Here is a 115,343-nt window from a genome sequence, read left to right as displayed (position 1 = left end):
GTGGTCTTTGATGGTATGGAAAGAGCTGTCGCTGAAAATGTTGACGTTCTGTTGATTGATACCGCAGGTCGTTTGCAAAACAAAGATAATTTGATGGCAGAGCTTGAAAAAATTGGTCGAATCATTAAGCGCGTGGTACCAGATGCTCCGCACGAAACCCTTCTTGCCCTTGATGCTTCGACAGGTCAAAATGCTCTTAGCCAAGCAAAAGAATTCTCAAAAATCACACCATTAACAGGACTCATCTTGACTAAAATTGATGGGACTGCCAAAGGTGGTGTTGTTCTAGCTATCCGCCAAGAACTTGATATCCCAGTTAAATTCATTGGATTTGGTGAGAAGATTGATGATATCGGCGAATTCGACTCCGAAGACTTTATCCGTGGTCTCCTAGAAGGGATTATTTAAGGACATGCTTGATTTCGTAAAAGCACATTTATCGACAATTCTCTTGACCTCATCGACGCTTGTCTTAACGCTGATTTATCTTGCTGAAGCCAAGTGGCAAATCATGGCGGTTTGGGGAATCTTAACACTGTTTAACATTATTAGACTAGCTGTTTCTTACAAGAAAAATAACTAAAAAACACCCACCAGTTTATTAGTCTGGTGGGATTTTATTATCTAAAAGACGCGATAAACGTAAGGATTATCAGGGGCATCTGTTTCTTTAATCTTAGAAATGTGTAGGACTGGTAAGTTTTGTTCCAAAGTCTTATCGTACTCAAGACTAATGGTACCAGTTGCTGTAATCCATGTGTTGTTTGGATAGCTAGTAGCATTGCCAGTCGTTAAAAGCCCATAGACACCTGAATCGGCAATACAGTGAATGATACCAAAACGGAAAAGAAATTGATAACCATTGTGACCTGGTTCATTATAGACAAAACCAGTATAAGTGATATTACGTCCAGAAAATTCATCAGGATAAAGGTAGATGAGCTCCATGATTTCCATGTAATTATCCGTTGTAATGGTCAAATCACCAGAACCTTTGTATTTTTTCATTTCTTTTCGCATTTCCTTATCATAAGCAGCAGAAGTGAAATAAAGACTGGTATCTGGTTTTAGGTATTGGACACGTGTGCCATCTTCGCTGACTGTTCCAGTTGACCCTGCTGCAAGTGGGAAGTGGTAACCCTTGGCAGAAACCGTTGTAGAATCCAAGGTTACTGTTGGAACTAAAAGTCCGATAAGTACTGGAATGACCAGAATCATTGGACTAGTGATTTTCGCTAATTTTCCATGTAAATGGCTGTGTATTTTCAAATCTTTAACCCAGATAACTAATTGTACGATAGCTAGAACAAATGACAGCACCATGGAAATGTATGCTAGATAAGCGTAGTGGTTATTGATGTACTGATTTAATTTTCCTGAAATTTGTAAGTACATGGTTAATTCAAAATAACCAGCAAGAATTAAAAATCGAATCATCCAATCACCCCCACAAGTAGACAGTAAAGGATAATCATCCCAGCAGAAACGCTAATAAATTGCACGATAAAACGTTTCTTAAAGGAATTGAGCATCATCATGAGATTTTTGATATCCACCATTGGACCAATCAAAAGAAAGGCAAGGACTGGTGCAGTCCCAAAACTTGAGAGAAGTGAAGCACCAATAAAGGCGTCGGCTTCACTACAAAGTGACAAGATGAAGGCTAACAGCATCATCACTAGAATGGCTGTTAAGGCATTTCCACCAATTTTGGTTAGAATATGGGTTGGCAAATAAATCTGCATAGCCGAAGCTACCAAAGACCCAAAGACCAGATAACGCCCAGTGTCGAATAATTCATCGATAGCATGTGCTAAAACGAGGAAAATCTTGCGATACCAAGGTTCACCAGAGTAATTGTGAAAATGACAAGGCGCCATATCTTCTTTTAAGATATTGTCATCGACCACAAAGCCAAGCATAATTCCAAGCGTGATAGCAACAACAACAGCACCAAGAAGTCGTAACCACAAGAAGCGCCAGCTATTTCCAAAGGCTGAGTATGTTGCAAAAAGCACGATAGGGTTGATAATCGGTGCTGTGGCTAGAAAGGGAACAGCAGTGTAGCTAGGAACTTTTTTCTCTAGAAAGCGCGTGATGATAGGAATAATCCCACATTCACAGGAAGGAAAAATAAAACCAACGAAGGTTCCAAAGAGAATTCGTAGGAATTTATTTTTAGGGAGGTAACGTTGCACCAAATCAGGTGTCACGTAAACCTCGATAAAACCAGATAAAATCGTTCCAAGCAAAACAAAAGGCAAGGCCTCAATGATAATTGAGATAAAAATCGCAAACCATTGTAAGACACTTGCTGGTAAGTGATTAAAAATGTCCATAAAACTTAATGAGTCGCTTTCTTATCGTTTTTATCCTTACTTTCCTTTTCTTTTTCAGGGTCGCTAGAGACTTTTGGAAAACTTGCAAAGTTTGCAAACATTGATTCTAAATCGTCCTGACGTTTGTGAGTGATTGCCATAAGATGGACACCTCTTTTCTAAATATAGTCACCAGTTATTATACTATCATTTGAAAAAATCAGCAAAAGCTAAGCGGATATTTATAAGATAGAATTTGATAAAATCCGGTAAAAGTTAAGTTAAAAATCATCAAAAGAATTAATAAAAATCCAATCTTTAAGAGTTTTTTGATATAATAGAAAGGCTATGAAAAATGATAATATACATAAAATTGCTCAAGAATTAACAATTAAAGAGAACCAAATTACCAAAGTTCTCGAGTTGACAAGCGAAGGAAATACCATTCCTTTCATCGCTCGTTATCGTAAAGAAATGACTGGTAATTTGGATGAAGTTCAAATTAAGGCTATCATTGATTTTGATAAAAGCATGACAGCTTTAGCTGAACGCAAAGCAACGGTATTAAGTAAAATTGAAGAACAAGGAAAATTAACAGCTGAACTCAAAAAAGCAATTGAGGCAGCTGAAAAATTGGCTGACGTTGAAGAATTTTACCTTCCTTACAAAGAAAAACGTCGTACGAAAGCAACCATTGCCAGAGAAGCAGGGCTATTTCCCCTAGCACGCCTGATTTTACAAAATAAAGCTTCGCTTGAAAAAGAAGCTCAAGCTTTTATTTGTGATGGTTTTGAAACAGCTGATAAAGCTATCGCAGGAGCTTGTGAAATCTTGATTGAATCTTTCTCAGAAGACAATCGCCTTCGCTCATGGGTTTACAATGAAATCTGGTCATATAGTTCTGTTGTTTCGAGTGTTAAAGATGAAACTGCTGATGATAAAAAAACATTCCAAATCTATTATGATTTCTCAGAAAAAGTTTCTAAAATGCAAGGCTACCGCATTTTAGCTCTTAATCGTGGTGAAAAATTAGGCATTTTAAAAGTTGGTTTTGACCACAATACTGACAAGATGATTCGTTTCATGGCGTCACGTTTTAAAAATAGAAATGCTTACATCGACGATGTCATCTCAAAAACCATCAAGAAAAAAATCGTTCCCGCTATGGAACGCCGTATTCACAGTGAATTGACAGAGAGTGCTGAAGATGGGGCTATCGAGCTCTTCTCAGAAAATCTTCGCAACTTGCTTTTAGTATCACCGCTAAAAGGGAAAATGGTTCTTGGTTTTGACCCTGCCTTTCGTACAGGAGCCAAGCTAGCCGTGGTTGACCAAACAGGTAAACTCATGACAACACAAGTGATTTACCCAGTTGCACCTGCTAGCCAAGCCAAAATCGAACAGTCTAAAAAAGATTTAGCTGAGCTCATTTCTAGCTACGGCATTGAAATTATCGCTATCGGAAATGGAACAGCTAGCCGTGAAAGCGAAGCATTCGTAGCGCAAGTCTTGAAAGATTTTCCAGACGTTTCTTATGTTATTGTCAATGAAAGCGGAGCTTCTGTCTACTCTGCTTCTGAGCTTGCTCGCCATGAGTTCCCAGACTTGACGGTTGAAAAACGTTCTGCCATTTCTATTGCTCGTCGTCTTCAAGACCCTTTGGCAGAATTGGTTAAAATCGATCCAAAATCAATTGGTGTCGGTCAATACCAGCACGACGTTAGCCAGAAAAAATTGGCTGAAAACCTAGATTTCGTTGTTGATACCGTGGTTAACCAAGTCGGGGTTAACATTAATACAGCAAGTCCAGCACTCTTGTCACACGTATCAGGATTAAATAAAACCATTTCAGAAAATATCGTTAAGTACCGTGACGAGCATGGTTGTATCAGCTCACGTGAAGAGATTAAGAAAGTGCCACGTCTGGGAGCTAAAGCCTTTGAACAAGCTGCTGGTTTCTTGCGCATTCCTGGTGCTAAAAATATTCTTGACAACACAGGCGTTCACCCTGAGTCATATAAGGCAGTTGAGCGCTTGCTGAAAGAGCTGGACATCACTGATTTGGATGATTCGGCTAAGGCAAAACTTCAAGCGGTGTCTGTAAAAGATATGGCTGAAACAATCGGACTTGGTCAAGAAACTCTGAAAGATATCATTGCTGATCTCTTAAAACCAGGTCGTGATTTGCGTGATGATTTTGAAGCACCAGTCCTTCGCCAAGATGTGCTTGATATTTCTGACCTTGAAATCGGACAAAAATTAGAAGGGACTGTTCGAAATGTGGTCGATTTTGGTGCCTTTGTTGATATTGGTCTTCACGATGATGGCTTGATTCACATTTCACAAATGAGCAAATCCTTTGTTAAACACCCTAGCCAAGTCGTTTCTGTTGGTGATGTGGTCACAGTGTGGGTTTCAAAAATCGATAAAGAGCGTGGCAAAATTAACCTTTCTTTGGTAGATTTACGTGAACTTAACTAATTACGTCAAAGAAGTTTCACAAGAAGATTTTGGGAAAGCCTTCCGACATACAGCTATCTGGAACACTCGTCTCAGGACAACTGGCGGCCGATTTTTCCCAGCTGATGGGCATCTAGATTTTAATTCAAAAATCCTTGAGGTGTTTGGACTGGAAAGCTTTCGAAAGATTGTTCGTCATGAGCTTTGCCATTATCATCTTTATTTTGAAGGAAAAGGTTACAAACACGCTGACGCAGATTTTAAAGAATTACTTCAAAAGGTTGATGGCCTTCGCTACGCACCGACTATACCAAGTGAGACGGCTTATCATTGCTATCGTTGCCAAAAGTGCGGGCAAGAGTATCGTAGAGAACGCCGTGTCAATACCAAAAAATACCGCTGTGGCCGCTGCCATGGCAAACTCTTAGAAATCAAAAGTCTAGAAACTTAGAGAACTATCAGAAACAGACTTTCTAATTATAAAATCAGTCGTAAGGCTGATTTTATTTGTAAAGAAATTAGGTATAATCATTATAGTGAGAAAAGAAGGAAGGGATAAAGATGAAATCAGCTCTTTATAAACAGCGAAAGAATAAACTGGTTTGTGGTGTTTGCGCCGGAATTGCTGATAAGTTTGGTTGGGACTTGCCTTTGACACGTGTCCTAGCAGCATTGCTAATGTACTTTTATGGCTTTGGCATTTTGCTTTACATCCTCTTAGTAATTTTTCTTCCTTACAAAGAAGATATCACTCGTGACCAATATGGTACGGGGCCACGTCGAAGAAAGGATGCTGAAGTTGTTGACGATGACGACGACAATGACGGCTGGTTCTGGTAATCACTGACAAATAGAGTTTTTAATGTTGTAATCAAAAATGTCTAGATAAGTATAATAGGAACTTATCCTAGTCTATGAAACAAGAAAAGGTTTGGGAAAAGTCTCAAGCCTTTTTACGTGTGCCTGGAAAAGCTAAGAATTAATTTTCAAAAGCTTGCGTGAGCGCTTACTTTTTAGGCTAATTGTGATATAATAATGAAAAAGAGGAAAAGGATTGAACAGAATTGTTAATTTAGTGAAAATGGACTTGCTATAAGAAAAGCCTATTTTTATCGTTTTCAATTCATTTTACATTTTTTGTAAAAAGTTCATGGTATGAGACATGTCAGTTACTGTAAAAATGTTAGTCGACAAGGTAAAACTTGATGTTATCTACGGTGATGATGACTTATTATCAAAAGAGATTACAACGTCAGATATTTCACGTCCAGGTCTTGAAATGACTGGTTATTTTGATTATTATTCACCAGAGCGTTTGCAGCTTTTTGGGATGAAAGAGTGGTCATATCTAACGAAAATGACCTCACACAACCGTCGTCATGTCCTAAGAGAAATGATTAAGCCAGAAACACCAGCCATTATCGTGGCGCGTAATTTGGCTATTCCAGAGGAAATGATTAGCGCTGCTAAGGAAAAAGGCATTGCGATTTTGCAAAGTCACGTTCCAACTAGTCGTTTGTCTGGTGAAATGTCATGGTATCTTGATTCTTGCTTGGCAGAACGTACAAGTGTCCATGGTGTTTTGATGGATATCTACGGCATGGGTGTCTTGATTCAAGGAGACTCTGGTATTGGTAAAAGTGAAACAGGTCTTGAGTTGGTTAAACGTGGTCACCGTTTGGTAGCTGATGACCGTGTGGATGTTTTTGCTAAAGATGAAGAAACCCTTTGGGGTGAACCAGCTGAGATTCTTCGTCATTTGCTAGAAATTCGCGGAGTTGGGATTATCGACGTTATGAGCCTATACGGTGCTAGTGCTGTTAAGGATTCATCACAAGTTCAATTGGTTATTTACCTTGAAAATTATGAGTCAGGAAAAGTCTTTGACCGTCTTGGAAATGGTAATGAAGAGCTTGAGTTGTCAGGAGTCAAAATTCCACGTCTACGTATCCCAGTTCAAACTGGTCGAAACATGTCAGTTGTCATTGAGGCAGCAGCTATGAATTATCGTGCCAAACAAATGGGATTTGATGCGACGAAGACTTTTGAAGAACGCTTGACCCAACTCATTACAAAGAATGAGGTGAACCAATGATTAATCCAATCGCGATTCAATTTGGTCCCTTTGCCATTCGCTGGTATGCGCTTTTCATTGTTTCTGGTATGCTTCTAGCAGTTTATTTAGCTATGAAGGAAGCACCACGACGTAAGATTATTCCAGATGATATTTTAGATTTTATTTTAATTGCTTTTCCAATAGCGATTATCGGGGCTCGTCTTTATTATGTGATATTTGATTTTAACTATTATACTAGTCAGCCTTGGACTGAGATTTTTGCGGTATGGCATGGTGGTCTAGCCATTTATGGTGGTTTGCTGACGGGAGCCATTGTTCTCTTTGTCTTTTCATATTATCGTGCCATTAATCCACTTAATTTCTTAGATATCGCTGCTCCTGGTGTGATGATTGCGCAAGCTATTGGGCGCTGGGGAAACTTTATCAATCAAGAAGCTTATGGTAAAGCTGTTAAGAGTCTTAACTACTTGCCAGATTTCATCAAAAATCAAATGTATATCGACGGTAGTTACCGCGTTCCGACCTTTTTATACGAGTCAATGTGGAACTTGCTTGGTTTTATCATTATTATGAGTGTGAGACACCGTCCACGTTTTCTAAAACAAGCAGAAGTGACGTTCTTTTATTTGATTTGGTATGGTTGCGGACGCTTTGTGATTGAAGGCATGCGAACAGACAGTTTGATGTTCTTAGGTATGCGAGTGTCACAATGGTTATCAGCCGTATTAATTCTTCTTGGAATTGTCTTGATCGTTTGGAGAAGAAACCAAAAAGATATTCCTTATTATCAGGAATAAGTGCTTAGGAGATAGGAGATAAGATGTTAGAAGTAGCTTTGTTAATTTTTGCCATCGCTTTTGCAGTTATGGTTGGCGTTTTTATACCAATTGGTGTTAAACTATATAAAACAGTTGATGTTGTTAATGAGACTATTGAGGAGTCAAAAGAAACGATTAAAGTGTTGACTAGTGATGTGAATGTCTCGCTTCACCAAGCCAATGAAATCCTCGCTAAAGCTAACGTTTTAGTAGAAGATGTCAATGGCAAAGTATCAACGATTGATCCTTTGTTTGTCGCAGTAGCAGACCTTTCAGAATCAGTTTCTGATTTGAATGCGCAAGCGCGTCGTCTCTCTCAAAAAGCCACTCAAGCGACATCAAATGTTGGTAAAGCTAGTGCAGCTTATGCTGTCGGTAAAGTTGCCTCAAAACTATTAAAAAAGGAGAAATAGTATGAGTAAATTATTGAGAAATGTGATTATTGGTGTTGCCTCAGGTGCAGCCGCAGCTTATTTCCTATCTACTGAAAAAGGTAAAGAATTACAGAAAAAAGCAAGTAAAGCATATCAAGCTTACAAAGAAAATCCTTCTGAATACCGTCAAAAAGCTAAAGATAAAGCAACAGAATACACTGACTTAGCAGTTGACACTTTTAACGATTACAAAGAAAAATTTGAATCAGGCGAATTAACAACTGATGAATTTCTTGAAGTCGTTAAAGAAAAAGGTCAAGCAGCAGCTGACTATGCGACTGAAAAAGTATCAGAATTAACGTCAAAAGTATCTGATGTCGTTGACGATGTTACTGATAAAGCAGGTGATGTCAAAGAAGATGTGGAAGCTGAAGTTGATGATATTATCATTGACTACACAGCAAAAGAAGATGAAGCACCTTCTGAAGAACCAAAAGCAGAAGCTGAAAAATCAGAAGCAGATACTAAAGCATAATAAAAAGGCGGTCCAAAGGCCGCTTTTTTCGTATTAAAAAACTCCCAGTAATGGGAGTTTTGTTTATCAATGTCTTAATGACCAAATAATGCTTGAAACAGCTGACGTAATGGCTAGGCTGATAAGAGAGGCAAACAAGAAAGCCCAGATTGGAGCCAGATTCAAGACAAGTAAAAAGAAAGATACCACAACAGTGGAAATAGTAAATAAAGCGATACGGGCAAAGAACATGAGTTCCTTGAGCTTAGCGCTTCTGTGATTAATTTCCTGAAATTCGTAAAATTTAGGGGTATCATCTACCTGAAGATGTTGTTCTTGTTCTTCAAGGTCTTTATGTTGCTTTAACGGTGTTGGCATAATTCCTCTCCTCTACTTCAACTGATATCATATCATAAATTAATATGTTTGTCACATTTTTTTAAAAAAAGCTCTTGACTCTTTGTCAAAAATATGTTTAAAATAGTTGTTCTTCTTTTTTGTTTCAAAATGAGGATTTCTTTTGAGTCTCTCCTCTCATAAAGTTTTGCTCATTCTGAAGCTAGATAAAAATACTTTAGAAAGCTATAACAAAAGGATTCTGAGGAAATCTGAGTGACGAATTGTTATAGGAGTGGTATAATTAAAACGTTATGGAAAAAATAATTATTACTGCGACAGCTGAATCTATCGAGCAGGTCAAAGAGCTCTTAGATGCAGGTGTTGACCGCATTTATGTGGGTGAAGAAAATTATAGTTTGCGTTTGCCGCACAATTTCACATATGATGAACTTCGTGAGATTGCTGATATGGTTCATGCCGCTGGTAAAGAATTAACGGTTGCATGTAATGCATTGTTACACCAAGACATGATCAGTGCCGTTCGACCATACCTTGATTTCTTGAAAGAAATCCAAGCAGATTACGTGGTAGCTTGTGATGCTGGACTTTTCCACATCAACAAACACGAAGGCTACAACTTCAAGATGATTTACGATGCTTCAGTTTTCGTGACATCAAGTCGTCAAGTAAACTTCTGGGGTGACCACGGAGCAAGTGAAACAGTTCTTGCGCGTGAAATCCCATCAGCAGAGTTGTTCCAAATGTCTGAAAATCTTCGCTACCCAGCTGAAGTACTTGTTTACGGAGCAACTGTTATTCATCATTCAAAACGTCCTTTGTTGCAAAATTATTATAATTTTACACACATCGATGATGAAAAAACACGTGAACGTGGTCTTTTCCTTGCTGAACCAAGCAACAAAGACTCACACTATTCAATTTATGAAGACAAACACGGTACACACATCTTCGATACTGACGATCTTGATATGATGCCAAAAATAACAGAGTTGGTTGAACATAACTTTACACACTGGAAATTAGATGGTATCTACTGCCCAGGTCATAATTTTGTTGAAATCGCAAAAATCTTTGTGAAAACAAAAGAATTGATGGAAGCTGGAGAATTTACATCAGATCAAGCCTTCTTGTTTGATGAAGAAATCCGTAAATTGCATCCAAAAGGTCGTACACTAGGAACTGGATTCTACGAATTTGATCCAGAAGAAGTCAAATAAGGCTCACGCAAATATCTGTTTATCATGATTGAGTTACTATTTCAGGGCATGATAAGCAAAAGAACACAGTTAAATGGATAAAGCTTAGCGTTTATTAAAAATCATTTTTACTATCTTGAAAATAGGAAGATTATAATGTCAAAAAATAATTTTAAACGTCCAGAGGTTTTAGCACCTGCTGGAACTCTTGAAAAATTAAAAGTCGCTGTAGATTACGGAGCAGATGCAGTCTTTGTAGGTGGTCAACAATACGGTCTTCGTAGCCGTGCTGGTAACTTCTCTATGGAAGAATTGCAAGAAGGGATTAACTATGCCCATGCTCGCGGTGCTCGTGTGCACGTCGCAGCTAACATGGTTACTCACGAAGGAAACGAAGTCGGTGCAGGAGAGTGGTTCCGTCAACTTCGTGATATGGGATTAGATGCAGTTATCGTATCAGACCCAGCCATGATTACAATTTGTTTAACAGAAGCACCAGGTTTAGAAGTCCATGTGTCTACACAAGCTTCTACAACTAACTACGAAGCCTTTGCTTTCTGGGAAGAAATTGGTGTGTCACGTGTCGTTTTGGCGCGTGAAGTCGGTGTTGCTGAAATTGCAGAAATCCGCAAAAACACATCACTTGAAATTGAAGCTTTCGTTCATGGAGCTATGTGTATCGGTTACTCAGGACGTTGTGTCCTTTCTAACCATATGAGTCACCGTGATGCCAACCGTGGCGGTTGCTCACAATCTTGTCGTTGGAAATATGACCTTTACGATATGCCATTTGGTCAAGAACGCAAGAGCCTTGAAGGTGAAATCCCAGAACCATTTTCAATGTCATCAGTTGACATGTGTATGATTGAACACTTGCCAGATTTGATTGATAATGGTGTTGATAGCTTCAAGATTGAAGGTCGTATGAAATCAATTCACTATGTTTCAACAGTGACAAACTGCTACCGCGCAGGTGTTGATGCTTACCTAGAAAGTCCAGCAAAATTTGAAGCAATCAAAGGTGAATTGCTTGATGAGCTTTGGAAAGTTGCCCAGCGTGAATTGGCAACTGGTTTCTACTACCAAACACCAACAGAAAACGAGCAACTCTTTGGCGCTCGTCGTAAAATACCACAATATAAATTTGTCGGAGAAGTTGTTGCCTTTGATGAAAGCACAATGACAGCAACAATCCGTCAACGTAACGTTATCCTCGAAGGAGATAAGGTCGAATTTTACGGTCCAGGTCTTCGTCACTTTGAAACAACTATCAAAGACTTGCACGATGCTGATGGAAACAAAATAGACCGCGCTCCAAATCCAATGGAATTACTAACAATCACTGTCCCACAAGCGGTTCAACCTGGCGACATGATTCGTGCTTGCAAGGAAGGCTTAATCAACCTCTACCAGAAAGATGGGTCCAGCGAAACGATCAGAGCCTAGAATACTAGGCTCTTTTGATATCCTGAGATTGTTTGATAATTAAATAATTGGACTTTTGGAAAGTATTTTCATATAATGGAGGCACATTAAAGAAGGAGGATAGTATATGTCTTTAGTCGGAAAAGAAATGATTGCATTTTCAGCGGATGCTTACCGCAATGGTGAATTTATCAAGGTAACCAGTGAGGATGTCAAAGGGAAATGGGCTGTCTTTTGTTTCTATCCCGCAGACTTTTCATTTGTCTGCCCAACAGAATTGGGAGATTTGCAGGAGCAGTATGCTGAGTTGCAGTCTCTGGGAGTAGAAGTTTATTCGGTATCAACAGATACCCACTTCGTTCACAAGGCATGGCACGATGATTCAGACGTTGTGGGAACCATTACTTACACCATGATTGGCGACCCATCACACGCTATCTCACAAGGGTTTGATGTTCTTGGCGAAGATGGTTTGGCGCAACGCGGCACCTTCATTGTGGATCCAGACGGTATTATCCAAATGATGGAAATCAATGCGGATGGTATCGGACGTGATGCCAGCACATTGATTGATAAGGTGCACGCTGCCCAATATGTGCGCCAGCATCCAGGTGAAGTTTGCCCAGCAAAATGGAAAGAAGGAGCAGAGACCTTAAAACCTAGTCTTGATCTCGTTGGTAAAATTTAAGGAGGAGACAAATGGCATTAGATGCAGAGATAAAAGCTCAATTAGAACAATATCTAGCCTTGCTGGAATCTGATATTGTCTTGCAGGCACATTTAGCAGACGATGCTAATTCTCAAAAAGTCAGAGATTTCCTTGAAGAGATTGTGGCCATGTCTGATCGTCTGTCCTTGGAAGACAAAGTCTTAAGCCGAACACCTAGCTTTCAAGTCGCCCAAAAGGGTCAAGAATCTGGTGTTGAATTTGCGGGTCTCCCTCTGGGGCACGAATTTACCTCATTTATACTGGCGCTTTTACAGGTGTCTGGCCGTCCGCCCAAGATTGATTCTGAGCTATCAGAGCGTATCAAGGCGATTCAGACCCCAATGCATTTTGAAACCTATGTCAGCCTGACCTGCCATAACTGCCCTGATGTGGTGCAGGCTTTCAATATCATGTCCGTCTTAAATCCTAACATTTCCCACACCATGGTTGAGGGAGGAATGTTTCAGGATGAGGTCAAAGAAAAGGGGATCATGTCAGTTCCAACAACCTATAAGGATGGACAAGTATTGACCTCAGGCCGTTCCAGTTTGGAGCAACTCTTAGAGCTTGTGATAGGTCCTCAGTCTGAAGAGGCTTTTGCGGATAAAGGCGTCTTTGACGTTCTGGTTATCGGGGGCGGTCCGGCAGGTAACAGTGCAGCCATCTATGCTGCTCGTAAAGGTATTAAGACAGGTCTTGTCGCAGAAACCTTTGGTGGGCAGGTCATGGAAACAGTCGGTATTGAAAATATGATTGGAACACCTTATACAGAAGGCCCCCAACTGATGGCTCAGGTGGAACAGCATACCAAAGAATATGATGTGGATATTATGAAAGCGCAAAGAGCCAAATCCATTCAGAAAAAAGATTTGGTTGAGGTTGAGCTGACCAATGGCGCTATTTTGAAAGCCAAATCAGCTATTCTGGCTCTAGGTGCCAAATGGCGCAATATCAATGTGCCTGGAGAAAAAGAATTTTTAACCAAGGGAGTGACTTATTGTCCGCACTGTGATGGCCCGCTTTTTGAAAACCAGAAAGTGGCTGTTATCGGCGGCGGTAATTCCGGTCTGGAAGCAGCTATTGATTTGGCTGGACTAGCCAGTCATGTCTACGTACTCGAGTTTCTGCCTGATTTAAAAGCGGACCAGGTTCTACAAGACCGGGCGGCCAAGCTGTCAAACATAACCATCTTGACCAATGTTGCCACCAAGGATATCGTTGGAGATGATCATGTCCGAGGGCTTAATTATATTGACCGTGAAAGCAATCAGGAACATCATCTTGATTTAGAAGGTGTTTTTGTGCAGATTGGTCTGGTTCCAAGCACGGACTGGCTTAAAGATTCAGGAATTGATCTCAATCAGCGAGGTGAAATTAAGGTTGCCAAAGACGGAGCGACTAATCTTCCAGGTATTTTCGCAGCTGGAGACTGTACCGACAGCGCTTATAAGCAAATTATTATTTCGATGGGATCAGGAGCAACAGCAGCCTTAGGTGCTTTTGACTACCTTATCAGACAGTAAGGAAAAGATTGCTTCTAAAGTGTTAGAAATCCAAAAAAAAAGACCAAGTTTTACTTGGTCTTTTTAAGTCCATTTTTGAGATTGCTTGATGGTTGGCGGGACAAGCGTCAGTTTATCAATGTCTGAGATGGCAATAATCACAGACATATTCTTTTTAAAATTCTTTAAAATTAATTTCCCGGCTTCTTTGTCATACTTGACAATATCCCCTGTAAAGCTTTTCTCTTGGTAGATGACATGGACAGCTTCGTGTTTCTTCAAAGCCTCAGAAATGAGGCGGTGGTGCTGTTTGATTTTATGGTTGACGATAGGCGTCCTGGGACTGGACTCAATAAAGGATGTGAGATGTCCCAGTATAATCTGCAGGAATTTTTTCATGGTATTTTCTTTCAAAAATTGATAGAATGATTATACACCTTTTAAGAAAAAAAATAAATAATCAAAAGTTTAGAAATTTTTTACGAATATATTAAGTAGGAGGAGATAAATATGTCAGAATTTAAATTTGAAATCGTTGAACACTTGCTTACACTATCAGAAAGCGATAAAGGATGGACAAAAGAATTGAACCGTGTCAGCTTTAATGGTGCGGAACCAAAATTTGATATTCGTTCTTGGAGCCCAGACCACAGCAAGATGGGCAAAGGTGTGACACTTACAAACGATGAATTCAAAATCATTTTGGATGCTTTTCGCGGATAAAAAAGAGTCAACAAATCATCTTTTATGATCTGTCGGCTTTTTTTTTGCGGCTGGGACTGGTCAAATATTTTATTTTTCACTATAATAACCTTTGTAAACGTAATCATAAGGTGAGGTCAAATGACAAATTTACAGTATAAGAATTATATTTTTGATTTTTACGGCACTTTGGTGGATATTGAGACAGATGAGGCTGACTTAGCGCTTTGGCAAAAAATGGCAGAGCTGTATTGTGCATATGGTGCCGTTTACTCAGCCAATGAGCTGAAAGCTAATTATGATGAGCTAATCAAATGCCAAGAAGAAAAACTGCGCAAACACTATTCATGGCAGCACGTTGAAGTTGATTTGGTAGTGGTTTTTATCGAGCTTATGCTTGAAGCACCGCGCAAGCATGCGACAGATAGTATCATTCTTGATTTAGAAACTTGGGGAAATCTCATTGCCCAGATCTTTAGAATGCTGTCACGCAAAAAATTGCAAGTTTACGAAAATACGCTAGCCACTTTGAAAACATTAAAAGAAGCAGGAGCTACGGTCATTTTACTTTCAAATGCTCAGCGTGCATTTACCCAAGCAGAGATTGAAATGACAGGATGCAGAGAATTTTTGGATAAGATTTACATCTCGTCTGACCACAAAATGAAAAAACCGCAAGTTGACTTTATGAACCTTGTCCTAAAAGAAAATCAGCTTGATCCAAAAGAAAGTGTCATGGTTGGCAACGACTTCACCAGCGACATGGCAATCGCACAAGCAGCAGGCATGGATGGCATTTTGCTAAACACCTTCCCATACAGCAAAGAAGACATCCAAAACCTTAACACCATGAATGCTAAATTGATTAATGATATCAGTGAGTTGGTGGGGTGAGAGAATGAAAAAACTGCACTTCTAACATCGAAGTGCAGTTTTTATGTGGCTTTCTCTCACAAAAACAATTCTTCCAATTTGACGATAATATTGCTGATTTCTTCTGGGCTTTTTTTAAAGTCACTTTCAATCCATGCGGAAATGATTCGCTCAAAAGAGGCACAGAAGGCTTCAATAATCAAATCATCAGTTGTTTTACTTTTTTGCTTGATTCTTTTTTTGAGATTAACATTTGTTGTGACCAATCGTTCTAGTAGTACACGAACAGTTTTTGAAAATTGCACATGAGGCGCTTGTGAGATGACTTTGAAGTGTTTGGCATCATCTTTAATACACTTTAGACTTTCGAGGATTTTATCTGGCTTATCAAGATTTCCTTTGGATAAAATATTCCTGAATCTTTCGGAAGTTTCGTCACTGATGGTTGTTGCTAGGTCATCTTTATCAAGAGAATGCTGGTAAAAAGTTCCGCGGCTAACACCAGCTTTTTTGGCAATGTCAGCGACTGTGATTTCTGAATAAGTTTTGTCAAAAAGCAATTCAATAAGGGCGTTTTTTAGGCTTTCAACGCTGCTTGTTTTTCGATTAATCGTCATAATTTTCCCTTAATTAAACACATTATTAAAATCTGTCATGGTTTTTGATTTGTTAATATTGTATTATTTTTTCGTAAAATGTTAAAGCGTTGACTTATCGTATTAAGCTTTTTGAAGCATAATGGGGTATGAGTTTTTATGAAGAAAGGATAGGAATATGTCAAAGACAAGAAAAGTATTTGGGTTCGTCGGATTAGTTCTTGCCATGTTTATGGGAGCTTTGGATGCTACTATCGTTAATATTGCCTTACCAGACATTATGAAGCATCTCAATTCTAGTTTGACAGATACGAGCTGGGTTTCAACGATTTATGTTTTGGCAATGGCTGCTTTTATTATTACAGCTTCTAAGCTCGCTGATTTGTATGGTCGTAGATTAGTTATGCTGATTTGTGTTGCTATATTTGGAGTCTTTTCATTTGCTTGCATGATGGCAAATTCGCTAAGTTTTTTAATTGCTTTCCGATTTTTCCAAGGAATCGGTGGGGGAATTTTGACACCGATTGTTTTACCAATGGGGATTGCACTTTTTGGAAAAGCAAACACAAGTAAGGTAACAGCAGTTATAGGTGCATTCAGCGCTTTGGCTGCAGCAAGCGGTCCAGTCATAGGTGGCTTTATCATTAATTGGGCAAGCTACAATTGGATTTTTGGAATTAATATTCCAATTGCTTTGATTTCTTTTGTGCTTATTCTAGTTGGCAATGAGGAATCTTATGATTTTAGTATTGCTAAAGAAATTGACTGGCTTGGTATGGTATTTTTGACTTGTGCCTTAGGAGGTTTGACATTTGGTCTTCTAGAAGGAAGAGAATATGGTTGGACGTCAACTATCATTTTATAAGCTTTGCCATTAGTTTAGTTGGCTTAATCTTGTTAATTTTTGTAGAAGAAAAAGTAAAATCACCGATTATTGAACTGTCACTGTTCAAAGAAAAGATCTTTACAGCCTCAAGCATCATTTACATGATTTTTGGTTTTGCAATTATTGTACCGTCATTGATTTTGAATTACTTCCTTCAAAATGTTCGTGGCTATAGCGCTCTTCATTCAGCTTATCTCATCGTGCCAACCTCTTTAGCGATTGCTTTGGGAATGCCTCTAGCAACCAAAATGTACCAAAAACTTTCTGCGAAACTTCTTATTGGTATTGGGATGTTTATCACAGCAGCTGGACTTTTTATGCTAAGCTTAGTTCAATTTGAAACTTCAGAAGCTATTATTATTTGTTGTAATGTGATTATTGGTCTTGGTTTAGGATTTATGGCGATGTCTATGACTGCTTCTGTAAGATACCTTCCTGTTATTAAAGCAGGAATTGGTTTTGGGATTGTCGACGCTTCAAGATATATTGGGCAAGAGATTGGTATGGCATTACTTGTGACTATTTTGAATGCTAATATTAACACGGCTAGGGATAATATCAGACATTATGCTTATGTTCAAATTGATAAGCATGTTTTATCTGACTCGGTGAAATCTGTCGTTAAAATGGAAATCAAAGAAATCTTTGAATCTACAAGCAAGACCACTGATTCTTCTAAAAAACAAAATCAAATGCTGACGAAGGTCAAAGCTGCGGCTACAAAGACTGATAATCTTCCTCTCCCTAAGAAAGGCAGTGATTATCGAAAACTCTATGATGCCAATAGTCAATTAGTCGTAGGCTCAGAAAAAGTCGTAGTCAATCTTCCAAAACAAATCAGCTCAGCCTTAACACCTTTAAGCCAAGGGCAAGCGCAACTAGGACAAGGAATCCAACTCCTAGCCCAAAAAGAAGAACTAACCGATACCTTCCAAAAGATTAAAGACTCTAAAAATAAAAATCTTAGCCGAGCCTTTAACCAAGTCTTCATCATCGCATCCCTAATCGTCCTCATCACAAGCCCACTCGCTTACCTGACAGATAAAAAAGTGAAAGAGTGATGGAGGAAATTTGAGTATAGGAAAACCACTAGCTTAGCTAGTGGTTTTTATTCTATAATCTTTTCGCTAAATTATTTCATTGTTGGGAACAACAAAGCGTCACGGATTGTTGTTGTATCTGTAAGGAGCATGACAAGACGGTCGATACCGATACCAAGTCCACCTGTTGGTGGCATACCGTATTCAAGGGCTTCGACGTAGTCGTAGTCAACACCTGTTGCTTCGTCATCACCAAGTTCTTTAGCTTTAGCTTGAGCTTCGAAACGTGACAATTGGTCGATTGGATCGTTAAGCTCTGAATAAGCGTTACCGTATTCTTTAGTCATGATGAAGAGTTCGAAACGGTCAGTGAAGCGAGTATCTTCTGCATTTTTCTTAGCAAGTGGAGATACTTCAACTGGGTGTCCGTATACGAATGTTGGTTGGATTAATGTTTCTTCAACAAATTCTTCGAAGAAGGCGTTGATGATGTGACCAACTGAAGTGAAGTGTTTTTCAACTGGAACGTTTTTCTCTTTAGCAAGTTCTTGAGCTTCTTCAAGAGTCATTTCTTTCCAGAAGTCTACACCAGTAACTTCTTTGATAGCGTCAACCATGTGGATACGTTTGAATGGTTGGTCGATAGCAATTTCAGTACCTTGGTAAGTGATAGGTCCGTTACCGTTAACAGCAGCAGAAGCATTTTGGATGATACCTTCTGTGATGTCCATGATATCTTTGAAGTCAGCGTATGCTTCGTAAAGTTCGATCATAGTGAACTCAGGGTTGTGAGTTGCATCCATACCTTCGTTACGGAAGACACGTCCGATTTCGTAAACTTTTTCCATACCACCAACGATAAGACGTTTCAAGTGAAGTTCCAAAGCGATACGAAGAACCATATCCATGTCTTGCGCATTGTGGTGAGTAACGAATGGACGAGCAGCAGCACCGCCAGCTTCGTTGTGAAGAACTGGAGTTTCAACTTCTAGGAAGCCAAGTCCATCAAGGTAACGACGGATTCCTGAGATGATTTTTGAACGTGTGACAAAGCGTTCAAAGCTTTCACGGTTTGAAATCAAATCAAGGTAACGTTTACGGTAGATTGTTTCAACGTCTGTAAGTCCGTGGAATTTTTCTGGAAGTGGACGAAGTGCTTTAGACAAGTGAGTGATGTGAGTTGCTTTGATTGTCAATTCACCCATGTCTGTACGCATGATTTCACCTTCGATACCGAGGAAATCACCGAGGTCTGCTTTTTTGAAAATTTGATAGTTTTCATCACCGACAGCATCTTTGCGGACATAGATTTGGATTTGACCGTCGCGGTCTTGAATGTGCGCAAAACCAACTTTACCTTTACCACGCTTAGTCATCAAGCGACCAGCGATAGTAGCTGTCTTGTTAATTTCATGCAATTCTTCCTTAGTTTTGTCAGCGTATTTTTCTTTTAATTGACCAGAAGTAGCTGTGCGTTCAAATCGAGTTCCGAAAGGATCGATGCCTTGTTCAGCCAAAGCTGCCATTTTTTCACGACGCACGATTTGTTGGTCGTTTAATTCTTCAATGTGTTCGTTTGACATGTTTTCCTCCAATAAGTATTCTTTCCTATTGTATCATAAAAGAGGCTAGAATACACCTTATTTTTGCGTGCTTTGCTTGGGAGTCAGACAAAAATTGGTAGTTTCGAAAAAAAGTTCGATTTTTTAGCAAGTTTTTTTGTTGCCGACTTAAAACGGGGCTATTTTCAGCTTGTCAAAGTCCAAAACACCATGTCTTGTAAATATAACGACACAAACAAAGAGATTAATCACTTTTGTATCAGCTTTGTTTTCTTGTCTTTGATTGAAAAGAAGGCTAAAAAATAGTATAATATGTGACGGTAAGAATTAATAGAGAGAAAAGAGATTCATGATTACTTCAATTGTTTTTGATGTTGATGATACGATTTATGACCAACAGGCACCTTATCGCATTGCCGTTGAGAAATGTTTCCCTGATTTTGATATGAGTAAAATCAATCAGGCTTATATTCGTTTCCGTCATTATTCAGATGTTGGATTTCCGCGTGTAATGGCAGGTGAGTGGACAACTGAGTATTTCCGTTTTTGGCGTTGCAAGGAAACCTTGTTAGAATTTGGTTACCGTGAAATCGATGAAGCAACTGGCGTGCATTTTCAAGAAATCTATGAAGAAGAATTGGAAAATATCACAATGCTTGATGAGATGCGCATGACGCTTGATTTTCTTAAAGAAAAAGGCATTCCAATGGGAATTATCACGAACGGACCAACGGAACACCAATTGAAAAAAGTTAAAAAACTTGGTCTTTATGATTATGTTGATCCAAAACGTGTCCTTGTCAGTCAAGCGACTGGATTCCAAAAACCAGAAAAAGAGATTTTCAACCTTGCTGCTGAGCAATTTGACATGAACCCTGCAACAACACTTTACGTCGGTGATTCATATGACAATGACGTTGTCGGTGCTTTCAATGGTGGCTGGCACTCAATGTGGTTTAACCACCGTGGTCGTAGCTTGAAACCTGGTATCAAACCAGTTTATGATGTTGCTATTGATAACTTTGAACAATTGTTCGGAGCTGTGAAAGTTCTCTTTGACCTTCCTGATAATAAATTCATCTTTGATGTCAATGACAAGAAAAATCCAATTCTTGAAATGGGTATCAATAACGGATTGATGATGGCAGCAGAACGTCTGCTTGAAAGTAACATGAGTATTGATAAAGTTGTTATCCTGCTTCGTTTGGACAAACAACAAGAAAAAGTTTTGCGCCTAAAATACGCAAGAAATAACTAATAAATGAACCCTCCTAAACGCTATTTAGGAGAGTTTTTGTCTTTAAGATTTCTTTTGTTTATAAGATGTGTCATTCCATTTTAGGCAAGTGAAGGTTTTAAAATCCTTGGTCTCTAAAATCGTCACACTACCGTTATCAAGTCCGCCTTGGGCACGGAGAACGGGTGGTTCATATCCTAATAAAGTACGGATAGAGGCGGTAAAATTAGCACCATGCCCAACTAACAAGACATTCTGATAAGGTTGATTTTTCATTGATTTAATGAATGACTCAACGCGTTTAGTGGTTTGATAAACAGATTCAGCGTCAAATACATCATTATCGAATTTAGCTAAATTATGTCGAAAAGCTTGCATTTGTTGAGGATAAATAGATGTTATCGTTGCAATTTTGCTGCCTTCCAATCTTCCAAGATGCCATTCACGCAGCGAGGGTTGAAAGCTGATTGGCTTTGGATAGCGGCTGCGTGACATGATAATCTTGCAGGTATCGCTGGCACGTTTTAAATCGCTTGAAAAAACGGCATCAAATTTAACATCTTGGAGATAATCACCTAATTTTTCCAAATCATGGACGGATTCCTCCAAGAGTGGGGAGTCACCATTTGCTCCTTGGAAACGTCCTTCTAAGTTCCATTGTGTTTTACCATGACGTACAAAATAAAATTTCATCAGTTACTTTCCAATCTAAAAATTAATGTGAATCGTCAATCAAGTCAGCAAAGCTGGCACCAACAAAATCTGCCAAGGTTTGACTGTCAATGCGGATAGAACGTCCAATTTCACCAGCAGAAACAATCATCGTACCCATTTCTAAAGCACGGTTGTCAATGAAAATCGGAAAATTGTGTTTTTGATGAATACCGACAGGATTATTTGCTCCGTGAATGTAGCCAGTCGTTTTTTGAAGATTTTTTTGTGGAATCATGCTGACTTTTTTGTTGCCAGAAACTTTGGCTAATTTTTTCTCAGAAAGATGTTCGGTGATTTGAACAATTCCGATTAGAGGACCTGTTTTGTCACCTGTTAAAGCAAGGGTTTTGAAAATATCAGATTTTTCAATGTCATCTGGTAAGTCTCCCTCAAGTGCATTGATTACTAAACTGTCGTGTTCGATTTTTGCCTTGTCCAGAATTTGGTCAACAAGTGTCTTTTTTAAATTTGCTTTTTTTGCCATTTTCCCTCTCAATCTTTCTATTCATTAGTCAATTACTATTTTACTAAAAAATAAAAAAGGTACAAGTTTGCACCTTTTAGAGAGCATTATAATAAGCTTGAACGAGTTCGACAAAATCTTCGACGTCATAGTCCGTACCGAAATAATCATTAGCGGTTTCTGTCCAGTAATCAGTTGGATCAACGTGGTCAGTACCACCAAGGTAAAGGCTGACCATTTCATGTGTCCAAATGGTTCCTTCGCCATCTTCTTGACCAAGTGTTACAGGAAGGTCATATTTTTTGAACATGTAGGCAGTATAATAAGCTGCGTTTGCTAGTTGCTCGGCGAAGCCTTTTTGAGAATCCTCATGTGTTAATTCAAATTGAATGTAGTAAGGATTGGCTTTGGCACCAGCGCCTTGAGCTTCGTAATTTTCATCAGCAATACGAAGAATGGTTGCATCGTCGATGAAAGAATGGACAAAAATGCCTTCTTCATCATAATTTTGAACCATATAGTTCACTTCACTTTGGATAGTTGAATCATCAACGCCAGTATCGTGAATAATGATTCCACGAGGTTTACCATCAGAGGTTTTATAAGCGCTTTGTTCAAAGCTCTTTTCAATACTATCTGTAATCTCGTTGTGTGAATAGGTAAGTGTCCCAGCAATATATTGGTTGATGGCGTTTGTTTGCTGTAGTGAAATATCTTTGGTGTCGATATAGTAAGTTTCACCATTCATATCAAATTCTGCAAGGGTAACTTCTTTTTCATTGATTTTAGCTTTGTAATAATAAGCATCGATAGATAACTCGGTGTCTTTTGGAAGACTGGTGCTTGAGCCATTCTTTGTGTAAATATTAGCTTTAGTGCCTGAGACAGTGGCTGTTTGAGACGTAGTGTAGTTGCTAGGTGATGACAAATCCAAGCCTTGATCAAGCGCGTGTGTAATAATTCCAGAAAAGAATAGTTTAGAAAAAAAGATTATAAGTGCAGCAAAGGAAATGACTAAGACAGAAATGTTTAGGTAAACTGAGTTTTGATGTCGTTTCCTCCGAGAGAGATGTTTCTTTATTGTCATGCCTAAATTATAATTTGATTGGCTTAAAGAAAAATAAAAAGACTAGCAAAATCAAAATGCTAGTCCTTTATTTGTTATCAGCTTTTCCGAAAAGTTTTTCGTACGTTTCTTTTCGATCTTTGGTAACGGCGATTTGGTTCAAATCAAGAGCAGAATCAAATCCGCCGAGATGACCTTGTGATGTATATTGATGAAGATCGTAATCCAAGTCTGTTTGTGGAGCGGCATCATAGTAACCAGAGTCAGAACCATAAGTAGGAATCCATACGGCATCAAAACCGTCAACAGAGATTTCTTGCTCAGTCATGAAGTAAGTACCAATGTAGATACCAACTTTTTCAGCTCCAAGTCGTTTTAATTCGCTTAAGAATGCCTGTACACCTTTATTCATGTCTGACATAGTCGCTTCCTCAACGTCAATCCAGTAGAAAGTAGGTTTGTAAGGTGAAGCATTTTCGTAGAAGGTCCTTGCTTCATTTTTCATTTCCTTGACGCTTTTTCCGAGGGCGTAACTGTAGACGGCTACAGGAACATTTCGTTTTTGAAATTCTTTAATATGTGTCTTAAACGATTTATCGATACCAGTTGTATAGGCAGCGTTGCTATCTTTACTGATTTGTGACCCTCCATAGACACGTACAATAGCACCAGAAATATTTTGAGATAAAGTGTCATAATCAATTTCATTTGGTAGTTGCCAACCTGAAACATCGATAATCGGATTAAGAACGAATTCTTCATCAGTTTCTGAAGTTGATGTAGTAGGGGTCGTGCTTGAGCTACTCATAGTTGGGATAGAAGCCTTAGCCGAAGCCAGTTGTTGCTTTCGTAAGCCGTCAGAGTGAGCTTTACCAATCACGAGAAGCAGCCCAAACAGGGCAAAGAAAACTACAACAACAATTGGTTTTAATCGTCTTCTCATTAGTCATATTTTAGCGTAAAAAGAATCAAAAATCAAAACAATGATCATTTTGTAACCAATTTGTCATATTTTTTAACAAACTATCTATGGACATCACGAAAGTCAGTAACGCCAGTAAAGCCTTTGCAATAAGCTTTTCTGGGGTATGTTATTTGAAAAGGCTTTCTAGTTCTGTAACAATTGTTTCAGGTTCTGTTTTTGCAGAAAAGCGTTTGACGACATTTCCATTTTGGTCAATGAGGAATTTGGCAAAATTCCATTCAATACGCTTGCCAAGAGGTCCTTTTGCTTGACTTTTTAGCCAGTCATAAAGTGGATTGGCTTCTTTACCATTGACTTTGATTTTAGCAAAACGTGGGAACGTAGTCTGATAATTTAGCGTGCAGAAAGTGTTGATTTCATCAGCAGTTCCAGGCGCTTGATTCATAAACTGATTACAAGGAAAATCTAAAATTTCAAAGCCTTTGTTATGATAAGTATCGTAGAGTTTTTGCAAGCCCTCGTATTGTGGAGTTAAGCCACATCCAGTTGCTGTATTAACAACTAAAAGAACCTTGCCTTGGTATTTTGAAAGAGAAATATCAGTGCCGTCCTGTGCTTTGACGGTGAAGTCGTAGAGATTAGTCATGGTTGAGCTCCTCTGTGTAAGTGATGATTTGGTCGACAGTATCACTTAAGAATTGGATAGTGTCGCGCAGTGGTCGAGCTGTTGAGATATCAGCACCGATTAATTTTGCAGTATCAAGCGGTGTGCGTGAACCGCCAGATTTTAAGAAATTAAGCCAATCTTTGTCACCATTTGGATTGTTTTTCAGGTTAAGGTAACCAGTAGTTGAAATCACCATACCAGCTGAGTAAGTGTAGCTGTAAAGTCCCATGTAGTAATGACTTTGACGCATCCAAGTGAGATCAGCGTCGTCATCGATCTCAACCGCATCACCCCAGAATTGACTTAGGACATCTTTCATAATGTTGTTAAGCTGTTCAGCACCAAATGTTTTCCCTTCTTCAATCAAGTTATAAACACGACGTTGGAAAGCAGCTTCCAATAAGTGTGTGATGAAGTTGTGGAAGTAAGTATCTGTTAAACGGTGTGCTAGCGCAAAGCGTTTTTGACGAGGATTATCAAATTGTTTTTCAAGATAATCACTTAAAAGCAGTTCATTGAAAGTTGATGGGGCTTCAACATAATAAGTTGACATATGTGTGTTGAAGTAGCTTTGGTTATTATCTGAGAAGATAAATTGACCAGAGTGCCCAATTTCATGAATAAGTGTGTAAACGTCAGACATACGACCTGTCCAACTCATGAGGATATAGGGGTGAACTTTGTAAGGGTCAGCAGCATAGCCACCAGAATCTTTGTTGGCATTAGCAGCAAAGTCAACCCAGCGTTCTTTTCTAAAACGAGAGACTTCGTTTGCGTATTCTTGACCAAGAGCTGCCACAGATTTCATGACTAAATCATAAGCATCATCAATAGTAACTTCAGGATTAAGTTCAGCGTCCAAGTCAAGTTTCCAGTCAGCAAACGTCATTTTATCAAGACCATTGACTTTGGCAACGTGTTTGAGATATTTTTGAGCTACTGGAGCAAATTCAGTCATGATAAGGTCGATTTGTCGATCAAACATGGCACGGTCAACTTCTTGTTCAGCTAAAAGATAATCAAAGACTGAGTCATAGCCACGCATATCGGCGATAAGTTTTTCAGATTTGACTTGGGCAAGATAGGCGCTAGCAGCTGCATTTTGGTGTTTGCGAAGTCCTGCTGAGAAAGAACGAAAAGCTTTTTCACGAACGTCAGCATTTTCATGGTTTTGATAGAAGTTTTCGTAAGTGACGAAAGAGTTTTTATAGATTTTACCATCAACTTCAAAATCGTCCATTTCAAAGTCACCTGCACGCATCTTAGTGTAAATATCTTGCGGAGCGCTAAAAACTTCACCAAGGTTAGTCAGTGTTTTTTCAACTTCTGGAGAGATAAAGTGACTTTTCTTGATTTTGGCTTGACGAATGGCTGTGCTAAAATGTGGGTTTGCTTCAAGAGCATCAAGAATATCAGAATCAGCAGTAGCAAGAGCAGTGTCAAAGAAGCTGAGTTCTACATTAGCTTTGGTAAAGAAATCAGCTCCAGCTTTGGCAATTTGAGCAAATTCTTCGTTGCTAAAATCTGTCGTTTGTGGCATAAAAGCGTAATTGTCAATGTGACTCATCTCAATGTAGATTTGCTCGATTTCATAAAGTGCACGAGTAAAGTCATCGACAGTTGAAAGTTTATCTTGGTAGTTTTTCGTGAAAAGATTAATATCTTCTAGTGTCTTTTCGATATGACGTAGAAAATCTTCGCGGTCCTGGTAAAGAGCGCTTAAATCCCACAGTTCATTTTCAGGAAATTCAGAACGGTGTTTTAATTCCATGGTTGTACCTCTTCTTATAACATTATTATGGAACAGTATATCAGAAAAAAGTGGTTAACTGAAAAGAGAGCCACCACTTTTCTTAAAAAAATTTTTAATCCAAGCTTGTTTTTTAGTAAAGCGGTGACATTGCTTATCTAACAAGCTTTGTCAGAAATTCTGGCCAACAAGTTTATTTAAAAAAGTCAGAAAATTATATAAAATAATGTGCAATTTATAGAAATTGGGTTACATTTTCCGTAAAAAGTGGTATGATTAAGTAGTACGCTTGTAATAAAGGATTAAAATCCGAACAAAAAAGGAGTGAAGAGTGTGACAATCCAAAAACTGGAGAACAATGATACCCAGTCGATCATTACCGAGGAAGTCAAAGTACTAAAAAGCTTACTCGATGAAACAACCCATCAAATGGTTGGTGATGAGGTATTCGCTAAAATTCAAAACATTGTTAAATTGTCAGCAAGTGATGAATATGGCAAACTTGAAGAACTAGTAGCTCAGTTGACCAACGAAGAGATGGTTGTTGTGTCTCGTTATTTTTCAATTTTGCCACTGTTAATCAACATTTCTGAAGACGTTGACTTTGCTTATGAAATCAACTACCAAAATAATACAAATCAGGATTATCTTGGCAAACTCTCTATGACTGTTGACATGGTTTCAGAAAGTGAAAACTCTAAAGAAATCCTTGAAAACGTAAATGTTGTACCTGTATTGACTGCTCACCCAACACAAGTTCAACGTAAAACGGTCCTTGAATTAACAAACCATATTCACGACCTTTTGCGTAAATACCGTGATGTGAAAGCAGGAGTAGTTAATCGTGATAAATGGTACACTGACTTACGCCGTTACATTGAAATCATCATGCAAACGGACATCATTCGTGAGAAAAAACTTAAGGTAAAAAATGAAATTACCAATGTAATGGAATATTACAATGGATCCTTAATCCAAGCGATTACTAAGTTGACGTCAGAGTACAAACGTTTGGCTGCTGAAAAAGGTATCGACCTTACAAATCCAAAACCTATCACAATGGGTATGTGGATTGGTGGTGACCGTGATGGTAACCCATACGTAACTGCTGAAACTCTTCGTTTGTCAGCTACTGTTCAAAGTGAAGTCATCATCAATTACTACATTGAAAAATTGACAGGTCTTTACCGAACATTCTCACTTTCAACAACGTTGACTAAAATCAGCCCTGAAGTTGAACGTTTGGCAGAATTATCAAGCGATAAATCAATTTATCGTGAAAATGAACCATACCGTAAAGCTTTCAACTATATCCAATCAAAATTGATTCAAACATTGATTGAATTGAAAGCTGGTCCAACTATTTCACGTCATGCATTTGAAAATAGTAAACTTGGTTCAGACGTTTACGCAAACACTAACAACGCAAGTGTTATTGCTAAATATTTGCAAAACAAAGTTAATAAAGTTTCATCAGAACTTCAAGATGAAATTCCAAGTTATAAAACTGCTAAAGAATTTAAAGACGACTTGCTCATCATCAAACAATCATTGCTTGATAATGGAGACGATGCTCTCTTGACAGGTGACTTTAGCGAGTTGCTTCAAGCTGTTGATGTCTTTGGCTTCTACCTTGCAACAATCGATATGCGTCAAGATTCAAGCGTCAATGAAGCTTGTGTCGCAGAATTGTTGAAATCAGCAAATATTGTTGATGACTACAGCGCTCTTTCTGAAGAAGAAAAAGTTAAAGTCCTTCTTAAAGAATTGCAAGAAGACCCACGTACATTGTCATCAACAAATGCCGAAAAATCAGAACAACTTCAAAAAGAATTGGCTATCTTCCAAACAGCTCGTTACCTTAAAGATAAATTAGGTGATGAAGTTATCAAACAACACATTATTTCACACACTGAAAGTGTTTCTGATATGTTTGAATTGGCTATCATGCTTAAAGAAGTTGGACTTCTTGATAACCAAAAAGCGCGTGTTCAAATCGTACCACTTTTTGAAACTATCAAAGACCTTGAAAACTCACGTGGTATCATGGAAGAATTCCTTGATTATGATATCGTTCGTCGTTGGGTTACAGCTAACAAAGGTTACCAAGAAATCATGCTTGGTTACTCAGATAGTAACAAAGACGGTGGTTACCTATCATCTGTATGGACACTTTACAAAGCTCAAAATGAATTGACTCGCATCGGTTCAGAACGTGGTATTAAAGTGACATTCATCCATGGTCGTGGTGGTACTGTCGGTCGTGGTGGTGGTCCATCATATGAAGCAATCACATCACAACCATTTGGTTCTATTAAAGAACGCATTCGTTTGACAGAACAAGGTGAAATCATCGAAAACAAATACGGAAATAAAGACGTTGCTTACTACAACCTTGAAATGTTGCTTTCAGCGACAGTTGGCCGTATCGTTACTCGTATGATTACAAATCCAGATGAAATTGATACTTTCCGTGAAACAATGGATGGCATTGTGACATACTCAAATGGCGTTTACCGTGATTTGGTATTTGGTAATCCACATTTCTACGATTACTTCTTCGAAGCTACTCCAATTAAAGAAGTATCAAGCTTGAATATTGGTTCACGTCCAGCTGCTCGTAAGACAATCACAGAAATCTCTGGTCTTCGTGCAATTCCTTGGGTATTCTCATGGTCACAAAGTCGTATCATGTTTCCAGGATGGTATGGTGTTGGTTCAGCCTTCAAACATTTCATCGATGCTGAAGAAGGAAACCTTGAAAAACTTCAACACATGTATGAAAAATGGCCATTCTTCCATTCACTTCTTTCAAATGTAGACATGGTATTGTCTAAAACAAATATGAATATTGCTTTCCAATATTCTAAATTGGCTGAAAGTGAAGAAGTTCGTAATGTCTTCAATGTTATTCTTGACGAATGGCAATTGACAAAAGATGTTATCTTGGCAATTGAAAAACATGATAACTTGTTGGAAGAAAATCCATCACTTCGCGCAAGTTTGGATTATCGTATTCCATACTTTAACGTTTTGAACTACATTCAAATTGAATTAATTAAACGTTTGCGCCATGATGAGTTGGACGAAGATTACGAAAAACTCATTCACACTACAATTAACGGTATTGCCACAGGATTACGTAATTCTGGCTGATATGTTTAATCAAGGTCAAGGTCTGGGATTAAGTTCTCAGACTTTGACTTTTTTTTAGTCCAGAAAGATGATATAATGTCATATGATAAATTCGAAGATATTATAGGTGACTCTATGAAAATTGATAAAAGGCATCTCCTAAATTATTCCATCCTAGTGCCTTATTTAATCCTTTCAGTAATTGGACTGATTGTTGTTTATTCAACAACTAGTGCGACACTGATTCAGTATGGTGTGAATCCCTTTATGTCAGTACTGAACCAGGGTGTTTTTTGGTTAATCAGTCTATTTGCAATTAGTTTTATATATAAGTTAAAATTAAACTTTTTGAAAAACTCTCGTGTTTTGACAATGACCATGATGATAGAAGTAGTGCTCTTGTTGATTGCACGTTTCTTTACCAAGACCGTCAATGGTGCCCATGGTTGGATTGTCATTGGTCCTATTAGTTTCCAACCTGCTGAGTATTTGAAAATCATCATTGTTTGGTTCTTAGCATTTACTTTTGCAAGGCGTCAAGAATTGATTTCAACATATGACTATCAAGCTTTGACTAAGCGCAAATGGTGGCCAACTAAGCTTAGCGATTTGAAAGATTGGCGCGTGTATTCGTTAGTTATGGTTCTTTTGGTTGCGGCGCAGCCTGACCTTGGAAATGCAGCTATCGTCGTTTTGACTGGTTTGATTATGTATTCTATCAGTGGTGTAGGTTATCGTTGGTTTTCAGCTATTCTGGCAACCATCACAGCCTTCTCAACAGTCTTTCTTGGCATAATTGCTATTGTCGGGGTTGATAAGATGGGGAAAGTTCCTGTCTTTGGTTATGTTGCTAAACGTTTCAGCGCCTTTTATAACCCATTTAAAGACTTGTCCGATTCAGGACACCAATTGGCGCATTCATACTATGCGATGAGTAACGGTGGCTGGTTTGGTCGTGGTCTTGGAAATTCTATCGAAAAAGGTGGCTATCTCCCAGAAGCAACCACAGACTTTGTTTTCCCAGGCGTGATGGAAGAACTTGGCATGATTGGTGCAAGCCTTATCCTAGCTTTGCTATTTTTCCTAATCTTGCGCATTATGCATGTTGGTATTAAGGCTAAAAATCCGTTTAACTCAATGATTGCTCTTGGAATCGGAGGAATGATTCTAATGCAAACTTTCGTTAATATCGGTGGAATTTCAGGCTTGATTCCATCTACAGGGGTTACCTTCCCATTCCTATCGCAGGGAGGAAATAGTGTCCTGGTCTTGTCGGTAGCGGTTGGTTTTGTTTTGAATATCGATGCTAATGAAAAACGCGAAGAAATTTATCGCGAAGCAGAAGAACAATTAAAAACCAAGGAAATAACACAAGAATATGATGACAACGTTATCGACCTAGATAGTTTTTATTAGAAATCTCCCCTTTGCGGGAGTTTTTTTGTAACCAAAAGAAATGTGATTCGTTATAAAAGTGAAAAGGGAGGTGAGTAGGATTAAGCTGGATGGTTATGAGGTGGAATTGTTAGGATTCGCTGAGGAGATTAGTTATTATTTGCAAAAATCGGGGGCTAGTGCTGAAAATGCACGTGACATTAGCCAAGATGTTCTCGTTAAAATGCTAGAAAGCGAGATTGTCCTTCCTTTCGAGAAAATGCGGGCATGGATGTACCGTGTGGCAGTTAGGCTCTACATTGACCGCTATCGGCGTGATAAAAAGTATTGGGAAATCTTACAACGTGAATTCTTTAAGGATGAAAATGTCATTGCTTTTGATAGCCCAGATTATGAACCACTTTATCAAGCCGTGGCTTTGTTAAAGGAAAAATATCGCTTGGTGATTGATTTGTATTACTTCCAGAATCTTTCTATAAAGGAGATTTGTCAAGTTCTTGGTATTTCAGCAAGTAAAGCCAAGATTGATTTGATGCGAGGGCGACGCGATTTGCAAAAAATATTAGAGAAAGAAGGGGATTATTATGACGATTTCAAATGATTTTGAAAAAATTAGCTACGAAAAATAAGCGAAAAAATCGCTTGAAAACAGTTGGGATTAGTGTTGGTATGATGTTGATTAGTGCTTTGATTATCTTTTTAGGCTTACGTTCGTTGACAGAACGTCATGCAGAGATGGTCAAAGAAAACTATCTGTTGAGGTCAGAGATTGCCTATCCCAATATCGACTACACCACTTGGGGCTTTGAAGCAAATTCGGAATTTACAGGGACCTTTTATTCACACCGTTCTAAAAATATTGACGGTATTAGTGTCCCTTTTGAAGAGTATCAAGGAAATTATTCAATAATTGGTCCTATGTCAGCTAGTCAAAATGAAGGCTTGGAAGAAGGAGATAGCAATAGCTCCAACTATACACATGGCAATCTCTATAAAGTACCAATCTTCTATAATGTTAATGCTTCCGCTAAGACAGTAAGTATGGAAGTCACACAAGATATTAGTAAGGTTGCAGAAATGACTGGACAGGCTGTGGAAGTAGCAATTACATTTGATAAACCTTACACCTATCAAGAAATTACAGACATGGTCCCTGATAACCTTTTGGTCAATTGGTACTGGATTGGCACATCGAGTACTGTGGATACAGCGAATTTAGCTCTAGATGCCCAACTAGGTTTCGCTCCGTCTTCAATAAATGATTATGCGGCTGATTTTAAGAACTTCAAGTCAAATTTAAAAAAGGCGATTGAGTCAGGTGTCGTTGATTCTCGATATAGCATTGAAGATGAAACATTGTCATTAGAAGATGATGCTAAAACTTACTTGAAAAATAATTCAAATTACAAAACAGCAACCTTTTCTGGGGTTATCTTGACTGGGCGTGCTGAAAATTTTGCTCAGCTTGAAGACAAGGATTGGATTTACGCTTCGAATATCGGACAGAGCGTCACAATTCAGCCATATCACACACTTACGAAATAAAGAATGAAAGTTCTAAAATGAAGCTAGCCACTTGATGGTATCAAAAAACATCTCAGAGAGATATAATGTAATCACCACAACAACATTAGAAAGCCTCCGGGATGCAGGAACTATTATACACCAAAATGGAAACATTTAACACTAGCTGACCGTAGAAATATAGAACGTTGGCTCAAAGAAGGTCATTCCAATCGCGAAATCGCTAGAAGATTAGCCAAAGCTCCTCAAACCATTCACAATGAAGTCAAGAGCGGACAAGTCAGACAACAAGTGCGTAAAGGAAAATACGAGTTAGTTTACTCAGCTGACTTTGCACAGGATGCTTATGATAATAATCGTAAACGTTCTGTGAAGCGGCTTTCTCTAACTAAAGAGCTCAGAGAAAATATTGTCCACTACATCAAACAGAAATACTCTCCTGAAATGATAGTCAAAACAAAGGGTATTAATGTCTCTATCTCAACCATTTATTATTGGATTCATCATGGACAACTAGGCCTAACCAGAGCAGATATGCTTTATCCTCGTAAGGCGACCCCTAAGAAAAAACAAGTCAGCCCCAATTTTAAACTTGCTGGAAAGTCTATTGAGGAGCGACCAGAGAGCATTAATAATCGTGAGAAGCTAGGGGATTTTGAGATTGATACTGTTATTCAAACACGGGCTAAAAACGAGTGCTTATTTGCTCTGACTGACAGGAAGAGTCGCTATCAAATTATTCGGCTTATTCCTGACAAGTCGTCTACTTCAGTTAATCAGGCCTTGAAAGCCATTCTAAAAAACTATCAAATTAACTCTATCACAGCAGATAACGGGACAGAATTCAGTCGCTTAGAGGATGTCTTTGACCCTAAACATATTTATTATGCTCATCCCTATTCTTCTTGGGAAAGAGGAAGCAATGAGAACCATAACAGGCTGATTCGTCGTTGGTTACCGAAAGGAAGCAAAAATGCGACTCCACAACAAGTCGCATTCATTGAAAATTGGATTAATAACTATCCAAAGAAAATTCTAGATTACAAATCTCCTAAAGAGTTTTTACAAACTGGCTAACTTGGACTTGAAATTTAGCACGAAATAAAGAAATAGAGAAATCATAAATAAAATAGTAAAATACTTGCAATTCCCACATAATTTGTTAAAATAGTATGGTAAAGTTAGACTGTATTGCTTACCGTCTATCTATAAAATATATTTTATTGGAGGCTTTTACCCAAATGGCAAAAGAAAAATACGATCGTAGTAAACCACACGTTAACATTGGTACAATTGGACACGTTGACCACGGTAAAACTACTTTGACAGCTGCAATTACAACAGTTCTTGCTCGTCGTCTTCCAAGCGCAGTTAACACACCAAAAGACTACGCTTCTATCGATGCTGCTCCTGAAGAACGTGAACGCGGTATCACAATCAACACTGCACACGTTGAATACGAAACTGAAAAACGTCACTACGCTCACATCGACGCTCCAGGACACGCGGACTACGTTAAAAACATGATCACTGGTGCTGCCCAAATGGATGGTGCTATCCTTGTAGTAGCTTCAACAGATGGTCCAATGCCACAAACTCGTGAACACATCCTTCTTTCACGTCAGGTTGGTGTTAAACACCTTATCGTCTTCATGAACAAAATTGACTTAGTTGACGATGAAGAATTGCTTGAATTGGTTGAAATGGAAATCCGTGACCTTCTTTCAGAATACGATTTCCCAGGTGATGACATTCCAGTTATCCAAGGTTCAGCTCTTAAAGCTCTTGAAGGTGATTCTAAATATGAAGACATCATCATGGACTTGATGAATACTGTTGACGAATACATTCCAGAACCAGAACGTGATACTGACAAACCATTGCTTCTTCCAGTCGAAGACGTATTCTCAATCACTGGTCGTGGTACTGTTGCATCAGGACGTATTGACCGTGGTGTTGTTCGTGTTAATGACGAAGTTGAAATTGTTGGTCTTAAAGAAGAAAGCCAAAAAGCAGTTGTTACTGGTGTTGAAATGTTCCGTAAACAACTTGATGAAGGTCTTGCAGGGGATAACGTTGGTGTTCTTCTTCGTGGTATCCAACGTGATGAAATCGAACGTGGTCAAGTTATTGCTAAACCAGGTTCAATCCACCCACACACTAAATTCAAAGGTGAAGTTTACATCCTTACTAAAGAAGAAGGTGGACGTCACACTCCATTCTTCAACAACTACCGTCCACAATTCTACTTCCGTACAACTGACGTTACTGGTTCAATCGAACTTCCAGCAGGTACTGAAATGGTAATGCCTGGTGATAACGTTACTATCGAGGTTGAATTGATTCACCCAATCGCCGTTGAACAAGGTACTACATTCTCAATCCGTGAAGGTGGACGTACTGTTGGTTCAGGTATCGTTTCAGAAATCGAAGCTTAATTTTAGTTAATTAATTAAGTTCCCAGATAACAATTATTAGTCAGATAGTAATTGTGGAAAGAGTCCCGAAAGGGGCTCTTTTTTTGCAATTTCTTTCATGATTATGTGTAAAAATCCCCTCGAACCTTTAAAAGATGCTGAAAATATGATAAAATAAGGGGGTAAATAAAAATAGAAGAGGTATGTGAAATGTCACGTAAACCATTTATCGCTGGTAACTGGAAAATGAACAAAAATCCAGAAGAAGCTAAAGCATTCGTTGAAGCAGTAGCTTCTAAATTGCCTTCATCAGAACTTGTTGAAGCTGGTATCGCAGCTCCTGCACTTGACCTTTCAACAGTTCTTGCTGCAGCTAAAGGTTCAAACCTTAAAGTTGCTGCTCAAAACTGCTACTTTGAAAACGCTGGTGCTTTCACTGGTGAAAACAGCCCTAAAGTATTGTCTGAAATGGGAACTGACTACGTTGTAATTGGTCACTCAGAACGTCGTGAATACTTCCACGAAACTGACGAAGATATCAACAAAAAAGCTAAAGCAATCTTTGCTAATGGTATGCTTCCAATCATCTGCTGTGGTGAAACTCTTGAAACTTACGAAGCTGGTAAAGCTGCTGAATTCGTAGGTGGACAAGTTTCAGCTGCTCTTGCTGGATTGTCAGAAGAACAAGTTTCTTCACTTGTTATTGCATACGAACCAATCTGGGCTATCGGTACTGGTAAATCAGCTAGCCAAGATGACGCACAAAAAATGTGTAAAGTAGTTCGTGACACAGTTGCAGCTGACTTTGGTCAAGCAGTAGCTGATAAAGTTCGCGTTCAATACGGTGGTTCAGTTAAACCTGAAAACGTTGCAGCTTACATGGCTTGCCCAGACGTTGATGGTGCCCTTGTTGGTGGTGCATCACTTCAACCAGAAAGCTTCCTTGCTCTTCTTGACTTTGTAAAATAATCAAGAATCATTGAAGTCATATTAAAAACTACTTGTCTTAGGACAGGTAGTTTTTTATGCTAAAAAGCTTGGAACATATGTTCCAAGCTTTTGTTTTTAATAACGTCCAAGAATTTTTTTGAGATTATGGATAAGTTTGTATTTGAGTGGATGTGGGTAATAACGGAATGTTCCCATCTTACGAACGATGTAGCCATTGAAGTTCTGTTTAAAACGAAGAACACCGTCTGACCCGTCAAAGATTCCTTGAATGCCTAGGAAGTTATATAAAGTAATCCCTTTTTGTAATGAACGCTTCATTGCATGGTATTGAAGCAAGAAAGCAGCAGAAAATTTCTGATATTTAGTATAAGATCCTCCAAATAAATAAGTGACTTCCGAAGGGGTATAGATTATGAGAGCACATGCTAAAGGAACGTTTTCAGATTCTTTACCAGCTAAAGTTCCCTGAACAATATTCTTTTGTTTCTCTAGTTTTTGTAATTGTTGTTCATATTGTTTAGCGGATGGATTTAGCAAGGAAATTTTCTGATCCAAGTGAGCAAGGGCAGCTGTTGAATTGATCTCAGCAACTACGAATTCCGCATTTGGACCAAAACTATCATACAAATCATAGTAGTAACTCAGACTTTTATCCTCAAAACCTTGTCTCTTACCAGTTTCCTCGATAATTTGTTTAAACTGAGGGATTTCTTCTCTGGTAATGTTTCGGATGGAAATACCATAGTTTAGGGCAGTAGTAATATTGCGACTACAGTTTTTGTTGAAGGATTTTAGTAGAGATTTTGTGTCATCTCCTTTGATAGTTTTTAGATAGTGCCAAACAGGTTCTCCTTCAGGATAACCTGTTTGGAAACCATCATGTTGATAACCTAAGTTTTTAAGTGTATCTAAAAAATGACTCTGTTCTTCACTGATTGGATTGCCGTCACTGTCAAAGGTTTGATAGTTATCATAGGGTTTGATAACTAGTTCAATAGCGCCATTCTTTTTCGCATAGTCTTTTAATGCTACATAGAAGGGCTCTAGCAGGGTTTCCTCTTGGTAGAGGGGCCCAGAATTGATTTCCATATGGAGACCACCAGTCATTGGCAAGCTAAAGAGAACGGCAGCAACTTGCAGTGTCTCTTCATCTTTTAGCCCAAGATAGGTTACTTGGTACCCACGTTTTTTTAATAAATCCGCCATCTCTACCGATTGCATAAATGATTTGTGAGAGACGGTGTTGTAAAAAGTCTCAAAAACTTTTTTATCGATAATCTCAAGAGAGTTCATTGATGGTTATTTCTCCTTTGTTTGCGAATATTGTAAGCCAAGTTTGAAAGTTTGTAAAGCAAACCATTTACTGGAATGTTAAATTCTCCAATGAATTCTTCAATTGTTGGATTGAAGTTTGATTTAAATTTTGTCAAACCATCATCAAGCGTTCCTTCAACACCACCCATGTTTGCCCAAATGATTCCGTCAGCATATGCGTCTTCGAATACTTTTGGATAAAGTGAGTATTGAGGGTAGAATTTTTTGAACTCGTCGTTCATACCAGCGTAAAGCATCTCCATAACGTTACCAAATGATACTGACAGAATTCCAGCGATGATAAGTTCATCTGGGTATTTTTCAACGAATTCTTCAAATTCTTTAATGTATTTAGTAACAGAATTTTTTTGTTGAGTGAGTTTTGTCAAACGTTTCTTTTGGTGTTCAGCTGTTTCAGACAAGTCTTTCTCGATTTTAGCCAATTGTTCTTTGTATTCAGCCAAACGCTTTGGTAAGTTAACTTTTGCCAAGTGTAGGTAAGCATCATCACCATAAATTTCCATCATTTTACGGAAGTAATCTTCGTTACGAAGAGCAACACCTTTGCGGTTTTCTGTAAGGGCAACGACATCAGCAAAAGCTTTGACGTCATCGATTGTACCACGCGTAGTGATAACACCACGGTGAACGGCGTCTTTCATCAAACGTTTTGTGTGTTTAGGGAAAGTTGTTGTCATGTCTTCTTGTGTGTAGACATTGGCTTGGAAACGAGGTTGGATGCTTTCAGCAATTGTTGTTGTGCGTCCAGTCCATTCGCAACCAGCTGCTTTCAAGTTGTCGATTGCAAGAAGTGTATCTTTGTTTTCATCAACTTCTTCACCGATTTTGTATTGTTTTAATAACAATGCTGGATCCATCTTGATGAATAGAGCATGTTTTGTTTTACCATATTTTTTAAGTGAGCTAATCACGAAAGCAACGAGTTCTTTATCGCTGTAGTCCATGATTGGTCCACGTGGAATGTAAAGCATAGTAAAGCCAAGTGGCAAAGCTTTGATAAGGACAGAAGCGGAAGCGACTAATTGGTCGTCTTTGTAGAAACCAATACGTTCATTGTCCCAGTTATCCTTGATTTTTGCCCAATTTGAAGATTGTAAAAGGTTAGTTTGGTTACTTGCTTTTGCAAAATTATCGTGTTCTTCAGCTGAGATACCGATTTTATAGCTATACATTATTTTAAGACCCACTCTCTAAGGGCGTGTGCAACGCCACTTTCTTCGTTTGATTTTGTAATATATTTAGCAATTTCTTTAAGCTCAGGTGTACCATTTTCCATAACGACAGGGTTACCAACAGCTTCAAGCATGGTACGGTCGTTTTCAGCATCGCCGATTGCCATAGTCTGGTCAGGAGTAAGCCCCATTTTTTCAGCAAGGTGTTTGATGGCATTTCCTTTGCTGGCTTTTTTGTTCATGAATTCTAGATAAAATGGTGTTGATTTAACGATAGTGTATTTATCGAAGAACTCTTGTGGAATTTTTTTTATGGCTGCATCGAGGATTTCAGGTTCATCGATGAACATCATTTTAATAATTTCTTTATCGCCCATTTCTTCTGGAGTGCGGTAAAAAATTGGCATGTTAACCAAACTTGATTCATGAACCGTGTATTTTCCAATGTTGCGGTTAGCGGTATAAATTCCTTTTTTCGTGATGGCATGCATGTGAACATCTAATTTACGGCTAAGGAACTCAATATCAAGATAGTCTTCGTAAGTCATGGTTTCCGTGATGATGTTTTCACCGGTTGACGTATCTTGGACTAGTCCACCATTGAAGGTAATAACATAATCGCCTTCTTCTCTTAGATTTAATTCGTTAAGAAGTGGCTGAACACCGGGAATTGGGCGCCCAGTTGCGATAATGACCTTAACACCTTGTTTTTTAGCTTCTTGAACAGCTTCAAAAACCTCAGGCGTTACTTTACGGTCGTTGGTTAAAAGTGTGCCGTCGATGTCGACAGCGACTAATTTAATAGACATAAGGTTAGTTTACCCCTCCTAAAGAATCTCTACCTATATATCTTACTAAAAAGTGGCTTATTTGTCATGGGGAACACAAGGAATTCTAAGAGGTACCGTTTTCATTTTAAACAAAGAAAAGAAGCTAGGTGAAACCTAGACAATTTGTCATTAGTTTCATTTCTAACTTCTTAATTGGGTGAGACAAAATGATCATTTGAGATATAGCTCATAAATTCCTTTTTGGTGTGTGCAAATAAGTCATCATCACTGAGCATTTCTTTTGGAAAGTAAAAACGTCTATCGCCATAAATGGTACCTGTCAAAGTTTTGACAATTGGTGAGATAGTTGATAATTCAACAACTGAACCATCTTTTTGAATCATGTTAATCTCAGTGCGAGGTTCTTTCTTTTCTGGGCGATAAATATCGTAAGGAAGATCAAAATTAACATGAATACCAGTGTAATAGTCTGGGTCAAAACCAACAGATTTTACCAATTCAACTAAATGACTGAGGTCCTTACGAGATTCTTCTTCGAAAGTTACGGATTTGAAAACCTTACGGTTAACAAAACGGCTGGCTAAATCTGCTAGAATGTCATCTTCAGCAGCCATCCAAGCTTGAAAATAAGTGTTCATCACACCATCATCCAGCGATAAATAATCGGCTAGACTAGCTTGATTAGTTAAAAATGGAATGAGATTTGGTGACGTTTTTTTAAAGAAGTGGCTATCAATGTGATAAAGGTATTTAGCACGTTTTAAGAGATTTTGCAGCAAGACTTCCATAGCTCGGCTAGCGGGGTGGAAATAGACTTGCATGTACATTTGAAATCGACTCACAATGTAGTCTTCGACAGCGTGCATGCCGTTATATTCAAAGACAATGCCGTCAGCTGTTGGACGAATAACACGCAAGATGCGTGTCAAATCAAATTGACCATATCTTGCTCCACTGTAGTAGGAGTCGCGCAAAAGGTAATCCATTCGGTCGCAGTCAATCTGGCTAGAGATGAGTTGCACCACTTGCTTGTTGTGGTAAGTGTGGTTGATGACACTTGCCACATTTTCAGGAAAATCTGGGGATACTCCGCGTAAAATCGCATTAACTTCCGTGTCAGGACTAGTGATAATTTCTTGAGTAATAGCTTCGTGGTCAGTATCGAAAAGCTTTTCAAAAGTGTGTGAATAAGCACCATGCCCCACATCGTGTAAGAGGGCTGCTACCATGGTTAAAAGATTTTCATTAGAATCCCAAATCTCTGGAAATTTGGCATCAAAAATCTCAGTTACTCGTCTAGCAATTTCATAAACGCCTAAGCAGTGTGAAAAGCGACTGTGCTCAGCGCCATGAAAGGTGAAAACAGTTGTCGAGACTTGTTTGACACGACGTAGACGCTGAAATTCTTTACTATTGATAAGGTCATAAATGACCGGATGATTGACGGTTATATAATTGTGAACAGGGTCACGAAATACTTTTTCATTCATAGTTTCATTATAACAAAAAAGCTAAAAAAGCTAAGGGTTTAACTCTTGAAATAATCTTGTTTACGAAATTTAAAAAATTGCTTATAATGGAGTCTATGACAAATGAATTTATCTTACGTTTAATCCAGATTTTTTTGGTTTTCTTAATTATTTGGATTTTTGGAAATATCATCTTGCATGCCAAGAAAAATAAAATTAATTTAAAGGAAAGATTCTGGACAGGTCTATGGATAGGCTATCTGACAGATTTACTAGATACTTTAGGAATTGGAACGTTTGCGACTAGTACGGCGCTTTTTAAGGCAACAAAATTAGTCAAGGATGATAAACAGATTCCTGCAACCTTATCAACTGCTCACGTCATTCCAGTCTTGATTGAGGCACTTTGCTTTATCACGATTGTGAAAGTGGAATTGCCAACCTTGTTAGCGATGGCAACGGCTTCTTTTGTGGGAGCTCTTGTCGGTACACGTCTTACGAAAAACTGGGACACACGTCATGTTCAAAGAGCTTTAGGAACGCTGTTGATTATTGCTGCGCTTATCATGGTTTATCGCATGATTGCAAATCCTAGTGCAGGAATGGGTGACGGTGTTCACGGTCTTCACGGCATTTGGCTTTTGGTTGGTATAGTGTTTAATTTTACGATTGGTATTTTGATGACCATGGGATTAGGAAACTATGCTCCAGAATTGATTTTCTTTTCAATGCTTGGGATTAATCCGTCGATTGCACTTCCAGTGATGATGCTTGACGCAGCAGTTATCATGTCAGCAAGTACGACAGAATTTATTAAATCTGGTCGTGTGAATTGGCCGGGGGTTCTAGGTATCATTATTGGTGGTTCTTTTGGTGTTTTGACAGCAGCATTTTTCCTCAGTCAGCTGGATATCAATAAGTTTAAAATACTGATTGTTTTCATCGCTATTTTTACTGGAACAAGTTTGTTTCGTTCATCAGCGATTAAGCGTTAAACCAGCGTTATTATTAGCTTTCCGAAGAAAGAATTGGTATAATTTTAGAGAAAGGAAGAAGCTTACTTAGATGAAACTTCATATTAAGAATAAAATTGATTTAGATGGACAAGTTGAGTTAGTTGAGCAATCATACCCAGTCAAATTAACCGAAAAAAATGGTCATATCTACCTTACCTACACCAATGAAGAAAAAGAAACGGTTATGCTTAAGTGTAATGACCAAGAGTTGATTATGACACGTTTTTCAATGCCAAAATCAATCATGCGATTTCATCGCGAACTGCCAGCTTTAGTTGCTATTCCAACTCCAGTTGGTATGCAACATTTACAAACACAAACCAGTGTTTATGAGTTGGATACCAAAGAGCAAAATCTTAAAATCCACTATCAACTAAAACAAATTGAAGGAGATAATGTTTTTGCGAACTATCAGCTAGAAATTAAGTGGTTGTAAGCTTAACCAAAGCTTGATGTATCAAGCCTTGAGACTCATGTGTTTAGTTGACAAATGGTTTTAAAATTGATATGATTACTTTGTATTCAAGGGAGTAGCAGACGGGTAAAGCCCGTGACATGGTCGTCATTACGAAAGAAATTTCCGGCCCTGTCTTAAACAGCGAGACTTGTTTTAAAAAAACAGGTCTCTTTTTCTATAGAGGAGACCATAGGAGGAAGTTATTTTGTCTAAAGAACAAAGTAAAGCTCTGTTTTATACACAGAGCAAAGATGAAACATTGGAAACTCTGAAGTCATCACGTGATGGTTTGTCTACAGACGAAGCTCAAAAACGCTTGGACGAATTTGGTCACAATGAACTTGATGAAGGTGAAAAACGTGGTTTGTTTGCGAAATTCATCGATCAGTTCAAAGATTTGATGATTATCATTTTGTTGGTCGCTGCGGCTCTTTCTGTTATTACAGAAGGAATGCACGGATTGACAGATGCTTTAATCATTCTTGCTGTTGTCATCTTGAACGCAGCCTTTGGTGTTTACCAAGAAGGTCAAGCAGAAGCAGCGATTGAAGCACTAAAAGACATGTCTAGTCAGATTGCGCGTGTTCGTCGTGATGGCCATGTGGTGGAAATTGACTCACGCGAATTAGTGCCTGGTGATATTGTCATGCTTGAAGCAGGGGATGTTGTTCCAGCAGATATGCGTCTTTTAGAAGCTGCATCATTGAAAATTGAAGAAGCAGCTTTGACCGGTGAATCTGTTCCAGTTGAGAAAGATTTGTCTGTTGATGTTCCAGCTGATGCAGGTATCGGTGACCGTGTGAATATGGCTTACCAAAACTCAAATGTTACCTACGGACGTGGTGTTGGTGTGGTTGTTAACACTGGTATGTTTACCGAAGTTGGTAAAATTGCTGATATGCTTGCAAATGCAGATGAAACAGACACACCACTTAAACAAAGCCTTAACCAATTGTCTAAAGTATTGACTTACTTGATTGTAGGGATTGCTGCTGTTACTTTCCTTATCGGTGTCTTTGTTCGTGGTGAAGCTCCGCTTAACGGATTAATGGTTGCCGTTGCACTTGCTGTTGCTGCTATTCCAGAAGGTTTGCCAGCCATTGTAACAATCGTTTTGTCAATGGGGACAACAACCTTGGCCAAACGTAATGCTATCGTTCGTAAATTGCCAGCTGTTGAAACACTTGGTTCTACAGAAATCATTGCCTCAGATAAAACAGGGACATTGACAATGAACCAAATGACAGTTGAAAAAGTGTACACAAATGGTCAATTGCAAAATGCTACTAGCGAAATTTCAGCTGATAACAACACACTTCGTATCATGAACTTTGCCAATGATACAAAAATTGATCCAAATGGTAAATTAATCGGAGACCCAACTGAAACAGCACTTGTTCAATTTGGTCTTGACCATAGTTTTGACATTCGTGAAGTTCTTAAAAAAGAACCACGTGTGGCAGAATTACCATTCGATTCTGAACGTAAATTAATGTCAACGATTCACAAAGAAGCTGATGGTAAGTACCTTGTTGCTGTTAAAGGTGCACCAGATCAATTGCTTAAACGTGTGACTCGTATCGAAGAAAATGGTCAAGTTCGTGATATTACAGCTGATGAGAAGCAAGCTATTTTGCAAGTCAATAAAGACCTTGCAAAACAAGCTCTTCGTGTTTTGATGATGGCTTATAAATATGTTTCTGAAGTGCCAACGCTTGAATCAGAAATTGTTGAGTCTGATTTGATTTTCTCAGGTCTTGTCGGAATGATTGACCCAGAACGTCCAGAAGCAGCGAAAGCTGTTGCTGTTGCTAAGGAAGCTGGTATTCGTCCAATTATGATTACTGGTGACCACCAAGATACAGCAGAAGCTATTGCTAAACGTCTTGGTATCATTGAAGATGACGGTCAAGACCACGTCTTCACAGGTGCTGAACTTAATGAATTGTCAGATGAAGAATTCCAAAAAGTTTTCAAACAATATTCAGTTTATGCACGTGTGTCTCCTGAACACAAAGTCCGTATCGTTAAAGCTTGGCAAAATGAAGGTAAAGTTGTTGCCATGACTGGTGACGGTGTTAATGATGCACCATCACTTAAGACAGCTGATATCGGTATCGGCATGGGGATTACTGGTACAGAAGTTTCTAAAGGGGCTTCTGACATGGTCCTTGCTGATGATAACTTTGCAACGATTATCGTCGCTGTTGAAGAAGGACGTAAGGTCTTCTCTAATATCCAAAAATCAATTCAATACCTTCTTTCAGCTAATATGGCAGAAGTCCTCACAATCTTCTTTGCCACACTATTTGGTTGGGATGTTCTTCAACCTGTACACCTTCTTTGGATTAACTTGGTAACAGATACGCTACCAGCGATTGCGCTTGGTGTTGAACCAGCTGAACCAGATGTGATGACTCACAAACCTCGTGGACGTAAATCAAACTTCTTTGATGGTGGGGTTATGGGCGCAATTATCTATCAAGGTATTTTCCAAACTTTACTTGTTTTAGGTGTTTACGGATGGGCATTGATGTTCCCAGAACATGCTTCAAACCGCATGATGCACGAAGATGCTTTGACAATGGCGTTTGCAACTCTTGGTTTGATTCAATTGCTCCATGCCTTTAACGTTAAGTCTGTTTACCAATCAATCTTTACAGTTGGAGCTTTCAGAAATAGAACCTTTAACAGGGCAATTCCAGTAGCCTTCCTACTATTGATGGTAACTATTGTAGTACCTGGATTTAACCAATTATTCCACGTTTCACACTTGAGTGTGACACAATGGTTAGCAGTCATCATCGGAAGCTTGCTCATGGTTGTTTTGACAGAAATTGTCAAAGCTATCCAACGTGCCCTTGGTCAAGATGAAAAAGCTATTTAAAATATGCTAACTATTAGCTAGGACAAATTGTCCTAGCTTTTTTGCTTTCTGAAAATCTTTGAAAAATTTATGGTAGAATATTCTGGGGAGGCTTTCATGATTAAAGCGATTATATTTGATATGGATGGTGTTTTATTTAACACTGAGAATTTTTATTTTGACCGTCGTGAGGCATTTTTAGGAAGTAAAGGCATTTCTATCAAGCATTTGCCACCTAAATTTTTTGTAGGTGGACGGATGGATCAGTTCTGGGAAAAAATTTTAGGCGACAAGATTTCAGACTATGATACAAAAGCTTTGGAAGCAGAGTACACTGCTTATAAAAATGTTCATCGACCAGATTATAGCCAATTAATTTTTCCAGATGCTAAAAAAGTTTTAGCTGATTTAAAGGCAAAAGGATTTGTCTTAGCATTGGCTTCAAACACTGTGCGAAAAGATGTTGAACGAGCTTTGAAGAAATGTGGTTTGATTGAATATTTTACCTACATTTTGACAGGTGATGATTTTAAAGAAGGTAAACCAAATCCTGCAATTTACAATGCTGCTTGTGCTAAATTAGGATTCGATAAAGGTAATATTGTTATTATTGAAGATAGTCAAAAAGGAATTCAAGCTGGAGTAGCGGCAGGTGTGCGAGTGATTGCTATTCGTGATAAAGTATTTGGCATTGATCAATCACAAGCTAGCCTTTTAGTTGATAGTTTAACCGAAGCTGTGCAAGTAATTGAAAAAGAAGTTTAAAGGCATTGTCATATTGAAAAGTAATTGTTTTAGGAATAGTAGCCTAAGCTAGGTAAAGAAAATGGCTGCTAATGTTAGCCAATAGCAATTTTATAGCCTTTATGATAAAATAAAAAGGCAGTAAGGAAATCTATAAAAGTGTCAAAAAGTAAAGATAAACTGATTATAGATTTGATTAATTAAGTCTAAAAAGCAGAGTGAAAAAGATAATTCTCCTTGTGTCATGAGACACAGCATTGAATTCCTATTTTCATTTTGCTTTCTTAACGAACTTAATATCTTATGTTAACAGAATACGTTCTACGAGTTGTGCAAAAAAGATAATTTTTCCTAGAGCTTAAGAGCTCTCCGTCAAAATTCCTATTTTTGTTATACTCGTTTAACGAACTTAATATCTTAATAAAGGAGTTATCTCATGGAAGTGGCTGAAATCCGCCAAAAAATAGTAGAAAATCAAGAGAAGTTGACTAGCTTCAGGAGGTCTCTTTGACTTAGATCGTTTGGAAGAAGACATTGCGCTTCTTGAAAATAAAATGACTGAGCCAGATTTTTGGAATGACAACATTGCAGCGCAGAAAACATCTCAAGAATTGAACGGTTTGAAACAAACCTATGAAACATTTAACGAGATGCAAGAATTGTCTGATGAGACAGAACTATATTTGGAAATGTTAGATGAAGATGATTCTATTCAAGCTGAGTTAGAAGAAACTCTTGAAAAACTTGATAAAATCATGACAAGTTATGAAATGACACTTCTTCTATCAGAACCATACGACCGTAATAATGCTATCTTGGAAATTCACCCAGGATCAGGTGGTACGGAAGCTCAAGACTGGGCTGATATGCTTTTCCGTATGTATACACGTTATGGAAATGCCAAAGGCTTTAAAGTTGAAACCCTTGACTACCAAGCTGGTGATGAAGCTGGTATCAAATCAGTGACTCTTTCTTTTGAAGGTCCAAATGCATATGGTCTTTTGAAATCAGAAATGGGTGTTCACCGTTTGGTTCGTATCTCACCATTTGATTCAGCTAAACGTCGTCACACATCATTCTCTTCTGTCGAAGTAATGCCAGAATTGGATGATACGGTTGAAGTTGAAATTCGTGATGATGATATCAAGATGGATACTTTCCGTTCAGGTGGTGCTGGTGGACAAAATGTCAACAAGGTTTCTACTGGTATCCGTTTGACCCACATTCCAACAGGAATCGTTGTTGCGTCAACTGTTGACCGTACTCAATACGGTAACCGTGACCGCGCCATGAAAATGTTGCAAGCAAAACTTTATCAATTAGAACAAGAGAAAAAAGCGCAAGAAGTGGATGCTCTTAAAGGTGATAAAAAAGAAATCACTTGGGGAAGTCAAATCCGCTCATACGTCTTCACTCCATATACAATGGTTAAAGACCACCGTACAGGCTATGAAGTTGCTCAAGTCGATAAAGTCATGGATGGTGACATTGATGGCTTCATCGACGCTTTCTTGAAATGGCGAATTGATTAATTTAAAAGTAAAATTTTTGGATAACAAAATCGTAAAGGAAAATACAAATGGCATTAATTGAAATGAAAGGTGTAACTAAAAAGTATCACCGCTCAACAACTGCTTTGAGAGATATTAATGTATCTATCAACCCAGGTGAATTTGTTTATATTGTTGGTCCTTCTGGTGCTGGTAAATCAAGTTTCATTAAATTGCTTTACCGCGAAGAAAAAGTCTCTGCTGGGACACTTAAAGTTGGGGAATTTAACCTTACAAAAATGAAAAAACGTCAAATCCCGATTTTACGTCGTAGCATTGGCGTTGTCTTCCAAGATTACAAACTTCTTCCTAAGAAGACTATTTTTGAAAACGTTGCTTATGCCATGCAAGTAATTGGTGAAAAGCCACGTGAAATCAAAAAACGTGTGCCTGAAGTGCTTGAACTTGTCGGGCTTAAACACAAAATGCGTTCATTCCCTGATCAACTATCTGGTGGTGAACAACAACGTGTGGCAATTGCGCGTGCCATCGTTAACAATCCAAAAGTTTTGATTGCTGACGAACCAACTGGTAACCTTGACCCAGAAATTTCTTGGGAAATCATGCAATTGTTAGAACGTATCAACCTTCAAGGAACAACCGTTCTAATGGCAACACACAACAAACAAATCGTTGATAATCTTCGCCATCGCGTTATCGCAATTGAAGAAGGACGTATTGTACGTGATGAAGAGGAAGGAGAATACGGATATAATGATTAGACACTTTTTCCGCCACTTATGGGAATCTATTAAAAGTTTAAAACGAAACATCTGGATGACCATTGCATCAGTCAGCTCAGTTGCGATTACATTGACACTTGTTGGTATTTTTGCAGCTGTGCTCTTGAACATTGAAAAAATTGCTCAAGGTATTGAAAATAATATTCAAATTAGTGTTTATTTGGATGTTAACTCTGCTGATAATTCAGAAACAAAAACAAATGAAGTTGGTGAAACTGTTCAAAATGATGCTTATCACCAAGTTTATGACCAAATCAATGCACTTTCTGGTGTTAAATCAGTTACTTTCTCAAGTAAAGATGACCAATTAGCTAAGTTGAAAGAAACATATGGTGATGACTGGGCAATGTTTGATGGAGATTCAAATCCATTGCAAGATGTTTACGTTGTAGAAGCGACATCAGCATCAAAAGTTAAGAAATTAGCTAATAAAATTTCTAAAATTGAAGGTGTTGAATCAGTTAACTATGGTGGTTCAAACTCAGATCAACTCTTCAAGATTTCTAAATTTATCCGCACATGGGGAGTTGCAGGTACTGTTCTTCTCGTTGTTGTAGCTATTTTCTTGATTTCAAATACGATTCGTATGACTATCATGTCTCGTCACCGTGATATTGAAATCATGCGTTTGGTTGGTGCGAAGAACTCTTATATCCGTGGCCCATTCTTCTTTGAAGGTGCTTGGGTTGGTTTGCTTGGGGCAATTGTTCCATCAATCATCATTTACTTTGGCTATAAAGCTGTTTACGCATCAGTAAATCCACAATTTGAAGTACAAGGATTGACTCTATATCCTGCGGATACATTCCTTCCAATGATTATTGGTGGTATGTTCGTTGTGGGTATTCTTATTGGATCACTTGGTTCAGTTATCTCAATGAGACGTTATCTTAAAATTTAATAAAAAAACAACTTCTGATTTTCAGAAGTTGTTTTAATTTATAAAGCTTGTAATAGCTGTAGTAATTTCTTTTTCTTGTTCTTTTTGAGAAATACTTGCTTTTCCATCTTTTGCTTGGTGACCATAATCTCCAAATTCGCTGTGATTACCTCCAGAGATATTGACGTATTTTGTATCTTGCGGAAGTCTCTTTTTAGCTTTGTTATAATGGTTCCATTTAAGGATTTTATCTTTGCTAGCTGTGATTGAGAGAACTTTTAGCTTGTCTTTTGATAAGTCTGTTTTCTCACTTGGATAGCTTGCAAGAAGAATTAAACCAGTAACGTTTGTTTTGGCTGCATCAGCGTTCATGCAGGCAACAACGCCACCTAGTGAGTGCCCAGCGAGGTAGACATTTTTTAAGTTTTTTTCTTTGATGATGGCTAAAGCTTTTTTACTCGATAGCACAGGTAGATTTAGGGGTGTTTTCAAGATGTAAACATTATATCCTGATTCGGCTAAATCATTTGCTAAATTAGCGTAGGCTTTTTCCTCAACGAGAGCACCTTGGTAAAAGATAATAGTTGCTTTTGCGCTTTCTTTACTTTAAAAGAGTAGATAGTCCTTTGTGATTTTAGCGGATTTAGCAGCTGCCATGAAACTTTGATGCGCTTGGTAGGTTTTATAACGAATAAAACCAAGGCCTAGAACAAGCAGAGTTGTTAAACAAACCAAAAAGTAGAGTAGTCATTTTTTAATTTTTTTCATAGTGTGTTAAAATATGGGTTAAAATTCTTTTCATGTGCAATAGTCGTTTCACGACCATGACCAGGGTATACGGTGAAGTGATTTGGAAGACTAAAGAGTTCAGTTTTGATACTATTTAGTAATTGTTCTGCGTTACCAGTTGGCAAATCAGTTCGTCCAATGGTTTCACGAAAGAGCGCATCACCAGTGAGAACAAGGTCATCATCAGGGAAAACTAGCGAAACACTTCCCCATGAATGTCCTGGTGTTTGACGTGCTTGAAAACGAAAACCAGCTAATACATAATCTTCTTGATATTGAAAGTGGTACTCGGCAGGTTTTAAAATCACATCATCCATGTCAGCATGACGGTCTAAGCCTGAGAAATTATCTTTGGGTGAATAAAGCCAAGACGCTTCTTTTTCAGAGATATAAACAGGAGGCTGTCCAAAAGCATCACGAATCACATCAAGCCCCATAATATGGTCATAATGAGCGTGTGTGATTAAGATAGCAGCTATGGGTTTATCAATAGCCGTAATTTTTTCTTTAATTTTATCTGTATTGCTACCAGGGTCAACAACAATGATAGCTTGGTCATTGACCAATAAGTAGGTATTTTCACGTGCAACGTGGTTTAATAATCTAAAAATCTTCATAAAAAAAGTGTATCAAAAAAGTCTTTAAAAGTCATACAATCTCTTTTGCCAAACGCAATTTTTTCGCTATCTTATTTTTTGGATTAGGTGAATGTGGGCTTTAAAAATGGTATAATTTAAATATTATGATGCAAGTTAATTCTCAAAAATATGCTGTTGTGGATTTGGAGGCAACGGGTGCCCACGCAATGGCAGAAATTATTCAGGTTGGCATTGTCATTATTGAAAATGATCAGATTGTGAAGACCTATCAAACGGATGTTAATCCGCACGAGGCCTTAACTGAACACATTATTCATTTAACAGGGATAACAGATGAGCAATTGGCAAAAGCGCCAGATTTTTCAAAAGTTGCTCAAGAAATTTATCACTTGATTTCGGACTGTGTATTTGTGGCTCACAATGTGAAATTTGATGCCAATCTTTTAGCAGAAAAATTATTCTTAGAAGGATACGAACTACGTACGCCGCTTGTCGATACGGTTGAGTTATCACAAGTTTTCTATCCGACCCTTGAAAAATACACGCTAGGTCACCTAGCAGATGTTTTACAACTAGATTTGACAGATGCGCACACGGCTATTTCCGATGCTTATGCGACTGCTCAGCTATTGTTAAAACTAAAAGAAAAAATGGAAAGTCTGCCAAAAGAATTGCTAGAACAACTCTTACCTTTTTCTGATAATCTCTTATTTGAAACGGGAATGTTGGTTGAGGAGAGCTTTAAAAAGGCGAAAGTCATGTCAAAAAAAGATTACCAAGAAGTTGGTGGTTTGATTTTACGACGTGCAAAAGCCATTGGCAGTGAACGTAAGTTGTCTGATGATTTTGAGTTAAATATGGCACTTCTAGGCTTGGATGCGCGTGAGAAGCAGAGCCGATTTGCTCAAATGGTTAAAGATGATTTTCAAAGTTCAAAAATCTTATTCTTAGAAGCTCAGGCTGGTCTCGGAAAAACTTATGGCTATCTTTTGCCACTTTTGCAGCTAGCACAAGATGAGCAAATTATTGTTTCAGTGCCAACAAAGATTTTACAAGACCAAATCATGGCTAATGAAGCTAAAAAGATTCAAGAAGTCTTTAACATTTCTTGCCAATCCATCAAAGGACCTGGCAACTATATTAAGTTGGATTCTTTTGCGGAAACCTTGCACCGAGAAGGGGACAATCGCCTAGTTAATCGTTATAAAATGCAATTGCTTGTCTGGTTAACAGAAACTTTAACGGGAGATTTGGATGAAATCAGACAGAAGCAGCGTTTTGAGGCTTATTTTGAACAGATTAAGCATGATGGTAATCTGAGTGAAAAATCCTTGTATAAGGATGTCGATTTTTGGAATCGTACTTATGAAAATGCTAAGCATAGTAAGCTTTTAATTATTAATCATGCGTATTTCTTAGAACGTGTTCAAGATGATAAGGCTTTTGCGGCTAAGAAAATTTTGGTATTTGACGAAGCGCAAAAATTGATTTTGAACTTAGAACAATTTTCACGACGTCGTGTTAATGTAACGCAATTGGTTCAAAAACTTGAAAAGCATTTGGATGCTGCCCTGCCAACGCTTGAAAAACGTTTGATTGAGAGTCTTTCTTTCCAATTGAGTCATCTTGCCACACGTTTTTATCAAAATCAAGAAATTTATGTGACGACAGAAGATGTTAACCGAGTAGAACAAGCTGCTAAAGAGTTGCTTGCTCTTAATCCTGAGTGGCGTTATCTGTGCTTGGAAGATTTGTTATCCCTATTTGCACAGCCATTTACGGATTTTTGGTTTGAGACAAGTTTTGAAAATGAAAAACGTCAGACCTATTTGAATGCAAGTAGTGATGAACTCTTGAATTTCCAAGAATTCTTGCCAGAAACACGCAAGACTTACATGGTTTCTGCGACATTGCACATCAGTCCGCAGGTTAGTCTTGCAGATTTGCTTGGTTTTGAGCAGTACCATTACATGAGCATTGAGCGAGACAAGCAAACGTCACAACGTATTTGGATTGATGAAGAAATGCCAAATGTTGCTGAAATTTCAGATGAAGTATACGCTGATGCGATTGCTGAGCGAATTTATCAAATTAGGCAATTAGATGAGCAAATGCTAGTGTTATTTAACTCTAAGAAAGCCATGTTTGATGTTTCAGAGCTTTTAGATGAGATGGACCTTCATCATCTGACACAAGAGAAAAACGGTACAGCTTACAATGTTAAGCGTCGTTTTGAACGTGGTGAAAGTCATATTTTACTTGGGACTGGTGCTTTCTGGGAAGGTGTGGATTTTGTACAATCCGATAAAATGATTGAGGTCATTACACGTTTACCATTTGAAAATCCAAAAGATTTATTCGTTCAGAAAATCAGCAATCATTTGCTAGCGCAAGCTAAATCACCGTTCAATGATTATTCTTTACCGTTGGCTATTTTAAAACTAAAACAAGCTATTGGAAGAACCATGAGACGTGAAAATCAACGTTCGGCTGTGCTTTTGCTTGACCCACGAATTTTGACAAAATCGTACGGAAAAATAATCAGTGATGCATTATCTGAAGAATTTTATATTTCTCATCAAAAATTTTCAAAGAGTCTCACTGAAATAAAGAATTTTCTGCTATAATAAAAGGGATAAACAAAAAGGGAGAAGTAAATGAAAAAATTAACTCCAGTAAAACAATTTTTACTTGGTTTTAGCTTGATTTTATTAGTTCTCTTGATTTCTGCTGCAACTATTTTGGATTTGGCAATGCAACCAAGACAGAGAGCAGCAAAATTGGCGACCCAAGTAGCCATTGAAAAAGCTGATTTAGTTAAAACGTCTTCTGTTGACCTTTATAATGGTTCTAAGACATACTATAGTGTTTTTGGAACGACAGCATCAGGTGATCAGAAGATTGTTGCTGTAGGTGAAGACAATGGTAAGGTATTTGTTTATTCTGTCACTGATGGGATTAGTCGTAAACAAGCTGAGCAAGTAGCTGCAGCAAATGGGGCGACTGGTATTTCAAAAGTTGTTTACGGAATTGATGGCAAGACCCCAATTTGGGAAGTCACAGCTACTGATGGTTATTATCTTGTGAATTTTGAAACAAGTGAGCTCGTGAAGAAGGAGGGCATATGACAAACTTATCAAATCGCGTGTTGAACATGAAAGAAAGTGTGACTTTAGCAGCAAGTGCGCGTGCCAAAGCCTTGAAAGCACAAGGACGTGATATTCTATCACTAACTTTGGGAGAACCTGATTTTGTAACTCCTAAGAATATCCAAGATGCAGCAATAGAAGCTATTCAAAATGGTAAAGCAAGCTTCTACACTGTCGCTTCTGGTCTTCCAGAATTGAAGGATGCAATCAACAATTACATGGAAAATTTCTACGGTTACTCAGTTAATCGTAATCAAGTGGTTGTTGCAACAGGTGCTAAATACATTCTTTATACTTTCTTTACAACTGTTCTTAATCCAGGCGATGAGGTTATTATTCCAACACCATGTTGGGTGTCTTATGTCGATCAAGTTAAAATGGTTGATGGTGTTCCTGTAACAGTTGCGACAACTGAAGCAAATGACTTTAAAGCTACTGTAGAACAACTTGAAGCTGCTCGTACAGATAAAACAAAAGTTCTTTTATTGAATTCACCATCTAATCCAACTGGTATGATTTACAGCCGTGATGAATTAGAAGTAATTGGTAATTGGGCTGTTGAACACAATATCTTAATTTTGGCAGACGATATTTATGGTCGTTTGGTATATAATGGAAATGAATTCACACCAATTTCAACAATTTCTGAAGCTATCAGAAATCAAACAGTTGTTGTAAATGGTACTTCAAAAACTTATGCCATGACTGGTTGGCGTGTTGGTTTTGCGGTTGGTAATGAAGAAATCATCTCAGGTATGGCAAAAGTTATCAGCCAAACCACTTCAAACTTAACGGCAGTGTCACAATACGCAGCAATTGAAGCATTTACTGGTTCACAAGATTCTATTGAAGTTATGCGCAAGGCTTTCGAAGAACGTCTTAATACCATTTATCCATTGCTTTGCGAAGTTCCTGGTTTTGAAGTGATTAAACCTCAAGGTGCTTTCTATCTTTTCCCTAACGTGAAAAAAGCGATGGAAATGAAAGGCTTCACTGATGTGACTGCTTTTACAACAGCTATTCTTGAAGAGGCAGAAGTAGCTCTTGTTACTGGTGCTGGTTTCGGTGCTCCTGAGAATGTTCGTTTGAGCTATGCGACTGATATGGATACTTTGAAAGAAGCTGTAAGACGTTTGAAAGCATTCATGGAAAAATAAGATGTCCAAAAAACGAAAACTTATTATTGCATTAGTTGCTTTTTCAGGAATTGTTGCAGTTGGACTTGGCATTCATTTTAAACCAACTTCCCCAGAATTAACCAAACTGGGGGATTACTCGGTTACTTCCAAGGGCATGCGTTTTGAGATTGATCTGGCTAGCAACAGCACGACTGGTTATACTTGGACTGCCAGTGATGTGGATAAGGAAAATTACACCTTAGATGATATTGTTTATCAAGCTTATCCTAGTAAAGACAATCGAGTCGGGTCTGGTGGCTACAGTCGTGTGACCGGAAAAGTCAAAAAAGCTGGTCAGACGCAATTTCATTTAACCTATTGCCAAGATTGGGAAGGCGGTAAAAAAGAATTGACTTACCGCGTTACTATCAGTAGTTCAAAAACTAAAATTAATAAGATTAAACTGACAAAACTGTCAGAGTAATATTCGAAAAGAGGAATTATGTCTAAAGATTACGTATCAATTATTGATGTTAAAGATCATGTTGGCGAAGAAGTCACAATAGGGGCTTGGGTAGCTAACAAATCAGGAAAAGGAAAAATTGCTTTCTTACAACTTCGTGACGGGACAGCATTCTTCCAAGCAGTTGCTTTCAAACCAAACTTTATCGAAAAATACGGTGAAGAAGAAGGAACTGAAAAATTCAACACAATTAAACACCTTAGCCAAGAAACTTCTATCCTTATCACTGGTATCGTAAAAGAAGATTCACGTTCAAAATTTGGTTACGAACTTGATGTGACTGACCTTAAAATCGTTGGTCATTCAGAAGATTACCCAATCACTCCAAAAGAACACGGTACTGATTTCTTGATGGATCACCGTCACTTGTGGTTGCGTTCACGTAAACAAATGGCTATCATGCAAATCCGTAACGCTATCATCTACGCTACATATGATTTCTTTGATAAAAATGGTTTCATCAAATTTGATAGCCCAATCTTGTCAGGAAACGCTGCTGAAGATTCAACAGAATTGTTTGAAACTGACTACTTTGGTACACCTGCTTACTTGAGCCAATCAGGTCAATTGTACCTTGAAGCTGGTGCTATGGCACTTGGTCGTGTCTTTGACTTTGGTCCTGTATTCCGTGCTGAAAAATCAAAAACTCGTCGTCACTTGACTGAGTTCTGGATGATGGATGCTGAATATTCATTCCTATCACACGAAGAATCTCTTGATCTTCAAGAAGCTTATGTTAAAGCACTTATCCAAGGTGCTCTTGACCGTGCTCCACAAGCTCTTGAAATCTTGGAACGTGATGTTGATTTGCTTAAAAAATACATTGCAGAACCATTCAAACGTGTATCTTACGATGATGCTATCGATCTTCTTCAAGAACACGAAAATGATGAAGATGCTGATTATGAACACCTAGAACACGGAGACGACTTTGGTTCACCACACGAAACTTGGATTTCAAATTACTTTGGTGTACCAACATTTGTTATCAACTACCCAGCAAGCTTTAAAGCTTTCTACATGAAACCAGTTCCTGATAACCCAGAACGCGTCTTGTGTGCTGACCTTCTTGCACCAGAAGGATACGGAGAAATCATCGGTGGTTCAGTTCGTGAAGATGACTACGATACACTTGTTGCTAAAATGGATGCCCTTGGTATGGATAAATCAGAATATGAATTCTACCTTGACCTTCGTAAATATGGTTCAGTGCCACACGCTGGATTCGGTATCGGTATCGAGCGTATGGTAACATTCGTAGCTGGAACTAAACACATTCGTGAAGCAATTCCATTCCCACGTATGCTACACCGTATTAAACCTTAGAAAGTTGACCGCGACGCTTTTAGAATGAAAACGAAACTTTTTCATTCTAAAAGCCAGTCAGTACTTTAGCTAAGTTCCAATAGGGCTTAGCGTGTCAAATCAGCGGAGCGAAGTGAGGCGAGATTTGACTAAGGAGTGGTATTAAACCTTAATAAATATTATTAAATCCTGAACTCAAAAGTTCAGGATTTTTAAGTTTATTTAAGAAATATTTGCTAAAATCTCTTGTGAGAGGTGATTAACATGATAACTTATATCGCGAAAATTACCTTTTTTGATAAGACATTTTGTATTGCACTAGACCTAAAAAGGGTGTCGCACCCGCTTCTAGAACAGATTAAACGACAAGTAGGTTTAGTTGAGCATGATTTACAAATCTGGCAAGAAACTCTTTCAGATAGCTTTAAAAGCTTAGTAAGAGATACTTTCTTTAGTAAAACTTTTTTTATCAGAGCTTTGCAGGAACACTTTTCAGATTTAGGGAAGCATGAGGCAATTGCTTCGATTACTTGTCAGACCTTGACATAAGTTAAAATCCCAGCCTAATTGGTTGGGATTTTTGTTTTAGTTTTTAGCAGTCATAAGGTTTGGCGCAAAAGTTTTGAGTGATTTGATGATAGCAAGTACCAAAGCAAGGCTAATGAGACGGTCAGCATAGTCAGTAATGGCTTGAACCAAAACTAAACTTGCTGTCATGTCAATGCCTAAGCTGTGAAGAATTTGTGCCAAGATGCCAGAACCACTTGAAGTAATACCATGGAAAAGAATGACTGTGATACTTGATGAAACAACTGTTCCAGGAAGTGAGACAAGTAAGCTTTTCCAGATTAAGTCTTTTGATTTGCTTGTTTCTTTAACTAAGAAACCTGCAATAAAAGCAGCTACGATAGCTACAGGTGCAAAGTAAATAGCAAAGATATCAGTCGTCATCCAGCTGATTAATGCGCTGACAATGGCAGCACCAGCACCAAGCCATGGTCCAAAGACAACAGCGACCAACAATGTTCCAATCATATCAAGATAAATTGGCAGACGTAAGAATAAAGCGATATTTGCGCCGATATAGTTAATTGCAATGGCAATTGCCATAAAAGAAATGATACGAATTGATGAATTTTTCATAATTTAACTTTCTAACTTTAGATTTTTGAGATCATCTTGAATGATGTCTTTTTGTGCATCTAAAAGTACGGTTAGAAAATCTTCCCAGAATAGGCTTGGGTTAACCTGAGTCAAAATAGTACTGTTCTTAGGTTTGTGGTAAAAATCGTATTGATCGACGACAGTTTGCCCAATAGCGATGCCGTCAGTAACAACATCAGTGTAAGCCTCAAAACCTGTGCAGACCTCACTGTTGACAAAATATGCCAATGCAAGAGGGTCATTAATCACACAGCCAATGATATGTTCGTATTTCCAGTGAAAATCAAAGTAAAAACGGGTAATCTTTGTGATGAATGCTGTCATTTCAGCGTTAATACGACTCATATATTCTAAATGATTTGGTGTTAAGACAATGTGGCGAGTGACGTCAAGCCCGACCATTTCGACTTTGCGACCTAAACGTTCAAAAGTGATTTGTGCCGCATGAGGGTCGCACCAGTAGTTGTATTCAGCAACAGGTGAACAATTGCCGTGTGATTTGAAATTTCCTCCCATGCTGACAAAACGGTGACAGTTTTCGCCGAGCTTAGGATTTAGTTCAAGAGCTTTTGCGATATTGGTTAACGGACCTAGGGCAATGATAGAAGTATCTGTAGGGGCTTTAAAGTAATCGGCTAAAAATTGCTCTGCTGATTTATCTTGAATATGAGGAGTGTGTTTGAGTTGGAAATTATTTTCGCCAAGCCCGTCCATACCATGAGTATCTTGGGCAGAAATGTAATCTCGTGTTAGCGGTGTACTAGCTCCTTGGTAGACAGGAACATCTAGTCGATCAAGCAGTTCTAGGCTTGTAAAAGTATTTTTAACGCCGATATCTGTTGGACAATTTCCAGCGACGATGGTGATTGCAACGACTTCTAAATTTGGATGTTTAAGGGCATAAAGTAGTGCAAGTGTATCGTCGATACCAGGATCACAATCGATAATAATTTTTTGCTTAGTCATCTTTTCCTCCTTTCTTAAGAATAATTATAGAAAATAAAAAATGACCTTGTTTTCTAAAAAACAAAGCCACTCAAAAAAGACGCTCAACAAAGAGCAGGTCTCAATTTGTAGATAGCTAGTTTTTTATTCTGGGAGTTTTCGAACCAGTCCAAAAGTAGTACTTTTGATTATGCACGCCTTCTATTATATAAACAAATCGCCTTTTTGTAAATATTTGAAAATAAATGCATTTTTATTTATTAATATGTTTCAATTTTCAGAATATTTTGTTATAATAATCCTAATCTATTTGAGAGAAGGTGAAAATTTATGGCGAAAACAATTCACACGGACAAAGCGCCAGCAGCAATTGGTCCTTATGTTCAAGGAAAAGTTGTTGGTAACTTCCTTTTTGCTTCAGGTCAAGTTCCTTTGTCACCTGAAACTGGTGAAGTTATTGGGACAAGCATTCAAGAACAAACCAAACAAGTCCTTAAAAATATTTCTGCGATTTTAGCAGAAGCAGGTACTGATTTTGACCATGTGGTTAAAACGACATGTTTCTTAAGCGACATGGATGACTTTGTTCCATTTAATGAAGTTTATGCTACGGCCTTTAAAGCTGATTTCCCAGCGCGCTCTGCTGTTGAAGTTGCTCGTTTGCCAAAAGACGTCAAGGTAGAAATTGAAGTCATCGCTTATCTCGACTAGATGTTCTCTTAATATTATTTGACACGAAAAAAGTTCGCTACTCTCTCGGCGAACTTTTTTCTATTGCATTAGATTGATTAATTTGCTTTTAGCATTTTTTTGGCGGTTGTCATCATCAAGCGGATACGGTTTAATTGGTTAACTTCTGATGAACCTGGGTCGTAATCGATTGGTGAGATATTGGCACCTTTGAATTGTCGGCGGAGTTCTTTTAGCATTCCTTTTCCGACGATGTGGTTTGGAAGACAACCAAATGGTTGAAGACAAACGATATTTTTAACACCGTTATTTAGTAATTCAATCATTTCACCAGTCAAGAACCAACCTTCACCAGTGTGGTTACCGATTGAAACGACTTTTGCGGCACCTTTTGCAATATCGTAGATGGATTCAATTCCTTCGAAACGCTCAGATTTTTCAAGAGCTTTATTCATTGGTTTTTCAAGAAGATTGATAGCATCGATACCAAGTTTAGCTAAGCGTTTTGATTTTTGACTCATGTTAAGTTCGTCAGCTTTCCAAATCTGGTTGAAAAGTGAGTAATTCATAAAGCCAATCAAGTCTGGTACAACGGCTTCACCACCTTCATTTTCAATGATAGCAACGATATCGTTATTTGCTGTAGGAGCATATTTAACTAAAATTTCTCCTACCACACCAACTCGTGGTTTTTGTCCAAAATCAATGGTTTCAAGTGTGTCAAACTCTTTGATGATACGTTTCATATTGTGATTGAACTCGAAGTATGAGCCTAATTTGACATTTTTACGGGCAATTTCTAACCATTTTTCATACAGAGCATTGGCAGAACCTGGAACGGCTTCATATGGACGGACACGGTAAAGCACACGCTCAAAGAGGTCACCATAAAGCACACTGATAAGTAGACGTTTTACAAATGGTAAAGTAATATTCCAACCAGGTGTTTCTTCGGTACCTTGATTTCCCATAGAAACAGAAACAACAGGAATTTGAGGATATCCGGCATCTTTTAGAGCTTTTCGTAAGAGTGGAATATAGTTTGTTGCACGGCAACCACCACCTGTTTGCGTCATCATAACACTGGTATTTTCGAGATCGTATTTACCACTTTGAAGTGCCTCAATCAGCTGACCGATAGTGATAATAGCAGGGTAGCAAGCATCATTGTGGACATATTTTAGACCAACATCAACGGCTTTTCGGTCCATAGCTGGTAAAATAGCAACGTTATAACCGGCTTGTTTGAAGGCTTCTTCAATAAGACCATTTTGGTGAATAGGTGAAAGCATCGGCATAAGAAGAGTGTGTTTTTTCTTCATTTCTTTAGTGAAGACAGGTTCTTTAACTTCTTCAATATCAACAGAGCTATTAAATTGTGGTGCTTGGTTGAAAATGTGGTCAAGATTGGCTTTTTTAGCTTTCTTATCACGTTCTTCAACGGCTGCTTTGAGGGAACGAAGACGAATACGGATAGCACCGAGGTTGCTTCCTTCATCGATTTTTAGCACAGTGTAAAGTTTGTTGTGAGCTCGCATGATTTCTTCGACTTGGTCCGTTGTTACAGCATCAAGTCCGCAACCAAAACTATTTAATTGGACTAATTCAAGATTAGGATTTTTAGAGACTACTTTAGCAGCAGCGTATAAACGTGAGTGGTAGACCCACTGGTTAACTACGCGCAGACCAGCTACCTCTTCTAAACCTGATACCATATCTTCTGTTAAAACGTGGAAACCTTCTTGGGTGATGATGTTAGCAATCCCGTGGTTGATTTCAGGGTCAAGGTGATATGGACGACCAGAAAGCACAATCGCTTTTTCATTGTTGAGGGCTAGCTTGCTAAGGAGCTCATCTGCCTTGTCTTGCAAATATTTCTTGAAGTCAGCTAAGACTTGGTAACCATGTTCAACGGCTTCGCGAATATCAGCTTCTGTAATGTCATCATAATCAGCAAAGCTTTTGACAAGTGATTTGACAACAGATTCATGGTCGGCCAAGTTAACAAATGGATGGAAGTATTTGACCTCACCATTTCGGATAGGGTCCATGTTTTTTTCAATGACTTCTGGATAACTTTGGACGATTGGGCAGTTGTAGTGGTTAGGTGCTTTGCTATTTTCAATTTGTTCGTAAATGACACTAGGGTAGAAAATAGCATCTACTTTGCGGTCGATTAAACTTTGAATGTGACCGTGCACCATTTTGGCAGGGTAACAAACCGTATCACTTGGGATGGTTTCGATTCCCTTTTCAAATAAACGTTTGTCTGATTTTGGTGAGATTTGAACACGAAACTTCAAGTCAGTAAGGACCGTGTGCCAAAGTGGGTAATTTTCGTACATGTTGAGCACACGTGGAACTCCAACGACACCGTGGACAGCGTCACGTTTTGAGAGTGCTTTAAATTTAAAGAGTTTTTTATATTTGTAATCAACCAGATTTTCTTTTTGGTTGCTGCGGTCGAATTTGATTTTAGTTACTTTTTCAGCACCGCGTTCGCAGCGGTTACCAGTAACGAATTTTGAGCCGTCGTTGAAGATGGTAACAGTCAGTGCACAGTTGTTTTCACACATGCCGCAACGAGTGAATTCTTTTTGAGTAGTAAATTGATCGAGTTCTTCGAGCCCCATCAAACTTGACTTAGTGTGATTGGCTGTAAGTGATGTTTCAGTCATGCAATTCCTCCTTTACTGTACCGCGCTGACTTCAAGAGTAGCTTCTTGGTTGGCTAGTTCATCTTCATATTTTTCTTTAGAGATAATAGCGCAGCCATAAGCTCCCATAAGTCCAGCAATGCTTGGTCGAACGACTTCGCGTTCGCTGACGAGTTCAAAGGCACGAAGAACAGCTTCATTGTAGAAAGTTCCACCTTGAACGACGATTTTCTCACCCAAATCTTCGGGACGTTTTAATTTGATAACTTTGTAAAGGGCGTTTTTGATGACAGAGTATGAAAGTCCTGCTGAAATATCAGCAACCGTAGCCCCTTCTTTTTGAACTTGTTTTACCTTAGAGTTCATAAAGACTGTGCAGCGTGAGCCGAGGTCAACGGGGTGCTTAGCAAGAAGAGCAACTTTGGCAAAATCTTTGACATCGTATTTAAGAGATTTGGCAAAGGTTTCAATAAATGAGCCGCAACCTGAAGAGCAAGCTTCGTTTAGTTGGATACTCGATAAAGCGCCATCGCGAACACTCATGGCTTTCATATCTTGACCACCAATATCAAGGATAAAATCAACACCTGGGTTGAAGTAGTTGGCAGCTTTAAAGTGAGCAACGGTTTCAACTTCACCGTAGTCAACGTGAAGAGCAGCTTTAATCAAATTTTCACCATATCCAGTCACGCAAGAACGAGCAATGAAAGCATCTTCTGGCAATTGGAGATAGAGTTCTTTTAGGATAGAAATAACATTTTCAAGAGGTTGTCCTTGGTTATTGCCATAGTGTTGGAATAAAATAGCTCCTTTAGGATCTGTGAGGACAACTTTTGAAGTGGTTGATCCTGCATCGATACCAAGGAAAAGAGGCCCAGAAGCAGTGGTAATGTCTTTGTATTCAACGCTAGCTTCATCGTGACGGGCGCGCCAAGCATCCAGTTCAGCTTGATCTTTGAAAAGAACATCAAGAGTATTTTTAGGAACTAGGGATTTTGAAGTATTATTTTCTAAATTATGAATGATTCCAGATAAGTTGATTTGGGTTTGGTTCTCATCAAGAGCAGCTCCCATGGCAACGAAAAGTTGTGGATTTTCAGGGAAAATCACATGTTCTGGTTTGATATCAAGGGTTTCAATGAAACGCTTACGAAGTTCACTCATAAAAAAGAGCGGTCCACCAAGAAAGGCAATATTTCCAGTGATTTTACGCCCAGAAGCTAATCCAGCAATAGTTTGATTGACAACGGCTTGGAAAATCGAAGCTGCAATGTCTTCTTTTCTGGCCCCTTCATTGATTAAGGGTTGGACGTCAGTTTTAGCAAATACCCCACAACGGCTGGCAATTGGGTAAATGGTTTCGTAACCTTTGGCAAGTTCATTGACCCCGTTGGCATCTGTTTTTAAAAGTCCAGCCATTTGGTCGATGAAGGCACCTGTACCACCGGCACATGTCCCGTTCATACGTTGTTCAAGAGTATCACCAAAAAAGGTCATTTTGGCATCTTCACCACCAAGTTCAATGACGACATCAGTTTGTGGGATGAATTTTTCAACGGTAGTAGTGGCTGCGATAACTTCTTGGACAAATGGAATTTTAGCAACATCTGCTAAGCCCATTCCCCCAGAACCAGTTATGGCAATACTGACCTTGTGGTCACCAATTTCTGAGATAGCTTCATTTAAAACCTTGATAGTTGCTGTTTTGACGTCTGAAAAGTGACGCTCATAACGTGAAAATAGTAACTGATAATTATCATCGAAAATGACAACTTTAACAGTGGTCGATCCGACATCTATACCTGCTTTATACATTAATAAAAAACCTAAAAGTGTTAGAAGGTAGTAGATAAATATCATTCCTAAAAATGACTCATTATCTAGCAACGAATAATATAGTTACGTCGGCTGTTCTTTAACACTATTTCAATCCTTTCTTACGATATCTAACACAGTGTTAATGCCACAACAAGTTGTTGCTTATTCAACAGAGTGTTTGTTATAATAGTATTATAAAACACTCATTGTCAATTGCAATCGCTAATTTTGGGCGTTGTGTTGTTTAAGCAACACATTCCCGACAATCTGTTGTTTATCTCGGGAGGTGTCGCTGTGAAATTTACTGATATTCGCTATTTGAGAACAGAAAAATTGATTTTTGATGCCTTTGCCAAACTTCTCAGCGAGAAACCTTATGAGAAAATTACAGTGCAAGATATTGCTGATGAGGCTATGATTAATCGTGCCACCTTTTATGCTCACTATGCTGATAAAGATGACCTTCAAAAAGGTATTCAACAACAAGTTCTAGAGCAAATGTCTGACATGATTGATGCAGCACAGATTACAAACGGTGAACGTGTAAAAGTTAAGCGAGCTGAGAAACTTTTAACGGAGTTTTATCATGGATTGGAAAAAAATGCTGCGATTGCTAAAATTGTTCTAAAAAGCATCTCTCAGGAAGTCATGCAAGAAGAATTTGGAAGTTTGGTACATGAAAAATACGACCATTTGCTTGCAAAACTAAATGTCACTGAATCTGGCGAGCAAGTGCCAACAGAATTTATCGTAGCCTATCTGACCAGTATTTTTTCAGGGACTTTACTTTGGTGGATTAAGTCAAATTTTTCAATGCCAGCAAAAGAATTAGCCCGCTTGGTTTTGACCTTGGTTAGTAACGGGCACCTTACCGTTATGGGTGTCATCATCGACCGAGAAGATTAGTAGAAAAGAGCTGAGAAGTCAGCTTTTTTGTTTTATTTCTGGTATAATGGAACAGACAGAAAGAAGGATCTTATGAGTCAAAAACAGCTAATGCAAGATAGCATTGATCATCGCGATTATCCAATTGAAGAGGGAGTTATCATCGATTCTCTGGATATTAGATTACAAGAGATTATCAAAAAGTAGCATCCTGATATTGCTAGTGGTGCCTTTATTAGCCATAAGAATCTGACTTATTACCGTCTTCTTTTTTTAGAGGAGATTATCGATAAAGCTAATCGTAAAAATGACTACGTCCGTGAAGCTGTCTACGACGCGACTAAGCACCAAGGTTATACAGCTTTAGATGTCCAAGACCAATTGGACAGAAAGATCACATTTGGACAAAAAATTGCGGATGATGTGGCTCGTTTTGGTGGGTCTTGGACCTTTATTATTACCTTCATCTGCTTTATGGGAGCTTGGATGGCTTTGAATGTTTTGAAGCCTTTTGGCATTGTATTTGATAAATATCCATTTATTTTGTTAAATCTCGTCTTGTCAACGCTAGCAGCGACTCAAGCCCCTTTGATTATGATGAGCCAGAACCGTGCTTCTGACTATGATCGTCTGCAAGCTAAGAATGATTACAATGTTAACAAGGTATCAGAAGAAGGCATTCGATTGTTACATACAAAATTGGATCACTTAGTTCAGCAAGATCAGTCGGATTTACTAGAAATTCAGAAATTACAAACGGAAATGTTAGCTTCTTTGACAAAACAACTAGTGAGTATGCAGGAAGAACAGGCACGTTTAGTGGGGCAAATTGAAAAAATGAGAAGGAGCGAAGAAAATGCCTGATAAAGAGATTAACTTAGTTATTGTAACTGGGATGAGCGGTGCTGGTAAAACAGTCGCTATTCAATCCTTTGAAGATTTAGGGTATTTTACCATCGATAACATGCCACCGACTTTGGTGCCAAAATTTATTGAATTAGTTGAAAAAACAAGTGACAATAATCGTGTTGCTCTTGTTGTTGACATGCGCAGTCGTCTCTTTTTCAATGAAATTAATTCAGTCCTTGATAAAATTGATTCTAATCCGAAAATTGATTTCAAGATTTTATTCTTGGATGCTACAGATGGTGAGCTTGTGGCACGTTACAAAGAAACACGTCGTAGTCATCCATTAGCTGCTGATGGTCGTATTTTGGATGGTATCAAGTTAGAACGTGAACTCTTGGCACCTTTGAAAAACTTGAGTCAGAATGTTGTTGATACGACAGAATTGACACCACGTCAATTGCGTAAAACTATTTCTGAACAATTTTCAAGTGATGAAAATCAAGTATCTTTCCGTATTGAGGTTATGAGTTTTGGCTTTAAATATGGTTTGCCACTCGATGCAGACTTGGTATTTGACGTACGTTTCTTGCCAAATCCATACTACAAACCAGAACTTCGCAATCAAACAGGTCTGGAAAAAGATGTTTATGATTATGTCATGAATCATGAGGAATCAGAAGATTTCTACCAACATTTGATTGATCTCATTAAACCTATTTTGCCAGGCTACAAAAAAGAAGGAAAATCTGTATTGACCATTGCTATTGGGTGTACAGGTGGTCAACACCGAAGTGTTGCCTTTGCTCATCGCTTGGCTGAAGACCTTAAAGCGGATTGGGTGGTTAATGAAACTCATCGTGATAAAAATCGTCGCAAGGAGACTGTGAACCGTTCATGAGAAAACCTAGAATTACCGTTATCGGTGGAGGAACAGGAATTCCTGTTATTTTAAATAGTTTAAGGCATGAAGAAGTCGATATTACAGCCATCGTAACGGTCGCTGATGATGGCGGTAGTTCAGGAGCTTTGCGTTCGGTCATGCAATTGACACCACCAGGAGACCTTAGGAATGTCCTCGTGGCTATGAGTGATATGCCTAAGTTTTACGAAAAAGTCTTTCAATATCGTTTTGCTGAAGGAGATGGTCCGCTTGCTGGCCACCCTCTTGGAAACCTTATTATTTCAGGAATCGCTGAAATGGAAGGCTCTACTTACAGCGCTATGCAGATTTTGACAAAATTTTTTCACGTTACTGGGAAAATTTACCCAGCAAGTGAAAATCCATTAACCTTGCATGCTGTTTTTAAAGATGGTCATGAGGTGGCAGGAGAAAGTCATATTGCTGATTACAAAGGCATGATTGACCATGTCTACGTCACCAATACTTATAACAATGAAGAGCCAACAGCCAGTCGTAAAGTCGTCAATGCTATTATGAATAGCGACATGATTGTGCTTGGACCTGGTTCTTTATTTACATCAATTTTGCCAAATCTAGTGATTCCAGAAATCAAGCAAGCTTTAATTGAAACGGATGCTGAGGTTGCTTATGTTTGTAACATCATGACACAGTACGGCGAGACCGAGCATTTCACAGATGCTAATCACGTTGAAGTGCTTAATCGACATCTCGGTGAAAACGTGATTGATACCGTTCTTGTCAACATCGAAAAAGTGCCGCAAGATTACATGGATTACAATAAGTTTGACGAATATTTGGTTCAAGTTGAGCATGATTTTGCGGGACTTCGTAAGCAAGTTAAGCGCGTGATTTCATCAGATTTTCTTCGTTTGGAAAATGGCGGAGCTTTTCACAATGGCGACTATGTCGTTCAAGAATTAATGGACCTTGTGAGGATTAAGAAGCGATGAGTTTTACAGTAAAAGTTAAAGAAGAATTGTTGAATTTATCGCGATTTGATAAGAGCGAGTTGTCAGCGATTATCAAAATGTCAGGAAGTTTGGGATTAACTTCTTCAGGTTTGACCTTGTCTATCACAACCGAAAATGCCAAAGTTGCTCGTCATATTTACGAGTTGATTGAAACCATTTATCATGTTCAACCTGAAATCAAATATCACCAAAAGACAAATCTCCGTAAGAATCGTGTTTATAACGTTTTTGTTGCTGAGAATGTCAGAGAAATTTTGACAGACTTGCAGTTGGCAGACTCATTCTTTGGTATTGAGATGGGGATTACCCCAACGATTTTAGATGATGACGACAAGGGACGTGCTTATTTGCGCGGAGCCTTTCTTGCAACGGGAACTATTCGTGACCCTGAATCAGGGAAATATCAGCTAGAGATTTTTTCTGTTTATCAGGACCACGCCGAAGATTTGGCTAACTTGATGCGAAAATTTATCCTTGATGCCAAGGTTATTGAGCATAAAAATGGTGCAGTGACCTATCTTCAAAAAGCTGAGGATATCATGGATTTCTTGATTGTCATTGGTGCCATGGAATGTAAAGAGATTTTTGAGGAAGTCAAGATTATGCGTGAGACACGTAATGATGTCAATCGTGCTAATAATGCTGAGACTGCTAATATCGTAAAGACAGTAACAGCCAGCATGAAGACAATCAATAACATCATCAAAATCATGGATACTATTGGTCTTGAAACACTTCCAATCGAGCTTCAGCAAGTTGCAAAAATCCGTGTTGAGAACCCAGACTACTCAATCCAGCAGATTGCTGACCACTTGGAAGGCACCCTAACGAAGAGTGGCGTTAACCACCGACTTCGCAAAATCAATAAAATTGCAAATGAATTATAGAAAGAAGGAATATTTGCTATGGCATGTACTACAATTCTCGTCGGCAAAAAAGCGTCTTATGATGGCTCAACAATGATTGCCCGTACAGAAGATTCACAAAGTGGTGATTTTACACCGAAACAATTTATCGTGGTTAATCCAGAAGACCAACCACGTCACTATAAATCAGTTTTATCTTCATTTGAAATCGATTTGCCAGACAATCCAATGCGCTACACTTCAGTGCCTGATGCTTTGCGTAAAGATGGTATTTGGGGTGAAGCAGGTATCAACGAAGCTAATGTTGCGATGAGCGAGACAGAAACAATCACAACAAATGCGCGTGTTTTGGGTGCTGATCCGCTCGTTGAATCAGGTATCAGTGAAGAAGATATGTTAACATTGGTGCTTCCATATGTCCGTACAGCGCGTGAAGGTGTAAAACGTCTTGGTGCGATTCTTGAAGAATACGGTACTTATGAATCAAATGGTGTTGCTATTTCAGACGTTGATGAAATTTGGTGGTTGGAAACAGTCGGTGGTCACCACTGGATTGCTCGCCGTGTGCCAGATGATTGCTACGTGACAAATCCTAACCAACTTGGAATTGACCACTTTGAATTTAATAACCCAGATGACTACATGTGTTCAAGCGATTTGCGTGACTTTATTGATGATAATAACTTGGATTTGACTTATTCAAACGAACATTTCAATCCTCGTTATGCCTTTGGTAGTCAACGTGATAAAGACCGTCATTATAACACTCCACGTGCTTGGGCAATGCAACGTTTCTTGAATCCAGAAATCAAACAAGACCCACGCAGTTTCTTTATCCCATGGGCACAAAAACCATACCGCAAAATTACTGTCGAAGATGTGAAATATGTCTTGAGCAATCATTATCAAGATACTGAATTTGACCCATATGGACCAGAAGGTGATGCTGTTAGCCAACGTACCTTCCGTACAATCGGTATCAACCGCACAAGCCAAACAGCTATTCTTCAATTGCGTCCAGATCAACCACACGACACAACAGGTATCCAATGGTTGGCATATGGCTCAATGCCTTTTGGAACAATGGTGCCATTCTTTACTCAAATTTCTACAACACCAGAATATTTTGCAAATACTGGCGAAAATGTTTCAACAGATTCATTCTACTGGGCAAACCGCTTGATTGCTGCGATTGCTGATCCACATTTCCACCAACACGAAGGTGATATTGAAGCCTATGTTGAAAAAACAATGGCAGCAGGACATGCACGCATCAAACGTGTTGATTGTGCTTTGGCAAATGGTGAAAGTGTCGATTTCGATGCTGAAAACCAAGCTATGAGTGATTACATCCAAGAAGAAACTCAAAATCTTTTGAATAAAATTCTTTTTGATGCAAGCAATCTCATGACAAACCGTTTCTCAGTAAGTGACTAATCGTTCAATCCCTTGAAGTTTTTCAAGGGATTTTTATTTTTTAAGCAAAAAATGCTTGCAAAAAACTAAAAGTTTAGATATACTTTACTGGTAAACTATTAACTTAACTAGTTAAGAAAAGGAGCCATCATGAAGAAGAAATTTCTTTTGTTCATAAATTTACTTGCACTTTTGTTTGCATGGCAAGTTAGCCATATCAAGGAAGTTTCAGCAGATGACAAGATTAAAGTTGTGACAACTTTTTATCCTGTCTATGAGTTCACCAAAGCTGTCACAGGAGATTCAGCCGATGTGTCGATGCTGATTAAAGCAGGAACTGAGCCACATGATTTTGAACCATCTACAAAAAATGTCGCAACGATTTCTGATGCTGACATGTTTGTTTATATGGATGATAGCATGGAAACATGGGTTAAAAAAGTTCAAAAATCAATTAATTCTGATGATTTAACTGTTGTCAAATCTACTGGTGATATGCTTTTGATGGCTGGCACTGCTGAAGAAGAGGAAGAAGGTCATGAAGGGCATAGTCATGAGTATGACCCACATGTCTGGTTATCACCAAAACGTGCTGTCACATTGGTTGAAAATATCCGTGATGCTTTTGTGGCGAAATATCCTGATAAAGCTGAAACTTTTAAGACTAACAGTGCAGCTTACATTGAAAAGCTTAATGATTTAGATAAAAAGTATTCAGATGCTTTATCAAATGCTAAGCAAAAAAGTTTTGTTACTCAGCACGCTGCTTTTGGATACTTAGCACTTGATTACGGCTTGAACCAAATTCCAATTACTGGTGTATCAGCTGAATCTGAACCTTCAGCCAAACGTCTAGCAAGCCTTACAAAATATGTCAAAAAATACGACATCAAATACATTTACTTTGAAGAAAATGCTTCAAGCAAAGTTGCAGCAACTTTAGCAGACGAAGCTGGAGTTAAAACTGCTGTGCTAAATCCGCTTGAAAGTTTGACGACAAAAGAAATTAAAGCAGGCGAAGATTACTTCACTGTGATGAAAGATAACTTAAAAGCTTTGCGATTGACAACAGACGTTAAAGGTAAAGAAATTAAGGCTGAAACAGACGATACTAAAACGGTTCAGCACGGTTATTTTAAAGATAAAGACGTCACTGACCGTAAACTAACAGATTGGTCAGGAACATGGCAATCTGTTTACCCATATCTGCTTGATGGGACACTTGATGAGGTTTGGGAATATAAGGCAGATGCCTCAAAAGGTGAAGAAACAGCCCAAGAAGTCAAAGATTATTACACAACTGGTTACAAAACTGATGTTGAAAAAATCATTATTGACGGTAAGAAAAACACTGTTACATTCGTTCAAAACGGTGAAGAACACAAGTACATTTACAAATATGTAGGTTACAAAATTTTGAAATACGAAAAAGGAATCGTGGTGTTCGTTACTTATTTGAAGCAAAAGATGATAATGCTGGTGACTTTAAGTACATTCAATTTAGTGATCACAACATTTCATCAACAAAAGCAGAGCATTTCCACTTATTCTGGGGGAGCACTAGCCAAAAAGCTATTCTAAAAGAAATGGATAACTGGCCAACTTACTTCCCAGCAAGCAAATCAGGTCAAGAAATTGCTCAAGATCTTGTTGCTCATTAAGATTAAAAGGTTTGAATCATTTGATTCAGACCTTTTTTGATTGTATGATGATGAAATTTCGTACGTTGTCAGTCCTTGAAATCTTTGTTATAATTGAAACAAGATAGCACTTACATTTTAGGAGGCCACGTGAAAGAAAAACAAGTTACGAAATTCTTTTTAGCTTGTTCGACCTTAGTTACTTGCATTACTCTTGGGATTAATCTCACATTTCGTCACGCTGCTCACGCAGTGATTGCTGAGTCTGGTGAGGTTTCGCCAACTGCAACGGCAGATTTTATCGCAAGTATTGGTGAAATAGCTCGACAAATTGGTCAAGAACGAAATCTTTATGCTTCAGTGATGATTGCACAAGCTGTTTTAGAATCAAATAGTGGTCAATCCGCACTTAGTCAGCAACCTTATTATAATTTTTTGGTATTAAGGGAGCTTACAATGGCAATTCAGTGACCATGCAGACATGGGAAGATGATGGTAGTGGCTACACTTACGAGGTCGACCAAGATTTTCGTTCCTATAATAGCTTGTCAGATTCGCTTAATGATTATGCTAATTTGTTAAGTTGGGATCTTTATGCAGATACCTGGAAATCAAATACCACATCTTATCAGGATGCAACAGCAGCACTCACAGGTCGATATGCAACAGATACAGCATATGCTGATAAATTAAATGCACTAATTGAGCAGTACGGTTTAACAACATATGATGACCCTGTCGTTGTTGAAGAAGAGAATCAGACAAATAGTGAACAGACAACTGACCCAAATCATGTTTGGAATAAGTACCGCGGATCATATACAAGTAAAGACATCTTAGCAGAAGATGAAGCGTGGATAGCATATATTAGTTAAAAGACGTTAGTTTTCAAGTTAACGTCTTTTATATAACAAAAAAACCAGCTCTTAATAGAGTTGGTTTTTTCTGTAGTAAAATGCGGTTTATTATTTTGTGAAACCGTATTTTATCCCTCTTGATATGTTGATAACCTTCAATAGATAAAAAACATTGGTAAATATAGTAATGGCGATAAAATGTATAATCAACATTTATATATAATTATCATCAAACGTTACTAAAAACGTTACTTATTTTAGGTTTGCTCGCCCAAGTGATAGAATAAAAAGTATGATTTTTTATACAGTGATATGAATAATTAAAAGTTGGTTTCCAGACCTTCTTTTTTATTGGAAGTATTGCACTCGTTCTCGTTCAGTCTCTAAAGACTTTCCTAACACATTAGCAAGTCCCGTTATATCTTGTTGGGCTAGTAGTTCCATATAGTCTGCCCTAATATCTTTTGAGATAATAACAGGGGCTTTTAAATATTTCATAGCTAAATACATTAAAACTAATCTCCCTGTCCGTCCGTTATCATCTGAAAAGGGGTGAATACGTTCAAATTGTATATGCGTATCAGCTAACGTTTCTAGCTTTTCGCGTTCGCTAGTGGCAATGTCTAATCTATAGGCGGTATTTTCCACCCATTGGCGCATTAGTATAGGGGTTTCTGTAGGGGTTGTGGTCTTAAACTCCGCTCCTATAATAGCATTTTGCTGGCTTTTAAACTGTCCGCGGTCATGTTGTAGGCGGTCCACTAATAGCGCGTGTATATCTTGAATTTGCCCTATTTTTAATGATTGTTCATTCCCTAATAGGTCAAGAATATAGGAAAAGGCTTGCTTATGATTTTCAATCTCATAAAATTCCCTAATGCTTTTTCTACTTGTTGGCAAACTACTTTCTAAGATGATGCTGACTGTCTCAGGTAGTGAAATAGTGTTCCCTTCGATACCGCTTGAATGATAAGCGATTCTTACTAAAACATCATCTAAATAATCTTGCGTATATGTCATGTTGTGAACTCCGTTATTTTATATAACCGTTTTTACTGTTTTTATTTTGCTAAGGTAACGGTTAAAAATTTCCGATTATAAAAATCTGGTTTGATGTTTATAACATTCCACAACTCATTATTATGTCTTTGGTCGTTTACGATTACTACATCTGAATTTTTAGGTTGAAATGTACTTAATGGGTCACGAATTTTCAACGTGAGTGTTTCTTGTGAATTTGTTTCGCGCAGCAAGTTATAATCCCGTTGTTCTGCATCTGAAATTTCAGCCCAACAAGTGTATCCTTCATCTTGTAATTGAATACTTTCAAAAACATCGTCAGACAATGAGGGGTGTTTAAAGGTGACTGAAGTTCTTAAAGTTCCGTTATGAGTGGAATTATTTTTAAAAGATTTCTTTTTAATCATTCCTTGCGTTTCTCCTTTCAAAAAATATAAGTGGTATTTTAGGAAACATTATAGCATAAAAGTCTTATTTTCAAAAATATAGAATAGTGAAAAAACTGTTTTTATTTTTTTATTTTTTAGATGAGTTAGGAATCAAATCGCAACGATACTTTTATAGAACCTGCAACTATTTTCTTGTGGCTGAATCCTTGAAAGAAGTCGCTTTAAATATTGGTTAAGACAATTAATTTGGGTACTCCCATTCATTCGACAAGTCATGTGTGAGCATATCTCCTCGATACGATTGCAATCATATATAGTTTTTCTTTATCTCTTTGCCACCCTATTTGTTGTTTGTTATCTTATTAGACTATATTCTGAATTACGGGTATTTATAATTCAATGCCTTCTTCATACCAAGAAGATAACTTGTGTCTTTCTTCTTGCTTTTTGGCTGGAAAAGAATATAGCAAAAACTATGTTAGAAAACCTAACATAGTTTTCATGAAATATTAAAAAAATTCAAAAAATTCAAAAAATTGCTTGATTTTCTATTTTTGAAGTAGTAAGATAATAACTATTAAAAAGGAGGAACTTATGATGCTTGGTGTTATTCTTTTGTATGTCGGCATGGTCTTAATGAGTAACGGTCTCTATCGTTTGGAAGGTATTTCCGATAAATCAAATGTTGTTATGAATATCTTTACAGGTGCTCTGGGGCTGATTTTAAATCTTATTGCCATTGCTTATGGAAATGCGACAGGACAAAGTGCCGAATGGTTTTATGGCAGTGCGACGGGACTCTTATTTGCCTTTACCTACCTTTATACAGCCATCAACACGATTTTTGACTTTGACCAACGCCTATATGGTTGGTTCAGTTTGTTTGTGGCTCTTAATTCTATTCCTGCTGGTTTGCTTTGCTTAATATCTGGTTATGGCGGCAATGCTTTATATGGAATTATCTGGTGGCTTTGGGGCGGCCTCTGGTTAACAGCTTTTATTGAGATTAATTTGAAAAAAAATCTCGGGAAATTCGTTCCTTACTTAGCTATATTTGAAGGAATTGTCACAGCTTGGATACCGGGATTTTTAATGTTAATTGGTAAATGGTAGGATTTGAAACTGATTTGCTACATTGTTGACTTTGGCTGGCCCTACTTACTGCTGTCTGATTTTGTCAGCTTGTCTAAAATCGGTTCTATTCAACAATAATTATAAGGAGGAAAAAGATGCAACTAACAATGCGAGAACAAGAAAAAATGATGATTAGCCTTGCGGCTATGATTGCTCAACGGCGAAAAGATAAGGGAATTAAGTTAAACCATCCAGAATGTGTTGCTTTGATTACAGATTATGTTGTTGAAGGAGCGCGTGAAGGAAAAACGGTAGCTCAGCTTATGGATGAGGCAAGAACTCTCATTACACGTGAAGATTGTATGGAAGGTATTGCAGAAATGATTCCCATGATTCAGGTTGAGGCGACATTTACAGACAGTACAAAATTGGTTACTGTTCATGATCCAATCCAATAAGTGAGGTGTAAATATGATTCCAGGTGAATATCATTTAGCGAAAGAGCCTATTGACTATAATGCAGGCTATGACAGTATTTTGATTGAAGTCAAAAATGTGGGTGATCGTGCTGTTCAGGTTGGTTCGCATTTCCATTTTTACGAAGCTAATGAGCAAGGTTTACGTTTTGATCGTGAAAAAGCTTGGGGAAAACGTTTGGATATTGCTGCTGGAACAGCTATTCGTTTTGAACCGGGGGAAACAAGAACGGTTGATTTGATTGATTTTGGAGGAAAACGTCGTATTTTTGGTTTCAATAACAAAGTCAATGGTTTTCTGGATGAACAGGCGAGATAGAAGAGGTGAAATATCATGAGCTTTAAAATGGAACGTGAAGAATATGCAGAAATTTTTGGACCGACAGTAGGAGATAGCATCCGTCTGGGAGATACAAATTTATTTGCTGCAGTTGAAAAAGACTATACTGTTTATGGTCAAGAAAGTATGTATGGCGGTGGTAAAGTGCTACGTGACGGTATGGGGGTCAATGCCACGGAATGCAGAGAAGACAATCCTTTTGTTGTTGATACTATCATTAGCGGTGCTACCATTATTGACTATACTGGTATTATTAAAGCGGATATTGGTATTAGAGATGGTAAAATTGTTGCCATTGGTAAGGGCGGTAATCCAGATAATATGGATAACATTGATTTTGTTGTAGGTTCTAGCACCGAAGCTATTTCAGCCGAAGGGTTAATTGTAACTGCTGGCGGACTGGATTTACATGTCCATTATATTTCAGCAGATCTTCCTGAGTTTGGTTTGGATAATGGTATTACAACACTTTTTGGTGGTGGTACAGGACCGGCGGAAGGAACCAATTCGACAACTTGCACACCGGGGAAGTTTCACATTCATCGTATGCTTCAATCTGTAGACAATATGCCAGCTAACTTTGGTTTCTTAGCAAAAGGAAGCGGTGCTGTTCCAGAGGTTATTTCTGAGCAAATTGAAGCCGGTGCTGCTGGTATCAAAACTCACGAAGACTGGGGAGCAACTTATGCAGGGATTGATAATTCTCTGAAAGTAGCTGACAAGTATGATGTTTCCTTTGCTGTTCATACGGACTCCTTAAATGAAGGTGGTTTCATGGAAAATACTTTGTCTTCTTTCCAAGGTCGCACTGTTCATACCTTTCATACAGAAGGAGCCGGTGGAGGACATGCTCCAGATATTATGATTGCTGTTGGTAAAGATAATATTTTGCCATCATCAACCAATCCAACCAATCCTTACACAACAAATGCTATCGGTGAACTGCTTGACATGGTTATGGTTTGTCACCACTTAGATCCTAAAATCCCAGAAGATGTTTCTTTTGCAGAATCTCGCGTACGTAAACAAACGGTAGCGGCAGAAGATGTTTTGCATGATATGGGGGCTATTAGTGTGATGACTTCAGATGCTATGGCTATGGGACGTATTGGTGAAGTAGCTATGCGGTGTTGGCAGTTGGCTGATAAGATGAAAACACAAAGAGGTCCTTTAGAAGGAGATTCAGATTATAATGACAATAATCGGATTAAACGTTATGTTGCCAAATATACCATCAATCCTGCCATTGTAAACGGGGTATCAGATTATATTGGTTCTGTTGAGGTTGGAAAATATGCCGATCTTGTTATTTGGGAACCAGATAAGTTTGGGGCAAAGCCTAAATTGGTGTTGAAATGCGGTATGTTAACTTATGGTGTCATGGGAGATGCAGGATCTAGTCTGCCAACGCCTCAACCACGCCTTATGCGGAAACTCTATGGCGCTTATGGTAAAGCTGTCCATGAAACCAATATTACCTTTGTGTCGCAATATGCTTATGATCATGGTATTAAAGAAGAAATTGGACTTGATAAAATTGTTTTACCAGTGCATAATACACGCAATATCACCAAACGTGATATGAAGTTGAACGATTATACACCTAAGACGATTGTTGTTGATCCATTGACTTTTGATGTTACCATTGATGGCGAAGTGGTCACTTGTGACCCTGTTGAAACGACATCTTTATCGCAACGTTACTTCTTGTTTTAAGATAGTGACTCTTGATAAGAGGCTGAGAGAATTGATTTCGACCTCTTTTCTATTTTTTAACTAAAGTGAGGAATGTATGATTTTTACAAAAGTAGATGCACTGGTCAAAGATTTAGACGTGGATAAATATCATATTAAGACAGTGACTTTGTCAAGTGATGATTTAAATAAAAAAATTATTCGTGTTAAAAGCGATCACGGAAATGAATTTGGGATTCGTCTGGATGAAGGCGAGAAGTTACAGAATGGTTCCGCTTTTTTCATTGACGATCACCATGTTTTGGCTATTGGTGTCGAATCTCAAGATTTGATTGTCATTTCACCAAAAGATATGGATGAGATGGGAATTACTGCTCATATTTTGGGAAATACCCATAAACCAATTGAGGTTAAAAATGCTAAGATTTATTTGGAAGTAGACCCAGTGGTGGAACAAGTACTGACTCAAAAGGATATTGCTTATACGATTGAAGAAGTTGTTCTTGATAAACCGCTTCGTCACGTTAATTTGACTGCCCATGAACATTAAAACATTATCTAATATAAGGACCAGTGATTTTTTAGAAATAGTTCAGGTTTGTGATTCGACTTTTCCTATTGGAACCTTCAATCATTCATTTGGCATGGAAAATTACCTGAGAGAAGAGAAGATTCATGATGCCAAAGGTTTTGAAATGTGGCAGGATACCTATCTTAAAACACAGTTTAAATATGGTGAAGGTCTGGTTATTGAATTGATTTATCGTGCTTTAAAAGAAGGACATTTAGAATTGGTTTGGGAATACGACAGTATTCTCACCATGTCCTCTCAGGCGCGTGAAACTCGTGATGGAACTAAAATGATTGCCAAGCAGATGCTCAAACTCATTCAACATTTGCATGAGATAGACTTATTGGCAGACTATCAAAGGCGTATTCGTCAGGGCAAGAGTTATGGCAATCCCGGGATTGTCTTTGCTCTGTACACTTATTTCAAGGGGTTGAATGCTCAAGAAGCTTTGATGTTATACGGCTATAGCATCGTTTCAACTATGGTTCAAAATGCTGTACGTGCAATACCGCTTGGTCAGATTGCAGGTCAGGATATATTAAAAAATACCTTTCCAATTTTGGAAACATTGTATCAGGAAATTAGTACTTGTGATGCTTCTTTGTTGGGCGTAAATACTCCTGGAATAGAGTTATCGCAGGTCAAGCATGAAACACAGATTTTTAGGCTTTTCATGTCTTAGAAAAGAGGAATGAATATGGCAAAACGTACAGTTGTTATTGGGATTGGCGGACCTGTCGGTTCAGGCAAGACTTTGTTAGTAGAACGTTTAACCCGCCGAATGTCGGATTTAAACTTGGCTGTTATTACAAATGATATTTATACCAAAGAAGATGCCCTCTTTTTGGCTAAAAACTCTAATCTTGGTGAAGATAGGATTATTGGTGTCGAGACTGGCGGCTGTCCTCACACGGCTATTCGTGAGGATGCTTCTATGAATTTTGAAGCCATTGAAACGCTGCAAGAACGTTTTAATCATGATTTAGATGTTATCTTTTTAGAAAGCGGCGGTGATAACTTGGCAGCGACTTTCAGTCCAGATTTAGTCGATTTCACAATTTACATCATTGATGTCGCCCAAGGAGAAAAAATTCCGCGTAAAGCGGGCCAGGGAATGATTAAGAGTGATCTCTTCCTCATTAATAAAACAGATCTTGCTCCTTATGTTGGAGCTAATCTCGATCGTATGCGGGAAGATACTCTGCATTTTCGTCAAGAAGATAGCTTCGTTTTTACTAATTTAAATAATGCAGAAAATGTTAAAGAAGTTGAAAATTGGGTGCGTAAGCATTTTCTCTTAGAGGGTTTATAAAATGACTGAGCAATATGATGGTCTTGTCCATCTAGGTTTTTTAGAACGAAATGGACGGACGATTACTCATAAAAAGTTTTACGAAGGCAATTCGCGAGTTTCGGCAGATACGTCGCAGAAACAGTCTCTTATCCCTTATTATTTCTTAATTAATATGGGTGGCGGCTTTCTTGAAGGCGAAAATTACCTAATAATTCTTGATTTAGGGAATAAAGCACAAGCCTTGGTAACAACTCAGGCGCCCACTTATGTCTTTAAGTGTGAAAAATTTGGCGGCTTAACACAGCAGACAACTCAAGCAACTTTACAAGAAGGCTCTTATTTGGAGTATTTGGCAGATGAAATTATTCCCTATGTCAACTCTCGCTACTTTCAGAAAAATCAATTTTATCTCAATAAGGGAGCAGAACTGATTTATTCGGATGGAATAACGGCCGGTTGGTCGGGAGATGAAAGCTTTTTCCCTTATGATTATTTTCATTCACTAACACAAATTTATCAAGATGGAAAGCTGATTTTTCACGATAATATGCTGTTAGAACCCAAGAAAGAAGATATGACGCAGCTGGGTTATTTTGAAGGTTATACTAATTACAATAATTTGGTGATTGTTTCAGATAAGATTGATAGCGTTTTTGTTGCTGGCCTTCGGAAATATTTGGAAAAAGAATCCTTTGTTTCTGAATTTGGAATTTCGGAATTATCTGCTTCTGGGATAGCTGTTAAAATTCTTGGCTATAAGGGTGAAGAGAACAGAAAAATAATGATGGCTTGTGTCAATTATTTTAGAAGGAACATCAAAAATCTGCCAGAATTGAATTTACGCAAAAATGATAGGAGACGCTGATTATGCATATTCCAGAGAATTACTTAAGCCCAGCCACTTGTGCGGCCATGGGAGCCATTATGCTTCCAGTTTGGTACAGGGCGGTAAAACAGGTTGAAATAAAAGTTAAGGAGGACAAGGAGATAGTTCCTATGCTGGGGATTACAACCTCACTGTCCTTTCTCATTATGATGTTTAATTTACCGGCTCCCGGCGGTACAACAGCTCATGCGGTAGGTGCTGTTTTGATTGCCATTTTAATGGATCCTTGGACCGCTACTCTCTCAATAAGTGTGGCTCTGTCAATGCAGGCCTTCCTTTTTGGAGATGGCGGTATTCTAGCACTAGCGGCTAACTGTTTTACAATGGCTTTTCTCATGCCTTTTACAGGATATGGCATTTATAAACTGATTACCTACAAAGGAAAGCATCAAGCACTAGGTGCCTTCTTAGGAGGTTACCTAGGAATTAATGTAGCTGCTTTGGCAGTGGCTGTTTTATTGGGTATTCAACCTCTTTTGTTCAAGGACAGCAACGGCAATCCTCTTTATAATCCTTATCCCCTAGCAGTGACTGTTTCGGCCATGGGGTTGACTCACCTTTTGATTGGATTTGTTGAAGGCTTTTTTACCATGGGAGTCTGCCAATTTGTTCACAAGCTGCAAGAGGGTGAGATGAAGTCAGCACTTTCAAATAAAAGTCGAAAAGATTCAAAAATTAGCTATTTGCTGATTTTAATTGCTGCCATGATTAGTTTGACGCCACTGGGATTGTTAGCGACAGGCGATGCTTTTGCTGAATGGGACTTAAAAAGTTTGGTAGAGAACTTATCTCAGTATCATCTTCATCAAGCAGCTCCAGCTGGTATGGCTAAAGGTTGGTCTTTCAGCGCTTTATTGTCTGACTATCGTATTTCAGGCCTTCCTGAAGTAATTGGTTATATTCTTTGTGCCTTGAGCGCTGTACTAATTTTCTTTATTATTTATCGTATTATTTTTCATAGAAAGATGGTGAAATGAAACTTCCTAATTGGTTATCAGAAGATAAAAGCATAGCTGTACATAGTGGCAGAGAACATTTCTTAATTCGCAATCGGGGAGTCTTAGCTGCGGTTTTACGAACATTTAGAAATAAACCTGTTTTGATGGTGACTTCTTTTTTGCATCCTGTCTCTTGGCTCTTAATTCTCTTTATCTTCTTATTAACAATTAGTCTGTTTGATAATATTCTTTTTTTCTGGATTTTGGCGCTTCTGCTGGGTACTTTTGTGGCAGTGCTGCCCTATGACAGCATGATGGCTATTTTGAAGAAAACCTTTTTCTTATTAATCCCTCCCCTGATTCTGTATTTACCGGCTGTTTTTTGGGGAAGAGCAACATTTGTTTTCTTGCTGAGAATGCCTTTGATTCTTTTTTTGGTTGCTAGCTATTCAGAATTAATGACGATGACGGATCTATTAGCAGCCTTGAAAAAATTACGTTTTCCAGATCTGGTTTTGCTACAATTGGATATTACTGTTAAGTATATTTATATCTTTGGACAAATGCTTGTAGCTATTTTAAAAGCTATTGAAGCGAGAGCTGTTGGCAGGTATCTGAAATTTCAAGTAGGCAGTAATATCTGGGGTATGCTGTATATTAAGGCTGTTGAGTATGGTAAGGAGCTGCAACATGCCATGGAAGCGCGTTGCTTTACAGGAGAATATTATGATAGTAAGAGGCGACTGCTTCTAGTGGATTATGCCGTTATTGTTATTTGTCTTTTGCTTTCAGTTTTGATTATTTTAGAGGGATAACTATGTATAATATTGAAGATGTGATGTGTGCATATGATAATCACATTGTTTTCGAACATTTAACAGTTAATATTAAAAAAGGTCAGTATTTGATTTTAATGGGTGAAAATGGTAGAGGAAAATCAACTTTTATCAATCTGATAGCAGGCTTTATTGCACCACTTTCAGGTAAGCTATCCTTTGACAGTCAAGATTTATCACAGCTTTTAAAACATAACAAAACAAAACGTCAATTTTATGCACGTTTAGGAATTCTTTTTCAAGATGTCGATGTTCAGCTGTTTAATCGTACGGTTTATGACGAAGTGGCTTTTTCTCTTCGTCAGTTAGAGGTGACAGAAGAAGTGATTGAGCAGCGCGTAATGGATGTTTTAGAGCTCTTTCATATTACTCATCTAAAAGACAGGGTTCCTTATCAGTTATCTGGCGGTGAAAAGAAGAAGGTTGCTTTTGCAAGCATTATGGTGATTAATCCTGATGTTTATATCCTAGATGAACCCTTTAATAATTTAGCAAAGGAAGCTGATTATCTTTTAAAAGAGGTTCTGCATGAACTGCATATTTTTGGAAAAACCATCATCATGTCGTCACACCACTTCAAGCATGTCAATCATGAAGAAGCGGATATTCTGCTCTTTGAAGATAAGAGAGTACGATATTTTACTGCGGATCAGGTCAAAGCAGATCAGGCGATTCAAGATATTTTAGCAAAGTATTAAGGCTTTTGATATTGATTCATTAAAAATATAATCTGCCTTATATCACCCCGCATGGTTTCCGTCATACTCATTGCAGTTTACTTTTCGAAGCGGGGGCAAGTATAAAAGAAGTACAGGAGCGATTAGGGCATGAGGATATAAAAACAACGATGAATATATACACCCATGTTACTGATAATGTAAAAGAAAAAACGGCGGAGAAATTTGCTCAATTTTTAGGAATTTAACCCTATCCGTTACTTTTTCCGTTACTTTTATAATAAAAAAACCATTCCTAACGAATAGGAATGGTTTAAAATCAACATTTTCAGCAATTTCAAAGCGCTGATTATTTGAGACCGTATTTCTTGTTGAAGCGGTCCACACGTCCGTCTGCTTGAGTGAATTTTTGACGACCAGTGTAGAATGGGTGTGAATCTGATGAAATTTCCACACGGATAAGTGGGTAAGTTTCACCTTCGAATTCTACAGTTTCTTTAGAAGACTTAGTTGATCCGCTAAGGAATTTGTAACCAGTAGTTGTGTCCATGAATACTACTGGACGGTATTCTGGGTGGATATTTTGTTTCATTGTTAAAAGATTTCCTTTCTGCCATGGCGCTTTTCCGCACCATAGTTATTTTAACTTCTTTAGTTTATCAAATAAACCAATTTTTGTACAAGACTTTTGTGCAAAATAATTGAATTGAAATGTAATTGTTATAAAGTCTAGTCTGGTAAGGTTCAATCGTGTTTTTACTCAGCTAGTAAATCTTTGATTTCTTGGTAGATTTGTTCGTTTTCTTTTAAGCTGTAAGAATTGGCTCCGCTGGCAAGAGGGTGGCCTCCGCCGTCATGACGTTTGGCAATTTCGTTGATGACTTTTGTTTTACTGCGCAAGCGGACACGATAGTTTCCGTCTGCTTGTTCGACAAAGATTGCCCATGATTGGACGCAATCAATGCGACCTGGTGCCCCAACGATAGCAGATGTTTCAGCTTCTGTGACATTGTATTTTTTCATGGTTTCTTGCGTCAAGATAACACGCGCAGCCCCATTGTCATCAACTTCTAAGTTATCGTAAACAAAGCCTTGAAGTTTAGCAATTTTAAATGAAATAGAATCCATTTGTCGAGCAAGACTTGAAAAATCGAAGTCATATTCGCGAAGTTTACTTGCAATCATGAATGTTTTGCTGCTTGTGGCTGGGTAAAGGAAACGTCCAGTGTCTCCGACAATACCTGAGTAAAGCAATCGGGCAGCTTCGCTAGAAAGGGCTAAGCCAGTAGAGAAAGCAAAGTCAGAGATGATTTCGCTGGCACTTGAGGCGTTCGTATTGACGTACAAGAGGTCACCATAAACATCTTCGTTAGGGTGGTGGTCAATCTTAATGAGGCAATCGCCTTTTGTGTAGCGCTCATCGTCGATACGTGGAGTGTTTGCTGTGTCAGTGACAATGACCAGAGCCCCATCGTAATCGCTATCAGACACTTTATCCATTGTCGTAATCCATGCAAGAGTTGGCTCATCAAAACCAGTTGCCAAAACTTTTTTAGCTGGGAAATTATGCTTAATGAGTTCACGCAAACCAGCTTGGCTACCTAGAGCATCTGGGTCAGGTCTTTGGTGACGGTGAATGATAATAGTATCGTAAGCTTTAATTTTTTCTAAAATTTCTTCAAATGTATTCATATCTAAATTCCTTTGTAAGCTAGAGATTTACCCTATTATAGCATGAAATGACCGCGAGGTGGTAATGAGGATTTTTGAAATAAATCAAAGGTTTTTTTAAATTTTTAGAAGTAAAGTGCTAGAATAATATATGTAAACGTTTTCTAAAAAACAAAAAATCATAAGGAGGCTATGCTCATGTCAGTATTTTATGTTCCATCTCAAAACCTTATTGGTCGCGGAGTGGTTAAAGAAATCGGAAGTCATATTAAAGAATTAGGCTACAAAAAGGCTCTTTTGGTAACAGATCATTTTATTGCTGGAAGTGATATTTTACCTAAAGTAACGGCACCACTTGATGCAGAAAATATTGATTATGTTGTTTATAGCGATGTTGATCCAAATCCAACAGTCAAAAATGTCGAAGAAGGTCTAGCTGCTTTGAAAGAAAATGCTTGTGACTTTATCATCTCACTTGGAGGTGGTTCACCACAAGATGCTGCTAGTTGTATTTCAATTTTGGCAACAAATGGTGGTCGTCCGCAAGACTACGAAGGTGTTAAAAAATCATCTAAAAAAGGTCTTCCTGTTGTAGCCATTAATACGACTGCAGGAACATCAGCTGAAATTACAATCAACTACGTCATCACAGATGAAGAACGCAAAGTTAAAATGGTTATGGTTGATAAAAATAGCTTAGCCTTGATATCAGTTAATGACCCAGAACTTATGGTTTCAATGCCTAAGTCATTAACTGCAGCAACTGGTATGGATGCATTAACTCACGCTATCGAAGCATTGGTAACACCAGGTGCTTATGCTGCAACGAAAAAACTTTCAGTTGGTGCGATTGAGTTAATCAAAGAATTTTTGCCACGAGCTGTTGAAAATGGTGAAGATTTGGAAGCGCGTGAAGCTATGGTCAATGCTATTTTCTTAGGTGGTATGGCATTTAATAATGCAGGACTTGGTTACGTGCATGCGATGGCTCACCAACTTGGTGCTGTTTATCATTTGCCACAGGGTGTCTGCTGTGCGATGATCTTACCAATTGTAGAACGTGAAAATGCCAAACACGTTCCAGCAGCTTTCCGAGATGTGGCTAAAGGACTAGGACTTCATACAGAAGATAAAAGTGACCAAGAATGTGCTGATTATGCTATTGCAGAAATCGAAAAATTGTCAGCAACCGTTGGTATTCCTAAGAAATTGACAGAACTTGATATTAAGGAAGAAGAATTCGACTTCGAATTTCTTTCTAAAAACGCTTTGCTTGATGCTTACGCACCAGGCAATCCTTTTATGCCAACATTGGAAGAAACAATCGCTCTTTACAAACAGCTATTTTAAGCTAAAACTTGGATAAGTTGCAGGAAAAATCCTGTGACTTATTTTTTAAGAAAAATTTCTTTGCAAAACAAAAAGAATGTGTTAAGATAGTACCTAAAAAATTTAATTAGAGGAGGCTAACTTGGATACAACAACGTTAAAAGACTTGGCAAAGACAGAATTACATTGTCACTTGGATGGTTCCATCTCATTGGAGACAATTCGTCAATTAGCAGATATGGCAGATATTGCTGTTCCAGCAGCAGATGAAGATTTGAAAGACTTAGTTACCGCACCTGCTGAGGCAGAATCTTTGATGGATTATTTAAAAGCATTTGATTTTGTCCGTCCGCTTTTGCAGACGAAAGAAGCTCTTCATTTGGCTGCTTATGATGTTGCTAGACAAGCTGCGCAGGAAAATGTGATTTATGCTGAAATTCGCTTTGCGCCTGAATTTTCAATGGACCAAGGCTTATCAGCTTCTGAAACCGTTGAAGCTGTACTTTCAGGTCTTAAAAAGGCAGAAGCAGATTTTGGCATTGTGGCTAAGGTTCTTGTCTGTGGCATGAAACAATCGCCTGCACATGTGACACGTGATATTTTTGACCATGTTATCCAGTTAGCTGACAAAGGATTAGCTGGTTTTGATTTTGCAGGAAATGAACTAGATTTTCCACCTGCAGAATTAGAGGCTATTATCAAGCACACTCAGGAGTTAGGACTTCCTTTGACATTTCACGCTGGTGAGTGTGGTTGCGCTCAGTATATTGCAGATGCTATCGCCCTTGATATCAAGCGCCTTGGTCATACCACAGCTATTTATGACCAACCTGAATTGATTCAAGAATTTGTCAAAAAAGGTGTGACAGCTGAGTTATGCTTGACAAGTAATCTCCAAACCAAAGCTGCGAAATCTTTGGAAGAATTTTCTTTTCTTGCCTTGAAAAATGCTGGTGCTAAGATTACCATTAACACTGATAACCGTACGGTTTCTGATACTAACTTAACAAGAGAATACACACTCTTTGTCAAATACTTTGGTGTTGGTATAGATGATTTCCTAACATTTAATAAAAATGCTATCCAAGCATCCTTTACAACAGAAGCCCAAAAAGCTGATTTATTATCGAAAATTGACAATCTATATAAAACATTTCTGTAAAAATATGCTACAATAGTGGTAATTTATGTTTGGAGGGAACTATGGCTTTAGTTAAGATTGTCTATGCCAGCATGACAGGAAATACTGAAGAAATTGCTGACATTGTTGGAAATAAGTTCGAAGAACTTGGACACACTGTCGAAGTAGACGAATGTACAACAGTTGATGCAGCTGATTTTGAAGATGCTGATGTTGCGATTGTTGCATCATACACATACGGTGATGGTGAATTGCCAGATGAAATCGTTGATTTTTACGAAGATCTTGCAGATGTTGATTTGACAGATAAAATCTTCGGTGTTGTTGGATCTGGTGATACTTTCTACGATTACTTCTGTAAAGCAGTTGACGAATTTGAAGCACAATTTGCCTTGACTGGTGCAACAAAAGGTGCGGATTCAGTTAAAGTTGACTTAGCTGCAGAAGATGAAGATATTGCAAATCTAGAAGCTTTCGCAGAAACTATTTCTGAAAAAGTAAACTAAATAAGAAACTGAGGTTGGAGTGTGCTCCAATCTCTTTTTTCTCTTCTTTTCATAAAGAATTTTTTATAAAGTGAGGTGTCATTATGACTAAAAATAGAGATTACGATTATGGTTTTCACGATGATCTTACTCCGACTTATTCGACGGGTAAGGGGTTAACAGAAAAAATCGTGCGAAATATATCTGCTTACAAGCATGAACCTAAATGGATGCTTGATTATCGTTTGAAGAGCTTGGAGTTGTTTTATAAACTTCCTATGCCAGATTTTGGACCAGATTTATCTGGAATTGAATTTGATGATGTCATTTATTTTCAAAAGCTAGCAGATAAGAAGGTTAATGACTGGGATGATGTTCCAGATAAGATTAAAGAAACTTTTGAGCGTTTAGGGATTCCACAAGCAGAGCGAGACTACCTTTCTGGTGCTGTAGCTCAGTACGAGTCTGAAGTGGTTTATCATAATATGAAAGAAGAGTTCCAAAAACAAGGAATTATTTTCACTGATACTGATAGGCTTTGCAAGAATATCCTGAACTATTTAAAGAGTATTTTGGGAAAATTGTTTCAAACAGTGAACACAAATTTGCAGCTCTAAATGGTGCTGTTTGGTCAGGTGGAACTTTTATTTACGTGCCAAAGGGCGTGCAGTGTGATATTCCAGTACAGACTTATTTTCGTATTAATGGTGAAAATGCAGGACAATTTGAACGTAGTTTGATTATTATCGACGAAGGAGCTTCAATTCAATACATTGAAGGTTGCACCGCTCCCAATTACACAACCAATAGTCTTCACGCAGCAACGGTAGAAATTATTGTCAAACGTGATGCTAGTTTTCGTTACACGACCATGCAAAATTGGTCTGATAATGTCTACAACCTAGTAACTGAACGTGGTAAGGTCGAAGAAAACGGCATGTTAGAATGGATTGATGGTAACCTCGGAAGTAAGGTCAATATGAAATATCCATGTTCGATTTTAGACGGTCCACACGCCAAAACGTCAGTGCTTTCCATGGCATTTGCCAATTATGGTCAACACCTAGATGCTGGCTGTAAAGTTTATCACAATGCTCCACATACCTCATCAACCTTGATTTCAAAATCAGTAGCTAAGGATGGTGGCAAGACAGACTATCGTGGTTCAGTTTACTTTGGCAAGCATAGTGAAGGCTCAAAATCACACATTGAATGTGATACGATTTTAATGGATGATTTATCAAGTTCAGATACTATCCCATTTAATGAAATTCATAACTCAAATGTATCTTTGAAACACGAAGCTAAGGTTTCAAAAGTTTCTGAGGAACAACTCTATTACATGATGAGTCGAGGAATTTCTGAAGAAGAAGCAACAGCCATGATTGTTAATGGCTTTATGGAGCCGATTACCAAAGAACTTCCTATGGAATATGCCGTTGAAATGAATAGTTTGATTACTATGAGTATGGAAGGTTCTGTTGGATAAATGTTTAAAAATTCTAAAAAATAATCTTTTTATCTCTTGAGTCTTCTTGTCAAGCTATAAACTTTTCTTTATAATGGAAATGATATGAAAAAACATGAGTACAAATATGGTCAGCTATGCAAGTTATTAGTAATTCTTGGTTTGTTTAGTATTTGTGGCTATTTTATGATTTATGTCATCAGGCACTGGCAATTGATCGTTTCTTTTTGGCAATCTAGCTCAAAGACAGCTTTGACACAGTTTTTGATGCAGTTACGAACAAAAAATCTGCTGAATATCACTATTTTGCTATTTTTGACAGCTCTGACAGCAGTCATTCCTTTTATGTCGAATGCAATTTTTGCTATCTTTAATGGCTTGATTTACGGACCTGCTATTGGATTTTTGATGAATCTCTCAGCAAATGTTCTTGGAAATTTTCTCTTTGTCAGAGTTCTGGAAATGATTGATTTGAAGGACAATGATAGCAAGTTGAAGAAACATTTTGCAGGATTTAAAAATGTCATCAATGTTGTTGAAAATCAAGAACTAGGCATTATGCTAGGTTACATGATTCCTGTGATTCCAACCCTGCTGATCAATTATCAAGTGGCAAAAATCAAATTGCCTTGGCGCAGATGGGTTCTCTACGTTACAATCGGAGTATTGCCGAGTAGTTTATTGTATGCCTTAGGTGGTGATGCGGTCGTCGCGGGAAATTTAAGACTGATTATTGTACTGCTTGTTATTTTTATTGCCATCAGCTTATTGGGAACTTATATCAAACGAAAAAAGAATAAGTCATTTTTATAGTAGAAATTCAAAAAAAGATAAGGATAGAGAAAAAATGTCAGTAAAAGATTTGGATGTTATCCGTCAAGAAATTGATCAAGTGGATCAGGAATTAGTAGTACTTCTTGAAAAACGCATGACCTTGGTGAATCAAGTAGCAGCATATAAAAAAGCTACTGGAAAAGCTATTTTAGATACCAGTCGTGAAGATGCTGTCTTAAAAAAAGTTGCTAGTCGTGTTCAAAATAAAGCTTTTGAGGCAACATTAGTTGATACTTTTGCGGATATTATAAAAAATTCTCGCGATTATCAAGCTAAACAATTAAAGGCTGATTTAGATTAAGAAGGTAGCTCTAATGATTAAAAAGTTAAAAGATAACCAAGATTATTCTTATGGTGTCCTCTTAAAATTTATCGGCGCAAGTTTTCTTATTGGAATTTTAATAGGCTGTGTCGATACTGTATTTGGTCGCGTCTTGTTAATGCTTAGTGCTTTTCGAACAGAAAACTTCAATTATGTGATTCCATTTTTGGGACTAATTGGGCTTGTTATTGTTTTTCTTTATCAAAAAGCGGACAGTCGAGCTAGCAAAGGAATGGGTCTACTTTTTGCGGTGAGTCAAGGAGATGAAAAGAAAATTCCCTTGGTCATGTTACCTTTGGTAACTGTAGCAACTTGGCTAACTCATCTTTTTGGAGGAAGTGCTGGTCGTGAAGGTGTTGCTGTCCAACTTGGGGCGACGATTTCACATGCTTTTAGCAAGTTTTTCTCTTTTGAAAATAGCTCCCGCTTGTTTCTTGTAACGGGTATGGCAGCTGGTTTTGCTGGTTTGTTTCAAACCCCTTTAGCGGCTGTCTTTTTTGGACTTGAGATATTAGTTCTTGGAAAATTGCAATTACCAGCTCTTTTACCAATGACAATTGCTTCATTTGTGGCAAGTGCAACATCGCACGCATTAGGATTAGAGAAATTTGCCCACTTTGTCAATGTTTCACTAACTTTTAATGCTTGGCTGTTTTGCAAACTTGCTTTGCTAGGACTTATTTTTGGACTAGTCGGCAATGCCTTTGCTGCTTTACTTGCCTATGCTAAGCAAAAAGCCAAAGAAGTTATGGATAATCCCTACTATCGAATTTTGTTTGGTGGGATTGTGCTTAGTCTTCTTTTCTTGATGTTGTATCATGGACGTTATTCAGGCCTTGGAACTAATCTGATTGATGCTAGTTTTTCTGGCAAAGTCATCTACTTTTATGATTGGTTATTGAAACTAGTTTTGACTGTGGCAACTTTGGCAATTGGTTTTCAAGGTGGTGAAGTCACACCACTCTTTGCCATCGGTGCATCACTCGGTGTTGTTTTAGCAAAGGTCTTTGGTTTACCAGTTGAATTCGTCGCCGCAGCTGGCTACATCAGTGTTTTCGGAAGTGCTACAAATACGCTTTTGGCTCCAATCTTTATTGGTGGAGAAGTCTTTGGTTTTGCAAATTTACCATATTTTGCTTTGGTTATGATTTTTGCTTACAGTCTTAATCGAAACCATTCTATTTACACAGGACAAGAAGTTCTAGCCTTCTAGAAAAAAGCTCAAAAAAGTCAGGCATTTTGCTTTACAGCTATAGGTATTTTTGGTAAAATTTGAAGAGTGTGTAATGGACGCACTAAAATACAGCTAATCCGCTGGGACAAGCACCTAATGATTAGTAAGATAGGAGAATAATTAAATGAATCCATTAATTCAAAGCTTGACTGAAGGTCAACTACGTACTGACATCCCTGTATTCCAACCTGGTGATACTGTTCGTGTTCACGCAAAAGTTGTTGAAGGAAACCGTGAACGTATCCAAATTTTCGAAGGTGTGGTAATTTCACGTAAAGGTCAAGGGATCTCAGAAATGTACACAGTTCGTAAAATTTCTAGTGGTATCGGTGTTGAACGTACATTCCCAGTTCACACTCCACGTGTAGAAAAAATCGAAGTTGTTCGTCACGGTAAAGTACGTCGTGCTAAACTTTACTACTTGCGTGCATTACAAGGTAAAGCTGCTCGTATTAAAGAAATCCGTCGTTAATTTTGACGATAAAGATTCGATAATAAAAATCTGTCCTTGCGACAGATTTTTTCATAGCTCCCCTTAGTTCAATGGATATAACAACTCCCTCCTAAGGAGTAGTTGCTGGTTCGATTCCGGCAGGGGAGAGAAGAGGCGAGTTTATTTAGGTCGTTCAGACTGAGCTAAATTGACTTGCTTGACCGGTAAAAGACTGATCCTAATAGGGTTCAGTTTTTTTAGTTTTCTTGAAAATGTACAGGAAAATTCCTGAAAAATGCAACTTAATTTTTTCTGAAAAATTCTCGTATTTTCACCAGGTTTTTTCCTCAATTCTAATTAAAAAATGATATAATATTTTTTGACTAGAAACGAAGGAAGTAAGATGGCAAGAAAAAAATATTCTATTGATAGTCGAATCGACTATTCTGTAATTTTACCTGTTTTTTTTCTTTTGCTAATTGGTTTGGTAGCCGTTTATATTGCAACGTCAAATGACTATCCTGGAACAATTACAAAAGTAATGACACAACAAGGTGTTTGGATCTTTTTAGGGTGTGTAGTTGCCTTTGTTGTTATGCTCTTTAGTACTGAATTTTTATGGAAAGTCACCCCTTATTTGTATGCCTTGGGCCTGGCTTTGATGATTTTACCTTTGATTTTTTATAGTCCAGAATTGGTAGAATCAACCGGTGCCAAAAACTGGGTAACCATTGGGTCAGTAACCTTATTTCAACCTTCCGAATTCATGAAGGTCTCTTACATTTTGATGCTAGCTCGAGCATCGATTTGGTTTAGACACAAAGTACCAGAAGATAATTTAAAAAACGATTGTAAGCTTCTTGGAATCTTTGCTTTGATTACCTTGCCGGTCATGGTGTTATTAGGTTTGCAAAAAGACCTTGGGACAGCCATGGTATTCTCTGCTATTCTAGCAGGTTTGATTTTATTGTCAGGAATTTCTTGGTGGATTATCTTGCCTGTTGTAATTGCGGTAGCATTGATTATTGGAGGTTTTCTAGCCCTTTTTCTATCACCGCATGGCAAAGATATCTTCTATGGCTTGGGAATGGATACCTATCAAATTAACCGTATTTCAGCTTGGTTAGATCCATTTTCATACGCTAAATCAATTGCTTACCAACAAACTCAAGGTATGATTTCAATTGGTAGCGGTGGGCTTAGTGGTAAAGGTTTTAATGTTATTGACCTTGCTGTTCCAGTTCGTGAAAGTGACATGATTTTCACAGTTATTGCTGAAGATTTTGGATTTGTTGGCTGTGCTGTTGTCATGACCTTGTATCTTGTTTTGATTTATCGCATGATTCGTGTGACTTTTGAGTCAAACAACCGATTCTACACTTACATTTCAACTGGATTTATCATGATGATTTTGTTCCATATTTTTGAAAATATTGGTGCTGCTGTTGGGATCTTACCTTTGACTGGTATTCCATTGCCATTCATCTCACAGGGTGGTTCATCATTGATTACTAACTTGATTTGTGTTGGTTTGATTCTCTCAATGAGTTATCAAAATAATTTGCACCATGAGCAAGAAGTTGAAGAACATTTCAGACGAAGTGAACGTTATTAAAAAAGGTTTTGGAAAATTCTTCCAAGCCTTTTTTATTGGCTAAAAAGTTATTTTTCCAGTCAAAAAATAATTTGAAAATTTTGTTCTCTGGTGTTGGAAATTGATGAGGTAGAGACTATAAAAAAATGTAAAAATGTGATATAATATTGGTTATGAATTACCATGATTATATCTGGGATTTGGGTGGCACTTTACTCGATAATTACGAAATGTCCACTCAGGCTTTTGTGAAAACTTTAGCTGATTTTGGCTGTCAAGCATCGCATGATGATGTCTATGAAAAGCTGAAGGAATCAACAGATGCCGCTATTAACAAATTTATCCCAAACCAACCACAATTTTTGAAAGCATATAAAGCATTAGAAGCCGATTATTTGAAAACACCGGTTCTTTTTACAGGCGCCAGCGAGGTTTTGCAGGTAATTGTGGCTAGCGGTGGGAGAAATTTCTTGGTTTCTCATCGAAATAAACAAGTCCTTGATATTTTAGAAAAAACAAAGGTACTTCCTTATTTCACTGAAGTCGTGACATCAGAAAGCGGCTTTGCTCGTAAACCAAGTCCAGAGTCAATGTTATACCTCAAAGAAAAGTATAAGATTGATAATGCTTTGGTTATTGGAGATCGTGAAATTGATAAAGAAGCTGGTCAGGCTGCTGGCTTTGATACCTTGTTAGTTGATGAAAAAAATCCTTATTGGAGATAGTGAAGTAAATGACGGAAGAAAATAAAAATTTAGCAGAATTAGCGAAAGAGTACGACGCCAGTCAGATTCAGGTCCTAGAGGGACTTGAAGCTGTACGCATGCGCCCAGGAATGTATATCGGTTCAACCTCAAAAGAAGGATTGCACCACTTAGTCTGGGAAATTGTCGATAACTCAATCGATGAGGCCTTGGCGGGATTTGCCACACACATTGAGGTTTTTATCGAGAAAGATAATTCTATTACAGTTGTCGATGATGGGCGTGGTATTCCTGTCGATATTCAAGAAAAAACAGGACGTCCAGCTGTTGAAACGGTCTTTACAGTATTGCACGCCGGTGGTAAATTCGGTGGCGGCGGTTATAAAGTATCAGGTGGTCTCCACGGGGTAGGTTCATCTGTTGTTAACGCCCTTTCAACACAATTGGATGTGTCTGTTTATCGTGATGGTAAAATTCATTACCAAGAATACCGTCGTGGTCATGTTGTTGATGATTTGAAAGTTATTGGTGATACAGATCGTCACGGTACAACCGTTCACTTCACTCCAGACGGTGAAATCTTTACAGAAACAACAGTATTTGATTTTGATAAATTGGCTAAACGTATTCAAGAACTTGCTTTCTTGAACCGTGGTTTGCGCATCTCAATCACTGATAAACGTGAAGGTATTGAACAAGAGCAACATTATCACTACGAAGGTGGTATCTCAAGTTACGTTGAATTTATCAACGAAAACAAAGATGTTATCTTTGATAAACCTATTTACACTGATGGTGAAATGGATGGTATCTCAGTAGAAGTTGCTATGCAATATACAACTGGATACCACGAGACAGTGATGAGCTTTGCTAACAACATTCACACACACGAAGGTGGTACTCACGAACAAGGTTTCCGTACAGCATTGACACGTGTGATTAACGATTATGCTCGTCAAAATAAATTGCTTAAAGAAAAAGACGATAATCTAACTGGTGACGATGTTCGTGAAGGGTTGACAGCAGTTATCTCTGTTAAACATCCAAACCCACAATTTGAAGGGCAAACCAAAACAAAACTTGGTAACTCAGAAGTTGTCAAAATTACCAACCGTTTGTTTAGCGATGCTTTTGGACGTTTCTTGTTAGAAAATCCTCAAATTGCTAAGAAAATCGTTGAAAAAGGAATTCTTGCTTCTAAAGCGCGTATCGCTGCGAAACGTGCACGTGAGGTAACACGTAAGAAATCAGGTCTTGAAATTTCAAACTTGCCTGGTAAATTGGCAGACTGTTCTTCAAACGACGCGACAATGAATGAATTGTTCATCGTCGAAGGGGACTCTGCGGGTGGTTCTGCAAAATCAGGACGTGACCGCGAGCACCAAGCAATTCTACCAATTCGTGGTAAAATATTGAACGTTGAAAAAGCAAGTATGGATAAAATTCTTGCTAACGAAGAAATCCGTAGCTTATTTACAGCGATGGGAACAGGTTTTGGAGCTGATTTTGATGTGACCAAAGCTCGTTACCACAAACTAGTTATCATGACCGATGCCGATGTCGATGGAGCACACATTCGTACTCTGCTTCTGACATTGATTTACCGCTTCATGCGTCCGGTATTGGAAGCAGGATACGTATATATCGCACAACCACCAATTTACGGTGTTAAAGTTGGTAGTGAAATTAAAGAATACATCCAACCTGGTGCTAATCAGGAAGCTGAACTACAAGCAGCAATTGAGCGCTACAGCAATGGTCGTTCAAAACCATCTGTTCAACGTTACAAAGGACTTGGTGAAATGGATGATCACCAACTCTGGGCAACAACAATGGATCCAGAAAATCGTTTAATGGCACGTGTCTCTGTTGATGACGCTGCCGAAGCAGATAAGATTTTTGATATGCTTATGGGAGATAAGGTTGAACCACGTCGTGAGTTCATTGAAGAAAATGCGGTTTACAGTACGCTTGATATTTAATCGAATATTAACATAAAAATACTGCACACAATCTCTAAGTATGTTATAATCGTAATGTTATAGCTATTTTTTACGATAAAAAAGACAATTTATAAGGAGTTTTAAATGTCGAGCGGAATTATTTTACTGCTTGTAGCAATAGTTGTTTTAGTCATTATTGCTTATCTAGTTGGCGTCATCGTACGCAAACGAAATGATTCATTGATTGCAAGTTTGGAAGAAAGAAAGCAATTGTTATTTGGATTACCAGTCAATGAAGAAGTCGAAGCTGTTAAAAATCTTCATCTTATCGGGCAAAGTCAAACAACATTTCGTGAATGGAACCAAAAATGGGTTGACCTTTCATTAAATTCTTTCTCAGATATTGAAAATCATATTTTTGAAGCTGAAGCTCTTAACGATAGCTTCAAGTTTATCAGTGCGAAACATGAAATTGACAATGTTGAAAGCCAATTGAACTTGGTTGAAGAAGATATCAATGCAATTCGTGAAGCACTTGCTGTTTTGAAAGAACAAGAAGAAAAGAACAGTGCGCGTGTGAAGCATGCTTTGGACTTATATGAAACTCTTCAAGCTTCTATTTCAGAAAAAGAAGACAATTTTGGTTCAACAATGCCTGAGATTGAAAAACAATTGAAGAACATCGAAGCTGAGTTCTCTCAATTTGTAACACTTAACTCAACAGGTGACCCAGTTGAAGCCTCTGAAGTGCTTGATCGTGCTGAAGAACATACTATTGCACTTGGTCAAATTTCAGAACAAATTCCAGCAATCGTTGCTAAATTGGAAGATGATTTCCCAGATCAACTTGATGATTTGGAACAAGGTTACCGTCGTCTGCTTGAACAAAATTACCACTTCGCTGAAAAAGACATTGAAGCTCGTTTCCAAGAAGTGCGTGATGCAATCCGTGCTAATTCATCAGAACTTGTGACTTTGGATCTTGATCGTGCTCGTGATGAAAATGAACACATCCAAGAAAAAATCGATTCATTGTATGAATTGTTTGAACGTGAAATTGCTGCTCACAAGGCTGCGCTTAAAGACAGCAAAATTATTCCAGATTATTTGGCACACGCTAAAGCCAATAACGAGAAATTGGAACACGAAATCAAACGCTTGTCTCACAAGTATATCTTGAATGACAATGAAAACTTGAGCCTTCGTTCATTTACTAAAAACTTGGAAGAAATCGAACAAGAAACATTGCCAATTATTGAAGCTTTTGATAACCAAGACAAACCATTCTCTGAACTTCAATTGATTTTTGATCGCACATTGAAAACTCTTGATGCGGTTGAAGAAGGTCAAATGCAAGTCTTCGAACAAGTTAAAAATATTGAACAAATCGAAAGCGTTGCTCGTCAAAGCTTAGATCAATACATTAATCGTTTGCACTCAATCAAACGTTACATGGAAAAACGTAACTTGCCTGGAATTCCTCAAGATTTCTTGAGCGCATTCTTCACAACAAGTAAACAGTTGGAAGTTTTGATCGATGAGCTTAGCCGTGGACGTATTGATATTGAAGCAGTTTCTCGTTTGACAGATGTTGCTACTGCAGCAATTGCTAATCTTGAAGAAGCAACTTATCAAGTTGTTCAAAATGCAACATTGACTGAACAGTTGTTACAATACTCTAATCGTTACCGTAGCTTCGAGCCAAGTGTTCAAAGTAGCTTTGAACGTGCTTTGCATCTCTTTGAAGTAGATAACAATTATCAAGCATCATTTGATGAAATCTCATATGCACTTGAAACAGTTGAACCAGGTGTAACGGATCGTTTCGTATCATCATACGAAAAAACACGTGAACAAATTCGTTTCTAAGATGATATGTCATATAAGAAAAAGGTTTAGAAATTTTCTAAGCCTTTTTTTGTGCCTCATTTTCTGTATCTGGTTAAGTCTGCTTAAATTTTTTGGTATAATATAAAAAATTCTAAAAATTTAGCTTGATATTTTCAGAATTTTCTTGTAAAATAGCTTTAATATAAAAAGCGATGATAGAAAAAGCCTAAGACAACAGACAGAGAGTGCTTGGTGGTGAGAAAAGCATGCAATCCTTAGGCGACACATTCTTGAGTGCGTGTGCGAATGCTTCTAGCTAGTAGTGCACGACGGATGGATCCACGTTACGGATTAGAAGTCTAGTACTTCATGAGAGCAGTTAAGGTGACTTGCTGTTGAATCAAAGGTGGAACCACGTTGTTAACGTCCTTGCAAAGTTTTTTTGCGAGGGCGTCTTTTTTATATCAGAAAATAGAAAGGATCTAATTATGACAACTATTAAAGGATTGAGAGAAATTGAACCTTACGTTGCCGGAAGCCAACCAAGCGGTGAAAATTTAATTAAACTAAATACAAATGAAAATGCTTATGGACCAAGTCCAAAAGTAGCAGAAGTTTTTTCACAGTTTGATGTCCATAAATTGAGAAAATATTCGACCTTGGATCAAAAATCATTACGTATTGCGCTTGCTAAGCAACATGGTCTTGATCCTGATCAGATTATCGTTGGTAATGGTTCAGATGATATTTTATCCATGGCATTTCTAGCATTTTTTAATAGTGATGATCCGGTTTTGTTTCCTGATTTAACTTATGGATTTTACAAGGTTTGGGCGAATTTATATCACGTGAATTACCATGAAATTCCATTGAATGAGCAGTTTGAGATTGACTCTAGTGATTACATTGCTGACAATGGTGGAATTATCATTACAAATCCTAATGCGCCAACTGGCATTTATAAATCGCTTGATGAGCTTGAAAAGATTATTCGTGCTAATCAAGATGTGGTGGTTATTATTGATGAAGCCTACATTAATTTTGGTGGTCAAACAGCTCTGCCACTGCTTAAAAAATATGAAAATGTTTTTATCACACGAACATTTTCAAAAGATGCTTCACTTGCTGGTTTGCGAGTTGGCTATGGTATGGGAAGTCCAAAATTAATGGCAGTGATTAATGCGGTTAAGAATTCCGTTAATCCGTATAATGTTGATTTGATTGCTGAAAAATTAGCACTTGCAGCTGTTGAATCTTGGGATTACTACGAAGACACTTGCCAAAAAATCATGGTAACCAGAGATTGGTTTGCAAAAGAGTTGAGATTTTTAGACTTTAAGATTTTAGAATCAAAAACAAATTTTGTCTTAGTAGAATGTCCAGATAACGGCGCAACCTTATTATTTGACTACTTACAAGCTAAAAATATTTATGTTCGCTATTTCCCAAAAGTTGAACGCATTAAAAATCATTTGCGCATTTCGATTGGTCGACAAGATGAAATGGAAGAAGTGCTTAAGGCGATTAAAGAATTCTTGGCTGTAGGTTTGAAATGATTTGAGGAGTGATGGAATGAAAAAAACGACTTTACCAGTAGGGATGCACGATAAATTATTCAAACGCGCACGTGTAACCTACAAAATTGAACGAGATATCAGTGATTTCTTGATGAGTCAAGGCTTTAATCGTATTGAAACACCGACCTTGGAACATTTTGAAGTTTTTAGCGATACGCTTAATAAAAATAATTATAATTTTTTTGATAAAAGTGGCGAACTGTTGACCCTTCGTCCGGATATTACTAGTCAGATTGGACGTGTGATTGCTTCAACCCAAGTTGAAACGCCGATTAAATTTTCATATTCAGGCAAGGTCTTCAAATACAATGAAGAAATGAGTGGCTTGATGAACGAGCACACACAAGCAGGGATTGAAATTGTTGGTTATCCTGCTAAAGAGGCGGTTTATGAAGCCATCGCTTCAGCAAAAGCATCGCTTGATAAGGCAGATATCCCATCTTACCAATTTGAGTTTTCACATGCTGGTATTTCACAAACGATTTTTGATGATTTGAACTTACCAGCTGCAGCGGAAAAAGAATTGGACTTGGCACTTAAAGACAAAAATATCACGCAATTAAATGAGTTAACGAAGAAATATCCAAGTGAATTTGACGATTTCTTGAAAAACTTGCCTTATCTTTTTGGTGAAAGTCATCAAGTGCTTAGTAAAGCTCGTAAGCTTGTTAAAAATGAGTCTGTCTTAGCTGCTTTGACTGATTTGGAAGATTTGTTGGCACAAGTATCTGATATTTTACCTGAAAGCAATATTGATTTGGCTCAAATTCCATCTATGCCATACTACACTGGTGTGATGTTTAAAGTCTTTGGGGACAAAGTTCCAGATGCCTTTGCTTCAGGTGGACGCTACGATAAGTTATTTGAACGTTTTGGCGCTAAAAAATTAACAGCGGTTGGTTGGGCAGTAGATATTGATGCCATTTACCAAGCAGTACACGATAGTTTAGAAGGAGGTGCCTAATGGAAAATCAAATTACGATTGCTTTGACCAAAGGACGTATTGAAAAAGATACCGTAAAACTTTTGGAAAAAGCTGGTTTTGACATGTCTTTTATGGCGGATAAGGGACGTAACCTAATTTTTGAAAGTCCGGATAAGAAATTCCGCTTTTTGCTTGTTAAGGCACCCGATGTGACAACTTATGTTCGACATGGTGTTGCTGATCTTGGGGTTGTCGGAAAAGATTTGCTTATTGAGCATCCGATAGGTTACCTTGAAATGCTTGATTTGAATTTTGGGTTGTGTAAGTTTTCTGTTGCTTCAACGGACGCTTACAAACCGCATGATCACAAGCGCAAGCGTATTGCCACAAAATACCCAACAATTGCCACTGATTATTTTAATAAAAAGGGCGAAGATGTTGAAATTATTTCAATTCAAGGGAGTGTCGAAATTGCTCCAGTTATCGGTTTAGCAGACGCTATTGTTGATATTGTAGAAACAGGAAATACTTTGGTTGCAAATGGTCTCAAGGTTTATGAAGACATTTGTCGTATCTCAGCTCGCCTGATTGTCAATAAGGCAGCTTTGAAAAATAATCCAGAAATCATGCCATTTATCCAGAAATTGGAAAGTATCGTTGGAAATGAGGAGGTAGCTTTTAAATGAAAGTTTTAACAGGAACGACAGAAGACATTTCAAAAATTCTCTATCAAGAGCAAGTGGAATTAAGCAAAGAAAACCTTGATGTCGACGATGCGGTTCGTCAAATTTTGGAAGATGTCAAGAAAAATGGGGATAAGGCTTTAAAAGCTTATTCTGAAAAATTCGACAAGATTGCTTTGGATGACTTTGAAGTGAGTCAAGATTTGATTGACCAAGCCTTTGAAGAGATTGATCCAGAAGTCTTAGAAGCACTTAAAAATGCGAAAGTAAACATTGAAAGTTATCACAAACAACAATTGGAATCAGGTTTTGAAGACCAACCGACTGATGGTGTTATTCGTGGTCAATTGATTCGTCCAATCGAACGAGCTGGGGTTTATGTGCCAGGTGGAACGGCAGCTTATCCATCGTCAGTATTGATGAACGTGATTCCTGCGAAGATTGCTGGCGTTAAGGAAATTATCATGATTACACCGCCGCAAAAACATTTTGAACCTGCTATTTTGGTGGCTGCTTCACTTGCTGGTGTCGATAAGATTTTTCAAGTTGGTGGTGCTCAAGGGGTTGCGGCTCTTGCTTATGGTACAGAAACGATTCCTCGTGTTGATAAGATTACAGGACCTGGAAATATCTTTGTTGCGACAGCCAAGAAAATGGTCTACGGTCTTGTTGGAATTGACATGATTGCAGGGCCATCAGAAATTGGAGTGATTGCAGACAGCTCAGCTAATCCTAAATACGTTGCTGCAGACTTGCTTTCTCAAGCGGAACACGATGTGCGTGCTCGCGCGATTTTGGTAACTGATTCAGCTGAATTGGCTGAGGCTGTTGAGGTAGAGATTGAAGAGCAACTTAAACGTTTGCTACGTGAAAACATTGCTCGTCCTTCAATCGAAAATAACGGTCGCATTATCATTGCGGATTCGGTTGATGCTATGTTTGATTTGATGAACCAAGTGGCACCAGAACACTTGGAATTGGCTATGGATAATGCTTATGATTATCTTGATAAAGTACAAAATGCTGGGTCTGTTTTCCTAGGTCATTTCACCAGTGAACCGATTGGTGATTACTATGCTGGGGCAAATCACGTCTTGCCAACAACAAGCACTAGTCGTTTTTCATCAGCGCTTGGAGTGCATGATTTTGTGAAACGAATTCAGTACATGCAATACTCAAAAGTCGCTGTTAATGCGGCTAGTCACGATATTACGACGCTTGCTTATGCCGAAGGCTTGCAGGCTCACGCTAAAGCAATCGAGGTGCGTCATGACTAAAGTAAATGGTTTGTTAGTAATGGATGTGGATTCAACCCTCATTCAAGAAGAAGGTATTGATTTATTAGGTGAAGAGGCAGGGGTTGGTGAAAAAATCGCTGACATCACTGCTCGTGCCATGAATGGCGAGCTAGATTTCAAACAAGCTTTAGATGAACGTGTTGGTTTATTAAAAGGTTTGCCAGAAAGTATCTTTGATAAAGTGCTTGCTCGCATGCATTTTACAAATGGTGCCGAAAAATTGGTGGCTGAACTTCATCATCGTGGCTATAAAGTTGCTGTGGTATCGGGTGGTTTTCATGAAACTGTTGATGTCTTGGCTAAGCGTATCGGTCTTGATTATGTTAAAGCTAATCGTTTAGAAGTTAAAGATGGCGTTTTGACAGGAAAAGTGCTTGGTGATGTGGTTACCAAAGATGTCAAAAAAGCAAGCCTTATCGAATGGGCAGCTGAAAATGACTTAGATTTAAGTCAAACCATTGCTATGGGAGATGGAGCCAATGACCTTCCGATGATTAAAACAGCAGGTATCGGAATTGCCTTTTGTGCCAAGCCAGTTGTACGAAAAGAAGCCCCTTACCAAATTAATGAAGCAAATTTGTATAAAGTGATTGATATTTTAGATAGTCAAAAATAGATAAGAGTATCAAAAAGGAGTTGTTATGAGACAAGCAGAGATTGAACGTAATACCTTTGAAACTAAAATTAAATTGAGCCTTAATCTTGATGTCCAAGAGCCAGTTTCTATTGATACTGGTGTTGGTTTCTTTGACCATATGCTGACTCTTTTTGCAAGACACAGCCGCATGTCTCTTGTAGTTAAAGCCGACGGCGACCTTCATGTTGATAGTCACCACACGGTTGAAGATGTTGGGATTGTTTTAGGTCAAGCTTTGAAAGAAGCTTTGGGCGATAAAGCGGGTATTAACCGTTACGGAACATCATTTGTTCCAATGGATGAAACACTTGGAATGGCAAGTCTTGATTTGTCAGGACGTAGTTACCTTGTTTTTGATTGTGAATTCGATAATCCAAAACTTGGCAATTTTGATACAGAGCTCGTGGAAGAATTCTTCCAAGCCTTTGCTTTTAATGTTCAGATGAATTTGCACTTGAAGATTTTACACGGTAAAAATAACCACCATAAATCAGAAAGTCTTTTCAAAGCAACAGGACGTGCTCTTCGCGAAGCTATTACCATTAACCCAGAAATTCACGGGGTTAACTCAACAAAAGGCTTGTTGTAATTAAAACTAGAAAGGAAAATCAGCCGAAACACTCTTATTTAGTGGTGTTTACAAGGTTCGATAACTTAGCTTATGATTATTGTAATTGATTATGATGCAGGAAATACTGCTAATGTCTTAAGGGCTTTGAAAAAAATTGGTGTTCAGGCTGAATTATCTAGTGACCCTACAAAAATTTTAGCAGCTAGAGGTCTCATACTACCTGGTGTTGGAGCGTATCCAGCTGCCATGGCAGAGCTGACTAAGCGTGGTTTGGTTCCAGTAATTAAAGAAGCAGTTGCTAAAGGAGCACCGCTACTTGGTATTTGCCTTGGAATGCAAGTCTTGACAGAAGTTGGTTTAGAACATCAAGAAACGAAAGGACTTGGTTTTATTCCAGGTGTTTGTAGAGAAATCAAAGCAACCAAAAACATGCCAGTGCCCCACATGGGCTGGAATAATTTAACAGTTAAACATGAAAGTCCTTTAACAGATGGTCTTGAAGGACAGTCTGTTTATTTTGTTCACAGTTATTTTACAGATGTTCCAAAAGAATACATCGATGTGACTGCAAATTATGGCATTGATGTGCCAGCTATGATTCACAAGGACAATGTTTATGGTGCCCAGTTCCACCCAGAAAAATCTGGTGATGTGGGCTTAGGAATTCTAAAAAAATTTATTGCACTGTGTGAGAAATAAGTTTCACAGTTTTTGGGTAGCATTTTAAAAGAGAAAAGGAGTTTTATATGCAGATTCTTCCAGCGATTGATATCAAAGAAGGACAGGCAGTTCGTCTTTTTAAAGGTGATTTTAATCAAAAGACTGTTGTTAACCCTGATGTTATTGGGCAGTCTAAAATCTTTGCGCAAGCTGGCATTGATTTTATTCATGTTGTTGATTTAGATGGAGCTCTTGATGGACGAGCTACAAACCGTGATTTGATTGCCAAATTGAAAAAAGAATCTGGACTTGGTGTGGAAGTTGGTGGCGGCATTCGCACGCTTGAACAGATTGAAGATTATCTTGCGGTAGGTATTGACCGTGTGATCATTGGTTCAATGGCCGTGAAAAATCCAGACTTTGTCAAAGCTGCTTTGGAAAAATTTGGCAGTGACAAAATCGTTGTCGGTATCGATGCCAAGAATGGCATGGTGGCTACAGAAGGTTGGCTTGAAACAAGTAATGTTGATTACATCAGCTTAGCTAAAGCCATGGAAAAAATTGGGGTGACTCTCTTTGTCTACACAGATGTTGATCGAGATGGGACACTAACAGGACCTAATTTTGAACACTATGAGCGCTTGGTGGCTGAGTTGACAACAGCTAAAGTCATTGCTTCAGGTGGTATTGCTGAACAGTCTGACTTGGTGAAATTGCAGGAAATCGGAGTTGCTGGAACAATCGTCGGTAAAGCTTACTATAATGGCAACATTAGTCTTGAAGAATTGAAAGCTTTTGGAGGATAGCTTATGCTGAAAAAACGCATTATTCCATGTCTTGATGTCAAAGATGGACGTGTGGTCAAGGGGGTTAATTTTGTTAATTTAACGGATGTTGGTGACCCAGTTGATGCAGCGCGTGCTTATTATGAAGCTGGATGTGATGAATTGGTGTTCTTGGATATCACAGCAACGCATGAAAAACGTGATACGACAGTTGATATGGTAAGACGTGTTGCGGACCAAGTTTTTATTCCTTTTACAGTCGGCGGTGGTATTCGTTCTGTTGAGGATATGAATAAAATGCTAAAAGCAGGTGCCGATAAAGTAGCTGTTAATTCCTCGGCTGTTGCCAATCCACAACTCATCAAAGAATGTGCTGAAAAGTTTGGTAATCAGTGTGTGGTATCAGCTATTGATGCTCGTAAGGAAGCAGATGGCACTTGGCATGTCTATGTTGCTGGTGGTCGCAAAGACACTGGTATTGATTTGATTGAGTGGGCTAAAAAAGTAGTCAGTCTTGGTGCGGGCGAAATTCTTCTAACTAGCATGGATAAAGATGGCACAAAATCTGGCTTTGATTTGGAAATGTTAAACGCTGTTGCTGATGTGGTAAATGTTCCTATTATCGCTTCAGGTGGTGCTGGAAATATTGAGCACATGGTTGAAGTCTTTGAAAAGACAACGGCTACAGGTGCTTTAGCTGCTTCTATTTTTCATTATGGCAAGGTATCCATTGCAGATACTAAAGCAGCTATGGCTGAAGCTGGAATTGAGGTGAGACGATGAGTGATATTGAACTTGATTTTGCCAAACAAGATGGTCTTCTTCCGGTCATTGTCACTGATTATAAGACTGGTCAAGTTTTGATGTTGGCATACATGAATGAAGAAGCGTACCGTTTGACCTTGGAAACCAAGCAAATGCACTACTGGAGTCGTTCGCGCGATGAACTTTGGCACAAAGGAGCAACAAGTGGTCACTATCAATACGTTAAATCCATTAAAACCGATTGTGATTGTGACACGCTACTTGTAGCTGTAAAACAAGAAGGAGCAGCTTGTCACACAGGTGCTTACAGCTGTTTCTTCAATGATATTTTATAGAAAGGAAAACTATGTTAGAAACACTTTATAAAGAAGCCTTAGACCGTAAAGAAAATCCTAAAGAAGGTTCTTACACTAATTACCTTTTTGACAAAGGCTTGGATAAGATTTTGAAAAAAGTTGGTGAGGAAGCAACTGAAGTTGTTATCGCTGCTAAAAATGCTGACAAAGATGAAATCGCAAATGAAACGGCAGATGTTTTGTATCACTTGGCTGTCATGCTAGTTGAAACTGGTGTTACAACTGAGGATGTAGAAGCTGTTTTGAAAGCTCGCCAAGGCAAAAAAAGTAACGTTCACGACCGACTAGAAATCACAAATTACTAAGCAGAAGAGGTAGGAAAGTATTTCCTACTTTTCTTTATATCCTTAAAAGCAATCGATTGCACTAATTATGAGTGATGTGTTAGGAATAAACTAGAATTTAATGCCTAAAAACGAAATTTATTTTACGAAAACGCTTGCGCAAACATAAAGTATTTTGTATACTGAAAGCATAAAATACTATTAATTTTAAGACGGAGGTCTTCTATGAAAAAGGTGAGTCGGCTTTCTTTCCCAGAAAAGCGGGAGTACTTTGGGATTCGTAAGCTAAAAGTTGGTGTTGCTTCGGTTGCAATTGCAACAGCTTTGTTTTGGGGTGCTGGATTAACAAGCGTTTCAGCGGATCAGATTACTGCTCAAGCAGCTACTTCAGAAGTAGTCAGTGAGACGTCTTCTCCAGATGATAGCAGCGAGGCGCTTCTTGAGTCAGAGAAAGCCGTTGATGTTAATCAAACGATTGAAACAGTTAATGCTTCTGACGTAGTTGATAATAGCGAAAGTCAATCAACTGAGCCAGAGAGTCCAGTGGTAGAAGAAACTGAGCCAGAGTCACAGCCTCAAGAAGTTATTTCACAGACACAAGAGGTTCAAGGAACAGCAGCAACAGCTGAAATTGCTGATGTAAAAACAGTAACAAGTGCTGAAAACAGCAATCAGGTGAATCTCCTAAAATCTTCTCAACCTGATAATCAAGTGTCAAATCCTCCAATTGCTGAAGATACGATTCGTATGCATTTCCAAGCAGTTACGGATGATAATTACACTCAGTATGACTTGTGGACTTGGGGAGCCGTAGCTGAACCGTCTGATGGCAATAATTGGCCTGCAGCGGCAACGCCATTTTCAGCAAATCAAAAAGATGATTTTGGTTATTATATTGATGTGAGACAGGCAGCCAGTCACGGTGATATTGGTTACCTCCTTCTTAAAAATGGCGAGAAAACTAGTGACTCTGACCAAAGTATTAAACCTTTATCAAAAGATGTAAATGAAGTTTGGGTTACGTCTGATTTTATGACTTACAGCTATAAGCCGTTGGCAGATGATCGCATTATTCGGATTAATTATAAGCGTGATGATGGTAATTATGACGGTTGGGGTCTCTGGGCTTGGGGCGATGTAGCTGGGCAATTTGGTGCATGGCCATCAGATGCTCTTGATTTCACTCAGGAAGGTGCTTATGGTCGCTACATCGACTTACCTTTATCAAAATTATTAGATTCAAATATTGGTTTTTTATTGGTCAATCAAAATGACCCAGAAAAAGCTGGCAATAAAACGCTTGATATGAGTTTTTCTGATCGTGACATTCATAGTCAAATTTTCTTGCATAATGATGATGCGACTGTTTATACCAATCCGTACTATATTGCTACGGTGACAGGACAAGATTTTTCAAAAGCGACACCTGGAGTCCATAATATTTCAGTATCAGCAAGTAGCTATCGTCCTTTTAATTATAATGAAACTGATTTAATTGATGTGACAGTTACTAATCCAGAAAATGTTGAGATTACACGCATGCAAATTGATACCGCACAAATTGGTGGTAGGGTTATTGAGATTTCGCCAGAGCTCAATCGTGTCACAATTACAGCAACGTCAGATACTCAGCCAGGAACTTATGACTTACCAGTTCGAGTCTTTGATAAGGATAACGGTTATTACGATACAACAGTATCAGTTACGGTAACGAAACGTGTTAAACAAGCTGGAGAAGTAGACTGGGATGAACAAGTAATTTACTTCATGTTAACTGACCGCTTTTATAACGGAGACCCAAGTAATGACAACCCATATCATCAAGATTACGCTGGCGCAGTTAATCAAGCTGGTGTTTATAAAGGTGGAGACTTTAAAGGGGTGACTGCAAAGCTTGATTACCTCAAACAACTTGGTGTGACAAGTATTTGGGTTACCCCAATTATGGATAATATTCCGCGAGATGTTAGCACAGAAGCTGGTAAAGAATATTATGCCTACCATGGTTATTGGGCAGATGATTTTGAAAAGCTTAATCCGCATCTTGGCACACTTGATGATTTCCATGAGTTAATTGACCAAGCTGCTGAACGTGGCATTAACATCATTGTCGATGTAGTGCTTAACCATTCGGGTTATGGTACGGAAGATAAATTTACCGGAATGGTGCGTACGCCAGAAGAAGACAAAGGTGATGATATCCAAGGCTCGCAATCAGGTCTTCCAGATTTCAAGACAGAAGATGCAGCTGTTCGTGAGCAATTAGTTGCTTGGCAGACAGCTTGGCTTGAAAAATCAACAACCGCCAAAGGAAACAGAATTTATGCTTTTCGTGTCGACACTGTTAAACACGTTGATGATACGACTTGGCAGTATTTCAAAAATGAGCTAGCGCTAAAAGATGCTGATTTCCATCTAGTTGGAGAAAGTTGGGGTGCCAATTACAAAGATACCAAGGGTGATTTAGGCACTGGTAGCATGGATAGTTTGCTTGATTTTGGGTTTAAAGATATTGCTAAGTTGCTAGTTAATGGTCGCTTGAAAGAAGCAAATGATGAATTGATTGCTAGAAATGATGCGCTCACAAGTGCCTATACCTTGGCGCAATTTCTTGGAAGTCATGATGAAGATGGTTTCTTGTACAGTATTGGTGGCGATTTAAATAAACTAAAACTAGCAGCGACGCTCTTACTAACAGCCAAAGGACAGCCAGTCATTTATTACGGTGAAGAATTAGGTCAATCTGGTGCTAATAACTGGCCATATTATGATAATCGTTATGAGTTCGACTGGGACGACGTGGCTGGAAATGCAATTTTAGAACACTATCAAAAATTATTAGCCTTCCGTCGTGATAACAGTGAATTGTTGGTGCGTGGTAGTCACAGTACAGTAGCAGTTAATGATAGCCAAGGCTGGCTTCTTGCTAAACGAGCAAATGATTCAGATGCAGCTTATATTTTGTATAATTTGAAAGACCAGTCACAAAAACTTCACTTACTTTTATCTGAGGCAGCAACGGTGACTGATTATTACACAGGAACGACTTATCAAGCTCTTCTTGGACAAGACGGTCAGTATTATCTTGATATTGAAGCGCCAGCCATTTCAAAAGGTGGTACCATGTTGCTAAAAGTGTCTGCAGGTGCTATTACACAAGCTTTTATCGCTCAGACAGAAGAAGAGCCAATTGCTGAAAATACGCTGCGCGTTCATTTTAAGACCTTGCCATCAGATGATTTGGCAAGTCTTGGTTTGTGGACTTGGGAAGATGTCGAACATCCCTCTGAATCTTGGCCAAATGGTGCGATTAATCTTTCTAATCTTAAACACGACGCTTACGGTTATTACATCGATGTGAAATTGGTCAATGGTAATCGTCACAAAGTTGGGTTGCTCATCAATAATACTAGTGGTGAGAATGTTTCAGGGGAAAAAGTGGTGAATCTTATCAGCCAGGATATGAATGAAGTTTGGTTTGATGAGGATTATAATGCTAACTATTACGCCCCACTTGAAAAAGGAAAAATCCGTATTAATTACTATCGTAGTGATGGTAATTACAAGAATTTGGCAATTTGGTTGTGGGGAAGTGCAGACAGTTCCATTACTAGTCGCTTAGGTTCTTGGCCTGATGGTGTTGATTTTGAAAACTTTGGCAAATACGGTGCTTATATCGATGTGCCACTAGCCGATTTTAATGAGATTGGTTTCTTGCTCCTTTATGAATCAAAAGAAGGCGATGCGGCTAAGATTCAACCAGACAATTACACCTTTAAGGATTTAGCTAATCAAACACAAATTTTCTTGAAAGACGAGGATAAGACCATTTATACGAATCCATATTTTGTAAGCACTATTCGCTTAACATCCGCACAACAAATTAGTCAATCAGAACTTGTCGCTATTATTAGCAATCTAGCAGACGCCGATAAAGCTGAACTTCTAGAAAATCTTAAAGTGACTGATAAAGCTGGCAATGTCGTTGCTATTACAGATATTACTCTCGATAAGGCAAGTAATAAAGTTATTATCGAAGGTGATTTTTCAAGTGACGGTCTCTATACAGTAAGCTACAATGGCGATCAATACCAAGCACAGCAAAGTTGGCAATACACAGATTCTAAGTATGCTTACGATGGTGATTTAGGAGAACGTGTTTTTGATAATGGAGTGCGTGTTGATTTGACCGTTTGGTCACCAAATGCAGATAACGTTTCTGTTGTTCTTTATGATAAGAATGACCAAACCAAAGTCGTTGGCAAAATTGCTATGATTAAAGGGGATAAAGGTCAATGGTCAGCTAGCTTAACATCAAGTCTTGGTTTAGGTATTAGTGATTATCGTGGCTATTATTACCACTATGAAATCACTCGCGGAAAAGAGACTGTTCTGGCACTTGACCCTTATGCTAAATCATTAGCTGAGTGGAATAGTGATTTGATTGGAACTGATCCATCTTATAAAGTGGCTAAGGCAGCTATTGTTGATACTAGTGCTATTGGCAATCAAGACTTGACTTATGCAGATATCAAGGGCTACAAAGATCGTGAAGATGCTATTATCTACGAAGCGCACGTGCGTGACTTTACGTCAGATACAGCTATTTCAGAAGAACTTCGCAATCAATTTGGTACCTTTGCAGCGTTTGCTGAAAAATTGGATTATCTTCAAAGCCTAGGTGTCACTCATATTCAATTGCTTCCTGTTATGAGTTATTACTACGTTAACGAAGTGATGAATAACAAGCGCTTAACAGATTATGCCTCAAGTAATACAAACTACAACTGGGGTTATGACCCACAAAGTTACTTTGCTTTGACAGGGATGTATTCTGAAAATCCAGCTGACCCAGCAAAACGTATTGAAGAATTTAAAAACTTGATTAATGAAATTCACAAACGTGGCATGGGAGTTATCCTAGACGTCGTTTATAACCATACAGCTGACCTTGCTATTCTTGAAGATTTGGAACCAAATTATTATCACTTCATGGAAGCTGATGGCAAGGCTAAGACAAGCTTTGGTGGTGGTCGCCCAGGAACAACTCACTATATGACACGACGTATGGTGCTTGATTCAATTGCTTATTGGACAAAAGAATTTAAAGTGGATGGCTTCCGCTTTGATATGATGGGTGACTTGGATGCTGAGACTGTTCAAATGGCTTATGACAAAGCAAAAGCTTTGAATCCAAATGTTATCATGCTTGGTGAAGGTTGGATTACTTATGCTGGTGATGCCAATGATAGCCGTCAACCTGCTGACCAAACTTGGATGGCACACACAGACAGTGTGGCTTCATTCTCTGATGATATTCGTAATCTCCTTAAATCAGGGTATCCAAGTGAAGGTGCACCATGCTTTATTACAGGTGGGGTTAAAAATTTGCAAGAGCTCTTTAATAGCATAAAGGCTCAGCCGAATAATTTTACAGCGGATGATCCAGGTGATGTAATCCAATACATTGCGGCTCACGATAATTTAACCCTTCACGATATTATTGCTAAATCAATCCACAAAGACCCATCAGTAGCAGAAAATGAAGCTGAAATTTTACGTCGTCAACGCTTGGGAAATCTTATTATCTTGACTTCTCAAGGAACAGCCTTCATCCATTCTGGTCAAGAATATGGTCGTACCAAACAATTCCGTGATGAAGCTTATAAGACACCAGTAGCAACTGATCAAGTCCCAGCAAAATCAGATTTGCTAACAAATGCTGATGGCACACCATTTGTTTATCCTTACTTTATCAGTGATTCTTACGATTCTACGGATGCTATTAATCATTTTGATTGGGCAAAAGCAACTGACGGCAAGGTTTACCCAGAAAATGCCAAAACGCAAGCTTATACCAAAGGGCTCATCGCTCTTCGTCGTTCAACAGATGCCTTTACCCTTAAGACAAAAGCTGATGTTGATAGCAAGGTCAAACTCATCACCATTCCAAATGAAAATGGAGTTGGTCAAGAAGATTTGATTATCGCTTACCAAACACAAGCAAGTAATGGTGACATCTATGCAGTCTTTGTCAATGCTGATAGCAAAGCGCGTGAGTTTGTCTTGTCAGATGATTACAAAGCTTTGTTGAACGCAGAAGTTCTTGCTGACGCCGATACCGCAGGTGTCGATGCTATCTTGAATCCAAAAGGTGTGGCGTTTACGGAAAATAGCATTACCCTTAATCCGTTAACAGCAACAATCCTACGTTTAAGAAAGGAAAACGCAGAAACAGAACGTACCCTTTATGACCAAGAAAGTGGTGTAAGTGTCATTTTAGCTCCAGGTGAACGTGAAGAAATTACACAGATTGAAGTTCATCACAAGGAAACAGATGACAGTCAAATCCCTTCAGTCTTGCAAGGTAAAGACTATGATTTATATGATATCAAGCCTGAAGATGCTTATGGCCATGTTGTTAGCACAACTCAAAAAGATCAAGTCATCTTACCAATTGATGCTGGTAAAGCTGTTGCAGAAGTTTTCTATCTTCCAAAAAATGCACAACCGCAACTTCTAGCCTTTAGAGAAGTTAGCAAGTTAGTGGCTGGGCAAGTCGTTAAATTCGTCATCTTTGATGTTGACCACTTCAACCAATATGGCATTGTTTATCAAGACCAAGTGGCAAAAACTGAAGTGCCAGCTAATTCGAATCAAGTGTCGAAAGCTATAGCGCCAGCCAAAACTCAGACTGGAGTCCGAAATCAAGCTGCTTCTCGAGTCCTTTCTGACCTTCAAAAAGTTGCTGTTACTGAAAATAGCACGGTTGCCTTGCCAGAAACTGGTCAAAAAGATAGTAAAACTCTAACGTTTGTTGGTCTTCTAAGTCTTGCCAGTCTAGCAGTGTTAGAAGTTAAAAGACGTCAAAAAAGTCATTAACATTTAAATACATTACTTTCCTTATATAAAGAGCTCCCCTTCTAAAATTGAAGGGGAGTGTTGCTTCGTATTAATGTTTTTGTAACCTCTTTCCTTTAAAAAATTATATAATAGTAATAAGAAATGTAAGGGGGAGTTGGTACTATGCATATATTAATTGCACCTGATTCATTTAAGGAAAGTTTGTCAGCACTTGAAGTTGCAAAAGCTGTTCAAAAAGGTTTTCGAAAAGCTTTGCCAAATGCGACTTTTGATGTCATGCCTGTTGGTGACGGTGGTGAAGGAACTTTGGAAGCCTTGACAGACGGTCTTCATTTAAAACGTGAAAGCCACACCGTTACTGGCGCGTTTGGTCAACCAGTCGAAGCTCATTATGCGACTAATGGTCGGTTGGCCGTTTTTGAAATGGCAGACATTTGTGGTTTGGAAAAAGTGCCAATGAATCAGCGGAGCCCATTAACCCTTACGACAAAAGGTGTTGGTGAAATGATTGGTCACTTGGTTGACCTTGGTGTTGAAGAAATCATGATTGGTGTTGGAGGTAGTTCAACCAATGATGGTGGTCTGGGAATGGCGGCAGGTCTTGGCTATCGTTTCTTTGACAAAATAGGTCATGAAGTCGAAGCGGTTGGCAAACACCTTGGTGATATTACCATGGTTTCTTATGAAAGCTGTCGTTGGGATTTATCTCAAACTAAGGTGACAGTTATCACTGACGTGACAAATCCTCTATGTGGTCCAAATGGGGCAACCTATATTTTTGGAGGACAAAAAGGGCTTGCAAAAGATGACTTTGCAAGCGTTGATAAAGATATGGAAAGATTTTACCAAACTTTCTTCCCAGCTGTTTTGGATTTGGCTGGAGCGGGAGCAGGTGGCGGAATGGCAGCAGGTTTAGCAGCCTTTGCTGGAGGTCAAATCATTTCTGGCATTGATGCTGTTCTTGACATGCTTGATTTTGACCAACGTGTTCAGAAAGCTGACATCGTTGTTGTCGGAGAAGGACGAATGGATAAGCAAAGTCTTTCAGGTAAAGCTCCTGTTGGTCTAGCACAGCGCACACCTCGTGGTAAATTAGTCATTGCTATCTGTGGTAGTCTCAAAGATGATTTACCAAGCTTTCCGATTTCTAACATTCAAGCAGCTTTTCCGATAATTGCTGACGTTGATACTTTAGAAAATACCCTTGATAAAGTCGAGCAAAATCTGGAACGCACCGCCCAAAACATCGGAAATTTACTAAGCTTTGCTAGATTTTAATCCTTGTTAAATAATTTTGACCAGAAGCCTTTTTTAGGGGCTTCTTTTGGTTTTTCTGGAGTAGTCGGAAAGTGTTCAGATAATAGAGGATTAGCTACATTTTCAGCTTTGGTTGAATGAACGATAATGCCGTAAGGTGATTGAGCATTCTTTTCATCAACAATGGTTGCTTGCATGTTTTGTTCTTGAGCGATTTTCATGTAAAACATTTGGTTTGAGACGGAGAGTTTTGGAGAAATTTTAACTAATATTGTGTCGTATTGTTTAGCTAATTGTCCTAAAATATCACTAAAACGATTTTTAACCTCTTCTAAACGGCTATCTTCAAGAGGAATTGATAAGACGACGCGTTCGGCAAAAGTTCCAAAATAAAGACGTTGTTCATCAGGATTTAAGCGTTTTTCGCCTGTTGCGGCTTGTAAAACTTTATTTTCTAAATCAGTCATGGTAGGGCCCTCCATATGTTCTTACAATCATTATAAGTTAAATTTACTAAACTGTCAGTTTTGGGCTGTTTTGTTATTGAAAACTGTGAAAAGCTATGAAAGTTGGTAGCGATTTTCAAAACTTCTCGTTTTTATTTGCTTAAGCGTCGATATTATGGTATTATTTTAGTGTAAAAATATTAAAAACTCATAAGGAGAGTAACATAATGTCAATTATTACTGATGTTTACGCTCGCGAAGTCCTTGACTCACGCGGTAACCCAACACTTGAAGTAGAAGTTTACACAGAATCAGGCGCATTTGGTCGTGGTATGGTTCCTTCAGGAGCTTCTACTGGTGAACACGAAGCAGTTGAACTTCGTGACGGAGACAAATCTCGTTACAACGGTCTTGGTACTCAAAAAGCTGTTGACAACGTTAACAACATCATTGCTGAAGCAATCATCGGTTTCGATGTTCGTGATCAACAAGCTATCGACCGTGCTATGATCGCTCTTGACGGTACTCCAAACAAAGGTAAACTCGGTGCAAATGCTATCCTTGGTGTTTCTATTGCCGTAGCTCGTGCAGCAGCTGACTACCTTGAAGTTCCACTTTACAGCTACCTTGGTGGTTTCAACACTAAAGTTCTTCCAACTCCAATGATGAACATCATCAACGGTGGTTCTCACTCAGACGCTCCAATCGCTTTCCAAGAATTCATGATCGTACCTGCTGGTGCACCTACATTCAAAGAAGCTCTTCGTTGGGGTGCTGAAATCTTCCACACACTTAAGAAAATCCTTAAAGAACGTGGTCTTGAAACAGCTGTTGGTGACGAAGGTGGTTTCGCTCCTAAATTTGAAGGAACTGAAGACGCTGTAGAAACAATCATCAAAGCTATCGAAACTGCTGGTTACAAACCAGGTGAAGATGTATTCCTTGGATTTGACTGTGCTGCATCAGAATTCTACGATAACGGAATCTATGACTACACTAAATTCGAAGGTGAAGGTGCTGCTAAACGTACTGCTGCAGAACAAATCGACTACATCGAAGAATTGGTTAACAAATACCCAATCATCACTATCGAAGATGCAATGGACGAAAACGACTGGGACGGATGGAAAGAACTTACTAAACGTCTTGGTAAACGTGTTCAATTGGTCGGTGATGACTTCTTCGTAACAAACACTTCATACCTTGCAC

The 115,343-nt window shown here is 38.3% G+C and carries 101 protein-coding genes, 1 tRNA gene, 10 pseudogenes and 1 riboswitch (2 of these 113 cut by a window edge); of the genes and pseudogenes, 85 read left to right on the top strand and 27 right to left on the bottom strand.

The window, feature by feature from the left end:
• Together ftsY and STRINF_RS08725 are read left to right on the top strand one after the other, a co-directional pair.
• On the top strand, nt 1-408 hold the final stretch of the coding sequence (gene ftsY, locus STRINF_RS08730) for a signal recognition particle-docking protein FtsY (RefSeq protein WP_006532753.1). Its footprint begins 885 nt before the window's first position; only the last 408 of its 1,293 coding nucleotides appear in the window; its start codon lies off the left edge, out of view; the stop codon is at nt 406-408.
• A 4-nt stretch (nt 409-412) separates the two neighbouring features.
• Nucleotides 413-583, top strand: a complete 171-nt coding sequence (locus STRINF_RS08725; protein ID WP_006532752.1) for a hypothetical protein — start codon at nt 413-415, stop codon at nt 581-583.
• A gap of 41 nt (nt 584-624) precedes the next feature.
• Here STRINF_RS08725 and STRINF_RS08720 read toward each other — a convergent pair whose 3' ends face one another.
• From STRINF_RS08720 to STRINF_RS08710, 3 genes are read right to left on the bottom strand one after another with little or no spacing between them, the layout of a single operon-like run.
• Nucleotides 625-1,437: a TIGR03943 family putative permease subunit gene (locus tag STRINF_RS08720; RefSeq protein WP_006532751.1), complete on the bottom strand. Its 813-nt coding sequence runs from the start codon at nt 1,435-1,437 to the stop codon at nt 625-627.
• Nucleotides 1,434-2,339 (bottom strand): permease, encoded by a 906-nt coding sequence (locus STRINF_RS08715; protein ID WP_006532750.1) that lies wholly within the window; start codon nt 2,337-2,339, stop codon nt 1,434-1,436. The genes STRINF_RS08720 and STRINF_RS08715 overlap by 4 nt, the downstream gene beginning before the upstream one ends.
• Before the next feature lie 5 nt (nt 2,340-2,344).
• On the bottom strand, nt 2,345-2,479 hold the full coding sequence (locus STRINF_RS08710) for an SPJ_0845 family protein (RefSeq protein ID WP_006532749.1): 135 nt from the start codon (nt 2,477-2,479) through the stop codon (nt 2,345-2,347).
• Nucleotides 2,480-2,666: 187 nt separating this feature from the next.
• Here STRINF_RS08710 and STRINF_RS08705 point away from each other — a divergent pair, with 187 nt between their 5' ends.
• The 7 genes from STRINF_RS08705 to STRINF_RS08675 all read left to right on the top strand — a co-directional run bounded on the left by STRINF_RS08705 (nt 2,667) and on the right by STRINF_RS08675 (nt 8,582).
• Entirely contained in the window at nt 2,667-4,799 is a 2,133-nt protein-coding gene (locus STRINF_RS08705; RefSeq protein ID WP_006532748.1) for a Tex family protein, read from the top strand.
• A complete protein-coding gene (locus STRINF_RS08700) occupies nt 4,786-5,229 on the top strand; it encodes a SprT family protein (RefSeq protein WP_006532747.1) in 444 nt (147 codons plus the stop codon). The genes STRINF_RS08705 and STRINF_RS08700 overlap by 14 nt, the downstream gene beginning before the upstream one ends.
• 110 nt (nt 5,230-5,339) lie before the next feature.
• Nucleotides 5,340-5,618, top strand: coding sequence for a PspC domain-containing protein (locus STRINF_RS08695; RefSeq protein ID WP_006532746.1), 279 nt, complete (start codon nt 5,340-5,342; stop codon nt 5,616-5,618).
• Between the two features lie 322 nt (nt 5,619-5,940).
• Nucleotides 5,941-6,873 carry an HPr(Ser) kinase/phosphatase gene (gene hprK / locus STRINF_RS08690; protein WP_006532745.1) on the top strand — a complete coding sequence of 311 codons (933 nt, stop codon included), beginning with the start codon at nt 5,941-5,943 and terminating at the stop codon, nt 6,871-6,873.
• A complete protein-coding gene (gene lgt / locus STRINF_RS08685; RefSeq protein ID WP_006532744.1) occupies nt 6,870-7,652 on the top strand; it encodes a prolipoprotein diacylglyceryl transferase in 783 nt (260 codons plus the stop codon). Before hprK ends, lgt begins: the two co-directional genes overlap by 4 nt.
• A gap of 23 nt (nt 7,653-7,675) precedes the next feature.
• Nucleotides 7,676-8,086 carry a DUF948 domain-containing protein gene (locus STRINF_RS08680; protein ID WP_006532743.1) on the top strand — a complete coding sequence of 137 codons (411 nt, stop codon included), beginning with the start codon at nt 7,676-7,678 and terminating at the stop codon, nt 8,084-8,086.
• A gap of 1 nt (nt 8,087) precedes the next feature.
• Nucleotides 8,088-8,582, top strand: coding sequence for a YtxH domain-containing protein (locus STRINF_RS08675; RefSeq protein WP_006532742.1), 495 nt, complete (start codon nt 8,088-8,090; stop codon nt 8,580-8,582).
• Nucleotides 8,583-8,648: 66 nt separating this feature from the next.
• Here STRINF_RS08675 and STRINF_RS08670 read toward each other — a convergent pair whose 3' ends face one another.
• Entirely contained in the window at nt 8,649-8,939 is a 291-nt protein-coding gene (locus STRINF_RS08670) for a DUF3270 domain-containing protein (protein WP_006532741.1), read from the bottom strand.
• Between the two features lie 272 nt (nt 8,940-9,211).
• Between STRINF_RS08670 and STRINF_RS08665 the strand changes: the two genes are divergently transcribed.
• From STRINF_RS08665 to ahpF, 4 genes are all read left to right on the top strand, one after another.
• Nucleotides 9,212-10,138 carry a peptidase U32 family protein gene (locus STRINF_RS08665; protein WP_006532740.1) on the top strand — a complete coding sequence of 309 codons (927 nt, stop codon included), beginning with the start codon at nt 9,212-9,214 and terminating at the stop codon, nt 10,136-10,138.
• 135 nt (nt 10,139-10,273) lie between these two features.
• A complete protein-coding gene (locus STRINF_RS08660) occupies nt 10,274-11,563 on the top strand; it encodes a peptidase U32 family protein (protein ID WP_006532739.1) in 1,290 nt (429 codons plus the stop codon).
• A 106-nt stretch (nt 11,564-11,669) separates the two neighbouring features.
• A complete protein-coding gene (gene ahpC, locus STRINF_RS08655) occupies nt 11,670-12,230 on the top strand; it encodes an alkyl hydroperoxide reductase subunit C (protein WP_006532738.1) in 561 nt (186 codons plus the stop codon).
• Nucleotides 12,231-12,241: 11 nt separating this feature from the next.
• Nucleotides 12,242-13,774 carry an alkyl hydroperoxide reductase subunit F gene (ahpF, locus tag STRINF_RS08650; protein ID WP_006532737.1) on the top strand — a complete coding sequence of 511 codons (1,533 nt, stop codon included), beginning with the start codon at nt 12,242-12,244 and terminating at the stop codon, nt 13,772-13,774.
• A gap of 63 nt (nt 13,775-13,837) precedes the next feature.
• Here ahpF and STRINF_RS08645 read toward each other — a convergent pair whose 3' ends face one another.
• The gene (locus STRINF_RS08645) at nt 13,838-14,152 is read right to left on the bottom strand and encodes a hypothetical protein (RefSeq protein WP_006532736.1); all 315 of its coding nucleotides are present in this window, start codon (nt 14,150-14,152) and stop codon (nt 13,838-13,840) included.
• A 111-nt stretch (nt 14,153-14,263) separates the two neighbouring features.
• Between STRINF_RS08645 and STRINF_RS08640 the strand changes: the two genes are divergently transcribed.
• Nucleotides 14,264-14,476, top strand: coding sequence for a YdbC family protein (locus STRINF_RS08640; protein WP_003065722.1), 213 nt, complete (start codon nt 14,264-14,266; stop codon nt 14,474-14,476).
• Between the two features lie 120 nt (nt 14,477-14,596).
• Entirely contained in the window at nt 14,597-15,349 is a 753-nt protein-coding gene (locus STRINF_RS08635; protein WP_006532735.1) for an HAD family hydrolase, read from the top strand.
• Between the two features lie 56 nt (nt 15,350-15,405).
• Here STRINF_RS08635 and STRINF_RS08630 read toward each other — a convergent pair whose 3' ends face one another.
• Entirely contained in the window at nt 15,406-15,945 is a 540-nt protein-coding gene (locus tag STRINF_RS08630; protein WP_006532734.1) for a TetR/AcrR family transcriptional regulator, read from the bottom strand.
• A gap of 157 nt (nt 15,946-16,102) precedes the next feature.
• On the opposite strand from STRINF_RS08630, the pseudogene STRINF_RS08625 reads away from it, so the two are divergent.
• Nucleotides 16,103-17,871, top strand: a pseudogene (locus STRINF_RS08625) (DHA2 family efflux MFS transporter permease subunit).
• A 71-nt stretch (nt 17,872-17,942) separates the two neighbouring features.
• On the opposite strand, the gene lysS reads toward STRINF_RS08625, so the two are convergent.
• A complete protein-coding gene (gene lysS / locus STRINF_RS08620; RefSeq protein ID WP_006532731.1) occupies nt 17,943-19,433 on the bottom strand; it encodes a lysine--tRNA ligase in 1,491 nt (496 codons plus the stop codon).
• 328 nt (nt 19,434-19,761) lie between these two features.
• On the opposite strand from lysS, the gene STRINF_RS08610 reads away from it, so the two are divergent.
• A complete protein-coding gene (locus STRINF_RS08610) occupies nt 19,762-20,670 on the top strand; it encodes an HAD family hydrolase (protein WP_006532729.1) in 909 nt (302 codons plus the stop codon).
• 42 nt (nt 20,671-20,712) lie between these two features.
• Here the strand turns inward: STRINF_RS08610 and STRINF_RS08605 are convergent, their stop codons facing one another.
• The 6 genes from STRINF_RS08605 to pepF form a co-directional block, all read right to left on the bottom strand.
• On the bottom strand, nt 20,713-21,342 hold the full coding sequence (locus tag STRINF_RS08605) for a histidine phosphatase family protein (RefSeq protein WP_006532728.1): 630 nt from the start codon (nt 21,340-21,342) through the stop codon (nt 20,713-20,715).
• 22 nt (nt 21,343-21,364) lie between these two features.
• Complete coding sequence (locus STRINF_RS08600) at nt 21,365-21,847, bottom strand: aminoacyl-tRNA deacylase (protein ID WP_006532727.1); 483 nt, start codon at nt 21,845-21,847, stop codon at nt 21,365-21,367.
• Between the two features lie 76 nt (nt 21,848-21,923).
• A complete protein-coding gene (locus STRINF_RS08595) occupies nt 21,924-22,913 on the bottom strand; it encodes a peptidoglycan recognition protein family protein (RefSeq protein WP_006532726.1) in 990 nt (329 codons plus the stop codon).
• 67 nt (nt 22,914-22,980) lie between these two features.
• Nucleotides 22,981-23,835, bottom strand: a complete 855-nt coding sequence (locus STRINF_RS08590; protein ID WP_006532725.1) for a glycoside hydrolase family 25 protein — start codon at nt 23,833-23,835, stop codon at nt 22,981-22,983.
• Nucleotides 23,836-23,983: 148 nt separating this feature from the next.
• Nucleotides 23,984-24,463 (bottom strand): glutathione peroxidase, encoded by a 480-nt coding sequence (locus STRINF_RS08585; protein WP_006532724.1) that lies wholly within the window; start codon nt 24,461-24,463, stop codon nt 23,984-23,986.
• Nucleotides 24,456-26,255 (bottom strand): oligoendopeptidase F, encoded by a 1,800-nt coding sequence (pepF, locus tag STRINF_RS08580; RefSeq protein ID WP_006532723.1) that lies wholly within the window; start codon nt 26,253-26,255, stop codon nt 24,456-24,458. The genes STRINF_RS08585 and pepF overlap by 8 nt, the downstream gene beginning before the upstream one ends.
• 312 nt (nt 26,256-26,567) lie before the next feature.
• On the opposite strand from pepF, the gene ppc reads away from it, so the two are divergent.
• From ppc to tpiA, 7 genes and pseudogenes are all read left to right on the top strand, one after another.
• A complete protein-coding gene (gene ppc / locus STRINF_RS08575) occupies nt 26,568-29,390 on the top strand; it encodes a phosphoenolpyruvate carboxylase (protein WP_043878444.1) in 2,823 nt (940 codons plus the stop codon).
• A gap of 114 nt (nt 29,391-29,504) precedes the next feature.
• Nucleotides 29,505-30,785 (top strand): cell division peptidoglycan polymerase FtsW, encoded by a 1,281-nt coding sequence (gene ftsW / locus STRINF_RS08570; protein WP_043878443.1) that lies wholly within the window; start codon nt 29,505-29,507, stop codon nt 30,783-30,785.
• A 70-nt stretch (nt 30,786-30,855) separates the two neighbouring features.
• Complete coding sequence (locus STRINF_RS08565; RefSeq protein WP_014294969.1) at nt 30,856-31,365, top strand: RNA polymerase sigma factor; 510 nt, start codon at nt 30,856-30,858, stop codon at nt 31,363-31,365.
• Nucleotides 31,349-32,309: pseudogene (locus STRINF_RS08560) on the top strand (anti sigma factor C-terminal domain-containing protein). Before STRINF_RS08565 ends, STRINF_RS08560 begins: the two are co-directional and overlap by 17 nt.
• An 84-nt stretch (nt 32,310-32,393) precedes the next feature.
• Entirely contained in the window at nt 32,394-33,365 is a 972-nt protein-coding gene (locus tag STRINF_RS08555; RefSeq protein WP_043878442.1) for an IS30 family transposase, read from the top strand.
• 164 nt (nt 33,366-33,529) lie between these two features.
• Nucleotides 33,530-34,726, top strand: coding sequence for an elongation factor Tu (gene tuf / locus STRINF_RS08550; protein ID WP_043878441.1), 1,197 nt, complete (start codon nt 33,530-33,532; stop codon nt 34,724-34,726).
• A 189-nt stretch (nt 34,727-34,915) separates the two neighbouring features.
• The gene (gene tpiA / locus STRINF_RS08545) at nt 34,916-35,674 is read left to right on the top strand and encodes a triose-phosphate isomerase (protein WP_006532716.1); all 759 of its coding nucleotides are present in this window, start codon (nt 34,916-34,918) and stop codon (nt 35,672-35,674) included.
• A 96-nt stretch (nt 35,675-35,770) separates the two neighbouring features.
• Here the strand turns inward: tpiA and STRINF_RS08540 are convergent, their stop codons facing one another.
• The 4 genes from STRINF_RS08540 to STRINF_RS08525 all read right to left on the bottom strand — a co-directional run bounded on the left by STRINF_RS08540 (nt 35,771) and on the right by STRINF_RS08525 (nt 40,444).
• Nucleotides 35,771-36,949 carry an aminoacyltransferase gene (locus STRINF_RS08540; protein ID WP_006532715.1) on the bottom strand — a complete coding sequence of 393 codons (1,179 nt, stop codon included), beginning with the start codon at nt 36,947-36,949 and terminating at the stop codon, nt 35,771-35,773.
• Nucleotides 36,946-38,163, bottom strand: a complete 1,218-nt coding sequence (locus STRINF_RS08535; RefSeq protein WP_006532714.1) for an aminoacyltransferase — start codon at nt 38,161-38,163, stop codon at nt 36,946-36,948. Before STRINF_RS08535 ends, STRINF_RS08540 begins: the two co-directional genes overlap by 4 nt.
• A complete protein-coding gene (yidA, locus tag STRINF_RS08530; RefSeq protein WP_006532713.1) occupies nt 38,163-38,972 on the bottom strand; it encodes a sugar-phosphatase in 810 nt (269 codons plus the stop codon). Before yidA ends, STRINF_RS08535 begins: the two co-directional genes overlap by 1 nt.
• 170 nt (nt 38,973-39,142) lie before the next feature.
• On the bottom strand, nt 39,143-40,444 hold the full coding sequence (locus tag STRINF_RS08525) for an HD domain-containing protein (protein ID WP_006532712.1): 1,302 nt from the start codon (nt 40,442-40,444) through the stop codon (nt 39,143-39,145).
• A 95-nt stretch (nt 40,445-40,539) separates the two neighbouring features.
• Here STRINF_RS08525 and STRINF_RS08520 point away from each other — a divergent pair, with 95 nt between their 5' ends.
• From STRINF_RS08520 to ftsX, 7 genes are all read left to right on the top strand, one after another.
• Complete coding sequence (locus STRINF_RS08520; protein WP_043878440.1) at nt 40,540-41,418, top strand: sulfite exporter TauE/SafE family protein; 879 nt, start codon at nt 40,540-40,542, stop codon at nt 41,416-41,418.
• Nucleotides 41,419-41,488: 70 nt separating this feature from the next.
• On the top strand, nt 41,489-41,875 hold the full coding sequence (locus STRINF_RS08515) for a YwiB family protein (RefSeq protein ID WP_006532710.1): 387 nt from the start codon (nt 41,489-41,491) through the stop codon (nt 41,873-41,875).
• Between the two features lie 226 nt (nt 41,876-42,101).
• Nucleotides 42,102-44,783: a cation-translocating P-type ATPase gene (locus STRINF_RS08510; RefSeq protein ID WP_006532709.1), complete on the top strand. Its 2,682-nt coding sequence runs from the start codon at nt 42,102-42,104 to the stop codon at nt 44,781-44,783.
• Nucleotides 44,784-44,879: 96 nt separating this feature from the next.
• Complete coding sequence (locus tag STRINF_RS08505) at nt 44,880-45,527, top strand: HAD family hydrolase (protein ID WP_043878439.1); 648 nt, start codon at nt 44,880-44,882, stop codon at nt 45,525-45,527.
• Between the two features lie 415 nt (nt 45,528-45,942).
• A protein-coding gene (gene prfB / locus STRINF_RS08500; RefSeq protein WP_115283762.1) for a peptide chain release factor 2 occupies nt 45,943-47,038 on the top strand; the annotation gives its coding sequence in 2 pieces (ribosomal slippage) (nt 45,943-46,014 and nt 46,016-47,038; 1,095 coding nt in all).
• 47 nt (nt 47,039-47,085) lie between these two features.
• Nucleotides 47,086-47,778 carry a cell division ATP-binding protein FtsE gene (gene ftsE, locus STRINF_RS08495; protein ID WP_006532706.1) on the top strand — a complete coding sequence of 231 codons (693 nt, stop codon included), beginning with the start codon at nt 47,086-47,088 and terminating at the stop codon, nt 47,776-47,778.
• On the top strand, nt 47,771-48,700 hold the full coding sequence (gene ftsX, locus STRINF_RS08490; RefSeq protein ID WP_043878438.1) for a permease-like cell division protein FtsX: 930 nt from the start codon (nt 47,771-47,773) through the stop codon (nt 48,698-48,700). The genes ftsE and ftsX overlap by 8 nt, the downstream gene beginning before the upstream one ends.
• Before the next feature lie 33 nt (nt 48,701-48,733).
• On the opposite strand, the pseudogene STRINF_RS08485 reads toward ftsX, so the two are convergent.
• Both STRINF_RS08485 and STRINF_RS08480 read right to left on the bottom strand, forming a co-directional pair.
• Nucleotides 48,734-49,336, bottom strand: a pseudogene (locus STRINF_RS08485) (alpha/beta hydrolase).
• Nucleotides 49,337-49,443: 107 nt separating this feature from the next.
• Entirely contained in the window at nt 49,444-50,085 is a 642-nt protein-coding gene (locus tag STRINF_RS08480) for an MBL fold metallo-hydrolase (RefSeq protein WP_006532703.1), read from the bottom strand.
• 125 nt (nt 50,086-50,210) lie between these two features.
• On the opposite strand from STRINF_RS08480, the gene STRINF_RS08475 reads away from it, so the two are divergent.
• From STRINF_RS08475 to STRINF_RS08450, 6 genes are all read left to right on the top strand, one after another.
• Nucleotides 50,211-52,694 (top strand): bifunctional DnaQ family exonuclease/ATP-dependent helicase, encoded by a 2,484-nt coding sequence (locus STRINF_RS08475; RefSeq protein WP_006532702.1) that lies wholly within the window; start codon nt 50,211-50,213, stop codon nt 52,692-52,694.
• 30 nt (nt 52,695-52,724) lie between these two features.
• The gene (locus STRINF_RS08470) at nt 52,725-53,195 is read left to right on the top strand and encodes a cell wall elongation regulator TseB-like domain-containing protein (RefSeq protein WP_006532701.1); all 471 of its coding nucleotides are present in this window, start codon (nt 52,725-52,727) and stop codon (nt 53,193-53,195) included.
• Nucleotides 53,192-54,373: a pyridoxal phosphate-dependent aminotransferase gene (locus tag STRINF_RS08465; RefSeq protein WP_006532700.1), complete on the top strand. Its 1,182-nt coding sequence runs from the start codon at nt 53,192-53,194 to the stop codon at nt 54,371-54,373. Before STRINF_RS08470 ends, STRINF_RS08465 begins: the two co-directional genes overlap by 4 nt.
• 1 nt (nt 54,374) lies before the next feature.
• Complete coding sequence (locus STRINF_RS08460; RefSeq protein ID WP_006532699.1) at nt 54,375-54,818, top strand: protease inhibitor I42 family protein; 444 nt, start codon at nt 54,375-54,377, stop codon at nt 54,816-54,818.
• An 18-nt stretch (nt 54,819-54,836) separates the two neighbouring features.
• Nucleotides 54,837-56,183, top strand: coding sequence for an asparagine--tRNA ligase (gene asnS / locus STRINF_RS08455; protein WP_006532698.1), 1,347 nt, complete (start codon nt 54,837-54,839; stop codon nt 56,181-56,183).
• A 243-nt stretch (nt 56,184-56,426) separates the two neighbouring features.
• Nucleotides 56,427-56,711, top strand: a complete 285-nt coding sequence (locus tag STRINF_RS08450) for a hypothetical protein (RefSeq protein ID WP_006532697.1) — start codon at nt 56,427-56,429, stop codon at nt 56,709-56,711.
• A gap of 36 nt (nt 56,712-56,747) precedes the next feature.
• Here the strand turns inward: STRINF_RS08450 and STRINF_RS08445 are convergent, their stop codons facing one another.
• Nucleotides 56,748-57,305 carry a LytS/YhcK type 5TM receptor domain-containing protein gene (locus STRINF_RS08445; RefSeq protein WP_043878437.1) on the bottom strand — a complete coding sequence of 186 codons (558 nt, stop codon included), beginning with the start codon at nt 57,303-57,305 and terminating at the stop codon, nt 56,748-56,750.
• A 3-nt stretch (nt 57,306-57,308) separates the two neighbouring features.
• Entirely contained in the window at nt 57,309-58,292 is a 984-nt protein-coding gene (locus STRINF_RS08440) for a nucleoside hydrolase (RefSeq protein WP_006532695.1), read from the bottom strand.
• Between the two features lie 109 nt (nt 58,293-58,401).
• A riboswitch (PreQ1 riboswitch) is annotated at nt 58,402-58,445 on the bottom strand.
• 156 nt (nt 58,446-58,601) lie between these two features.
• On the opposite strand from STRINF_RS08440, the gene STRINF_RS08435 reads away from it, so the two are divergent.
• Nucleotides 58,602-58,982 carry a RidA family protein gene (locus STRINF_RS08435; protein WP_006532694.1) on the top strand — a complete coding sequence of 127 codons (381 nt, stop codon included), beginning with the start codon at nt 58,602-58,604 and terminating at the stop codon, nt 58,980-58,982.
• A gap of 77 nt (nt 58,983-59,059) precedes the next feature.
• Here STRINF_RS08435 and STRINF_RS10910 read toward each other — a convergent pair.
• Nucleotides 59,060-63,433, bottom strand: a pseudogene (locus tag STRINF_RS10910) (acyl-CoA dehydratase activase-related protein).
• A gap of 297 nt (nt 63,434-63,730) precedes the next feature.
• On the opposite strand from STRINF_RS10910, the gene STRINF_RS08425 reads away from it, so the two are divergent.
• The 8 genes and pseudogenes from STRINF_RS08425 to STRINF_RS08390 all read left to right on the top strand — a co-directional run bounded on the left by STRINF_RS08425 (nt 63,731) and on the right by STRINF_RS08390 (nt 71,860).
• Complete coding sequence (locus STRINF_RS08425; protein ID WP_043878436.1) at nt 63,731-64,342, top strand: TetR/AcrR family transcriptional regulator; 612 nt, start codon at nt 63,731-63,733, stop codon at nt 64,340-64,342.
• A 72-nt stretch (nt 64,343-64,414) separates the two neighbouring features.
• Nucleotides 64,415-65,185 (top strand): annotated as a pseudogene (locus STRINF_RS08420) (DUF1003 domain-containing protein).
• Nucleotides 65,178-66,068 (top strand): RNase adapter RapZ, encoded by an 891-nt coding sequence (gene rapZ / locus STRINF_RS08415; protein WP_006532688.1) that lies wholly within the window; start codon nt 65,178-65,180, stop codon nt 66,066-66,068. Before STRINF_RS08420 ends, rapZ begins: the two are co-directional and overlap by 8 nt.
• Nucleotides 66,065-67,042: a YvcK family protein gene (locus tag STRINF_RS08410; RefSeq protein ID WP_006532687.1), complete on the top strand. Its 978-nt coding sequence runs from the start codon at nt 66,065-66,067 to the stop codon at nt 67,040-67,042. Before rapZ ends, STRINF_RS08410 begins: the two co-directional genes overlap by 4 nt.
• Nucleotides 67,039-67,950 (top strand): DNA-binding protein WhiA, encoded by a 912-nt coding sequence (whiA, locus tag STRINF_RS08405; RefSeq protein WP_006532686.1) that lies wholly within the window; start codon nt 67,039-67,041, stop codon nt 67,948-67,950. The genes STRINF_RS08410 and whiA overlap by 4 nt, the downstream gene beginning before the upstream one ends.
• Before the next feature lie 18 nt (nt 67,951-67,968).
• Complete coding sequence (locus STRINF_RS08400) at nt 67,969-69,366, top strand: C69 family dipeptidase (protein WP_006532685.1); 1,398 nt, start codon at nt 67,969-67,971, stop codon at nt 69,364-69,366.
• A 129-nt stretch (nt 69,367-69,495) separates the two neighbouring features.
• Nucleotides 69,496-71,006: pseudogene (locus STRINF_RS08395) on the top strand (zinc ABC transporter substrate-binding protein AdcA).
• Nucleotides 71,007-71,135: 129 nt separating this feature from the next.
• Nucleotides 71,136-71,860 (top strand): annotated as a pseudogene (locus STRINF_RS08390) (glucosaminidase domain-containing protein).
• A gap of 330 nt (nt 71,861-72,190) precedes the next feature.
• Here the strand turns inward: STRINF_RS08390 and STRINF_RS08385 are convergent.
• Complete coding sequence (locus STRINF_RS08385) at nt 72,191-72,862, bottom strand: Fic family protein (protein ID WP_006532681.1); 672 nt, start codon at nt 72,860-72,862, stop codon at nt 72,191-72,193.
• Nucleotides 72,863-72,903: 41 nt separating this feature from the next.
• Nucleotides 72,904-73,269, bottom strand: coding sequence for a phage head completion protein (locus STRINF_RS09740; RefSeq protein WP_052294212.1), 366 nt, complete (start codon nt 73,267-73,269; stop codon nt 72,904-72,906).
• A gap of 579 nt (nt 73,270-73,848) precedes the next feature.
• Here STRINF_RS09740 and STRINF_RS08375 point away from each other — a divergent pair.
• The 12 genes and pseudogenes from STRINF_RS08375 to STRINF_RS10045 all read left to right on the top strand — a co-directional run.
• The gene (locus STRINF_RS08375; RefSeq protein ID WP_043878466.1) at nt 73,849-74,364 is read left to right on the top strand and encodes an AmiS/UreI family transporter; all 516 of its coding nucleotides are present in this window, start codon (nt 73,849-73,851) and stop codon (nt 74,362-74,364) included.
• A 116-nt stretch (nt 74,365-74,480) separates the two neighbouring features.
• On the top strand, nt 74,481-74,783 hold the full coding sequence (locus STRINF_RS08370; RefSeq protein WP_006532678.1) for an urease subunit gamma: 303 nt from the start codon (nt 74,481-74,483) through the stop codon (nt 74,781-74,783).
• Between the two features lie 13 nt (nt 74,784-74,796).
• Nucleotides 74,797-75,120: an urease subunit beta gene (locus tag STRINF_RS08365; protein ID WP_006532677.1), complete on the top strand. Its 324-nt coding sequence runs from the start codon at nt 74,797-74,799 to the stop codon at nt 75,118-75,120.
• A gap of 15 nt (nt 75,121-75,135) precedes the next feature.
• Complete coding sequence (gene ureC / locus STRINF_RS08360) at nt 75,136-76,857, top strand: urease subunit alpha (RefSeq protein WP_006532676.1); 1,722 nt, start codon at nt 75,136-75,138, stop codon at nt 76,855-76,857.
• A gap of 76 nt (nt 76,858-76,933) precedes the next feature.
• Complete coding sequence (gene ureE / locus STRINF_RS08355) at nt 76,934-77,386, top strand: urease accessory protein UreE (RefSeq protein ID WP_006532675.1); 453 nt, start codon at nt 76,934-76,936, stop codon at nt 77,384-77,386.
• Entirely contained in the window at nt 77,376-78,089 is a 714-nt protein-coding gene (locus tag STRINF_RS08350; protein WP_006532674.1) for an urease accessory protein UreF, read from the top strand. Before ureE ends, STRINF_RS08350 begins: the two co-directional genes overlap by 11 nt.
• Before the next feature lie 15 nt (nt 78,090-78,104).
• Nucleotides 78,105-78,719, top strand: a complete 615-nt coding sequence (gene ureG, locus STRINF_RS08345; RefSeq protein WP_043878435.1) for an urease accessory protein UreG — start codon at nt 78,105-78,107, stop codon at nt 78,717-78,719.
• Nucleotide 78,720: 1 nt separating this feature from the next.
• Complete coding sequence (locus STRINF_RS08340) at nt 78,721-79,566, top strand: urease accessory protein UreD (RefSeq protein WP_006532672.1); 846 nt, start codon at nt 78,721-78,723, stop codon at nt 79,564-79,566.
• 2 nt (nt 79,567-79,568) lie between these two features.
• On the top strand, nt 79,569-80,564 hold the full coding sequence (gene cbiM / locus STRINF_RS08335) for a cobalt transporter CbiM (RefSeq protein WP_006532671.1): 996 nt from the start codon (nt 79,569-79,571) through the stop codon (nt 80,562-80,564).
• The gene (locus STRINF_RS08330; protein ID WP_006532670.1) at nt 80,561-81,340 is read left to right on the top strand and encodes an energy-coupling factor transporter transmembrane component T; all 780 of its coding nucleotides are present in this window, start codon (nt 80,561-80,563) and stop codon (nt 81,338-81,340) included. Before cbiM ends, STRINF_RS08330 begins: the two co-directional genes overlap by 4 nt.
• Nucleotides 81,341-81,342: 2 nt before the next feature.
• Complete coding sequence (locus STRINF_RS08325; RefSeq protein WP_006532669.1) at nt 81,343-82,059, top strand: energy-coupling factor ABC transporter ATP-binding protein; 717 nt, start codon at nt 81,343-81,345, stop codon at nt 82,057-82,059.
• Nucleotides 82,060-82,094: 35 nt separating this feature from the next.
• Nucleotides 82,095-82,286 (top strand): annotated as a pseudogene (locus tag STRINF_RS10045) (tyrosine-type recombinase/integrase); the annotation flags it as partial.
• A 101-nt stretch (nt 82,287-82,387) separates the two neighbouring features.
• On the opposite strand, the gene STRINF_RS08320 reads toward STRINF_RS10045, so the two are convergent.
• Both STRINF_RS08320 and STRINF_RS08315 read right to left on the bottom strand, forming a co-directional pair.
• Nucleotides 82,388-82,630: a type B 50S ribosomal protein L31 gene (locus STRINF_RS08320; RefSeq protein WP_006532668.1), complete on the bottom strand. Its 243-nt coding sequence runs from the start codon at nt 82,628-82,630 to the stop codon at nt 82,388-82,390.
• Nucleotides 82,631-82,794: 164 nt separating this feature from the next.
• Nucleotides 82,795-83,730: a DHH family phosphoesterase gene (locus STRINF_RS08315; RefSeq protein WP_006532667.1), complete on the bottom strand. Its 936-nt coding sequence runs from the start codon at nt 83,728-83,730 to the stop codon at nt 82,795-82,797.
• Nucleotides 83,731-83,907: 177 nt separating this feature from the next.
• On the opposite strand from STRINF_RS08315, the gene STRINF_RS08310 reads away from it, so the two are divergent.
• From STRINF_RS08310 to STRINF_RS08185, 26 genes and pseudogenes are all read left to right on the top strand, one after another.
• Complete coding sequence (locus STRINF_RS08310) at nt 83,908-85,059, top strand: iron-containing alcohol dehydrogenase (protein WP_043878434.1); 1,152 nt, start codon at nt 83,908-83,910, stop codon at nt 85,057-85,059.
• Nucleotides 85,060-85,180: 121 nt separating this feature from the next.
• A complete protein-coding gene (gene add / locus STRINF_RS08305; RefSeq protein WP_006532665.1) occupies nt 85,181-86,200 on the top strand; it encodes an adenosine deaminase in 1,020 nt (339 codons plus the stop codon).
• A gap of 41 nt (nt 86,201-86,241) precedes the next feature.
• Nucleotides 86,242-86,685, top strand: coding sequence for a flavodoxin (locus STRINF_RS08300; protein ID WP_006532664.1), 444 nt, complete (start codon nt 86,242-86,244; stop codon nt 86,683-86,685).
• Between the two features lie 83 nt (nt 86,686-86,768).
• Nucleotides 86,769-88,153: pseudogene (gene sufB, locus STRINF_RS08295) on the top strand (Fe-S cluster assembly protein SufB).
• An 84-nt stretch (nt 88,154-88,237) separates the two neighbouring features.
• Nucleotides 88,238-88,945 carry a TVP38/TMEM64 family protein gene (locus STRINF_RS08290; RefSeq protein WP_006532661.1) on the top strand — a complete coding sequence of 236 codons (708 nt, stop codon included), beginning with the start codon at nt 88,238-88,240 and terminating at the stop codon, nt 88,943-88,945.
• 34 nt (nt 88,946-88,979) lie between these two features.
• Nucleotides 88,980-89,267 (top strand): chorismate mutase, encoded by a 288-nt coding sequence (locus STRINF_RS08285; protein ID WP_006532660.1) that lies wholly within the window; start codon nt 88,980-88,982, stop codon nt 89,265-89,267.
• A gap of 13 nt (nt 89,268-89,280) precedes the next feature.
• A complete protein-coding gene (locus STRINF_RS08280; RefSeq protein WP_006532659.1) occupies nt 89,281-90,501 on the top strand; it encodes a chloride channel protein in 1,221 nt (406 codons plus the stop codon).
• 145 nt (nt 90,502-90,646) lie between these two features.
• Nucleotides 90,647-90,994 carry a 50S ribosomal protein L19 gene (gene rplS / locus STRINF_RS08275; protein WP_006532658.1) on the top strand — a complete coding sequence of 116 codons (348 nt, stop codon included), beginning with the start codon at nt 90,647-90,649 and terminating at the stop codon, nt 90,992-90,994.
• 57 nt (nt 90,995-91,051) lie between these two features.
• Nucleotides 91,052-91,123: transfer RNA gene (locus tag STRINF_RS08270), tRNA-Arg, on the top strand.
• 235 nt (nt 91,124-91,358) lie between these two features.
• Nucleotides 91,359-92,570: an FtsW/RodA/SpoVE family cell cycle protein gene (locus STRINF_RS08265; RefSeq protein ID WP_006532657.1), complete on the top strand. Its 1,212-nt coding sequence runs from the start codon at nt 91,359-91,361 to the stop codon at nt 92,568-92,570.
• A gap of 152 nt (nt 92,571-92,722) precedes the next feature.
• Nucleotides 92,723-93,282: pseudogene (locus STRINF_RS08260) on the top strand (HAD-IA family hydrolase).
• Nucleotides 93,283-95,235, top strand: coding sequence for a DNA topoisomerase (ATP-hydrolyzing) subunit B (gene gyrB / locus STRINF_RS08255; protein WP_006532655.1), 1,953 nt, complete (start codon nt 93,283-93,285; stop codon nt 95,233-95,235).
• A 105-nt stretch (nt 95,236-95,340) separates the two neighbouring features.
• The gene (gene ezrA / locus STRINF_RS08250) at nt 95,341-97,065 is read left to right on the top strand and encodes a septation ring formation regulator EzrA (RefSeq protein WP_006532654.1); all 1,725 of its coding nucleotides are present in this window, start codon (nt 95,341-95,343) and stop codon (nt 97,063-97,065) included.
• Between the two features lie 449 nt (nt 97,066-97,514).
• On the top strand, nt 97,515-98,582 hold the full coding sequence (gene hisC, locus STRINF_RS08245) for a histidinol-phosphate transaminase (RefSeq protein WP_043878433.1): 1,068 nt from the start codon (nt 97,515-97,517) through the stop codon (nt 98,580-98,582).
• Between the two features lie 16 nt (nt 98,583-98,598).
• Nucleotides 98,599-99,567, top strand: a complete 969-nt coding sequence (locus STRINF_RS08240; RefSeq protein WP_006532652.1) for an ATP phosphoribosyltransferase regulatory subunit — start codon at nt 98,599-98,601, stop codon at nt 99,565-99,567.
• Nucleotides 99,567-100,214: an ATP phosphoribosyltransferase gene (gene hisG, locus STRINF_RS08235; RefSeq protein WP_006532651.1), complete on the top strand. Its 648-nt coding sequence runs from the start codon at nt 99,567-99,569 to the stop codon at nt 100,212-100,214. The genes STRINF_RS08240 and hisG overlap by 1 nt, the downstream gene beginning before the upstream one ends.
• Nucleotides 100,211-101,488: a histidinol dehydrogenase gene (gene hisD, locus STRINF_RS08230; protein WP_006532650.1), complete on the top strand. Its 1,278-nt coding sequence runs from the start codon at nt 100,211-100,213 to the stop codon at nt 101,486-101,488. The genes hisG and hisD overlap by 4 nt, the downstream gene beginning before the upstream one ends.
• Nucleotides 101,481-102,125 (top strand): phosphoserine phosphatase SerB, encoded by a 645-nt coding sequence (gene serB / locus STRINF_RS08225; RefSeq protein WP_006532649.1) that lies wholly within the window; start codon nt 101,481-101,483, stop codon nt 102,123-102,125. Before hisD ends, serB begins: the two co-directional genes overlap by 8 nt.
• A 25-nt stretch (nt 102,126-102,150) precedes the next feature.
• The gene (gene hisB / locus STRINF_RS08220) at nt 102,151-102,735 is read left to right on the top strand and encodes an imidazoleglycerol-phosphate dehydratase HisB (protein ID WP_006532648.1); all 585 of its coding nucleotides are present in this window, start codon (nt 102,151-102,153) and stop codon (nt 102,733-102,735) included.
• Nucleotides 102,736-102,807: 72 nt separating this feature from the next.
• Nucleotides 102,808-103,416 carry an imidazole glycerol phosphate synthase subunit HisH gene (gene hisH, locus STRINF_RS08215; protein ID WP_006532647.1) on the top strand — a complete coding sequence of 203 codons (609 nt, stop codon included), beginning with the start codon at nt 102,808-102,810 and terminating at the stop codon, nt 103,414-103,416.
• Nucleotides 103,417-103,463: 47 nt separating this feature from the next.
• Entirely contained in the window at nt 103,464-104,183 is a 720-nt protein-coding gene (gene hisA, locus STRINF_RS08210) for a 1-(5-phosphoribosyl)-5-[(5-phosphoribosylamino)methylideneamino]imidazole-4-carboxamide isomerase (protein WP_006532646.1), read from the top strand.
• A 3-nt stretch (nt 104,184-104,186) separates the two neighbouring features.
• Complete coding sequence (gene hisF / locus STRINF_RS08205; protein ID WP_006532645.1) at nt 104,187-104,945, top strand: imidazole glycerol phosphate synthase subunit HisF; 759 nt, start codon at nt 104,187-104,189, stop codon at nt 104,943-104,945.
• Nucleotides 104,942-105,262 carry a phosphoribosyl-AMP cyclohydrolase gene (hisI, locus tag STRINF_RS08200; RefSeq protein ID WP_006532644.1) on the top strand — a complete coding sequence of 107 codons (321 nt, stop codon included), beginning with the start codon at nt 104,942-104,944 and terminating at the stop codon, nt 105,260-105,262. The genes hisF and hisI overlap by 4 nt, the downstream gene beginning before the upstream one ends.
• 11 nt (nt 105,263-105,273) lie before the next feature.
• On the top strand, nt 105,274-105,588 hold the full coding sequence (hisE, locus tag STRINF_RS08195; protein ID WP_006532643.1) for a phosphoribosyl-ATP diphosphatase: 315 nt from the start codon (nt 105,274-105,276) through the stop codon (nt 105,586-105,588).
• Between the two features lie 204 nt (nt 105,589-105,792).
• Nucleotides 105,793-112,449 (top strand): pullulanase, encoded by a 6,657-nt coding sequence (locus STRINF_RS10040; protein ID WP_006532642.1) that lies wholly within the window; start codon nt 105,793-105,795, stop codon nt 112,447-112,449.
• A 144-nt stretch (nt 112,450-112,593) separates the two neighbouring features.
• A complete protein-coding gene (locus STRINF_RS08185) occupies nt 112,594-113,709 on the top strand; it encodes a glycerate kinase (protein WP_006532641.1) in 1,116 nt (371 codons plus the stop codon).
• On the opposite strand, the gene STRINF_RS08180 is transcribed toward STRINF_RS08185, so the two are convergent.
• Nucleotides 113,706-114,155, bottom strand: a complete 450-nt coding sequence (locus tag STRINF_RS08180) for a YueI family protein (protein WP_014334992.1) — start codon at nt 114,153-114,155, stop codon at nt 113,706-113,708. The genes STRINF_RS08185 and STRINF_RS08180 overlap by 4 nt on opposite strands.
• Nucleotides 114,156-114,361: 206 nt before the next feature.
• On the opposite strand from STRINF_RS08180, the gene eno reads away from it, so the two are divergent.
• Nucleotides 114,362-115,343, top strand: partial view of a surface-displayed alpha-enolase gene (gene eno / locus STRINF_RS08175; RefSeq protein ID WP_006532639.1) — the 5' portion only. Its footprint extends 317 nt past the window's final position; the window shows 982 of its 1,299 coding nt (coding positions 1-982); the start codon lies at nt 114,362-114,364; the stop codon falls past the right edge of the window.

Origin of the sequence: Streptococcus infantarius subsp. infantarius ATCC BAA-102 (assembly GCF_000154985.1) — a bacterium.
In the GTDB taxonomy this organism is placed as follows: Bacteria; Bacillota; Bacilli; order Lactobacillales; family Streptococcaceae; genus Streptococcus; species Streptococcus infantarius.
This window is presented reverse-complemented; position numbering and strand designations above follow the sequence as displayed.

Bases quoted from the DNA above. Each gene is read 5' to 3' on its own strand.
- STRINF_RS08725 (WP_006532752.1), top strand. From the start codon at position 413: ATGCTTGATTTCGTAAAAGCACATTTATCGACAATTCTCTTGACCTCA.
- STRINF_RS08720 (WP_006532751.1), bottom strand. From the start codon at position 1,437: ATGATTCGATTTTTAATTCTTGCTGGTTATTTTGAATTAACCATGTAC.
- STRINF_RS08715 (WP_006532750.1), bottom strand. From the start codon at position 2,339: ATGGACATTTTTAATCACTTACCAGCAAGTGTCTTACAATGGTTTGCG.
- STRINF_RS08710 (WP_006532749.1), bottom strand. From the start codon at position 2,479: ATGGCAATCACTCACAAACGTCAGGACGATTTAGAATCAATGTTTGCA.
- STRINF_RS08705 (WP_006532748.1), top strand. From the start codon at position 2,667: ATGAAAAATGATAATATACATAAAATTGCTCAAGAATTAACAATTAAA.
- STRINF_RS08695 (WP_006532746.1), top strand. From the start codon at position 5,340: ATGAAATCAGCTCTTTATAAACAGCGAAAGAATAAACTGGTTTGTGGT.
- hprK (WP_006532745.1), top strand. From the start codon at position 5,941: ATGTCAGTTACTGTAAAAATGTTAGTCGACAAGGTAAAACTTGATGTT.
- lgt (WP_006532744.1), top strand. From the start codon at position 6,870: ATGATTAATCCAATCGCGATTCAATTTGGTCCCTTTGCCATTCGCTGG.
- STRINF_RS08680 (WP_006532743.1), top strand. From the start codon at position 7,676: ATGTTAGAAGTAGCTTTGTTAATTTTTGCCATCGCTTTTGCAGTTATG.
- STRINF_RS08675 (WP_006532742.1), top strand. From the start codon at position 8,088: ATGAGTAAATTATTGAGAAATGTGATTATTGGTGTTGCCTCAGGTGCA.
- STRINF_RS08670 (WP_006532741.1), bottom strand. From the start codon at position 8,939: ATGCCAACACCGTTAAAGCAACATAAAGACCTTGAAGAACAAGAACAA.
- STRINF_RS08665 (WP_006532740.1), top strand. From the start codon at position 9,212: ATGGAAAAAATAATTATTACTGCGACAGCTGAATCTATCGAGCAGGTC.
- STRINF_RS08660 (WP_006532739.1), top strand. From the start codon at position 10,274: ATGTCAAAAAATAATTTTAAACGTCCAGAGGTTTTAGCACCTGCTGGA.
- ahpC (WP_006532738.1), top strand. From the start codon at position 11,670: ATGTCTTTAGTCGGAAAAGAAATGATTGCATTTTCAGCGGATGCTTAC.
- ahpF (WP_006532737.1), top strand. From the start codon at position 12,242: ATGGCATTAGATGCAGAGATAAAAGCTCAATTAGAACAATATCTAGCC.
- STRINF_RS08645 (WP_006532736.1), bottom strand. From the start codon at position 14,152: ATGAAAAAATTCCTGCAGATTATACTGGGACATCTCACATCCTTTATT.
- STRINF_RS08640 (WP_003065722.1), top strand. From the start codon at position 14,264: ATGTCAGAATTTAAATTTGAAATCGTTGAACACTTGCTTACACTATCA.
- STRINF_RS08635 (WP_006532735.1), top strand. From the start codon at position 14,597: ATGACAAATTTACAGTATAAGAATTATATTTTTGATTTTTACGGCACT.
- STRINF_RS08630 (WP_006532734.1), bottom strand. From the start codon at position 15,945: ATGACGATTAATCGAAAAACAAGCAGCGTTGAAAGCCTAAAAAACGCC.
- lysS (WP_006532731.1), bottom strand. From the start codon at position 19,433: ATGTCAAACGAACACATTGAAGAATTAAACGACCAACAAATCGTGCGT.
- STRINF_RS08610 (WP_006532729.1), top strand. From the start codon at position 19,762: ATGATTACTTCAATTGTTTTTGATGTTGATGATACGATTTATGACCAA.
- STRINF_RS08605 (WP_006532728.1), bottom strand. From the start codon at position 21,342: ATGAAATTTTATTTTGTACGTCATGGTAAAACACAATGGAACTTAGAA.
- STRINF_RS08600 (WP_006532727.1), bottom strand. From the start codon at position 21,847: ATGGCAAAAAAAGCAAATTTAAAAAAGACACTTGTTGACCAAATTCTG.
- STRINF_RS08595 (WP_006532726.1), bottom strand. From the start codon at position 22,913: ATGACAATAAAGAAACATCTCTCTCGGAGGAAACGACATCAAAACTCA.
- STRINF_RS08590 (WP_006532725.1), bottom strand. From the start codon at position 23,835: ATGAGAAGACGATTAAAACCAATTGTTGTTGTAGTTTTCTTTGCCCTG.
- STRINF_RS08585 (WP_006532724.1), bottom strand. From the start codon at position 24,463: ATGACTAATCTCTACGACTTCACCGTCAAAGCACAGGACGGCACTGAT.
- pepF (WP_006532723.1), bottom strand. From the start codon at position 26,255: ATGGAATTAAAACACCGTTCTGAATTTCCTGAAAATGAACTGTGGGAT.
- ftsW (WP_043878443.1), top strand. From the start codon at position 29,505: ATGAAAATTGATAAAAGGCATCTCCTAAATTATTCCATCCTAGTGCCT.
- tuf (WP_043878441.1), top strand. From the start codon at position 33,530: ATGGCAAAAGAAAAATACGATCGTAGTAAACCACACGTTAACATTGGT.
- tpiA (WP_006532716.1), top strand. From the start codon at position 34,916: ATGTCACGTAAACCATTTATCGCTGGTAACTGGAAAATGAACAAAAAT.
- STRINF_RS08540 (WP_006532715.1), bottom strand. From the start codon at position 36,949: ATGAACTCTCTTGAGATTATCGATAAAAAAGTTTTTGAGACTTTTTAC.
- STRINF_RS08535 (WP_006532714.1), bottom strand. From the start codon at position 38,163: ATGTATAGCTATAAAATCGGTATCTCAGCTGAAGAACACGATAATTTT.
- yidA (WP_006532713.1), bottom strand. From the start codon at position 38,972: ATGTCTATTAAATTAGTCGCTGTCGACATCGACGGCACACTTTTAACC.
- STRINF_RS08525 (WP_006532712.1), bottom strand. From the start codon at position 40,444: ATGAATGAAAAAGTATTTCGTGACCCTGTTCACAATTATATAACCGTC.
- STRINF_RS08520 (WP_043878440.1), top strand. From the start codon at position 40,540: ATGACAAATGAATTTATCTTACGTTTAATCCAGATTTTTTTGGTTTTC.
- STRINF_RS08515 (WP_006532710.1), top strand. From the start codon at position 41,489: ATGAAACTTCATATTAAGAATAAAATTGATTTAGATGGACAAGTTGAG.
- STRINF_RS08505 (WP_043878439.1), top strand. From the start codon at position 44,880: ATGATTAAAGCGATTATATTTGATATGGATGGTGTTTTATTTAACACT.
- ftsE (WP_006532706.1), top strand. From the start codon at position 47,086: ATGGCATTAATTGAAATGAAAGGTGTAACTAAAAAGTATCACCGCTCA.
- ftsX (WP_043878438.1), top strand. From the start codon at position 47,771: ATGATTAGACACTTTTTCCGCCACTTATGGGAATCTATTAAAAGTTTA.
- STRINF_RS08480 (WP_006532703.1), bottom strand. From the start codon at position 50,085: ATGAAGATTTTTAGATTATTAAACCACGTTGCACGTGAAAATACCTAC.
- STRINF_RS08475 (WP_006532702.1), top strand. From the start codon at position 50,211: ATGATGCAAGTTAATTCTCAAAAATATGCTGTTGTGGATTTGGAGGCA.
- STRINF_RS08470 (WP_006532701.1), top strand. From the start codon at position 52,725: ATGAAAAAATTAACTCCAGTAAAACAATTTTTACTTGGTTTTAGCTTG.
- STRINF_RS08465 (WP_006532700.1), top strand. From the start codon at position 53,192: ATGACAAACTTATCAAATCGCGTGTTGAACATGAAAGAAAGTGTGACT.
- STRINF_RS08460 (WP_006532699.1), top strand. From the start codon at position 54,375: ATGTCCAAAAAACGAAAACTTATTATTGCATTAGTTGCTTTTTCAGGA.
- asnS (WP_006532698.1), top strand. From the start codon at position 54,837: ATGTCTAAAGATTACGTATCAATTATTGATGTTAAAGATCATGTTGGC.
- STRINF_RS08450 (WP_006532697.1), top strand. From the start codon at position 56,427: ATGATAACTTATATCGCGAAAATTACCTTTTTTGATAAGACATTTTGT.
- STRINF_RS08445 (WP_043878437.1), bottom strand. From the start codon at position 57,305: ATGAAAAATTCATCAATTCGTATCATTTCTTTTATGGCAATTGCCATT.
- STRINF_RS08440 (WP_006532695.1), bottom strand. From the start codon at position 58,292: ATGACTAAGCAAAAAATTATTATCGATTGTGATCCTGGTATCGACGAT.
- STRINF_RS08435 (WP_006532694.1), top strand. From the start codon at position 58,602: ATGGCGAAAACAATTCACACGGACAAAGCGCCAGCAGCAATTGGTCCT.
- rapZ (WP_006532688.1), top strand. From the start codon at position 65,178: ATGCCTGATAAAGAGATTAACTTAGTTATTGTAACTGGGATGAGCGGT.
- STRINF_RS08410 (WP_006532687.1), top strand. From the start codon at position 66,065: ATGAGAAAACCTAGAATTACCGTTATCGGTGGAGGAACAGGAATTCCT.
- whiA (WP_006532686.1), top strand. From the start codon at position 67,039: ATGAGTTTTACAGTAAAAGTTAAAGAAGAATTGTTGAATTTATCGCGA.
- STRINF_RS08400 (WP_006532685.1), top strand. From the start codon at position 67,969: ATGGCATGTACTACAATTCTCGTCGGCAAAAAAGCGTCTTATGATGGC.
- STRINF_RS08385 (WP_006532681.1), bottom strand. From the start codon at position 72,862: ATGACATATACGCAAGATTATTTAGATGATGTTTTAGTAAGAATCGCT.
- STRINF_RS09740 (WP_052294212.1), bottom strand. From the start codon at position 73,269: ATGATTAAAAAGAAATCTTTTAAAAATAATTCCACTCATAACGGAACT.
- STRINF_RS08375 (WP_043878466.1), top strand. From the start codon at position 73,849: ATGCTTGGTGTTATTCTTTTGTATGTCGGCATGGTCTTAATGAGTAAC.
- STRINF_RS08370 (WP_006532678.1), top strand. From the start codon at position 74,481: ATGCAACTAACAATGCGAGAACAAGAAAAAATGATGATTAGCCTTGCG.
- STRINF_RS08365 (WP_006532677.1), top strand. From the start codon at position 74,797: ATGATTCCAGGTGAATATCATTTAGCGAAAGAGCCTATTGACTATAAT.
- ureC (WP_006532676.1), top strand. From the start codon at position 75,136: ATGAGCTTTAAAATGGAACGTGAAGAATATGCAGAAATTTTTGGACCG.
- ureE (WP_006532675.1), top strand. From the start codon at position 76,934: ATGATTTTTACAAAAGTAGATGCACTGGTCAAAGATTTAGACGTGGAT.
- STRINF_RS08350 (WP_006532674.1), top strand. From the start codon at position 77,376: ATGAACATTAAAACATTATCTAATATAAGGACCAGTGATTTTTTAGAA.
- ureG (WP_043878435.1), top strand. From the start codon at position 78,105: ATGGCAAAACGTACAGTTGTTATTGGGATTGGCGGACCTGTCGGTTCA.
- STRINF_RS08340 (WP_006532672.1), top strand. From the start codon at position 78,721: ATGACTGAGCAATATGATGGTCTTGTCCATCTAGGTTTTTTAGAACGA.
- cbiM (WP_006532671.1), top strand. From the start codon at position 79,569: ATGCATATTCCAGAGAATTACTTAAGCCCAGCCACTTGTGCGGCCATG.
- STRINF_RS08330 (WP_006532670.1), top strand. From the start codon at position 80,561: ATGAAACTTCCTAATTGGTTATCAGAAGATAAAAGCATAGCTGTACAT.
- STRINF_RS08325 (WP_006532669.1), top strand. From the start codon at position 81,343: ATGTATAATATTGAAGATGTGATGTGTGCATATGATAATCACATTGTT.
- STRINF_RS08320 (WP_006532668.1), bottom strand. From the start codon at position 82,630: ATGAAACAAAATATCCACCCAGAATACCGTCCAGTAGTATTCATGGAC.
- STRINF_RS08315 (WP_006532667.1), bottom strand. From the start codon at position 83,730: ATGAATACATTTGAAGAAATTTTAGAAAAAATTAAAGCTTACGATACT.
- STRINF_RS08310 (WP_043878434.1), top strand. From the start codon at position 83,908: ATGTCAGTATTTTATGTTCCATCTCAAAACCTTATTGGTCGCGGAGTG.
- STRINF_RS08300 (WP_006532664.1), top strand. From the start codon at position 86,242: ATGGCTTTAGTTAAGATTGTCTATGCCAGCATGACAGGAAATACTGAA.
- STRINF_RS08290 (WP_006532661.1), top strand. From the start codon at position 88,238: ATGAAAAAACATGAGTACAAATATGGTCAGCTATGCAAGTTATTAGTA.
- STRINF_RS08285 (WP_006532660.1), top strand. From the start codon at position 88,980: ATGTCAGTAAAAGATTTGGATGTTATCCGTCAAGAAATTGATCAAGTG.
- STRINF_RS08280 (WP_006532659.1), top strand. From the start codon at position 89,281: ATGATTAAAAAGTTAAAAGATAACCAAGATTATTCTTATGGTGTCCTC.
- rplS (WP_006532658.1), top strand. From the start codon at position 90,647: ATGAATCCATTAATTCAAAGCTTGACTGAAGGTCAACTACGTACTGAC.
- STRINF_RS08265 (WP_006532657.1), top strand. From the start codon at position 91,359: ATGGCAAGAAAAAAATATTCTATTGATAGTCGAATCGACTATTCTGTA.
- gyrB (WP_006532655.1), top strand. From the start codon at position 93,283: ATGACGGAAGAAAATAAAAATTTAGCAGAATTAGCGAAAGAGTACGAC.
- ezrA (WP_006532654.1), top strand. From the start codon at position 95,341: ATGTCGAGCGGAATTATTTTACTGCTTGTAGCAATAGTTGTTTTAGTC.
- hisC (WP_043878433.1), top strand. From the start codon at position 97,515: ATGACAACTATTAAAGGATTGAGAGAAATTGAACCTTACGTTGCCGGA.
- STRINF_RS08240 (WP_006532652.1), top strand. From the start codon at position 98,599: ATGAAAAAAACGACTTTACCAGTAGGGATGCACGATAAATTATTCAAA.
- hisG (WP_006532651.1), top strand. From the start codon at position 99,567: ATGGAAAATCAAATTACGATTGCTTTGACCAAAGGACGTATTGAAAAA.
- hisD (WP_006532650.1), top strand. From the start codon at position 100,211: ATGAAAGTTTTAACAGGAACGACAGAAGACATTTCAAAAATTCTCTAT.
- serB (WP_006532649.1), top strand. From the start codon at position 101,481: ATGACTAAAGTAAATGGTTTGTTAGTAATGGATGTGGATTCAACCCTC.
- hisB (WP_006532648.1), top strand. From the start codon at position 102,151: ATGAGACAAGCAGAGATTGAACGTAATACCTTTGAAACTAAAATTAAA.
- hisH (WP_006532647.1), top strand. From the start codon at position 102,808: ATGATTATTGTAATTGATTATGATGCAGGAAATACTGCTAATGTCTTA.
- hisA (WP_006532646.1), top strand. From the start codon at position 103,464: ATGCAGATTCTTCCAGCGATTGATATCAAAGAAGGACAGGCAGTTCGT.
- hisF (WP_006532645.1), top strand. From the start codon at position 104,187: ATGCTGAAAAAACGCATTATTCCATGTCTTGATGTCAAAGATGGACGT.
- hisI (WP_006532644.1), top strand. From the start codon at position 104,942: ATGAGTGATATTGAACTTGATTTTGCCAAACAAGATGGTCTTCTTCCG.
- hisE (WP_006532643.1), top strand. From the start codon at position 105,274: ATGTTAGAAACACTTTATAAAGAAGCCTTAGACCGTAAAGAAAATCCT.
- STRINF_RS10040 (WP_006532642.1), top strand. From the start codon at position 105,793: ATGAAAAAGGTGAGTCGGCTTTCTTTCCCAGAAAAGCGGGAGTACTTT.
- STRINF_RS08185 (WP_006532641.1), top strand. From the start codon at position 112,594: ATGCATATATTAATTGCACCTGATTCATTTAAGGAAAGTTTGTCAGCA.
- STRINF_RS08180 (WP_014334992.1), bottom strand. From the start codon at position 114,155: ATGACTGATTTAGAAAATAAAGTTTTACAAGCCGCAACAGGCGAAAAA.